102 protein-coding genes, 1 tRNA gene, 1 pseudogene and 2 riboswitches (1 of these 106 running past the window's edge) are annotated in these 115343 nt (G+C 40.7%); of the genes and pseudogenes, 78 read left to right on the top strand and 26 right to left on the bottom strand.

Going from position 1 to position 115343, the window contains the following annotated elements:
* The 7 genes from CE058_RS07190 to CE058_RS07160 all read left to right on the top strand — a co-directional run.
* A protein-coding gene (locus tag CE058_RS07190) for a DUF896 domain-containing protein (RefSeq protein ID WP_009330562.1) crosses the window boundary here: on the top strand, window positions 1-106 show its 3' portion. 128 nt of this gene lie to the left of the window's left edge; 106 of the gene's 234 nt are visible here — the last part of the coding sequence; the start codon falls outside the window, past its left edge; it ends in the stop codon at window positions 104-106.
* A 223-nt stretch (window positions 107-329) separates the two neighbouring features.
* Entirely contained in the window at window positions 330-2336 is a 2007-nt protein-coding gene (gene tkt / locus CE058_RS07185) for a transketolase (protein WP_048008925.1), read from the top strand.
* 298 nt (window positions 2337-2634) lie between these two features.
* Window positions 2635-3072 (top strand): sporulation inhibitor of replication protein SirA, encoded by a 438-nt coding sequence (gene sirA / locus CE058_RS07180; protein WP_048008923.1) that lies wholly within the window; start codon window positions 2635-2637, stop codon window positions 3070-3072.
* Between the two features lie 86 nt (window positions 3073-3158).
* Window positions 3159-3374 carry a YneF family protein gene (locus tag CE058_RS07175; RefSeq protein WP_009330559.1) on the top strand — a complete coding sequence of 72 codons (216 nt, stop codon included), beginning with the start codon at window positions 3159-3161 and terminating at the stop codon, window positions 3372-3374.
* Between the two features lie 134 nt (window positions 3375-3508).
* Window positions 3509-3949, top strand: a complete 441-nt coding sequence (locus CE058_RS07170; protein WP_048008922.1) for a DUF6376 family protein — start codon at window positions 3509-3511, stop codon at window positions 3947-3949.
* A gap of 102 nt (window positions 3950-4051) precedes the next feature.
* Window positions 4052-5800 carry an ABC transporter transmembrane domain-containing protein gene (locus CE058_RS07165; RefSeq protein WP_163141631.1) on the top strand — a complete coding sequence of 583 codons (1749 nt, stop codon included), beginning with the start codon at window positions 4052-4054 and terminating at the stop codon, window positions 5798-5800.
* A gap of 4 nt (window positions 5801-5804) precedes the next feature.
* The gene (locus CE058_RS07160) at window positions 5805-7598 is read left to right on the top strand and encodes an ABC transporter ATP-binding protein (protein ID WP_163141628.1); all 1794 of its coding nucleotides are present in this window, start codon (window positions 5805-5807) and stop codon (window positions 7596-7598) included.
* Between the two features lie 43 nt (window positions 7599-7641).
* Here CE058_RS07160 and CE058_RS07155 read toward each other — a convergent pair whose 3' ends face one another.
* A complete protein-coding gene (locus tag CE058_RS07155) occupies window positions 7642-7812 on the bottom strand; it encodes an aspartyl-phosphate phosphatase Spo0E family protein (protein ID WP_048009069.1) in 171 nt (56 codons plus the stop codon).
* A gap of 316 nt (window positions 7813-8128) precedes the next feature.
* On the opposite strand from CE058_RS07155, the gene CE058_RS07150 reads away from it, so the two are divergent.
* From CE058_RS07150 to CE058_RS07140, 3 genes are all read left to right on the top strand, one after another.
* Window positions 8129-8836: a cytochrome c biogenesis CcdA family protein gene (locus CE058_RS07150; protein WP_061792602.1), complete on the top strand. Its 708-nt coding sequence runs from the start codon at window positions 8129-8131 to the stop codon at window positions 8834-8836.
* Window positions 8837-9118: 282 nt separating this feature from the next.
* Entirely contained in the window at window positions 9119-9478 is a 360-nt protein-coding gene (locus CE058_RS07145) for a response regulator (RefSeq protein ID WP_048008919.1), read from the top strand.
* A 153-nt stretch (window positions 9479-9631) separates the two neighbouring features.
* Window positions 9632-10120, top strand: a complete 489-nt coding sequence (locus CE058_RS07140) for a CcdC family protein (protein ID WP_048008918.1) — start codon at window positions 9632-9634, stop codon at window positions 10118-10120.
* 49 nt (window positions 10121-10169) lie between these two features.
* Here CE058_RS07140 and CE058_RS07135 read toward each other — a convergent pair whose 3' ends face one another.
* Both CE058_RS07135 and CE058_RS07130 read right to left on the bottom strand, forming a co-directional pair.
* Window positions 10170-10664, bottom strand: coding sequence for a DinB family protein (locus CE058_RS07135; RefSeq protein ID WP_048008917.1), 495 nt, complete (start codon window positions 10662-10664; stop codon window positions 10170-10172).
* Between the two features lie 113 nt (window positions 10665-10777).
* Window positions 10778-11203, bottom strand: a complete 426-nt coding sequence (locus CE058_RS07130) for a DUF2621 domain-containing protein (RefSeq protein WP_048008916.1) — start codon at window positions 11201-11203, stop codon at window positions 10778-10780.
* 124 nt (window positions 11204-11327) lie between these two features.
* Between CE058_RS07130 and CE058_RS07125 the strand changes: the two genes are divergently transcribed.
* Window positions 11328-11424 (top strand) — tRNA-Sec (locus tag CE058_RS07125).
* A 178-nt stretch (window positions 11425-11602) separates the two neighbouring features.
* A complete protein-coding gene (locus CE058_RS07120; RefSeq protein ID WP_048008915.1) occupies window positions 11603-12097 on the top strand; it encodes a YehS family protein in 495 nt (164 codons plus the stop codon).
* Between the two features lie 141 nt (window positions 12098-12238).
* On the opposite strand, the gene CE058_RS07115 is transcribed toward CE058_RS07120, so the two are convergent.
* Window positions 12239-13207, bottom strand: coding sequence for a helix-turn-helix transcriptional regulator (locus tag CE058_RS07115; RefSeq protein ID WP_163141625.1), 969 nt, complete (start codon window positions 13205-13207; stop codon window positions 12239-12241).
* A gap of 95 nt (window positions 13208-13302) precedes the next feature.
* Between CE058_RS07115 and CE058_RS07110 the strand changes: the two genes are divergently transcribed.
* Together CE058_RS07110 and CE058_RS07105 are read left to right on the top strand one after the other, a co-directional pair.
* Window positions 13303-14214, top strand: a complete 912-nt coding sequence (locus CE058_RS07110) for an SDR family oxidoreductase (protein WP_163141622.1) — start codon at window positions 13303-13305, stop codon at window positions 14212-14214.
* Window positions 14215-14377: 163 nt separating this feature from the next.
* The gene (locus tag CE058_RS07105) at window positions 14378-16426 is read left to right on the top strand and encodes a DUF4179 domain-containing protein (protein ID WP_163141619.1); all 2049 of its coding nucleotides are present in this window, start codon (window positions 14378-14380) and stop codon (window positions 16424-16426) included.
* A gap of 20 nt (window positions 16427-16446) precedes the next feature.
* Here CE058_RS07105 and CE058_RS07100 read toward each other — a convergent pair whose 3' ends face one another.
* A complete protein-coding gene (locus tag CE058_RS07100) occupies window positions 16447-17142 on the bottom strand; it encodes a FadR/GntR family transcriptional regulator (RefSeq protein WP_163141617.1) in 696 nt (231 codons plus the stop codon).
* Between the two features lie 199 nt (window positions 17143-17341).
* Here CE058_RS07100 and CE058_RS07095 point away from each other — a divergent pair, with 199 nt between their 5' ends.
* The 10 genes from CE058_RS07095 (at window position 17342) to add (ending at window position 29400) form a co-directional block, all read left to right on the top strand.
* Window positions 17342-18733, top strand: coding sequence for an FAD-binding oxidoreductase (locus tag CE058_RS07095; protein ID WP_048008910.1), 1392 nt, complete (start codon window positions 17342-17344; stop codon window positions 18731-18733).
* 4 nt (window positions 18734-18737) lie between these two features.
* Window positions 18738-19712 carry a bile acid:sodium symporter family protein gene (locus tag CE058_RS07090; RefSeq protein WP_163141614.1) on the top strand — a complete coding sequence of 325 codons (975 nt, stop codon included), beginning with the start codon at window positions 18738-18740 and terminating at the stop codon, window positions 19710-19712.
* Window positions 19713-20154: 442 nt separating this feature from the next.
* Window positions 20155-20637: a DUF2642 domain-containing protein gene (locus CE058_RS07085; protein ID WP_231593973.1), complete on the top strand. Its 483-nt coding sequence runs from the start codon at window positions 20155-20157 to the stop codon at window positions 20635-20637.
* 46 nt (window positions 20638-20683) lie between these two features.
* A complete protein-coding gene (locus tag CE058_RS07080) occupies window positions 20684-21514 on the top strand; it encodes a hypothetical protein (protein WP_048008907.1) in 831 nt (276 codons plus the stop codon).
* A 217-nt stretch (window positions 21515-21731) separates the two neighbouring features.
* A complete protein-coding gene (locus CE058_RS07075) occupies window positions 21732-23087 on the top strand; it encodes an arsenic transporter (protein ID WP_048008906.1) in 1356 nt (451 codons plus the stop codon).
* Window positions 23088-23102: 15 nt separating this feature from the next.
* Window positions 23103-23777, top strand: a complete 675-nt coding sequence (locus CE058_RS07070; RefSeq protein ID WP_163141611.1) for a DUF2642 domain-containing protein — start codon at window positions 23103-23105, stop codon at window positions 23775-23777.
* 551 nt (window positions 23778-24328) lie between these two features.
* A complete protein-coding gene (locus CE058_RS07065) occupies window positions 24329-25597 on the top strand; it encodes a saccharopine dehydrogenase NADP-binding domain-containing protein (RefSeq protein WP_048008904.1) in 1269 nt (422 codons plus the stop codon).
* Between the two features lie 123 nt (window positions 25598-25720).
* Complete coding sequence (locus CE058_RS07060; RefSeq protein WP_163141608.1) at window positions 25721-26971, top strand: saccharopine dehydrogenase family protein; 1251 nt, start codon at window positions 25721-25723, stop codon at window positions 26969-26971.
* Complete coding sequence (gene nspC, locus CE058_RS07055; protein WP_163141606.1) at window positions 26961-28088, top strand: carboxynorspermidine decarboxylase; 1128 nt, start codon at window positions 26961-26963, stop codon at window positions 28086-28088. The genes CE058_RS07060 and nspC overlap by 11 nt, the downstream gene beginning before the upstream one ends.
* Window positions 28089-28244: 156 nt before the next feature.
* Window positions 28245-28344, top strand: a riboswitch (purine riboswitch).
* A gap of 54 nt (window positions 28345-28398) precedes the next feature.
* The gene (gene add, locus CE058_RS07050) at window positions 28399-29400 is read left to right on the top strand and encodes an adenosine deaminase (RefSeq protein ID WP_163141603.1); all 1002 of its coding nucleotides are present in this window, start codon (window positions 28399-28401) and stop codon (window positions 29398-29400) included.
* An 86-nt stretch (window positions 29401-29486) separates the two neighbouring features.
* Here add and CE058_RS07045 read toward each other — a convergent pair whose 3' ends face one another.
* Window positions 29487-29990 (bottom strand): GNAT family N-acetyltransferase, encoded by a 504-nt coding sequence (locus tag CE058_RS07045; protein ID WP_163141600.1) that lies wholly within the window; start codon window positions 29988-29990, stop codon window positions 29487-29489.
* 220 nt (window positions 29991-30210) lie between these two features.
* On the opposite strand from CE058_RS07045, the gene CE058_RS07040 reads away from it, so the two are divergent.
* The 8 genes from CE058_RS07040 to CE058_RS07005 all read left to right on the top strand — a co-directional run bounded on the left by CE058_RS07040 (window position 30211) and on the right by CE058_RS07005 (window position 40648).
* Window positions 30211-30741, top strand: coding sequence for a cell wall hydrolase (locus CE058_RS07040; protein WP_163141597.1), 531 nt, complete (start codon window positions 30211-30213; stop codon window positions 30739-30741).
* A 126-nt stretch (window positions 30742-30867) separates the two neighbouring features.
* On the top strand, window positions 30868-31350 hold the full coding sequence (locus CE058_RS07035; RefSeq protein WP_163141594.1) for an AraC family transcriptional regulator: 483 nt from the start codon (window positions 30868-30870) through the stop codon (window positions 31348-31350).
* A 269-nt stretch (window positions 31351-31619) separates the two neighbouring features.
* Window positions 31620-32693: a Wadjet anti-phage system protein JetD domain-containing protein gene (locus tag CE058_RS07030; RefSeq protein WP_286167918.1), complete on the top strand. Its 1074-nt coding sequence runs from the start codon at window positions 31620-31622 to the stop codon at window positions 32691-32693.
* Complete coding sequence (locus tag CE058_RS07025; RefSeq protein WP_286167917.1) at window positions 32684-34195, top strand: hypothetical protein; 1512 nt, start codon at window positions 32684-32686, stop codon at window positions 34193-34195. Before CE058_RS07030 ends, CE058_RS07025 begins: the two co-directional genes overlap by 10 nt.
* The gene (locus CE058_RS07020; RefSeq protein ID WP_163141585.1) at window positions 34195-34941 is read left to right on the top strand and encodes a DUF6063 family protein; all 747 of its coding nucleotides are present in this window, start codon (window positions 34195-34197) and stop codon (window positions 34939-34941) included. The genes CE058_RS07025 and CE058_RS07020 overlap by 1 nt, the downstream gene beginning before the upstream one ends.
* Window positions 34919-39379: a coiled-coil domain-containing protein gene (locus tag CE058_RS07015; protein WP_163141582.1), complete on the top strand. Its 4461-nt coding sequence runs from the start codon at window positions 34919-34921 to the stop codon at window positions 39377-39379. The genes CE058_RS07020 and CE058_RS07015 overlap by 23 nt, the downstream gene beginning before the upstream one ends.
* Before the next feature lie 74 nt (window positions 39380-39453).
* A riboswitch (SAM riboswitch) is annotated at window positions 39454-39560 on the top strand.
* A 106-nt stretch (window positions 39561-39666) separates the two neighbouring features.
* Window positions 39667-40245: an O-methyltransferase gene (locus tag CE058_RS07010; RefSeq protein ID WP_163141579.1), complete on the top strand. Its 579-nt coding sequence runs from the start codon at window positions 39667-39669 to the stop codon at window positions 40243-40245.
* A 25-nt stretch (window positions 40246-40270) separates the two neighbouring features.
* Window positions 40271-40648 (top strand): PH domain-containing protein, encoded by a 378-nt coding sequence (locus CE058_RS07005; protein WP_286167915.1) that lies wholly within the window; start codon window positions 40271-40273, stop codon window positions 40646-40648.
* A 35-nt stretch (window positions 40649-40683) separates the two neighbouring features.
* On the opposite strand, the gene pdxR is transcribed toward CE058_RS07005, so the two are convergent.
* Window positions 40684-42060: a MocR-like pyridoxine biosynthesis transcription factor PdxR gene (gene pdxR / locus CE058_RS07000; protein WP_163141577.1), complete on the bottom strand. Its 1377-nt coding sequence runs from the start codon at window positions 42058-42060 to the stop codon at window positions 40684-40686.
* Between the two features lie 92 nt (window positions 42061-42152).
* Here pdxR and CE058_RS06995 point away from each other — a divergent pair, with 92 nt between their 5' ends.
* Window positions 42153-42725: a GNAT family N-acetyltransferase gene (locus CE058_RS06995; protein WP_163141574.1), complete on the top strand. Its 573-nt coding sequence runs from the start codon at window positions 42153-42155 to the stop codon at window positions 42723-42725.
* 55 nt (window positions 42726-42780) lie between these two features.
* On the top strand, window positions 42781-43971 hold the full coding sequence (locus tag CE058_RS06990) for an aminotransferase-like domain-containing protein (protein WP_163141571.1): 1191 nt from the start codon (window positions 42781-42783) through the stop codon (window positions 43969-43971).
* A 188-nt stretch (window positions 43972-44159) separates the two neighbouring features.
* On the opposite strand, the pseudogene CE058_RS06985 reads toward CE058_RS06990, so the two are convergent.
* Window positions 44160-44432: pseudogene (locus tag CE058_RS06985) on the bottom strand (DUF2089 family protein); the annotation flags it as partial.
* Between the two features lie 243 nt (window positions 44433-44675).
* On the opposite strand from CE058_RS06985, the gene CE058_RS06980 reads away from it, so the two are divergent.
* A complete protein-coding gene (locus CE058_RS06980; protein WP_163141568.1) occupies window positions 44676-45125 on the top strand; it encodes a GNAT family N-acetyltransferase in 450 nt (149 codons plus the stop codon).
* A gap of 142 nt (window positions 45126-45267) precedes the next feature.
* Window positions 45268-45444: a hypothetical protein gene (locus CE058_RS06975; RefSeq protein WP_163141173.1), complete on the top strand. Its 177-nt coding sequence runs from the start codon at window positions 45268-45270 to the stop codon at window positions 45442-45444.
* A 157-nt stretch (window positions 45445-45601) separates the two neighbouring features.
* On the opposite strand, the gene guaC is transcribed toward CE058_RS06975, so the two are convergent.
* Window positions 45602-46591 (bottom strand): GMP reductase, encoded by a 990-nt coding sequence (gene guaC / locus CE058_RS06970; RefSeq protein WP_163141565.1) that lies wholly within the window; start codon window positions 46589-46591, stop codon window positions 45602-45604.
* A 394-nt stretch (window positions 46592-46985) separates the two neighbouring features.
* Entirely contained in the window at window positions 46986-47384 is a 399-nt protein-coding gene (locus tag CE058_RS06965) for a nuclear transport factor 2 family protein (RefSeq protein WP_163141562.1), read from the bottom strand.
* Between the two features lie 176 nt (window positions 47385-47560).
* On the opposite strand from CE058_RS06965, the gene CE058_RS06960 reads away from it, so the two are divergent.
* The gene (locus CE058_RS06960) at window positions 47561-48013 is read left to right on the top strand and encodes an SRPBCC family protein (protein WP_163141559.1); all 453 of its coding nucleotides are present in this window, start codon (window positions 47561-47563) and stop codon (window positions 48011-48013) included.
* Between the two features lie 22 nt (window positions 48014-48035).
* A complete protein-coding gene (locus CE058_RS06955; protein ID WP_163141557.1) occupies window positions 48036-48686 on the top strand; it encodes a YdeI/OmpD-associated family protein in 651 nt (216 codons plus the stop codon).
* A gap of 50 nt (window positions 48687-48736) precedes the next feature.
* Here the strand turns inward: CE058_RS06955 and CE058_RS06950 are convergent, their stop codons facing one another.
* Both CE058_RS06950 and CE058_RS06945 read right to left on the bottom strand, forming a co-directional pair.
* Complete coding sequence (locus tag CE058_RS06950; RefSeq protein ID WP_163141554.1) at window positions 48737-49069, bottom strand: hypothetical protein; 333 nt, start codon at window positions 49067-49069, stop codon at window positions 48737-48739.
* 131 nt (window positions 49070-49200) lie between these two features.
* Complete coding sequence (locus CE058_RS06945) at window positions 49201-51111, bottom strand: CoA-disulfide reductase (protein ID WP_163141551.1); 1911 nt, start codon at window positions 51109-51111, stop codon at window positions 49201-49203.
* A 417-nt stretch (window positions 51112-51528) separates the two neighbouring features.
* Between CE058_RS06945 and CE058_RS06940 the strand changes: the two genes are divergently transcribed.
* The gene (locus tag CE058_RS06940) at window positions 51529-53196 is read left to right on the top strand and encodes a M4 family metallopeptidase (RefSeq protein ID WP_048008885.1); all 1668 of its coding nucleotides are present in this window, start codon (window positions 51529-51531) and stop codon (window positions 53194-53196) included.
* Window positions 53197-53253: 57 nt separating this feature from the next.
* Here the strand turns inward: CE058_RS06940 and CE058_RS06935 are convergent, their stop codons facing one another.
* From CE058_RS06935 to CE058_RS25260, 5 genes are all read right to left on the bottom strand, one after another.
* Window positions 53254-53931: an ABC transporter ATP-binding protein gene (locus CE058_RS06935; protein ID WP_163141548.1), complete on the bottom strand. Its 678-nt coding sequence runs from the start codon at window positions 53929-53931 to the stop codon at window positions 53254-53256.
* Window position 53932: 1 nt separating this feature from the next.
* Window positions 53933-54967 (bottom strand): ABC transporter permease, encoded by a 1035-nt coding sequence (locus tag CE058_RS06930; RefSeq protein ID WP_048008883.1) that lies wholly within the window; start codon window positions 54965-54967, stop codon window positions 53933-53935.
* A gap of 215 nt (window positions 54968-55182) precedes the next feature.
* Window positions 55183-56562 (bottom strand): sensor histidine kinase, encoded by a 1380-nt coding sequence (locus CE058_RS06925; RefSeq protein WP_048008882.1) that lies wholly within the window; start codon window positions 56560-56562, stop codon window positions 55183-55185.
* On the bottom strand, window positions 56562-57239 hold the full coding sequence (locus CE058_RS06920) for a response regulator transcription factor (RefSeq protein ID WP_163141545.1): 678 nt from the start codon (window positions 57237-57239) through the stop codon (window positions 56562-56564). Before CE058_RS06920 ends, CE058_RS06925 begins: the two co-directional genes overlap by 1 nt.
* A 291-nt stretch (window positions 57240-57530) precedes the next feature.
* Window positions 57531-57860, bottom strand: coding sequence for a branched-chain amino acid transport system II carrier protein (locus CE058_RS25260; RefSeq protein WP_227888055.1), 330 nt, complete (start codon window positions 57858-57860; stop codon window positions 57531-57533).
* Window positions 57861-58196: 336 nt separating this feature from the next.
* Between CE058_RS25260 and CE058_RS06910 the strand changes: the two genes are divergently transcribed.
* From CE058_RS06910 to CE058_RS06820, 19 genes are all read left to right on the top strand, one after another.
* On the top strand, window positions 58197-59249 hold the full coding sequence (locus CE058_RS06910; RefSeq protein WP_163141539.1) for a LacI family DNA-binding transcriptional regulator: 1053 nt from the start codon (window positions 58197-58199) through the stop codon (window positions 59247-59249).
* 93 nt (window positions 59250-59342) lie between these two features.
* On the top strand, window positions 59343-60617 hold the full coding sequence (locus CE058_RS06905) for a Gfo/Idh/MocA family protein (protein WP_163141536.1): 1275 nt from the start codon (window positions 59343-59345) through the stop codon (window positions 60615-60617).
* A gap of 218 nt (window positions 60618-60835) precedes the next feature.
* Complete coding sequence (locus tag CE058_RS06900) at window positions 60836-62086, top strand: ABC transporter substrate-binding protein (RefSeq protein WP_163141533.1); 1251 nt, start codon at window positions 60836-60838, stop codon at window positions 62084-62086.
* Window positions 62087-62142: 56 nt separating this feature from the next.
* Window positions 62143-63096 carry a carbohydrate ABC transporter permease gene (locus tag CE058_RS06895; RefSeq protein ID WP_396389129.1) on the top strand — a complete coding sequence of 318 codons (954 nt, stop codon included), beginning with the start codon at window positions 62143-62145 and terminating at the stop codon, window positions 63094-63096.
* A 14-nt stretch (window positions 63097-63110) separates the two neighbouring features.
* Window positions 63111-63944, top strand: coding sequence for a carbohydrate ABC transporter permease (locus tag CE058_RS06890; protein WP_163141527.1), 834 nt, complete (start codon window positions 63111-63113; stop codon window positions 63942-63944).
* 335 nt (window positions 63945-64279) lie between these two features.
* Window positions 64280-65011 carry a GntR family transcriptional regulator gene (locus CE058_RS06885; RefSeq protein WP_163141524.1) on the top strand — a complete coding sequence of 244 codons (732 nt, stop codon included), beginning with the start codon at window positions 64280-64282 and terminating at the stop codon, window positions 65009-65011.
* Between the two features lie 138 nt (window positions 65012-65149).
* Window positions 65150-66061 carry an ROK family protein gene (locus tag CE058_RS06880; protein ID WP_163141521.1) on the top strand — a complete coding sequence of 304 codons (912 nt, stop codon included), beginning with the start codon at window positions 65150-65152 and terminating at the stop codon, window positions 66059-66061.
* Window positions 66062-66093: 32 nt separating this feature from the next.
* Entirely contained in the window at window positions 66094-67263 is a 1170-nt protein-coding gene (locus tag CE058_RS06875; RefSeq protein ID WP_163141518.1) for an SIS domain-containing protein, read from the top strand.
* Window positions 67264-67283: 20 nt separating this feature from the next.
* Window positions 67284-67757 carry a PTS N-acetylgalactosamine transporter subunit IIB gene (gene agaV / locus CE058_RS06870; RefSeq protein ID WP_163141515.1) on the top strand — a complete coding sequence of 158 codons (474 nt, stop codon included), beginning with the start codon at window positions 67284-67286 and terminating at the stop codon, window positions 67755-67757.
* A 20-nt stretch (window positions 67758-67777) separates the two neighbouring features.
* On the top strand, window positions 67778-68554 hold the full coding sequence (gene agaW / locus CE058_RS06865) for a PTS N-acetylgalactosamine transporter subunit IIC (RefSeq protein WP_163141513.1): 777 nt from the start codon (window positions 67778-67780) through the stop codon (window positions 68552-68554).
* Window positions 68544-69419, top strand: a complete 876-nt coding sequence (locus tag CE058_RS06860) for a PTS system mannose/fructose/sorbose family transporter subunit IID (protein WP_071156505.1) — start codon at window positions 68544-68546, stop codon at window positions 69417-69419. Before agaW ends, CE058_RS06860 begins: the two co-directional genes overlap by 11 nt.
* 22 nt (window positions 69420-69441) lie before the next feature.
* Window positions 69442-69864: a PTS galactosamine/N-acetylgalactosamine transporter subunit IIA gene (gene agaF, locus CE058_RS06855; protein ID WP_163141510.1), complete on the top strand. Its 423-nt coding sequence runs from the start codon at window positions 69442-69444 to the stop codon at window positions 69862-69864.
* Window positions 69864-71036, top strand: coding sequence for an N-acetylglucosamine-6-phosphate deacetylase (gene nagA / locus CE058_RS06850; protein ID WP_163141507.1), 1173 nt, complete (start codon window positions 69864-69866; stop codon window positions 71034-71036). Before agaF ends, nagA begins: the two co-directional genes overlap by 1 nt.
* The gene (locus tag CE058_RS06845) at window positions 71015-71878 is read left to right on the top strand and encodes a tagatose bisphosphate family class II aldolase (protein ID WP_163141504.1); all 864 of its coding nucleotides are present in this window, start codon (window positions 71015-71017) and stop codon (window positions 71876-71878) included. The genes nagA and CE058_RS06845 overlap by 22 nt, the downstream gene beginning before the upstream one ends.
* Window positions 71865-72797, top strand: a complete 933-nt coding sequence (gene pfkB / locus CE058_RS06840; protein WP_163141501.1) for a 1-phosphofructokinase — start codon at window positions 71865-71867, stop codon at window positions 72795-72797. Before CE058_RS06845 ends, pfkB begins: the two co-directional genes overlap by 14 nt.
* Before the next feature lie 53 nt (window positions 72798-72850).
* Window positions 72851-77242 carry a TIM-barrel domain-containing protein gene (locus CE058_RS06835; RefSeq protein WP_163141498.1) on the top strand — a complete coding sequence of 1464 codons (4392 nt, stop codon included), beginning with the start codon at window positions 72851-72853 and terminating at the stop codon, window positions 77240-77242.
* 221 nt (window positions 77243-77463) lie between these two features.
* Window positions 77464-78240, top strand: a complete 777-nt coding sequence (locus CE058_RS06830; RefSeq protein ID WP_163141495.1) for an SRPBCC domain-containing protein — start codon at window positions 77464-77466, stop codon at window positions 78238-78240.
* Window positions 78189-78689, top strand: a complete 501-nt coding sequence (locus tag CE058_RS06825; RefSeq protein WP_286167906.1) for an SRPBCC family protein — start codon at window positions 78189-78191, stop codon at window positions 78687-78689. Before CE058_RS06830 ends, CE058_RS06825 begins: the two co-directional genes overlap by 52 nt.
* Window positions 78690-79108: 419 nt before the next feature.
* Window positions 79109-79504 (top strand): VOC family protein, encoded by a 396-nt coding sequence (locus CE058_RS06820; protein ID WP_163141489.1) that lies wholly within the window; start codon window positions 79109-79111, stop codon window positions 79502-79504.
* Window positions 79505-79616: 112 nt separating this feature from the next.
* Here the strand turns inward: CE058_RS06820 and sstT are convergent, their stop codons facing one another.
* Entirely contained in the window at window positions 79617-80849 is a 1233-nt protein-coding gene (gene sstT, locus CE058_RS06815; RefSeq protein WP_163141486.1) for a serine/threonine transporter SstT, read from the bottom strand.
* 294 nt (window positions 80850-81143) lie between these two features.
* Here sstT and CE058_RS06810 point away from each other — a divergent pair, with 294 nt between their 5' ends.
* Both CE058_RS06810 and CE058_RS06805 read left to right on the top strand, forming a co-directional pair.
* Complete coding sequence (locus CE058_RS06810) at window positions 81144-81998, top strand: GRP family sugar transporter (protein ID WP_163141483.1); 855 nt, start codon at window positions 81144-81146, stop codon at window positions 81996-81998.
* A 12-nt stretch (window positions 81999-82010) separates the two neighbouring features.
* Complete coding sequence (locus CE058_RS06805) at window positions 82011-82796, top strand: glucose-1-dehydrogenase (protein WP_163141481.1); 786 nt, start codon at window positions 82011-82013, stop codon at window positions 82794-82796.
* 331 nt (window positions 82797-83127) lie between these two features.
* On the opposite strand, the gene CE058_RS25040 is transcribed toward CE058_RS06805, so the two are convergent.
* Complete coding sequence (locus CE058_RS25040; RefSeq protein WP_258549827.1) at window positions 83128-83253, bottom strand: hypothetical protein; 126 nt, start codon at window positions 83251-83253, stop codon at window positions 83128-83130.
* Window positions 83254-83481: 228 nt separating this feature from the next.
* Here CE058_RS25040 and CE058_RS06800 point away from each other — a divergent pair, with 228 nt between their 5' ends.
* Window positions 83482-85131: a catalase gene (locus tag CE058_RS06800; protein ID WP_048008873.1), complete on the top strand. Its 1650-nt coding sequence runs from the start codon at window positions 83482-83484 to the stop codon at window positions 85129-85131.
* 144 nt (window positions 85132-85275) lie between these two features.
* On the top strand, window positions 85276-85980 hold the full coding sequence (locus CE058_RS06795) for a gamma-glutamyl-gamma-aminobutyrate hydrolase family protein (protein WP_048008872.1): 705 nt from the start codon (window positions 85276-85278) through the stop codon (window positions 85978-85980).
* Window positions 85981-86028: 48 nt separating this feature from the next.
* On the opposite strand, the gene CE058_RS06790 is transcribed toward CE058_RS06795, so the two are convergent.
* Window positions 86029-86922 (bottom strand): LysR family transcriptional regulator, encoded by an 894-nt coding sequence (locus CE058_RS06790; protein ID WP_163141478.1) that lies wholly within the window; start codon window positions 86920-86922, stop codon window positions 86029-86031.
* 138 nt (window positions 86923-87060) lie between these two features.
* Between CE058_RS06790 and CE058_RS06785 the strand changes: the two genes are divergently transcribed.
* From CE058_RS06785 to CE058_RS06755, 7 genes are all read left to right on the top strand, one after another.
* Window positions 87061-88266, top strand: coding sequence for an NAD(P)-dependent malic enzyme (locus tag CE058_RS06785; protein WP_163141475.1), 1206 nt, complete (start codon window positions 87061-87063; stop codon window positions 88264-88266).
* Window positions 88267-88402: 136 nt separating this feature from the next.
* Complete coding sequence (locus tag CE058_RS06780; RefSeq protein WP_048008869.1) at window positions 88403-88699, top strand: hypothetical protein; 297 nt, start codon at window positions 88403-88405, stop codon at window positions 88697-88699.
* A 176-nt stretch (window positions 88700-88875) separates the two neighbouring features.
* Window positions 88876-89829: an ABC transporter ATP-binding protein gene (locus CE058_RS06775; protein ID WP_163141472.1), complete on the top strand. Its 954-nt coding sequence runs from the start codon at window positions 88876-88878 to the stop codon at window positions 89827-89829.
* Window positions 89826-91343: an osmoprotectant update ABC transporter permease/substrate-binding subunit OpuFB gene (gene opuFB / locus CE058_RS06770; RefSeq protein ID WP_163141469.1), complete on the top strand. Its 1518-nt coding sequence runs from the start codon at window positions 89826-89828 to the stop codon at window positions 91341-91343. The genes CE058_RS06775 and opuFB overlap by 4 nt, the downstream gene beginning before the upstream one ends.
* Window positions 91344-91607: 264 nt before the next feature.
* On the top strand, window positions 91608-93041 hold the full coding sequence (locus tag CE058_RS06765) for a Kelch repeat-containing protein (protein ID WP_163141466.1): 1434 nt from the start codon (window positions 91608-91610) through the stop codon (window positions 93039-93041).
* 153 nt (window positions 93042-93194) lie between these two features.
* Window positions 93195-93542 carry a hypothetical protein gene (locus CE058_RS06760; RefSeq protein ID WP_163141463.1) on the top strand — a complete coding sequence of 116 codons (348 nt, stop codon included), beginning with the start codon at window positions 93195-93197 and terminating at the stop codon, window positions 93540-93542.
* Window positions 93543-93681: 139 nt separating this feature from the next.
* The gene (locus tag CE058_RS06755) at window positions 93682-94956 is read left to right on the top strand and encodes an L-cysteine desulfidase family protein (protein ID WP_163141460.1); all 1275 of its coding nucleotides are present in this window, start codon (window positions 93682-93684) and stop codon (window positions 94954-94956) included.
* Window positions 94957-95022: 66 nt separating this feature from the next.
* Here CE058_RS06755 and CE058_RS06750 read toward each other — a convergent pair whose 3' ends face one another.
* Window positions 95023-95718 (bottom strand): response regulator transcription factor, encoded by a 696-nt coding sequence (locus CE058_RS06750; protein WP_163141457.1) that lies wholly within the window; start codon window positions 95716-95718, stop codon window positions 95023-95025.
* A gap of 176 nt (window positions 95719-95894) precedes the next feature.
* On the opposite strand from CE058_RS06750, the gene CE058_RS06745 reads away from it, so the two are divergent.
* From CE058_RS06745 to CE058_RS06730, 4 genes are all read left to right on the top strand, one after another.
* Entirely contained in the window at window positions 95895-97541 is a 1647-nt protein-coding gene (locus CE058_RS06745; RefSeq protein ID WP_163141454.1) for a flavin-containing monooxygenase, read from the top strand.
* A gap of 66 nt (window positions 97542-97607) precedes the next feature.
* A complete protein-coding gene (locus CE058_RS06740) occupies window positions 97608-98552 on the top strand; it encodes an alpha/beta hydrolase (RefSeq protein WP_204260521.1) in 945 nt (314 codons plus the stop codon).
* 485 nt (window positions 98553-99037) lie between these two features.
* Window positions 99038-103222, top strand: a complete 4185-nt coding sequence (locus CE058_RS06735; protein ID WP_163141451.1) for a S8 family serine peptidase — start codon at window positions 99038-99040, stop codon at window positions 103220-103222.
* A gap of 109 nt (window positions 103223-103331) precedes the next feature.
* Window positions 103332-104579 (top strand): helix-turn-helix domain-containing protein, encoded by a 1248-nt coding sequence (locus CE058_RS06730; RefSeq protein ID WP_163141448.1) that lies wholly within the window; start codon window positions 103332-103334, stop codon window positions 104577-104579.
* 51 nt (window positions 104580-104630) lie between these two features.
* Here the strand turns inward: CE058_RS06730 and CE058_RS06725 are convergent, their stop codons facing one another.
* Window positions 104631-105566: an acetamidase/formamidase family protein gene (locus CE058_RS06725; RefSeq protein WP_163141445.1), complete on the bottom strand. Its 936-nt coding sequence runs from the start codon at window positions 105564-105566 to the stop codon at window positions 104631-104633.
* A 48-nt stretch (window positions 105567-105614) separates the two neighbouring features.
* Complete coding sequence (locus CE058_RS06720) at window positions 105615-106520, bottom strand: DMT family transporter (protein WP_163141665.1); 906 nt, start codon at window positions 106518-106520, stop codon at window positions 105615-105617.
* 352 nt (window positions 106521-106872) lie between these two features.
* Between CE058_RS06720 and CE058_RS06715 the strand changes: the two genes are divergently transcribed.
* Window positions 106873-107997, top strand: a complete 1125-nt coding sequence (locus CE058_RS06715; protein ID WP_163141443.1) for a M14 family zinc carboxypeptidase — start codon at window positions 106873-106875, stop codon at window positions 107995-107997.
* A 35-nt stretch (window positions 107998-108032) separates the two neighbouring features.
* Here CE058_RS06715 and CE058_RS06710 read toward each other — a convergent pair whose 3' ends face one another.
* Entirely contained in the window at window positions 108033-108185 is a 153-nt protein-coding gene (locus tag CE058_RS06710) for a hypothetical protein (protein ID WP_163141440.1), read from the bottom strand.
* Window positions 108186-108472: 287 nt separating this feature from the next.
* Between CE058_RS06710 and yyaC the strand changes: the two genes are divergently transcribed.
* Window positions 108473-109093, top strand: a complete 621-nt coding sequence (gene yyaC / locus CE058_RS06705) for a spore protease YyaC (protein ID WP_163141437.1) — start codon at window positions 108473-108475, stop codon at window positions 109091-109093.
* Window positions 109094-109198: 105 nt separating this feature from the next.
* Entirely contained in the window at window positions 109199-109873 is a 675-nt protein-coding gene (locus tag CE058_RS06700) for a GntR family transcriptional regulator (protein ID WP_163141433.1), read from the top strand.
* A 30-nt stretch (window positions 109874-109903) separates the two neighbouring features.
* Here the strand turns inward: CE058_RS06700 and nadX are convergent, their stop codons facing one another.
* Window positions 109904-110710 (bottom strand): aspartate dehydrogenase, encoded by an 807-nt coding sequence (gene nadX / locus CE058_RS06695; RefSeq protein ID WP_163141430.1) that lies wholly within the window; start codon window positions 110708-110710, stop codon window positions 109904-109906.
* A 529-nt stretch (window positions 110711-111239) separates the two neighbouring features.
* Between nadX and CE058_RS06690 the strand changes: the two genes are divergently transcribed.
* Both CE058_RS06690 and CE058_RS06685 read left to right on the top strand, forming a co-directional pair.
* Entirely contained in the window at window positions 111240-112685 is a 1446-nt protein-coding gene (locus CE058_RS06690; protein ID WP_048008853.1) for a hypothetical protein, read from the top strand.
* 91 nt (window positions 112686-112776) lie between these two features.
* Window positions 112777-113457 (top strand): NAD(P)-binding domain-containing protein, encoded by a 681-nt coding sequence (locus tag CE058_RS06685; RefSeq protein WP_163141427.1) that lies wholly within the window; start codon window positions 112777-112779, stop codon window positions 113455-113457.
* A gap of 19 nt (window positions 113458-113476) precedes the next feature.
* Here the strand turns inward: CE058_RS06685 and CE058_RS06680 are convergent, their stop codons facing one another.
* Window positions 113477-114859, bottom strand: coding sequence for a hypothetical protein (locus CE058_RS06680; RefSeq protein ID WP_163141423.1), 1383 nt, complete (start codon window positions 114857-114859; stop codon window positions 113477-113479).
* Window positions 114860-115343: the final 484 nt, after the last annotated feature.

Genomic DNA, 115343 nt, shown 5'->3' with positions numbered 1-115343 from the left:
CGGTATGTTAAACACGCTGAAGGGCGTTACAATCGTTGACCCGAAAGGGAACGATGTAACTCCGAAAAAACTGAAAGAATTCCAAAATAAAAACCGCCTTCACTAATAATATAATTGCAAGGGATACACTGCGCTGTATTCCTTCTTTTAATAGAGGAGATGGCAATACTGACTATCTCCGCTTTTTTTACATATGCCGGATCTTTTTGTGTCAATATAGTAACAAACCGGCTTTTTTTGTCCCTTACCTGACCCTATTGGTTGTGAAAAAAAGGGACACCCGATAATATTAAAAGAGTGAAGAATTACTACTCGAAAGGATGTATTGAATGTTTAATCACACAGATGAACTCTCCATCAGTTCCATTCGTACTTTATCAATTGACGCCATTGAAAAGGCGAACTCCGGCCATCCGGGCATGCCAATGGGAGCTGCTCCAATGGCTTATACACTTTGGACACGCTTCATGAACCACAATCCGAAAAATCCAGAATGGTTCAACCGTGACCGTTTTGTTCTTTCTGCCGGACATGGCTCTATGCTTTTATACAGCCTTCTTCATCTTTCCGGATATGATGTTTCCATGAATGACATTAAAGAGTTCAGACAGTGGGGAAGCAAGACGCCCGGTCACCCTGAATTCGGCCATACACCTGGTGTTGACGCAACAACAGGCCCATTAGGACAAGGTATTGCTATGGCTGTCGGTATGGCTATGGCTGAACGCCACTTGGCTGCAACATACAATAAAGACAACTTCAATGTTGTTGATCATTATACATACAGCATCTGCGGTGACGGAGACCTTATGGAAGGCGTTTCGGCTGAAGCTGCTTCCCTTGCCGGCCACTTGAAGTTGGGCAGATTGGTTGTTCTTTATGATTCAAATGATATCTCACTTGATGGAGACCTTGATAAGTCCTTCTCTGAAAGTGTTGAACAGCGCTTCAAGTCATACGGCTGGCAGTACATCCGTGTAGAAGACGGCAATGATCTTCACGAAATCGCAAAAGCAATTGAAGAAGCGAAACAGGATGAAAGCCGCCCGACAATGATAGAAGTGAAAACGGTCATCGGCTATGGTTCTCCAAACAAATCAGGCAAATCTGATGTGCATGGCGCTCCTCTTGGTGCTGACGAGTTGAAATTAACAAAAGAAGCTTATAAATGGACATTTGAAGAAGACTTCCATGTTCCACAGGAAGTATATGATCACTTTAAGCAGCAAGTTGTTGAAAACGGTGCGAAAAAGCAGCAGGAATGGGAAGACCTTTTTGCTCAATACAAGGAATCTCATCCTGAGTTAGGGAAACAGCTGGAGCAGGCGATCAATGGTGAGCTTGCTGAAGGCTGGGATAAAGACATACCTGTTTATGAAGAAGGAAAGAGCCTTGCCAGCCGCGCTTCTTCCGGAGAAGTGCTAAATGCTATCGCTCAGAATCTGCCTTCATTCTTTGGCGGATCTGCAGACCTTGCAGGCTCTAACAAAACAATGATAAAAGGGACGGGTGACTTTACGGCTGAATCTTTTGATGGCCGCAACATCTGGTTCGGTGTACGTGAATTTGCAATGGGTGCAGCATTGAATGGAATGGCGCTACACGGCGGATTAAATGTTTTCGGCGGAACATTCTTCGTGTTCTCTGATTACCTTCGCCCCGCAATTCGTCTGGCTGCTCTTATGAACCTGCCTGTAACGTATGTATTTACACATGACAGTATCGCTGTCGGTGAAGACGGCCCAACACATGAGCCTGTAGAACAGCTTGCTGCACTTCGTGCCATGCCAAACCTATCTGTTGTCCGTCCTGCTGACGGAAACGAAACAGCAGCTGCCTGGAAAACAGCAATCGAATCAACAAACAAGCCGACTGCATTAGTATTGACTCGTCAAAACCTGCCTACATTGAAAGGAACGGATTCAGCGGCATACGAAGGCGTTCAAAAAGGCGGATATGTTGTATCTCCAGCTTCTAACAGCAATGCAGATGTATTATTGCTTGCTGCAGGATCTGAAGTCAGCCTTGCAGTTGAAGCTCAAAAAGCGCTTGAAGGTGAAGGCATCCATGCATCTGTAGTAAGCATGCCTGCCTGGGACCGCTTTGAAGCTCAATCAAAAGAGTACAAAGAAAGCGTAATTCCTAAGACAGTCAAAAAACGTCTTGCCATTGAAATGGGATCTTCACTTGGCTGGCACCGCTATGCAGGAGACGAAGGCGATGTTCTTGCCATCGATACCTTCGGTGCATCTGCACCAGGTGAAAGAATTATGGAAGAATACGGATTCACCGTAGACAACGTTGTAGCACGTGTTAAAGCCTTGCTGCAGGGATAATGATATTCTGGAAGGGAGAGCCTAGAGGCTCTTCCTTTTTTTACGCCATTAAAGACAGTGAGTATTTCAGCCGTCATCAAAAAAACAAGATTACCATTAATCAAATCGGGGAATATGCAATAGTGAATATTTGTAAAAGAGTCAAACAGCAGATGTTCTTCCACCAAGAATCCTCATAATCAACTGAATTCTTCGCTTTCGACAAAATTAGTGAAAGTTTTTAACATCTTCAGACACATTCCTTGAATTCGTTTACTTATAATTGAAAGAAATGGATTGTCCCGGAAGGAGGGGCCAGATGAGAGCTTATCAATTGTATTTAATAGAAGATGAATTTGCGTCCCATTATTTTGGCAGAGAGCGGATGTTTTTTCAGCTTTTTGAAGAGTATGAGCGTTCGTCAGGTGAAATGAAGGCTATTCTATCGAAGCAAATTGATTTTGTGACTAAGCCAATCCCGGGTTTAAAAGTGCATCAATATATCCACCAGCAGCTCCAGAGAAAAAAAGACTTTATCATAGAAAAAAGTGCATACTATATAGAGATGAGTAAAAGAAGCAGGGCTAAGCTCGAAGTTTTTGAACGGAGTCTGGTTTTAGAAGCGGCTGGCAGCTATGAGGCAGAGACAGTTTTTTTCGAAGTGCTGCGAAAAAGCGAGTCTTCCTTTCTGGCTGTTGACCTCCAGCATAAGCGCTATGGGTGGCTAAAACCGATAAAAGAGAGAAAGTTCGTCTAAAATAAGAGAAAAACTGAAGCAAATATTGTATAATAACCTTTGGTCTAGTACACTGTATGATAGACAACATGAAGGAGGAAGTTAGTATGGGTATGTACATTCTAGTTGGTGTACTGGCGCTTCTTGCCGGTGTAGCACTAGGATTTTTCATTGCTCGAAAATATATGATGAGCTACCTTGAGAAAAATCCGCCAATTAATGAACAAATGCTTAAAATGATGATGATGCAAATGGGCATGAAGCCATCTCAAAAGAAGATCAACCAAATGATGAATGCCATGAACAAGCAGACTGGCAAGTAATCAGGGACAAGCATCCCATCGGAAACCACATTTCTGTTACAATAACAGAAAGGTGGTTTTTTGTTTTCAGAATGAAACCTTCTTTGAAACAGACCGTATATATACTATGACAAATCGTGAAAGGAACGAGCAAAATGAAAAAAGTAATACTAATAGGGCTCCTTACCGTTTCCATGATATTAAGCGGCTGTTCCGTCTTAGGTGAAGTGAATAATTCCATTGACTATGTTAATGAAGCGACTGAGCATATCAATACATTAAGCGACTTTGCCGAAGAGGCGCCGCAAATGATTCAGGATGCGGCAGTAGATCCGGCATTAAAGCAGGAACTAGAAGACAGATTGATGACACTTAAGCAGGAAGTTGAAGAATTTATCGCCATTCAGGATATCCCGACCTTGGCAGAGGATATTCACCAGGAGCTTGTGACCCAGAATGAAGCGTTGCTGGCAGAAATTAATAAAGTTTTGGAGAACGGCAGCCTTGCACTGGATCAGCTGGAGAATTCTGAGCTGTTTACTCCGATTAATGAGGCAACAAGCCTGATAAACCGCATAGAAGCATTAGGGCAATAAAGCATCCATCCGGGTGCTTTTTTTGTTGTGTGAAAAAATCTTCCTTATTTTCTCAATATTTGATAAACTATTTAAGCTATTATGGACTTCGGAGGATGAGGTATGAAAGTTTTTTATGATTTAATGTGGTTTTTTAAACAGGAGAAAAAGGCTTATGTAAACGGAATTATTCTGTTGTTATTTGTGGCACTGCTGCAGCTGGTTCCTCCAAAGGTAGTTGGGATTGTTGTCGATTCAATTAAAAATGGTCAGCTGAATGCGCAAGCATTAATCTTGTGGGTTGGACTTCTGATAGTTGTTGCCCTCATGATGTATGTCCTTCGCTATTATTGGCGCATTATGATTTTCGGTTCTGCCGTTAAGCTGTCCAAACTTCTGCGCAACAGGCTTTATCTGCATTTCACGAATATGTCGCAAACCTTTTACCAGAAAAAGCGGGTAGGTGATTTGATGGCACATGCGACCAATGATCTGCAGGCCATTCAGCAGACGGCTGGGGCTGGGGTCCTAACCTTTGTCGATTCTCTGGCGACAGGCGGCTTCGTTATAATCGCCATGGCGGCAACAATCAGCTGGAAGCTGACGCTTATCTGTTTGATTCCAATGCCCTTCATGGCACTTCTCACAAGCTGGTATGGAACACTCCTTCATAAACGGTTCCACAAAGCACAGGCGGCTTTTTCTTCACTGAATGACAAAACTCAGGAAAGTGTTTCAGGGATTAAGGTGATTAAAACATTCGGCCAGGAAAAAGAAGATATAGAAGATTTTCGCAGGCAGTCTGAAGATGTAGTGCAAAAGAACATCTCTGTTGCAAAGATTGATTCTTTGTTTGATCCGACGATCAGTATTATTGTAGGAATCTCTTTCTTCTTATCTATTGCATTTGGATCAAGATATGTCATTGCAGGAGAGCTGACAATCGGGCAGCTGGTTTCATTTACAACTTACTTGGGTCTCCTTATTTGGCCGATGCTCGCTTTTGGCTGGCTGTTCAACATTGTCGAAAGAGGCCGAGCCTCTTATGATCGAGTTTCTGCTCTTCTTGCAGAAGAAATCGATATAAAGGATGATGAGACTGGCATCAATGAAGTTCCAAGCGGTGATATTGAGTACAGGATTGAGGAATTCGCCTATCCGGGTGAACAGGAAATGCTGCTTAAGGATATTCATTTTAGGCTGGAAAGAGGAGATACTCTCGGCATAGCAGGTAAAACGGGTGCGGGCAAAACTTCACTGCTTAAGCTATTGTTCAGGGAGTTTGAAGGCTATAAAGGGGAAATTCTTTTTGCAGGACAACCTATCAGCCGCTATAAAGTCGGAAAGCTGAGAGAAGCGATTGGCTATGTCCCGCAGGAGCACTTCCTATTCTCGGCAACAGTTGCTAAAAATATAGCTTTCACGAGACCGAATGCAGACCTTGAAGATATTTATGCGGCTGCGAAACTGGCCAATATCCATGAAGATATTCTTCAATTTACAGAAGATTATAAGACTGTTGCAGGTGAGAGAGGGGTCTCCCTTTCCGGAGGGCAGAAGCAGCGTATTTCCATTGCAAGGGCACTTATGATGAATCCGGAAGTATTGATTTTGGATGACTCCCTTTCTGCTGTTGATGCCAAAACAGAGGAAGCGATTCTTACTTCATTGCGGGCCGAGCGGGCTGGCAAGACAACGATTATTACTACTCACCGGCTGAGTGCCATTCAGCATGCGAATCTCATATTGGTGCTGGATGAAGGAAGAATTGTCCAGAGGGGAACACATGATGAACTAATGGCTGAAGACGGCTGGTATAAGAATATGTATCTGCGGCAGCAGCTGGAGGAGCTTGTAGAGCATGGGGGATAAGTCAATGGAAAAGACACCGATTATGAAGGAAAAAGAGCAGCGGAAGGTCCTTTTCCGGCTGCTTTCCTATACAAAACCGCATAAGAAAACAATCACAATTGCCTTCAGTCTGCTTCTTTTAACAACGATTGGAGACATCCTGGGTCCGATTCTTGTCAAAATTTTTATCGATGATTATTTAACACCTGGAAATCTGGTTTTTGAGCCGTTATTTGCCCTCGGTGCAGCCTATCTGGGCATTCAGGTCATGAATGTGCTGGTATCCTATTTTCAGCTGCTCAAATTTCAGGAAATCGCGCTGAAAATCATTCAGCAGCTGCGTGTGGATGTTTTTTCAAAGGTACAGTCACTGGGCTTGAAGTACTTTGATAAAACGCCGGCGGGAAGTATTGTTTCCCGGGTTACCAATGATACAGAGGCGATTAAAGATATGTTTGTCAGTGTCCTGGTTACCTTCATTCAGGGTGCCTTCCTTCTGACAGGGATCTTTGTGGCGATGTTTATCCTGAATGTGAAGCTTGCCCTGTTTTGTCTGGTAATTCTCCCGATTCTTTTTATGATTATCCGGACTTACCGCAAATACAGCTCTGTTTTCTATAAGGACCTAAGGGAAAGGCTTAGTGAGCTGAATGCAAAACTGAGTGAATCACTGCAGGGAATGTCGATCATCCAGGTATTCAGACAGGAAAAAAGGCTGCGCAAGGAATTTGGCGATATTAATGAGCAGCATTATAAGGCAGGGATGCGCAATATCAAAATGGATGGGCTGCTGCTAAGGCCGGCCATTGACCTTGTTTATGTTCTGGCACTTGTTATTGTATTGAGCTTTTTTGGGATATCTTCTTTTAACAGTCCAATTGAAATCGGCGTGCTGTATGCCTTTGTAAGCTATCTGGACCGCTTTTTTGAGCCTGTGAATCAGATCATGATGAGGCTTTCCATGTATCAGCAGGCCATCATTGCGGCTTCAAGAGCGTTTGCGCTGCTGGACGAAAAGGAGCTTGCCCCAGCACAGGAGGACTGCAATTCTGCTAAAATCAGCGAGGGAGAGATTGAGTTCAGGAACATCAGCTTCTCCTATGACGGCAAAAGGGATGTTTTGAAAAACATCTCATTTTCTGCCAAACCGGGTGAAACCGTTGCTCTCGTAGGCCATACCGGCAGCGGCAAAAGCTCTATCATTAATTTAATGATGCGATTCTATGAATATGAACGCGGTGATATACTCATTGACGGAATAAGCATTAAGTCCTACCCAGCAGAAGAATTGCGTACAAAAATGGGGCTTGTCCTTCAGGATCCTTTCCTTTTTTACGGGACGATTAAGGATAACATCATGCTGCATAATAAAAGCATGACAGATGCTGAGATTGAAGCTGCGGCTCAGTTTGTTCAGGCTCATACTTTCATAGAAAAGTTGGAAGACCGTTATGACCATCCTGTGGTGGAGAGGGGATCGACTTTTTCAAGCGGGCAAAGACAGCTCATTGCTTTTGCAAGAACGATCGCTGCCAATCCAAAAATTCTTGTGCTGGATGAAGCAACAGCTAATATTGATACTGAAACAGAAGAAGCTATTCAGACAGCACTGGAAGAAATGAGAAAGGGCCGCACAACAATTGCGATTGCTCATCGCTTGTCTACCATACAGGATGCTGAACTGATTCTCGTTCTTCATCAGGGGGAAATAGTAGAAAGAGGAACGCACCAGGAATTGCTGGCAAAGCGGGGGTTGTATCATAAAATGTATCTGCTGCAGAATGGAACTCCTGAAAAAGTGGAGGATGCAGCAGGTTAATGGAGTAACAAAAAACAGCCTGCAATTACTGCATGGCTGTTTCTTAATGTGTCTGCACTTTTTTTATGAAGCTACGGTTATATTCATTTAATAGGGCATCCAATTCCTGGCTGTATCGGATTGCTGCGGCAGAGCTTAAGCCGCTTTTCATGGCCACTTGAATTAACTCTGTTCTTTTTTGTTCGATTAATGTAAGCAGTTCCTGTTTACACACGGCCAATAATTCCTCTCTGATCATTTCTTATATGTAGGCTATACTCTGCCAATTTGAATCCATGTCAAAAGCTGAAAGATAATAACAGAATTTGTTAAGATCTATACTAGTATATCGAATTATGGTAATAAATTCAAAAGAAACTTGTTTTAAACTTTAGTAACATTTACATTAAAAATACATGTTCCATGTTGAAAATTAATATGAATTTTAGTAACAGCTGGTGACACAAAATGTTCACATACTATCCATTATCTTTTCTAGATGGGATTTGTTAGAATGAAATTGGAATGAATGAGTATCAGGAGTTGTGACTATGACAGATTTGAATGTATTTATTGCATTAGGGGCAGGGTTTTTAAGCTTTGTTTCACCTTGCTGCCTGCCATTATATCCGGCTTTTTTATCGTATATCACCGGAATGTCTGTAGGGGAGATTAAAGAAGAAAATGCGATGATGCAGAGAAGGAGCATGCTTCATACACTATTTTTCCTGATCGGATTTTCGGCCATTTTTATCGCCATTGGGTTTGGAACAACCTTGCTTGGTCAATTCTTTCAGCAATACCAGGATTTAATCAGGCAAATTGGCGCCATCTTTGTATTTATCTTTGGATTATTAATTGTAGGCATTATTAAGCCCGAATTTCTTATGAAAGAAAGGCGGTTTGAATTTAAGAATCGTCCATCAGGCCTTCTGGGATCCGTTCTCATCGGAATGGCATTCGCTGCAGGCTGGACCCCATGTACAGGTCCAATATTAGGGGCGGTCTGGTCATTAGCAGTCACAAATCCTAATTCTGCAATGGTTTATATGATTGCCTATATTCTTGGCTTTGCTATTCCATTCTTTGTTCTTTCCTTCTTCATAGGGAAAATGCAATGGATCAGGCGAAACAGCGCAAAGATTATGAAAATCGGCGGTGTGCTGATGATGATCATGGGTGTAGTTTTATTCTTTGACTGGATGACAAAAATCATTATCTTCCTTTCACCGTTATTTGGCGGATTTACTGGTTTCTAAGAGCATGGGCACATTCAAGTTAGGAATGTGCCTTTTTTTTATGTGATAAGGAAAAAGGGCTATGACAGGTGGTCGAAATTTGTCATATTCTTTCAATTGAAATATATCTGATAGTTCGATATATTGAAATATGTGTTCTTACGGAGTGGAATAATGTATCTCTCTAAAGGAATGATTTTCTTTCTGCCAGATGTTTTAATAAATGTTTTTATGGGTATTTTTTACTATGTATGTAGTATAATAGAGATATAGCTTCCAATGCACTACAAGGGGGAAACAGCGGTGGCGAGAATTTTAATAGTTGATGATGCGAAGTTTATGAGGGTTACGCTGAGCAGCATTCTGAAAAAAGCCGACCATAAAATTGTGGGAGAAGGGGAAAACGGAAAGGAAGCCGTGGACCTATTCGTAAATCTGAAGCCGGATCTGGTGATGATGGATATTACGATGCCAGAAATGAGCGGGCTCGAGGCTGTCCGGGAAATTAAGAGGGACAACCCTAATGCAAAGGTTATCATGTGTTCAGCCATGGGCCAGCAGAAGGTAGTGGTTGAATCCATTGAAGCAGGCGCGAAGGATTTTATTATAAAACCATTTGATGAAGGCCGTGTACTAGAAGCGGTAAATCGGGTATTAAGTTAAGAGCTGACTCGGGGTACCCTGGACATACGGATGTGTCCGGGTATCAGCTGGAGTGGCTTTTTTTTGATGAACTTTTATCCTTCTGAGTACCTTAATTAAGCTTATTAAGATATAATATGGTTAGTAATCAAATGAAATAGAGGATGAAATCGAATGGACTTTGTATTAATTTCATCAATCGGTGCCGTATTTATGGCAATCTTCGCTATGTTCATCCGCATGAAGGCTGCAAAAAAGCCGGCTTCGGCCAAGAAAATTATCTTGCCGCCGATTTTTATGAGTACAGGTGCTCTTATGTTTACCGTTCCTTATTTTCGTGTTACTCCAATGGAGATTCTGGAAGCGGCCACAGTTGGATTGCTGTTTTCCATGCTTTTAATTAAAACATCCTCATTTGAAATCAGGGACAGCGAAATTTATCTGAAGCGCTCCAAAGCATTTGCTTTTATATTAATAGGATTGCTTGTGATCCGCATCATTGGAAAAATAGCTCTTAGCTCAACAATCGACTATGGTCAATTGAGCGGCATGTTCTGGATTCTCGCATTTTCGATGATTGTACCGTGGAGAATTGCCATGTATTTGAATTACCGGAAGCTTCATCACGAGCTGAACGGATCGGGGAATCCCAAAACAACTTAATAGATTGAAAGCCGCCGGGTATTGCGCTCGGCGGCTTTTACATTGTTATTTAATGGACTCCATTTTTGGGGTCCCATAGTCCATACATTTTCCGGATTTCTACGATTTGGCCGATGTGATAGGCGTTGTGGATGGTTAAGTTTGAAATGACAGACGACCAGGATTCGATTGGTTCCTTATAGGCGGAGGAGAGAAGCTTTTCTTCACTGCATTCTTCCAGGGCTTTAATCCACTCAGTCAAGACGTTTTGAAGAGCTTTTATGGCAGAATGCCAATCCTCTTCAGTAACGGATTCATTGGTGCTGAAAGTTTCGTCATTGGCGATATGGGTTTGGGCGAGCGGCATTTCTTTGAATCTGGTTAGATAGCGGTCATTCCAGAAGGTAAGGTGGGTGACGATCTGCCAAATGGAATTACCGGTTCCCGACTTGTAAGATGCTTCTTTTGCTGATATCTCCCCGATGGCAGCTGATAGCGGTACAAACCAATTGGGCTGGTCGAGGCAGGCGGATAGCTGTTTTAATAAGACTTCTTTTGTAGTCATTGGATTACTCCTTTATGGATAGAGTTACTCTCCATTTCTATTCAATAAAGGTGGTGACTATCCTTCTTAACTAGCGGAAAAAATAAAAAACCATTTCGGCGTTCCGAAATGGCTTAGAATAAATGTTCATATGGTGTGATACTTATCTGTTTTTCTGTCAATTTCTTGCGCAGAAATTTGTGGTCCCGTTTCGGAGTGGCTAGAATATAGCCTCGAATCAGAAGGTCCTGATCAATTTGATCTGCCTTTTCATTTACAGCAAGTTCCCCAATTTTACCGGCAATCTTCATTCTTGCTACATCCCTGAACAGTTCCGGAACCGGACTTACGAGATCCTCCAACAGATCCTTCTCTCTCTGCTGCCATAGATGCCGCGTTTCATTGACATAATGCTCTTCCCAATCCAAATCCGATTTGCCATCTTCTTTTGGCATACGCTTTAAAAACTTGCGGAACATAAAAAAGCCGCCAATCGCAAAGAACGAAATCAGAATGACAACCCAGAACAATATAAAATACATAAACCAGCCTTCTAGCATTTTCCTTCACCTACACACATATTTTCCTGTTCTTATTATAAGCCTTGTCCCGCCAAACGACAAGAAAGGAGGCATAAGTCTTGAAAGCAGCACCATTTGCCCTTATAATAAGAAGAGTCTTTACGGGGCTGATTGGGGTGCTGGTGCCCTCCACGGTCTTCAAAACCGCTTGTGACCTGCGTGCCAGGTTAGCTGGGTTCGATTCCCAGGCGGTCCCGCCAACTATACATATGACTTCCGCATAGTGGGATGCTGTGCGGTTTTTTTGTGCCCTTCATATATTCTTTTTAGGTAATCAAAGATAATTGTTTCTGTTTTCTATGTATTGTGAGGCTATAGTGATGATAGACTGAAGATAGTTAAGCAGCAATGAGCATTAAATAAGGAGGAAATTAATTAATGGACAATAATGATATATTAATTCGTTTGAGATATGCGTTAGAAATCAAAAATAGTGAAATGGCAGAGATCTTTAAACTTGGAGGAGAGGAAGTGTCCGTGCCAGAGGTGGTAAGGATCCTCAAAAAGTCTGATGATGAAGAAGAAATTGATAGCCAAATAAAATTGACAAATAGTATGTTAAATTCTTTTTTAAATGGCTTTATTATCTATAAGAGAGGTAGACAGGAGCCAAAACCAGGTCAAACAAATACGCCAGAACCGACCATTGAAAATTATTCAAACATAAACAATATCCTTTTAAAGAAAATCAAAATCGCCTTGTCCTTAACGACAGAAGACATGATAGATGTATTCAAAAAAGCTGGATTAAACGTATCAAAAGGAGAGCTCGGAGCTTTTTTAAGAAAAGAAGGGCATAAAAATTATAAAGTTTGCTTAGACAATTTTTCCAGAAACTTCTTAAAAGGACTAACGATCAAGTATAGGGGATAAGGCAAGATAGGATTTATAGTTCTTAAATGTATCCTAGTCCATTAACAAACCGAGCCCCAGAAATGATTGAGGCTCGGTTATAAAGTAATGGGACCCATTCTGTGGGAAATGTACAGGTCATCTGGTGAAACCTTTTCTCCGCTATTCCTCATTTTCTTTATATAACTTAACAACACCCACAGCCATCTCCCTCACAATTTTCCTAAGGAAAACAGGACGTACAATCTTAAACTGATCCCCAAACCCAAGAATATACTCTCTTGCCTCTTGTTCGGTATCAAAGCTAAGGCTTACAGGAATCCATCCATTTTCCTTAGGAGAATCCGTATGAAGTACTTGAACAAAACGGCCAGTAAAATTAATCCGCTCCATAATGGCTGGTGAAATCTCCGCTTCCACCTCAAATTTAGGCAGGCTGCTAATGAATATCTGCTTCGATTCCTGCCAATAGTCAGCAAGATCAAAGTCATTCGGCCTGCTGAAGTTCTCATTAATCACCACTGCATCAATAATTCTAGAAACTCGGTAGGTTTTTATCTTTGCATCAGAAGCAGCTATAAGATACCAAGTGTTCCCTTTGGCGACCAGTCCTAACGGCTCAACTATTCTTTCGCTTGTCTGTTTATCTGCTTTTTCGTATTGAATCTGAAGTTTTTTCTCCTCCCAAACCGCCTGCTGGACGATTCCAAAAGACTTCAATTCCCGTGGTGTTTGCCTCCACGTGCTGGTATCGATATGAATCCGGTTGGAAATGTCTTTCACATCCTCTTTCATTGGAGCAGGAATGGCCGCCAGAAGTTTCTGGCGTGCTTCTTTCCAATCATTGCTGATTCCAAGGTCTGCAAGGTGCTCAAAGGAGGGGGAGAGAAGCAGTGTTTTGATTTCAGCGGCTTTTAACCCGGTAAGATTTGTTCTGTAATTCTCAAGCAGTTTCCAGCCGCCGAATTTTCCTCGTTCAGCCAGAACAGGGATGCCAGCGGCGCTCAAGGCTTCCATATCCCGGTGTATGGTCCGCTCCGTTACCTCTAATTCTTTTGCCAATTCCCTTGAAGTCATTCTTTCGTTATTTTGAAGCAATAATACTATTGCAATGAGTCTGTCCGCGCGCATTCTGTTCACTCCTGTTAAAAAAGTTTTAATTATGACATTAGATGTCAACATTAATGATTATAGTATAGATATAACACAAAAGGGGGCAGATCGGAATGACATCATTAAAAGGGAAGGTAGCACTTGTGGCCGGCGGAACACGGGGAGCTGGCCGCGGCATTGCCATGGAACTCGGAGCTGCAGGAGCGACAGTGTATGTTACAGGACGTACAACACGAAATAAGATATCGGAATATGGACGAAAGGAAACCATTGAAGAAACAGCTGAATTGGTAAGTGAGCTGGGCGGAATTGGAATAGCTGTTCAAGTGGATCATCTTATACCGAATCAGGTGCAGTCATTGATTGAAAAGATTGAGAGAGAACAGGGCAGGCTGGATATCCTCGTTAATGATATATGGGGAGGCGAAAATTTGATTGAATGGGACATTCCCGTCTGGGAGCATTCCATGGAGAAGGGAATGAGAATGCTTCGTCTGGCGATTGATACTCATATTATCACAAGTCATTATGCCCTTCCGCTTCTAATCAGAAACAAAGGGGGATTAGTAGTCGAAGTAACAGACGGAACAGAAGAGTATAATCAAGATCGCTACCGGGTGTCTCTGTATTATGACTTGGCCAAAAGCTCTGTCATCCGTATGGCCAAAGCATTGGCCCACGAACTTTCACCTTATGATTGCACCGCGGTTGCTGTTTCACCCGGATGGATGCGTTCAGAAATTATGCTCGAGGTATATGGGGTCACAGAGGAGAATTGGAAGGATGCCGCCGAAAAGGAGCCTCATTTTGTTATATCTGAAACACCAAGGTATATAGGACGGGCAATTAGTGCCATTGCAAGGGATCCTGATAAAAAACGATTGAACGGCGGATCCTTTTCAAGCGGGGAGCTGGCGAAGATGTATCATTTTCATGATTTGGATGGTTCTCAGCCGGAGGCTTTCAGATATTTGGTTGAGGTACAGGAGCCGGGGAAGCCTGCCAATGCTGAGGGATATAGATAGCTTTTCATTGGGAAAACTCCTTTGCAGGACTCTGCAAAAGGAGTTTTTTATTTGTTTCAGGGAATATGACTTTCTTATCCAAATTTTGGTGAATAATATCACTTTAAACGTTATAATAAGACCAAGTAAATTACTAATTAGGCGCATAGAGGGGAGAAAGGTCTTGATCATCCCAGCAAAAAATAAACCCGTTTTACCCTTGACGATAAGTGTAAAAGAAATAGAATCCATTGTTGAATGGTTCGATCAGCATCAGCGATCCCTCTATATAATCGGCTGGTCCTATCTGGGGAGCCAACTCAAAATTGAGGAGCTTTTTTATCGTGCTATTTTACAGGTGCATAAGGAGCTGCCAAAGTTTACAAGAAGTACATCTTTTGAATTGCGGGTTTTATCTATTTTTATACGTATCTGCCGGGAGCTTTCTATTGAAAATAGTTTAATAGCTTCAGAGGAAAGCATTTTTCATGCACTGCAGCAGTTAAAAGAGCAGGAAAGAGAAGTGCTGGTCTTAACCTATATAAAAGGGTTCTCCAGGGAGCAAGCAGCACAGCTTTTCCAAGTGTCACCTGAAGAGATTAAGGAGCTTTTATTTTCAGGATTCCAATTACTCAGAAAAGGATTGGGAAATGGGGAATGCTATCAGGGCTGCAAGGAATACCAAAAGCTTTACGTGGATTACCTGGAAAGAAAACTGGAACGGCCGCGGAAAATCGATTTTGAAATGCATATCTATCATTGCCATAACTGCCAGGATGATCTGGCAGCTCTGCAGGAAACCATCTTGAACTTCTCTGAAACCATTGAGACATTCAGCGTACCTGCAGGTTTCATGGAAAACGTAAAAGAACGAGTCTCACAAAGGGAAAATCTCCTTAAACAAAAAAAGACTAAGCGTAAAAGAATTGGACTTATTTTAGCAAGTGTCCTCGTCTTATTCATGTGCACAGGTTTTTTCACCGGGATTTTTTCAAAGATTTATTACTCATTGACTGAAGAAAATCAGGAGCTGCGCGTTTTTCTTCAGGAGGATTTAGGTGAAAGGCTGGGGCTGGAAGCTGAAAGCAATGGGGTTAAAATAAAAATTAAGAGTGTGATTGCTGATGAGATTCAAACTCTTATTTTTTATGAGATAGAAGATACGATTGAGAACAATCAATATATGATTAACATTGATGATGGCATTTTTATTGAGGACGAAATGAAAATAATGGTGGCAAATACCTATCCGAGGTACTTTCCACCTGATATGGAACTAGATCTAAATAAAAAGGAAAAGAACATTTATCATGGGAAAATGAGTCTGAGGCCGCTGAAAGAAAATGATGCGACCATTCAGCTCAATATTAATAAGGTTATGAAATTAAAACGAAACTCCTCAGGTTCATATGTGAATATGGTGCCCGAAGAAGGGGAGTGGAAATTTGACATTCCTGTTACAAAAAATCCCTCTGTCGAGTATGCATTGGATGAAGAAGTTGAAATTGAGGGAGCAGCAGTTCTGATTGATAAGCTAATCCTTGCTCCAACAGGGACAATCCTGCAATATGGACTCAAAAATGAACAGCCCGAGAAGCGGATCGAAATGATCAATTTTAAAAATCTGGAGATTAACAATAAATTAGCTGAAGCTGATTTATACGGGAACTCATACGTACATGCACAGAATGATTTGAGATGGAGCAAGTTTCAGGCGCATTTTAAACCTCTATTTGAAAAAGAAACCGATGAAGTCAAAGTTCGATTCGATAGTGTTTATTTGTCAATTGTAGAAAATAAAACGATTGCCCTTGATGCTTCGAAGGTATATCCGCAAACCTTTGAATATGCGGGCAGTACCATTTCCATTGATAAGGTTGAAGTTGGTCAGCCTAGCATAGTTGTCATAAGTAATCATGAAATTAAGAATCGAGCGTATGAATCACTTAATTTTAATATTGTGACTGAGGAAGAAAATATTTCAATGGAAGGGGATTATAAAGGAGTTATCGTTGATAAAAATGGAAAAGAATACGATATGAATAAATCACCTTTCATTTACGAAGAGCTTGAACAGCCGCGTTATTTCTTTACAGTCCAGAGCTTTAAGATACAAGGGGAAAAAGTGGTTCCGAAAAGTCTGGATATATTCGGATATAATACAACAAAATATTTGGATAATGAAGTAGAGTTAGATACTGAGTTGATCGTAAAAGATGAAGCAGGAACCTGAAGGTGCCTGCTTCTTATTAACTAAATCATCGACTCCACCAGTTCCGCCCTGATTTTCGTAATATGCCCCTCCATCAATTCCTTTGCTTTATCCCCATTTCCAGAAGCAATAGCCAGATAAATTTCCTTATGCTCTTTAATGGTATCCTCGTAACGGGACAGATCCTTGAACCGATGATTCTGGGTAGCTCTAATGGTTTCTTCCATATGTCCTTTGAGGGTATGGATCAATTCAATGAAAATCGAATTATGGGTTGCCTCGGCAATGCCGATGTGAAAGTCCAGATCTGCTTTTAACCCTAACTCGGTATCTTGTTTGGACAGCGCCATATTATGTAAAGCAATACGCAGCTTTTCCAGGTCTGCCGGGGTGGCTCTTCTGGCTGCAAGGAAGGAGGATTCGGCTTCCAGTGCACGCCTCAGTTCAAGCATTTCATATACCAGCGGGTTTTCTGCTTTGACAGCTGTGATGATCTCTTCTTTGCTTGATTGGATATCAGCGACTTTAACGTAGCTTCCGCCTCCCTGGCGGATATCGATGAGCCCGTTAAGTTCCAGGGTTCTAAGGGCCTCTCTGATGGTTGTCCGGCTGACATTGAATTGAACTGCCAATTCTCTTTCTGAAGGCAGACGTTCACCTGGTTTAAGATTTCCTCCCAAATAGCATTCTATCAATTTATCTGCTAGAACCAGATAGGTCTTTTTTTTCTCTGCCATTCCCCGTACCCTCTTTTCAAAATAGGCCTCTCTTACTTTCCTAAATGTAACAGACCTAAAATCTATTAATCAATACTATAAAAATAATAAAATAAATAATTGAATTTTTCTGATAAGTTAGTATAATTAATGTAACTTGTTGGACCAATTATAACATTGGTTTGACCAAATTCCCCGAATAAGAAAGAAGGAGTATAGGATGGAAACAGCGAGTATGAGCCTCCTGCAGGCTTTAAGAGAGTTTCTTACTGAGCAGCAGGTGACAGAAAATCAGACAGTAAGAGAATTGCATGGCAGGGATGAATCATACCATATGGAGAGTCTTCCTGACCTGGTTGTTTTTCCGGAAACGGCCCAGCAGGTCAGTGAAATTGTGAAGCTGGCAAACAAATATAAAGTTCCAATTGTTCCTTTTGGACTGGGATCCAGTCTTGAGGGGCATGTGATACCGTACGAACATGGAATTACGATTGATTTTTCGCTTATGAATAAAGTTCTGGAAGTACGTGAGAATGACTTTCTTGTTAGGGTACAGCCTGGCGTGACCCGCACACAGCTCAACAAGGAATTGAAAAAGTATGGACTGTTCTTCTCTGTGGATCCGGGAGCAGATGCTACGCTTGGCGGAATGGCGGCAACGAATGCCAGCGGAACTACTTCTGTGAAATATGGAGTCATGCGTGATCAGGTGCGTGATCTGGAAGTGGTACTTGCTGATGGGACGATCATACATACAGGCAATTTAGCTGCTAAATCCTCATCCGGATACCATTTGAATGGTTTATTCGTTGGTTCTGAGGGGACGCTTGGCTGCTTTACGGAACTGACATTAAGAGTATTTGGAATTCCGGAGCATGTGACGGCGGCAAGAGCTTCTTTTCCTTCATTAAACGATGCGGTTGAAGCGGTTGTTTCCATTTTACAGGCAGGTGTTCCGATTGCCAGGGTTGAGCTTGTCGATGAACCATCCATGAAGCAGGTGAACCTGTTCAGTGAAACGAACTATAACGAAAGTCCAACACTCTTTTTGGAGTTTCACGGCAATGAAGCCGGTTTGAAGCAGGATGTCGCCTTCACAAGAGAAATAGTCGAAGACCATCACTGTCTCGATATTGAATTTGAAACCGATAATGCAGCAAGAAATCGCTTATGGGAGGCCAGGCATAACCTTGCCTATGCCTATATCCATGGCCATCCCGGAAAGAAAATGATGGTGACGGATGTTTGTTTGCCGATTTCAGAACTTTCTGGCGCTATCAGCCATGCGAGGGAAGCGGTCGATACACTGGGACTTCCTGGAGGAATCGTCGGACATGTGGGGGACGGAAATTACCATACCCTCCTGATGATTGATATGAGTAATCCCGAAGAGGTGGCAAAAGCAGAAAAGTTCAATGAACAAATTGTCCTCTATGCTCTCGAACGGGGCGGTACATGTACGGGTGAGCATGGTGTAGGGGTAGGCAAGCAGAAGTATCAGCAAAAAGAACATGGTCTGGCGCTTCAGGTTATGGAAAAAATCAAAAATGCCCTGGATCCGGAAAACCTTTTTAATCCAAATAAAATCTTAAAGACAAAAGAAGGAGCGTGATGATATGAAGGTATTAGAAGCGGTCAGTACCATTGCAGGAAAATATTTTGCTGTGTGGGTTATCTTAACATCGGTTATTGCCTTTATGTTTCCAGACCCATTTTTAGGGTTGGGAGGCTATATCACCATCCTTCTCGGTGTCGTCATGTTTGGAATGGGGCTTACACTGAAGGCAGTCGATTTTAAAATCATCTTTACGAAACCTCTGCCTGTGTTAATCGGTGTTTGTGCACAGTTCATTATCATGCCGCTTGTCGCTTTCGTCATTGCGAAACTTTTGAATTTGCCGGCAGAATTGGCAGCGGGACTTGTTTTGCTCGGATGTGTACCAGGGGGAACGGCCTCTAACGTTATGGTGTATCTGGCAAAGGGAAATGTACCATTGTCCATCGCCATGACTTCCGTTTCAACTTTACTGGCGCCAATCATGACACCTCTGATTCTCCTGCTGCTTGCGGGACAGTGGATGCCGGTTGATGCTGTTGCCATGTTTATGTCTATTGTCCAGGTCATCATTGTGCCGATTGTTCTCGGATTAGCCATCAAGAAATTCTTCCCCGCAGCCGTGGAAAAAAGTTTGACTGTTTTACCGCTTATTTCGGTAGCGGCTATTATCACGATTGTAGCTGCAGTCGTTTCAGGCAATTCGGCAACCATTGCCGCATCAGGTCTTCTGATTTTTACAGCCGTCATGCTCCACAATGGATTCGGACTCCTCCTTGGTTACTTTGCAGGAAAAGTGCTTGGTCAGGATGAAGTAAACCGGAGAGCGATTGCTATTGAGGTGGGCATGCAGAACTCAGGTCTTGGCGTTGCGCTTGCGACCGCACACTTTGGGCCACTGGCAGCACTGCCAAGCGTTCTGGCTGCTGCCTGGCATAACATTTCAGGGCCGATTCTGGCGACTTATTGGTCGAAGAAACCTGCTGTTCTACGTGAAGAGGATAAGTCAGTTCGTCCGGTTGAAGTGAAGTTGTAGATAGGAATAAATGGGGCTTTTCCCATCAGTGGAACGATCTTGACTGAGGGGACAAAGCGCTTTTTTTTAGTAAAAAAAGAAAACACTAAATCATCCGCTATTTCAGCTGCTCATTCAAAATGGGCAGCTTATTTTTTGCAAATAAATGAAAAACTATTTTGACTTACTGCAAATTCATTCACATTTGTTAATTAAAAAAGAGATGGACCAATTGCAATGTCTCCTCTGGATTTGAGTTAATATATTATCCCTTATTTTTAATATCTAGTTTTTTGATGTAAGACAAAAACCGGTTAACAACAAATAAAAACTTAAATTTATAAAAAAATAGGCTAATTATAATAGGCAAAATGCATGTACAATGTCCTCCCATGATACATATTTATATATTACAAAAGCTTAGAAAAGCTTAAAAATCCTTAGGAGGCGAAGAAACTTGAGTATGGAGATGTTAAGTTCAATGGTTGGAAAGACAGTAAGAATCAATAGAAAAGGTCCAGACTCTGTAACAGGAAAAATCCTGAATGTATTTTCTGATTACTTGGTTTTATGGTCAGAAGGTGATGGATTAGTTTACGTGCGAAGCCAGCACATTAAAAGCTTTACAGAAAGCACTAAACAGGAAACTCTTGAGAATATTGAATCCTCTCAAGCTATGGAGTATGTCACAGGTGAAACATTTGAACTCTTGATGCAAAATTTCCAGTATCAGTGGGTGAGAATTAATAGAGGAGGTCCTGAAAAGCTTGAAGGTGTAGTGGAAAATATGAATGGCGATATCATTACGCTAATAAGTAATGATGAGATTATCCATTTACCAGTGTATCATATCCGGGGCCTAAGCTATGGGGAAGAGAAATCTCAAAAAGAAGAGAAGGAAGCTGGGCAAGAAGGGAAATCAGAAAAAAAAGAAAGTAAGAAATAACTGCCTATGGACCAATGAAAATTATTAAGTAAGGAGAGAAGGAAAAATGGAAAATAGTCAATTCAGATTGGCTTTAAATAACTTAATTGGTTTCAATGTTAAGCTGTATACAACTGAGGGAAGCACAATTCAAGGTTTGCTGACTGGCATTCAAGACGATTATGTAGAAATGGCATCAGAAGGGAATGTTCCGGTCTATTACAAACTCAAAAATATTAAAGGGATTTCCAAAAGTACAAAAGTCTATAAAAAGAACATTGCTGCACCTAGTGATTATGGGGTTGCACCAATGAATACAGAACGTCCCAACCTTTTAACTGATGCATTAAGCCAGTTAAAACATCAATGGGTCTCTATCAATGGACAAAATGAATTTTCAGGCATCTTAAGCAAAATAGTGGATGACTGTGCAGTTTTAATCAAAAAGGATGAACAGATTATTTTCAATACATTACACATCAATACTTTTAACAAACAAGGAGCACTTACATCTTCAGGTGAAAATAAGCAAAAAAATAACAGTAATGGGGATACAAAGAATTCAGAAAGCAATAAAGATACAAATGAAGATGCTAATAAAGATTCAAGTGCTTCAAATAATACTGACACATCAAATGACCGCAATGGAAGCAAAGATCAAGGAAGAGAAACAACAAAAATGCATAGCTATTCGATATTCGGATCCAATACAGATAATTTTCGCTCTCGAGAAAGAGGAGATAAAACACAGAGTCCTGATTATTCGATATTCGGATCCAATACAGATAATCTTCGCTCTCGAGAAAGAGGAGAAAAAACACAGAGTCCTGATTATTCGATATTCGGATCAAATGCATCTCATGAAAGTGAAGAAAAAAGAAAAGCAAGCAAAAAATGAGCCTGGTTTTAGGTGAGTCTAATTGCATGAACAATTAAAATGAAAGGAGGATAATTCATGTTCTATATGTTTCTCTATTTCTCCCTAATTGGTTCATTATTTTATTACTTTTTTCTCAAGCCTCCTTTTAAAATCAAACAAGAAACAGAGAAGGGATTCGTTGATGCAAAAGTACCTCACACAGCCCTTCTCCCTCGAAGCGAGGCGGCAAAAATAAATGGGTAGCTCAGAAGTTTTGCTTATGATAATTATCTTTTCACTGACAATAATATTTATGTTGTGGAGACCTTTTGGCATTAATGAAACGATACCCACTACCATAGGAGCAGCTATCACTTTACTAATAGGGATTGTGCCCCTAACAGACATTCTAGCTATTTTTAATATTGTAAGTGGTGCATCCTTAACCATTATCTCAACCATAATGATGTCAATCGTGTTAGAAAGTATTGGTTTTTTTAAATGGATAGCAATAAATATAGTTTCCCGATCCAGAGGTTCTGGATTGAAGCTGTTCCTTTACATTATGGTATTATGCTTTTTAATGACCATGTTTTTTAACAACGATGGCAGCATCCTTATTACCACACCCATTATTATTCACGTTGTTACTCTACTGAAACTCAAACCGCACCAAAAGTTCCCATATTTAATTTCTGGAGCACTTATAGCAACGGCTGCAAGTGCTCCCATTGCAGTAAGTAATATTTCGAACTTAATTGCCTTAAAAATTGTTGGTTTAAGCCTTAATAGTTATATTGAAATGATGTTCGTACCATCCATGATTGGAATCTTTACCTTGGGACTATTACTTTACCTTTATTTTAGAAGAGATCTTCCCAAAAAAGTACTAAATACTTCTTTGAAATTGGACAAAACCTCTTCTGCATTTTTATATAGCCATCCTCTCGATCAATCAGCCTGGCATAAAAACATTGATTGGTGGATGTTCAAGGTTAGTTTGTTCATAGTAGTCCTTACAAGGATATGCTTTTTTGTTCTTTCGTCATACGGAATTCCGCTTGAATGGATTGGATTAACGGGCGCATTTGTACTAATCTTAATCAGATGGTATAGAAATGGAATTGGCATGAAGGATATCATTATAAAAACCCCTTGGCACATCCTTCTATTTGCATTCAATATGTACGTCCTCGTTTACGGTTTGAAAAATGTAGGGATAAATGATTTTCTTATTCTGCATTTACAAGATTATATTCACAGAGATCCTTTATATGCCAGTTTTATAATGGGTTCACTGCTTACAGTTATGTCCAACCTTTTTAATAATCTTCCTGCGGTTATGATTGGAACAATTGCTATTACAGAAATGGGTTTGGAAACATACCTGCTGCAGATTGCATATCTCGCTAATGTAATTGGAAGTGATATAGGTGCACTTTTAACGCCAGTAGGCACTCTAGCTACTTTAATCTGGTTTCATATCTTAAAAAGCCACTCTATCAAAGTTACATGGGCACAATATCTAAAAGTGACTTTAATGGTTATTCCCTTTTCCCTGTTAGTAAGTATCCTTGCTCTTTATTTATGGATCACGTGGCTTTTTGTATAGAAAGGTGGTGCTTTTTTGAAAAAATTATTAAGCAATTCCATAGGAGAAAAATTAAAGTTAAAAATATCGGGAAAAAAAGCAGTGACAGGTATACTAATCGACATTGGAAGCGATATCCTTGTGTTGTTTGACGGGAAAGATTATTTATATATTCCAACTGCCCATGTCCATGATATGCATGTTCTTGAAACGGATGAAATAACAATTAACCCGCCAAATGAATCGCCAAATTTTGAACATCAAGATTCGCTATCTTTACGAAAGATATTGAATTCATCCAAAGGAATGTTCATTGAAATTTATACATCCGGCAACCAGGCTCTTCACGGATATGTTACCAGCATAATGAATAATTATTTCGTGTTTTATTCCCCTGTTTATAAAACAATGCTTATTTCTCTATATCATTTAAAATGGCTAATACCTTATGTTTCTGACCTGAGACCTTATGGGCTCGGCAATGAACAGCTCCCGTTAATTCCAGCCAATATTTCATTAGCAAGATCCTTAGAGGTCCAAATTGAAAAGATGGCTGGGGAATTAATTATTATTAATTTAGGTGAGTATTACCAAGCAATTGGGAAAGTGGCCAGCCTGGAAAATAATTTCATCGAACTTGTGACTGCTAAACAGGACAATATCTTTATAAATATGCAGCATGTTAAAACGATTCATTTTGCAAATAAATAAGCTACTGAAGATGACTTCCTTCCCTCTTGCAGCTATATATCTCAGTAATAAGATAAGTAAACTTAAGTTTTTATTAAAATAAAACTGGCAAACTTAGAAAGAGGGAAGGGACCATTAAACTGTGTATTATGCTGTTTTGTTAGATAGCCCAGACATATTCAAAAAGGTGTTAGATTGATTGCTTAAGCAGTTTATTTCCTGTACTCATTTGAATACATCTTTTTTGACCAGGGCTTCTTCTTTAATAACCCTGCCTTAATAGAAAAATTGTTCCTGCTCATTAGGTACGCCCCCGATTATAGAATATATTAGTACTTTTCTCACCTTCAATCTAGATATGATTCATTGCTGGAATACCCCTGTTTATATTAAACTACTGCCTTCTAGAGTTGATAAAACACCATTATTTACTTCATATGATTATTTTTAACTTCTCTATCATTCATAGACAGAAGTATATACGGTTCAATCATTAGAATCATATATTAATTAGAAAGTAATAGATAATTTGAACTGCTGAAATAAATGACTCAAAGAAAGGAGTGGTAAAAATGTTTAATGGGACAAGGCCCTTTTCCATTTCCATATTAGGGAGTTGTGGAGGTGTTGCAAAAGCGGTATTAGCCATTCTAAATCAATCCGCCGAAGATAAAAGTGACCCTATATACCCTATAATCAGTAAATCCCAGCTTCATCTAATTGATATCAAACAAAAGGATAAAGAGTATTACGATCAATTATTCCCCAACCTTGCAGATAAAATTAAAATTTACCAGCTTGATCTCATGGTTGTAAGCAACTTTATGGAACATTTAAAAAAGACAAAAACGAAAGTAGTCATTGATGTATCCTGGGCAGATACAAACGAAATGATGAATTGCTGCAGCAAATTAGGTGTATTTTATATCAATTCAGCTTTGGAGAATACGAAGGTCGATGAGGATGATAGTCTATATGGTTTCCCACTCACCGAGCGATATATAAGATTTGAAGATAGCAAAAAGAATTTCACCAATATGACGGCGATTGTTGGCTCTGGTATGAATCCCGGTGTAGTACAGTGGATGGCTTTAAAACTGATGAATGAAGATCCGGACCAAACGCCCTTATCCTGCTATATTGTGGAGCATGATAGTTCATTTTTTAAAGATAAAAAATTAATCCAACCTAACACCATCTATACTTCCTGGTCGGTGGAATGCTTCCTGGATGAAGCGATATTAAGCTATCCCATGTTTGCCCATCATCATTTGCTGCATTATTTTTATGAAGATGTATATGCCATGGAGTTTAAGGTAAGGCTAGGCGAAAAAGAATTTTACGGTTGTCTGATGCCACATGAAGAAGTAATTACTTTAGGTGAATTATTTGATATAGAATTTGGGTTTATTTATCGTGTCAATGAATATACAACGGAATTAATCAGGAATAATTTGGCGAATGTAGACGACCTATGGGATTGGAATCAAAGATTGATTGATCCGGATGCAGGTGAGATTGAAGGTGAAGACCTCGTTGGTGTGCTTTTGGTTTATGAGGGTAAGGAAAAGTTTATGTATAACGTAATGAAAAGCAGTGAAATCTATCCGAAGTTCAAAACAAATGCAACATACTTCCAGGTTGCTTGCGGCATTTATGCTGCCATTGCTACGTTGACCCTGGATGATCTTCCTATGGGCATCTATTATGTAGATGAGCTTTTACTCCATACTGAAAGCAAATACGGAGAATATTTAACCTATTATATGACTGACTTTGTCACGGGAGAAAATAAAGGCTCCGATGGAATGCTGCATCAAAGACTTAAATGGATTGAATAGCAGATATTAATGTGCAATGAAACCACATCAAATAGCAATCTAATTTGCAGAGGAATCGCTGGTTAGTTTGTTGTCGGCTTCTCTCTTTCATTTGAAAAATCTATTAAGATAGGAGATTAGAAAATGGGTAAGGCACTTATTATTGGCTGTGGTGGAGTAGCGTCAGCAGCCATCCATAAATGTTGCCAAAACAGTGATATATTTGAAGAGATTTGTATCGCAAGCCGTACAAAATCAAAATGTGATGAATTAAGGGATAAACTAAAAGGTGGAAAAACGAAAATTAAAACAGCTCAGGTTGATGCAGACAATGTGTACGAGCTAATCGCGCTAATAGAAGAATTTAATCCAGATATTGTAATGAACTTAGCTTTACCTTATCAAGATTTAACCATCATGGATGCTTGTCTGGCAACAAAAACGGACTACCTGGATACAGCAAACTACGAGCCGGAGAATACAGCAAAATTTGAATATAAATGGCAATGGGAATATCACGAACGATTTGAAAAAGCTGGTATAACAGCTCTTTTAGGAAGCGGATTTGACCCGGGTGTAACTGGTGTTTTCTCTGCTTTTGCCCTCAAACATCATTTTGATGAAATTGAATATATTGATATTCTAGACTGTAATGCAGGTGATCATGGTTATCCGTTTGCAACAAATTTCAATCCAGAAATCAATATCCGGGAGGTCTCTGCTAAAGGGAGATATTGGGAGAATGGAAATTGGATTGAAACAGAGCCAATGGAAATAAAATGCATTTATAGCTTCCCTGAAATTGGCGAGAAAGAAATGTATTTGCTGTACCACGAAGAACTTGAGTCACTTGCAAAAAACATTCAGGGACTTAAACGCATCCGCTTCTTCATGACGTTTGGCCAAAGTTATCTTACTCATCTAAAATGCCTTGAAAACGTTGGAATGACAGGTATTGAACCAATCGAATTTGAAGGAAAACAAATCATCCCACTTAAATTCTTAAAAGCTGTATTACCAGATCCAGCTTCACTTGGTCCACGTACAGTCGGTAAAACAAATATTGGATGTATTTTTCAAGGGAAAAAGGAAGGAAAAGATAAAACGTATTATGTTTATAACATTTGTGACCATCAAGAATGCTATAAAGAAGTAGGTTCTCAAGCAATCTCGTACACAACAGGAGTTCCTGCGATGATTGGTGCAATGATGCTTATGACTGGAAAATGGAATAAGCCAGGTGTATTTAATATTGAAGAATTTGATCCGGATCCATTCATGGAAGCATTAAACAAATGGGGACTTCCGTGGAAAGAGGACTTTAACCCAGTCCTTGTGGACTCTGAGCCTCTAAAACGCTTAGAGCCGCAGAAAGACGGAAATTATGAGGTTTGAACAATTACCAACACCATGTTATGTCATCGATGAAGCTCTTCTTGAACAAAATTTAAAAATCTTAAACGGAGTCATACAACGTACAGGATGTAAAATTCTTTTAGCACAAAAAGCTTTTTCAATGACGGCAATGTATCCTCTCATTGGGAAATATTTAAGTGGTACAACAGCAAGCGGTTTATTCGAGGCTATACTAGGCCATGAGGAAATGGGTAAAGAGAATCATATCTATTCCCCTGCTTATCGCGATGATGAAATCGATGAAATTATCTCCGTTTGTGATCACATTATCTTTAATTCTTTCTCACAGCTTGAAAAATATAAAGAAAAAGTCCTCCACTCCGGTAAAAAAGCAGGGTTGCGTATAAATCCTGAGTGTTCTACACAAGGTGAAAGTTCCATCTATGATCCTTGTGCACCAGTTTCCCGATTTGGAGTAACCAAGGAGCATATTTGTCCTGAACTGCTTGAAGGTGTATCAGGTCTGCATTTCCACACCCTTTGTCAGCAAAACTCTGATGATTTGGAAACAACCCTTAATGCAGTAGAGGAAAAGTTTGGAGCTTGGCTGCCAAGCATGGAATGGATCAACTTTGGCGGTGGTCATTATATTACAAAAGAAGATTATGATATTCCGAGACTTGAAGCTTGTATCAAGAGAATACAGGATAAATACGGTTTAGAAGTTTATCTTGAACCAGGAGAAGCAGTGGCTTTAAATGCAGGACATTTAGTTGCGACTGTACTTGATACAATTCAAAATGGAATGGAGGTTGCCATCCTTGACACCTCTGCAACCTGTCATATGCCTGATGTGCTTGAAATGCCTTACCGTCCTTCTCTATTCGGATCAGGAAAAGCAGGGGAGAAGCCATTTTTGTATCGTCTTGGCGGACAAACCTGTCTTTCATGCGATACTATTGGAGATTATTCTTTTGATCAGCCGTTAAAAAATGGAGATCGTTTGATTTTTGGGAATATGGCGGTATACACAATGGTAAAAAACAATACTTTTAACGGTATGCCATTACCAGCTATCGCTGTTAAAAAAAGGGACGGGGAGTATCGCATCGTGCATCAATTTGGTTATCAAGATTTTAAGATGAGACTCGCATAAAGGATAACAAGAAAGCCAATATGTTAATTTTTGTATTATGGAAGCTATTTTGTATTAAGTTTGATTTTGTATTGCAGTAGTTGCTTTAAGATATATTACATGTTCATCTATCTAACTCCTTGACAATAACTTTAAATTTAATTATTCTTTTAAAAAACCTAATGAAATACTCAAATTCGTATAACTCCAATAATATGGTTTGGAGGTCTCTACCAGGAACCAATAATTCCTGATTACGAAGAAGATACAAATTTTTTGTGTTTTCTTCGTAATCAGGAATTTTTTTGTGAAAAAATGTAGGAGGTCCACTATGAATTTTTCTATCATGCCTAAAATTGAACTACACTGCCATTTGGATGGGAGTGTCAGACCTGAGACCATCATTGATATCGCAAAGAGTGAAGGCATCAGTTTACCTTCCTTTGATAAAGAAGAAATTAAAGAAGAACTAATTGCCCCATTAGATTGCAAATCCTTAGATGAATATTTAAAAAGATTCTCCATCCCTAATTTAGTGATGCAGTCAAAGGAAAATATAAAACGAATCTCCTTTGAGCTTTTTGAAGATGCAGCAAAAGAAAATGTGAAATACATGGAGGTACGCTTTGCCCCTTTACTTCATACGCAAAAGGGATTATCCGTAGAAGAAATCATCCAAAGTGTGATTGAAGGGATGAGAGAAGCAGAAGAACAATTTGATATTAAAGGAAATATCATTTTGTCATGCATGCGAACGATGAGTGTGGAAAGTGCTTTTGAGGTCGTAGAAAAGGGTAAAATATTCCTTGGTGAAGGCGTTGTAGCCATCGACTTGTGTGCATCTGAAGAGGAAGGGTTCTGTGGAAAATTCATTGAACCGATCGCATTGGCTAGAGAATATGGCTATAGAGTCACTATCCACGCTGGTGAAACGGGAATCGGTCAAAATGTGCTCGAGGCCGTTGAATGGCTGGGAGCTGAAAGAATTGGACACGGCATATTTATTAAAGACTGTGAAAAGGCTTATAAGCTTGTAAAGGAAAAACAGGTTGTACTTGAACTGTGCCCAACCAGCAATGTCCAAACGAAAGCGGTAAACCGATTTAGCGAACACCCCATTTCTGACTTCCATCGGGATGGAATAAAAGTAACAGTTAATACGGACAACAGAACGGTATCGGATACCACTATGGCGAAGGAATGTGATATTGTTTCCAAGGAATTTGCTATAAGTGCTGAGGATTATAAGCAAATTTATATGAATAGTGTAGAAGCAGCTTTTGCAGATGAGGAGATAAAGGAAAAACTGATGGAATATTTAATGGATATTTAAGTTAGAAAATAAGGTGGCTGCCCCGGCTTAACTTTTAATAAGTGGGGAGACACCTTTTTTAAGGATAGAAAAAATACTCCAAGAATTTATTTTTCGGATGCAAACAATTTAAGCTCTTCCTTATCCAAAAGAATCGTACCTTCATATTTCATACCGATTTTTTCAAGCAGTCTGGAGCATGCATGATTGTCTAAGGATGTGATGGCCAGGATCCGTTCCATATCCAGCTGTTCATGACCATATTTCAATGTAGCAGAAGCTGACTCGAACCCATAACCATGCGTTTGATATCTGGATAAAAAAGCAAAACCAATATCAACATTGTCTAAAGTATCTCGTTTTATCAATCCGCACATGCCAATAGGAGAGCTTCCTTCTTTTCGCTCGACGAGAAAAAGGCCAAAGCCAAATTGAGAATACATTTTCATTGGTCCGGTCAAAATATAATTCTTAGCATCATCAAGAGTACGTACACCTTTATCGTCAATATAACGAATCCATGCAGGTTCATTTAAAAGTTCGAGAATGAATGCTGCATCATCTGGTGTTAACCAGCGAAGAATTAATCTGTCAGTTTCAAGTACTTTCAATTATTTTAACACCTCAATCAATTTCCAGGCTGTTAACCTTATATTTTAAAGCATGCTATAACAAATATATACATCTTAAAATAATAATGGAGGAAATTGAATTTTCATATTTCTTTACTGGTAATTCTCCCATTGATTCACTAATGAGTTCTCCCTGTAAACCTGTTAGCCTTGAAAGTGGCCTGTTTTTGCCTAAAAACTACAAACAGGAGGTTTACAAATGAAAAATTTAGTAACATTTGTTGCTGCCATTTCACTCATTATGGGTTCATATAGCATGTTTCCTGCTGATCATTTTGATGCTGAGACAGTGGATCAGAAAGCTGCAGAAACATTAACATATAAAAAAGTTGAGGTTGACGTGAAAGAGTCATCATCAACAGATAATCGCTTCATCAAAGAGGAAGAAAAAAAGCTGCTTGCACGTCTTGTACAGGCTGAAGCAAAAGGGGAGCCGTTTGAAGGGAAAGTTGCGGTTGCTGACGTGGTTCTGAATCGTGTCGAGCACGAACAATTCCCGGATACAGTCAAAGATGTTATTTATCAGAAGAATGCTTTTGAACCTGTTCAAAATGGTTCAATCAATGAACCGGCAAGTAATGAAGCAGTTCAGGCCGTTGAGACAGCTCTTATTGATAAGGAGCAAAACGAAGAGTTCCTATATTTTTATAACCCTGAAACAGCCACAAGCCAGTGGATCTTTTCACGTGAAGTTGTGAAAAAAATAGGCAATCATGCATTTGCTATATAAAGGCGCGTACAGCATAAAAGCTGCGCGCTTTTTTTTGTTGGGAAAAAATGAAATTGGAGAAGGAATATGAACAAAGATAAAGAAAATGATACAAGGAAAATAATTCCAATAAGGGGGATGTTTAAAATGGAGATCATTGTAAAGAAATTGCCTGAAACAGAAGTAGCGTATATCAGGCGTACCGGAAGTTATTTTGAGCCGCAGGAACATTGGGGAAGATTGATTGGATGGGCAAACACACATGGATTATATCCTCCGCAGGAATCTTTCATTGGCATATCATTGGATAATCCTGATCTGGTGGAGAGCAAGGATTGCCGCCACGATGCCTGTGTTACTATTCCTGAAGGCTTTAATAAAGAGGAGCATCAGGAAATAATGTTTAAAAAAATTGATGCCGGGGATTATGCTCTCTATCCATTCTATGATACCCCTGATAAACTGCATATTGCCTATCAGTACATGTTTGGAGAATGGCTGCCAAATAGCGGATATGACCCGGATTACGATAGACATAACCTTGAATTCAATCTCAATAATCCTGCTGAAGATGCAGGAGGGAGATGCAGAGTTGACTTATATGTACCAGTGAGAACAAATATTAGCTGATGAAGTTACTGAATTGCCCCATGATAACTTAATAACTTAAAAGTTAGGAGAAAGAATACCGATTGAATTTTTTATGTATTCCTGAACTGCAGCGCATGGATGCCCCAGTGCTTAAAAATGCGGGAGTAGCTATTATTGCTTTACTCCCCGCCCCATTTTCTTCTCTCTGTTATTAAATCCATTACATCAATTCATCAACTAGTTTATAATAAAAATGTTGTCTGTATGAGATAATTTCTCTCACTAAAGACCCAAAGATGTTTAAGAAGGTGAACAAAATCAACATCATCGAAACAAGGGTGAGAAGCTTTATTGAAGATATTCAGCACCCTAAGCAAAAGAAGAAGTTAAACATAAATGACTTGGAATTTCAGCTGCGCAAATTGCTGGATGATTATTATGAAATGGACGGTTATTCGCTATTTTATGAAGCCATTCAATCATTGCAGGATGAAGGGCAGCTGACACCTATACATAATCATCAATACAACGGGAAAACACCGTCTCTGCCTTTATATTTCTGGGTGAACGTGAAACCTCACACCGGCGAATGGGATCGTCTCGAGGTGATGAAGTTAAGTGATCGGTTCGATTTTTCATTTTATGAACGGCACCCCGAATGGCAGACGAAAGAGGAATGGAGCCGCGTCAAGAATTTATATGCTTTTCTCCAATCCAGCGGCGAACGGGAAACCGTTTCACTTGAGGAAAGAAGCCTGGAGCTGTTCGGCCATGAAGAATTCCTGCAGGATGTGATCAGTTTTCCTGATGGAAAAGGTTTTTTAGCACGAATTGGCGTATCCGAAGAGCAGCTGAAAGTGGTTAGATACGGGGAGCCTTTTGTGTTTTGGATGAAACAGGGAAAAGAAATTAAAGATATTCAGCGAGTACTTATAATCGAGAATCTATCATTCTTTCATACTTGCATTCAATTATTGGAAAACGATCTGCTCGATTACGAGCCGGACCTGATCATTTATGGGGAAGGCACGAAAATTGAACGGAGCTTTTCGTTCTTCTTTAAAATTTTTCCGGCTAAATCGTATCTATTCTATTATGCAGGAGATCTTGATGCGGCTGGCTACGGGATCATGACCAGGCTGATTGAGAAATATCCGGAATGCTGCATTCAGCCTGCATTGAAGATTTACCGTAAAATGCTTGAATGTCTGGATCAAAGTAATGAACAGAAATCCGGACAGCCTCAAAATCTTAAATACCGTGATGCGTTCTTCCGGTGGTTTACGGAAGAAGAGCAGGAACTCTTATTGCAATTATGGCAGGAAACTAAACGAATTCCTCAGGAAGTCTTAACAATTGAAACTTGGAGGAGATGGATGTGAACGAGTCATGGGAAGGATTCGCCCAGCGGATGCAGCGTTTAAACCCGCTGTTTGAGCTTGGAAGGGGAATGGAAGTCGGAGAGCTGAAGCCTCATATCCAGACGATTCTGATGCAGGTGCTCCTCACCATTTTTTATCGGGAATTGAATGATGATGATCATCGGAGAAAATCGGATATCAAATATATGGTTGAAGATTCGATTAAACAAATGAAGCTATTGGCTGATGAGAAGCAGATTGAACGAATCACAAGCGGGCTTCTGTATCAGGGAAAAGAAGAATACAGCAGGCCGTTTGAAGCCCTATATTACGATGAAATCAGACAATCATGGGAGACGCAGGTATTCCGCTATGTGGCAATGGATGAATTATATACAAACCTGGAGATGGGCGGATCAATCGTCTACAAACTCACAGATGTCTCACAGGAAATGATTTTCATGAGCAGGGAAATGGCGGAGGAGTTCTCAATCACCATTGAACAGCTCTATAGTATGCAGCTGATTAAAAACGGTAATTTCCGCAAAGCTACCCGAAACCTCGATCACCTCATTTCACGGGTCAACCGCTTAATGGCAAGAGAATTCTCCTTTCAAAAAGAAATGATCAATAATCCCAAAATCTTATTGATGGAAGAAGAAATGCAAAGGGCTGATAACCGTGCGGAAATTGAGAAGCAATTTGAAGAAGAAAAAAATCACTTCCGTACCATCAGCAGTATGATTGAGAAGACAAAACGAAGAAACGAGGAAGATGATCACATTCAAAGAGAATTGATCCTCCTGCAGGAAAAGATCGGCCATACAAGGCAATTGCATGACCGTTTTGCCAAGCTTGTGATTCAGAATATCTCCTATGAAATGAAATTAAAAGCGGAAAACCCTTCACTGTTTTGGGAAACAAGTCTGGTTTCGTTTCGGGAGCACATTTATGAAAACTGGTTCATGAAGGAGGGGGTATCTTCCTTCGATCATGTTGAGAAGGTACTGGGTCCTTTATTCTCGCCAAAGAATGAATTTATCTTGCCCTTGGATTGGATCTGGGGCGAACAGGAATTTGATGAAAAGCAGCTTACAGAGACGATGGAGGAAGAAACGGAAGACGAAAGCATTACCCATCAGCGCGTAACGAACTGGGATTCTGTTATCAAGGCCTGGAGCTATGTGTTTCAATATTTGCAGACATACAGAGAGTTTTCCCTGGCTGATTTAACGACATTGCCGCTTGAAGTACAGGATTTATGGTTTGAAGAATCGGAAACGATTGATTTATGGATGATGTTTGATAAAAAGCCTCTGAAGGTTCAGGTGCTGCAACGGAAGGAAGAGAGCTTGAGCGATGAGAGGGAAATTCTTCTTTATAAGCTTATGCAGGAGTATCCGCAATTCCAGGTGTTTGAAGGATTGAAACTTTATACAGAGTTTGATCATCGGGCGGAACCTTTCCTCTGGTATCAAATGCAAATCACTCCGTTTAAAATTTGTGTTCAGGAGGAGAAATGATGAATGCAGAAAGTATTAAGACTGCATCAGCAGTTTATTTCACGCTATTAAAAGACAAGGTCATCGATGAAAACAGCGAGCACTTTCAAGCGTATTTCGATCCTGATGTAAGACAGACGGTGCTTTTAATGGCAGACGAATCCGGGACCTTTATAATTGAATCTCCGAAACGGATTCAGCTCGTTGTGCAGCCGACCGGCTCTGTTTTTGCGACGAATTTTACACATATGAAGGACAGGCATAAACAGGTTGAAACCAAAAAACATTTTCACCTGATGAGCGTTGTCATTATGGCATTCCTGGCGGGCATCGACCGCAATCAGGCGGCTAAGATCCGCACGAAGCGCGAAGGGATCAGCTTTTTTACATTGGAACGGCAAGTGAATGATGTCATTATGAATTGGGATAGCCTGCTTAAAGCAAAGCCGGATTTCGGAGAAGAAGAAAAAATTGATATGGGAGACGTTGTAACGACATGGAAATACATGGAAGTAGACACAGATGATTATGGAGCCAGGAAAGCTAATCGCAGAACGCGGATTGGTTTGATTGCAAGTGCCATGCGTCTTTTGGAAACAGAAGGACTCATCATCATTCTGGATCGGGAGGATATACCGAAGGCGATTCCAAAGCAGGAGTTATTTGAGCGGATTGAATACCTGTATCATGACTATGACCGTTATGAGATATTCAAGGAATTGATGAAAACAGAGGAGGATCAGCATGCCGAAAATACATCGAATTAGAATTGCCGGCCTGAAATATGATGGCATGCAAAAGCAGTATAGGAACACCACATTTAACTTTCATAATGAGGAAACCTCCACAAATGGCCTCATTTCGATGATGAATGGAGGAGGGAAAGGTGTTTTCCTGCAGACCATATTTCAGATCCTTAAGCCGGGTACCGCATGGGGAAAGCAGAATAATCGCTTTTATCAGCAATTCTTTTTTAATAATAAAGAGCAGTTTATTCCTTATACCTTTCATGTTCTCATACAGTGGGAGCTCGACGGGGCTGACCGCAGGCATTTGGTGACGGGCGGAATGTTTTCAGCAGAACAGCGTATATCAATGAATGAAGAGAGCGGAGAAAGCAAACCTCTTGAGCAGGAAGCGAAAATTGTCCCGAATATTACCTTTTATACTAGGGAGTTTGAACGAAGAGAAGAAGCATCTCTTGAACATATTCCGCTCTATGAAGATGGAGAACTGGCTGAAACAGAAGGCTTGAAGGATTATTTAAAATGGAATGGGTACGATGTTTACCGGGATACAAAGAAACACTACCGAATTCTGGATACATATGGGATTAACCGAAAAGATTGGGATATTATGAAGGACATTAATAAGGATGAAGGCGGCGTCGGAAAATTCTTTGAAGGTGCTGAAGATGATCATTCCCTGTTCCAAAAGCGGATCATTCCTACAGTCAGTCAGGTTCTGCACCGGACGGAGCATCAGAAGAATGATCTTGTGGAGATTTTCAAGAGTCAGGCAAGCATCGCAAAGGACCTCCCTGTTTTGCTGAAAAGAGAGCTGGCACATAAAGAGTTCCTGGAAGATATTCTTCCTTTTGAAGAGAGCCTGGCAAAGGGTGTCGGGCATAAGGAAATTGTAGAGGACAGTATTAAAGCCGGAAGACAGCTGCTCGGCGCTTTGGAGCATTTGAAGAAAACGGAAGAAGAAATACTCATTGATCTGGAAAAGGGAATCGAAAAATTAACAGGCAGGCAAGTGGATCTTCGTTTTCAGAAAGATAATCTTGAGTATGCAAAAGCTCACCGGGAAGTGCTGGATTGGGAGAAGAAATTCGCGGAAGAGCAGAAGAAACATATAGTTCTGCAGGAAGCGGTGAAGGAAAAGCAGGAGCGAAAAGATGAGCTTGCTTTTCAGCTGTTATTGAAAGAATGGCATGAAGGTGAACAAAGCATTGGCGCGCTTTCCCAGCAGATTGCTAAGCTCGAGCAGAACAGCGGCCTTGAGCAAGTGAATCAAAGAATGGATGAAATCAAAAAAGAAGCGGCACAGCAATGGGAGAAATCCGCTGCTTCCATTAGGGAAGCCGTTCATCAATATTCCGGATATCAAAAGTTTTTAAAGAAAAAAGCAAAAGACCTTTCTAAGCAGGATAAACAAAAGACCCAGGAGATTGCCCAGCTTCGTACAGAAATTGATTTTCTTTATACGCAAATTAATGAATTTGAATCAAAAGAAGAACAGCTTATCAAGGAATTCGGTGACCGCATTGCCTATGATTTAACGGGTTTTATTGAAAATCTGAATAAACAGATAGATACCAAAGAAGCAGCACTCAAAGATATACTGGCAAAAGAGAATAGATCAAATGAAAAGCAAAATCAGCTTGCTTCTTCCCATGGTACACTCGCACAATCCATTCACTTTTCTGAAGAAAAGTGTGAAGAGCTAAAAAGGAAAAGTGAAGAGCAGCAGAAAAAAGAAACAAAGCTGTACGATCAGCTCCAAGGTGTGCTGCAAGGTGTCAATGCTCCATTCACGAATGCCCTTTTATCAAAATATGCGTTTGAAGTGGAAGAGCTCCTCGTTCAAAATCGCGAGCAAGGGGAAGAATTAAAGAAAGCACTCTGGGAAACGCAGCTGGATTATGCCTTGAATGATGAGCATTTCTGGATTGCCAATAATGATGTGAAGGAACTGAAGGAATGGATTGATGAAAAGACGGGGATTGACGTATTTTACGGATCCCAATTTCTCCAATCCTTAAAGCCGGATGAAATGGCGAGCCACATGCTTTCTCATCCTCTTCTGCCGTACGGCTTAGTAGTCAGCAGGCCGCAATGGGAAAAAATCAATAAGCAGGTCCTAAGCGGAAGGATTTATAAAAGTCCTGTCCCGATTTTTATGCGGGAAGATATGGCGGATGAAAATCAGCAGAATGCCTTTGTGATGATCACCGGGACGGAGAAGGAACTGCTGGCGGATAAAAATAAGTTCACAAACTGGAAGATTCAGATTGCGAAACAAATAGACGATCAGAAAGATACACTTGCAGAGTTGGAAAAAACAGAAACAGCGCTGCGCCGTATTATAAAAGAAATCGACCGATTCCTTTCCCATGATCTTGCCATTGATATCGAAAAAGTACTTCTTCAGGAAAAGGAAGCCCTGCTTTCGAGGGAAACGGAATTGCAGGCTATCATCGTGCAGGAGGAAAAAGAAAAAGAGCTGCAGCTGGGACTTAGAGAACAGCTGGAAAAGACGAAGGAAAAGATCGAAAAGCTATCTAAAGATGCGGAATACTTAACGGAATATGACCGTGAAAAGTCAATGCATCACGAAAATAAACGGGTAAAGCAGGAAAAAGAGAAACAAAAGGAAGTTTTCGAAAAGCTGCAGAATGAACTGGGAAACGAGCTTCAGACCATCGCTGACCTTCAGGAAAAGTGGAGCCAGACCTACCTGGAATGGAAGCTGTCAGCCGAGCAAAATATTAAGAAGATCGGCTTCTTTATAGACGGTGCTGCTTTTCCAGCAGCTGAGAAAGCAGAAGCTTCTGAGGAGGTTCCGCGATTATCACCCTATATTTTAGAAGAAATCAATGGCAGCATTGAGGAGCTTAAACAGCTGCAAAAATCAAAAGAAGAACAAGCCAGTGAACTGCTCGCGATTCAGGCGACAAGAGAATCCGAACAAAAGCAGCAAAGGAAGCTGGAGAAAAAACTTCATGCTCTTAATGAAGAGTGGAAGGACGCTTCTGTACCGGATGAACCAATAAGTATTTTGGAAAATATGGTACAGGCAGCTGCAAAGGAAACAAAGGCAGCAGAAAAGGAAGAGCGTGAGCAGGAAAAGACCGTAACCATTGCTGAAACTTCCTTAAAGCATGGAATGGATCAGCGTAAAAAATCCTCAAAAAAAGTGGCCAAGCATGATCAAAAGCCTGAAGAATGGGAAGAGCTTGATCTGGAAGTGAAGACGATCGAAATTACTGACCAGACCAAACAGACAAATGCAGAAATAAAGAAAACGGAAGAACGCAAAAAAGAGGCAGAACAAAGCATAACTGAGTTTGAAAAAGATCAATTGCATTTATCCGTCATTCTTAAAGAGGAAGCGGCAGCTTTCTCGGATGATGACATCGAAAAAATAAAGAGTCAAGGAAAGCAAAGCATCCTTTCCTGGAGTGAAAAACATCAGGCTATTCAGGATGAAGGGCAAGAGAAGCATGCGAAGATTGAACAATCACTAAGAAATTTAAAGCTTGCTATTGAAGGCAAGGATTGGGAAATCCGCTTTAAGAATGAAGTCTTAACTACGCTTGATCATATGGATACAAGGCATTATGCGCATATTCAAAGTGTCGTCCAAAACATGAAGCGCTTTTCTCAGAGCGGCCTGGAGCAGCTGGAGCGCGACAAAGAACGGGCGGAAAAGGCGCAAAACTTCTGGGCAAGCCGGGCAAGTATGAAGGTAATGAGCATTTCAGAGGCAATCCGCTCGATGATTGCGAAAATGAAGCTTAAGAATGAAAGGGGTTCTTTCCCGCTCGTCCAGCTTAAAGAAGATATCCTGCCTAAAAAAGCGGAAGATGTCGGACCTTTACTGAAACAGCATTTTGTTTCAGCCATTAATAAAATTACGAAGCGATTTGAGATGATTGATGATAATAATCCGATGCTGGATCAGGAAATCAAACAGCTTATCAGTGATGAGCAAATTTTATTTGTTTCCCTCAGAAATCGCTATCCGGAGCTCCTGGTTTATAACATGCGTACAGACAATGCATTCATGTACGGTAAACCGCAGCGTGAGCATTATTCGACCTGGCAGACGATCAACCAGGGTTCGAAGACGAAATCTGATGGCAGCGGCGGTCAAAAGCTATCTGCCCGCATGGTTATGATGATGATGCTTCTTTCGGTCAAGAGTGAAACCGATCAAAGCTGGGTTCCACTAGTCTGTGATAATCCCTTCGGCCAAGCTGCTTCTGCCCATGTGCTTGATCCTATTTTCGCTGTAGCGAATAAGCTGAAGTTCCAATTCATCGTCGTCACTCCGCCTGAATTGGTGAAAACAGAAATCAGCCAGAGATTTGAAGCGTACTATAAATTGGACTTCATCCGTGAAAAGGGGAAAGAAATTGTGTCGGATACGATTGTTCCGGCTTTTAGGATTTATCAGGGAGAGGGAGCAGTTCATTAGATTAAAAGAATGAAAGTATTGCCATTTTACTGAAACTATGCAATACTTGGGTGAAAATCAATAAGTAATCACAATTCTTATCACGAGAGGTGGAGGGACTGGCCCTGCGAAGCCTCAGCAACCCCTGATTATGTCAGGAAGGTGCTAATTCCAACAGAGTTGACGCTCTGGGAGATAAGAGGTCGTTTTGATAAGTAAAGGCCTCTTATAAAGAGGCCTTTTTTTGATGCTCTTTTATAGTTTGAGCTTGGTTTAGATTAGAACGAAGAAAGAGGAGGAATAGCAAAATGGAAAACGGCGTTATACAGGTACCGGAAGCATATTCAAGGATATTACAGGAATCAGATGTGCTCGGCTTCGGGCAGTCATGTGATATAAAAACAGGATTTTTACTTAAGGGGCTGGCAGCCTCTAAATCTGGAGGAAGCTTTTTGGAGCTGGGAACAGGTACGGGAGCGTCTGCTTCATGGATCATTGATGGGATGGATGAAGGCAGTAAGCTTACGACCGTTGACATAGATCCGACAGTGCAATCGATCGCGAGAAAGTACCTCGGGAATGACAGCAGAATCACATTTTGCTGTGAGGACGGAGCAGCTTTTATTCAAAACCTGTCGGAAGGGTTCGATTTTATTTTTGCAGATACATGGCCGGGGAAATTCGAGCTTCTGGACAAAACCCTGGATCATTTAAATATCGGCGGTTTTTATGTGATTCATGATGTGTTTCCGCAACAGAAATTACCTGAAGAATTTCGGATCAAAGCAACTAAACTTCTAAAAACTCTGCAGGACAGACCTGACCTGGACATAACAGAATTGGATTGGTCTACTGGGCTGATACTGGCAGTTAAGACAGCGGTTTGACAGATGAAATGTGAGGGGGAGTTCCATGGACAACATTAAAAATCAGGTTAAAAATGTATTGCATGAAGGTGAAAACATAATTGAATGTTTAAGCTGTTCATTGGTTGCACATTACTGTTTAGCACCGCAGGCAGGCTTATTTGCAGCAACGAACAAAAGACTGCTATTCTATGGAATCCCGGTATCAGAAACAAACAAGGAATTAGTTGAAGAATTTGCGTATAGCCATATAACTTCCATTGAAGAAAAAAGGGGAATCACCAGTAAGCATATTCATATGTACTATAAGCAAGACTTGTACAAATTCCAGCAAATCCAGGGGATGAATTTGTTTGATTTTATGGTTGCTGTTAAGGAAAAGATGAGACTGTTTACCACTTCACAAAAGAGCGTTATCCTGTAAGATAAGCGCTCTTTTAGTTGAATATTTGACTTAGTCTAAATGCAAAGATAACGTTTCCATGCATTAGCGATTAATTGGACTCCTCTCTCAATCTCGTCCATCGAGGGGGCGCCATATCCAATCATCACTTGATTGTTTGGCTTGTGAAGATGATACATAGGTAAAACAGCATCAATTTCAACTCCCGCCGACTTTGCCAGTTCAATTGCTTTAGATTCATTCAATCCTTCTGGTAATGTCACGATGATATGCAAACCTGCTGTATCTCCAATTATGTCAAAGTTTTCTCCTAAATGCTTTGACAGGCTATCTATTAAACAGCTCCTTTTAGCTCTATATAAAGTTCTCATTTTTGCTATATGGGATAAATAAAATCCTTCTTCCATAAACTTTGCAGCAGCTCTCTGATCGATTCTTGAAACAGTAGACTTTTGATAAATATTAAATTTTTCAAAGTTCTGCTTCAGGGCTGCTGGCATAACCAGATAGCTGATCCGAAGTGATGGCAGCAATGTTTTTGAAAAGGTACCGAAGTACAGTACCCGCCCGGTTGAATCCAGATGGGATAATGCTGGGATTGGTGCCCCTTTGTAGCGAAATTCAGAATCATAGTCATCCTCGATAATGTAAGCAGACTGTTTAATTGCCCAATTTAACAGTTCAACCCTTCTGGCAATAGACATAATTGTACCGGTAGGATATTGATGAGCAGGTGTGGTGTATAACAATTTTACAGGCTCATCAGCATCAGGCACACAGCATCCTTCCTCATCCACAGAAATCGGATAACATGGCAGCTGTAATTGCTCAGTAATAGATTTAGCCCGAATAAAACCTGGATCTTCTATTCCGATGGCGCTCCGTTTAAAAAACAAACATACATTTAGCAGCTGCTGTTGAAATCCGCTGAAGATATACACTTGCTCCGGCTGGCAGGCCAGCCCTCTAGCTTGCTGTAAGTATAGTGCGATTTGGGCACGCAAAGAATATTCGCCCTGCCACGGTGTATTGCTGGCATTAGATTCATTAAGCTCTTTTCTGTAAAATCGGCTCCAATGTTTATAGGGGAAGGCGGAGGCATCGACCTGCCCATTTTTAAAATTAATATGAAACTCATTATGAACTCTTTTCTCCAATTCCATTGCATTAATCTGACTATAGTGCCATTCATCATGAATTTCAGAAACAAAATAGCCTCTGCGTTCTGCTGAATAACAGTACCCTTCACTCAGCAACTGTTCATAAGCCATCTGAACAGTTATGATGCTTACGTTCAATTGTTTAGCCAGCCGCCGCTTTGCAGGAAGTCTTGAATGAGCTGACAATTTTCTATCTAAAATCGCAAGCCGAATTTGTTCATAAATTTCTTTATACTTTATTCCATTTTCCGTAAGCAAAATTTGAAATTCCATTGAATCATTCCCTGGTATTATAATAAAATTCATTTTTGGTTATTTTTATCATACCATAATTCGGTTTTAATTGATTCAAGGAGAGTGATAGCATGCAAATTTTAGTAAACAATGTTGTGCAGTTAATTCCCATGGAACTTGAGCATATTGAAGGAATTTATGAAGCAGCTCAGGATAAACGCATATGGGAGCATATGTCTGTTGATTTAACTGATAAAAGCCGGGTCATTCAATATGTAAAAGATGCGATACAAAAACGTGAGCAGGGCACCGATTTTGCTTTTGTCATTGTCCATAAAAAAACAGGGAATATCGTCGGTGCTACTTGGTTTCTCGATATCTCAATCCCGCATAAACGGCTCGAAATCGGCTCAACATGGATAAACCCTCTTTATTGGCGCACGAATATTAATTCAAACTGTAAATATTTATTATTAACATACTGTTTTGAAGAACTGTCCGTGAATCGCGTACAAATTAAAACCGGACATGAAAACTTCCGTTCACAAAAAGCGATCGAAAGGACCGGTGCGGTAAAAGAAGGCGTACTTCGAAATCATATGATACTAAAAGAAGGGACAATTCGCCATACTGTCCTTTATAGTGTTATAAAGGAAGATTGGGGAAAAATAAAAAGACATTTCGTAGAAAACTTGCTTTTCTAGGTTTTGTGGAACATTTATACTGAATAATAAAACTGCTGGAAGGGTGTAGATCGAAGTGAATGATGATTCTTTATTTACTGATAAAATCAAAAAGGCGCTTCAGAATACTCCCCCAGGGGAGTGGATTCCGGAGATTCCGGATGATTGTATACGCCTGCATTGCGGCTACCCGGCACCTGATCTCGTGCCGGTTGAAGAGGTAAAAGCAGCTGTTAACAGTCTATTAGAAGAAGAACAAGATTTGCCGCTCCATTATATAGGAAGTCCCAAGATTTTAAAACTAAAGGAACAGGTTTTAAAGAGATTGAAAGAGCGGGGGATATTAGTAGCGGAAAATGAGCTTTTGATAACTTCGGGTGCCTGTCAGGCAATCGATTTGATTGCCCGCATTCTCCTTGATGAGGAGACAGTTATTGCAATAGAGTCCCCCACCTATATGGAGGCATTAGAGATTTTCCAAAATTACACAAATCATATAATTAGTATTCCTGTAGACAAGGAGGGACTTCAAACAGAGGCATTGAAAGAGATTCTAGAGGAAAGAAAGCAAAAAGGGCTCGCTCAGCCGCGTTTTCTCTATACGATCCCAACGTTTCAAAATCCTACAGGGACGACGATGACAGGAGAGCGCCGGCAGCACGTATTGGAGCTTGCAGACAAATATAATTTTCTATTAGTAGAGGATGATGCTTATGGGGAATTATCATTTAATAAGAGTCTCCCCACTCTTAAAGCAATGGATCAAAACTCCCGAGTTCTGCATGTCGGTTCGCTATCCAAGATAGTGGCCCCGGGTATTCGTATAGGCTGGATAGCGGGAGCAAGTGAAATGATCCATGCATGTGCCTGGTTTAAAAAAGATTTGAACCATCCGTTTGCTCAATCTGCCATGGCTGTTTATTTTGCAAACACGGATTTTAATAATAAACTAGAAACCTTGAGAGATACATACAGGTCCAAGTGTGATGTTCTGACCTCCGCACTGGAACAGTACCTTCCTGAATCAGCTTCCTGGTATGTGCCTGAAGGCGGGTACTTCGTGTGGATGAAAATTCCCGGTGCCGATACATCGGAACTGCTGACAAATGCCCTTGCAGAGGGGGTATCTTTTATTCCTGGCAAGTACTTTTTCAAAGATCAGGCAGCTGGAACGGAATTTCTTCGCCTTTCCTTCAGTTATGCGGATGAGAAGGAAATAACAGAGGGGATTCGCAGGCTGGGAAAAGTGGCAGAGGCCTATCTTTAAATGAAAATATTTCTATGGAACTTTTAAAAATGATGAGGAATAAAGTAAACAAAGCCTAATTATCCTGGTATTGCAGGCCAGAAATTAGGCTTTTTTAAAAATGCCAGTCAATGATCGGAAAATTCTAAATTATAGTCTAACTTTAACCTCAGTACCGTCCTTTGCTTTGACATCTACTAGCACGATCCCCTCTTCTGCACATATCCGAGGCATGAAATGATGTCTGTTAGCTTGCCTCGAACCGTTGGATACGAAATACCCAGTTCCTTTTCAACTTCTTTGATATTCCCTCTGCATGTTAAAAATACTTCCACAAAATGAAGCTGATCCTTTGATAATGAAGCCAGCTTAGATAATTCAAACTCATTTTCAATCGTCGTGTGACAATGAGAGCAATGCAGCTTCGTAATTTTCAATGTTTTACTGCAGACAGGACAATCTGTGATTAATTTATAAGCCATAATGAAATTCCTTCCTTTTATTTGATTTGATTATATAACAATAAATAAAAAATATAATTAATTAAATTTAAATATTTTCAGTAAAAAAATAAATAATTTTAATTTTATATTTAATATTATTAATTATTAGGTGAAATCGCAGAGGTTTCATGTGAATATCCTAATAAAAGGGAAAATAAAATATTAATAGAAAGTAATCAGTGATGCACTAAATATTTTCGCGCTGAAGGAGTGATTTTTTCAATGCATTTTCGAAAAGCAAATGAAGAAGATTTACAAGCAATTGTCCGCTTGCTTGCCGATGATGATTTAGGAGCAAAGCGCGAGAGGTATGAAGAACCTCTGCCGGATTGTTATTATAAAGCATTTAAGGCAATAGAAGCACAGGAGGGAAATCAAATTATTTTGGCGATAGACGGTAAGACGGTGATTGGCTGCCTTCAATTAACGATATTTCCTGGTTTAGCACGACAAGGGATGAAGCGCGCACAAATTGAAGGGGTCCGGGTCGATCATCGCTGCCGCGGAAATGGGGTAGGGGAAGACTTGTTTAAAGAAGCATTTGCAATAGCAAGGTCTGAGGGGTGTGGTCTTGTTCAATTGACGACTGATAAGCAACGTAAAGATGCACATCATTTTTATAACAGGCTGGGATTTTTAGCGAGTCATGAAGGGATGAAATTAATCTTTTAATTTAATTGCTTTATTATGCTGGCGCAATTTTTTTGGACCAGCTAGAATACCAGTTTAACACTAATTAATATTAATGAAGGAAGACTGAATAATTTTTCGTTAAATGGAAATTATATAGTTTAAATTAAAAAGGAGGAATGATGTGGAAACAAGCATGAGTGTTGAAGAAGTATTGACCGGGATCTCTGAATTGTTGGAAAAAGAAGGGCAACAGCCCCGAAAGAAGCAAGTAAAAAAATCAAATCCAGAGCTAATGAAAAATGCATTGTATTATTTTCCGAGTTGGGAAAATGCAGTAGAGCAGTCTATGGGGTCTTAATCTCAAGGTGTACATAAGATATCTGCTTTTTAAAATTGGAGTTCTTCGTAAGTGTTTTTCCAATTCAAAAGGTAATGAAGAAACCACAGAAGATGCCTTCCTGATGGGAAAGTGCTGACATCTTCTGTGGTTTTATTAATTGGATCACATGGACGGGTTAAAAAGCCCGGTCACCATTAAAGATCGAATTTTTTACAATAACATAATCAACATGACGAATGGCATCCAGCTTGTTGCCGCCTGCGTAAGAAATAGAGGACTGGAGATCCTGCTCCATTTCTTTCAGCGTATCTGCTAATGATCCTTTGTGCTCTACTAAAATTCTCTTGCCTTCAACATTTTTCTTTTCGCCTTTTTGAAATTCAGAGGCTGAGCCAAAGTATTCCTTATAGAGCTTTCCGTCTTTCTCATTCTCAATGGTTTTTCCAGGTGATTCCTCATGTCCTGCAAACAAGGAACCAATCATCACCATTGTTGCACCAAATCGAATCGATTTGGCAATGTCACCATGGGTGCGAAGACCTCCATCTGCTATGATCGGTTTGCTTGCTGCCTTTGCACACCAGCGAAGTGCAGCTAATTGCCAGCCGCCCGTTCCGAATCCTGTTTTAATTTTTGTGATGCATACCTTGCCAGGTCCAATGCCAACCTTTGTGGCATCAGCACCAGCATTCTCTAATTCTCTGACTGCTTCCGGAGTTCCGACATTGCCGGCAATCACAAAGCTTTGAGGAAAGTATTTCTTAATATGCTGAATCATTTGGATAACAGCATTGGAATGGCCATGAGCTATATCAATAGTAATGTATTCCGGTGACAGCTTTTCATCAGCTATTTGCTGTATAAACTCATACTCGCCTTCTTTGACGCCAACACTGATCGAAGAGTATAATCCCCGTACCTTCATATCTTTCATAAAAGAAATTCGCTTCTCCGGTTCGAATCGATGCATGATATAAAAATATCCGTTCTCTGCCAGGTATACGGCAATTTTCTCATCTACAATCGTCTGCATGTTGGCAGGCACCACTGGCAGTTTAAACGCACGGTTCCCCAGGAAGACCGTTGTATCACATTCAGATCGGCTATTGACGATACTTTTTGCGGGAATTAATTGAATATCTTCATAATCAAATACATTTTCCATTGTAATCCTCCTATTGAACGAAGCTGAATATGTACGGCCATTGCAAGGATAGGTTTTTCAGTTTCAGTCGATCTTATACAGGCTGGCAGGGAAGCACCATTAAAAAAGAGCTTAGCAAATTCCTAAGCTCAATGGATAATAGGGGGTCGAATTGTGAGGGTTCGACCACTTTAATTTTATACAATTCTGTTTATTATTTCAACTTATTAAAGTAAAAACGCATAAAAGTGATAATGTCTTAAAAACTTCTCCTCGGACTATCATGAATCATAAGACATATCTCGCTTGGGCTATTCCACCCAGTATTTTAACCATAGGGGCCATGACATAGCGGTAGCGAGACAGATGGAGGATCCTTCATACATTGCTGCAGTTGGCATTTTTTGAGTTGAAATTAAAATATCCCATTTTCATTAGGAGATTCCTCTGGTATGGGCTGGCCTACATCCCAAAGTTCAGCAATCTTGCCGCCTTGAAACCGAAAGATATGTACAACTGCTCCACCGAGGTCCTCTGGGTTTTGCTTCACATGGGAATGAACGGCAACGGTTTCATTTTCCTGGATGGCGAGTTTAACATCAAGTTTTTTGTCAGGGTTTTGCTTTGCATTCTCTTCCATCGCGAGCATGAGAGATTCTGCATCGCCATGGAAATAGGGATTATGGTGGGAAAAATCAGGGCTGATGTAACGCTTGTAGGCTTCACGGACTTGGCCGGATGCTACAAGCTGCAGAAATGATACTGCTTTCTCTTTCAGTGATAGGTTCGATGTCGATTGTTGCTCTGTACTCATTTGAATCATCCTCTCATCTCATTAATGAATTCAATTGAAGTATAATTTATAGATATCCCAATGACAATATGTTTGCCATAAGGGAAATCACTTTTAGTTATCTTACTTAATATAGAGTGAGAACTTTATTAATTTGTGATATATATAAGAAAAAAGGGACAAAGGAGGCGGTTAGCTTGAGTATCCATTTTGAATTGAAAAGATCCATTCAGGTATCTGCACAAAATGCTTATAAAGCTTTAATCGATCTTGATTCAGCAAAGGACTGGATGAATGGTCTAGTTGGAATAGAGCGGGAGGACAGCGGGCTATTAAAAGTGGGGAGTCAGTGGAAAGAGACAAGGAAAATGTTTGGAAAAGAAGCTTCTGAACATTTTGAAGTGGTCGAACTCGATGAGCCCAATAAAATTGTGCTGCGCTGTGATGGAACCAAAGGAACAACAGGCAAAGGAGAATTTATATTTACATACATAATCGTTCCAGCAGGTGATGCTTCAGAAGTTACTTTACTTGGTGAGATTAAGGGACTTACAGGCTTTTCGAAATTGTTTGGTAAGATGATGGCTGGAGCCTTTAAGAAAGCCTGTGCAAAAGATTTGGATGCTTTGATAAACTATTTAGAAAAGTGAAAGTATAAAGGAGCAGAATGTTATGTCAATCATTGATAAATTAAAGCTTAACAAATATTATAATTTGGCTGTTCTTAACCAGCCAAGTGACTATGCTGTATTTAATGAATGCAAAACTACTTTATCAGGTGAACATGATGCAATCTTCATCTTTGTAGAAACAATTGATGAAATGGTGATTTATACACGAAAAATAATTAATGAAGAACACCTGCTTGAAAAAGGATATTTATTTTTCGCTTATCCTAAAAAAGGGAATAAACGGTATGATACATACGTTCATAGGGATGATATTTTTCCGGCAATGAAAGTAGGAGAAGATGGGTATGTGGAGAATAGCGAAGTGAAATTCTCGAGAATGGTGAGTATGGATGATGTCTTTACGGTTGTTGGATTGAAGCGCGAAAAGAAAAAAGAGAAAAAGTCATCGTCTCCTAGTCAATGTGTGGCTGATTACCAGGACAATGTAAAAGATGTTGAAAAACTATTAGCGGATTATCCAAATGAATTGAAATTTTATCAGGATTTGACACCGGGTTACCAAAAAGATTGGGCTCGCTACATTTTTTCTGTTAAGCAGCAGAAAACCCGTGAGAAACGAGAATCGCAAATGGTCGATATTTTATCACAAGGTTATAAATCTGTTGATTTGTTTAGACAAAAGAAGAAGTAAAAAAGGTTCCTGCCCCAGGTTACTTTCGTAATTAGAGGCAGGGACCTTTTTTAGAAACTAAGTGTATTTAACTCATCAAGAAATGCATCTAATTCATCTTCAGAAAAAAATTTATATGCATATCCATAGGAAATTGGTCCATTTCCTGTATGTTCCCGTTTAGGGAATTCCCTAAGTACTGTACTATGACGCATACCAGTGGATTTTTCCTCCAGTTTCTTATTGCCTTCAACGGTTTCTGGATTTAAAACAATCGTAATTTCTTTATTCGGAAGCAGATAAATGACTTCGCCGTTTTCAACATGTTTAAATTCAACACCCTTAGATGTTTCCTTCATCGTTTTGAATTTGTATAACCCAAATGTATTATGTATGTTTCCCATTGGATCATTCACCTCCATTTAATAATGCCATCTCATATTATAAGGCAGAATGCCTATTCTAGAAACCTAAGCATAAGAAAAAGGAGTTTGATATTCCTCCTTTTTCTCAAGCATAATATCCTGAAAAACACTTACCCTTTTTGGATAGTAGTTTGATATTGTTTGCTGCTGCGCTCAGTCTGAACCAGCATATGTCCATTTTTTTCACACCATGAAGCAATATCTTTCACAAAATTGCAATCAGTTGTGGTGATCTGAAGATATTCACCTGGCTGAAGGGACTTTATATTTTTATGAACCTCCATAATTGGCCCGGGACAGGTTAACCCGGCTGCATCTATGGTGATAGATGGATGAATGTGCTCCTTGTGATCTGGATTGATGGCTCTCTTTTTCTGGTGATGAACAGCTGCATATGTTTTCCAGCCTCCATCCAGATTCTTCACAACAAAACCATTTTCTTTAAGAATACGGGAAGCCAAATAGCCTCTTAACCCAACCTGACATGAAACATAAACCGTTTTGTCCTTAGGGAGTTCACTCAGGCGTTCACGTATTTCACTCAGCGGAATGTTAATAGAACCTTTAATATAGCCCATCTCCCTTTCGATTGGCTCCCGGACGTCGATCAGGAGACCGCCATTTTCAACGATTTCATCGATTTCATTCCACTGGACGGTAACCGTGTCGCCATTCATGATGTTTTCCGCCACATATCCTGCCATATTGACAGGATCCTTTGCAGATGAAAATGGCGGAGCATAGGAAAGCTCAATTTCGGTCAAATCAAACACAGTCAAATTCCCTTTTATGGCTGTGGAAATTACATCAATTCGTTTGTCTGCTCCATCTTCTCCAACTGCCTGTGCACCATAGATTTTTCCTGTATCGGGACTAAAGAGCAGCTTTAAACTGATTGGAGCGGCTCCTGGATAATACCCTGCATGGGAGCTTGGATGAATATGCACAGCCTGATATTTCATGCCCAGCTGTGACAGCTGTTTTTCATTGATGCCTGTGGATGCGACGGTTAAATCAAATACTTTGGCAATGGATGTACCGAGTGTCCCTTTATACCTTTCCTGCTTCCCGTAAATATTATTGGCTGAAATTCTTCCCTGGCGGTTAGCCGGGCCTGCTAAAGGAATCATGGCTGCATTTCCATTGATAAAATCCTTCACTTCAATGGCATCGCCAATGGCATAAATATCTGGATCATCCGTTTGCAGATACTCGTTTACCAAAATTCCCCCGCGCTGTCCTACATCTAGCCCTGCCATGAGGGCCAGCTTATTTTCAGGTATTACCCCTATGGATACAATCGCCATGTCCGTGCAAAGCTCTGTCCCGCTTGCCAGTTCAATGGTTTTCCCATTCTGCTTAAACGCCTTGACTCCATCCTCTAATATCAAATCGACTCCTTTGTCAATGAGATGAGAATGAACAATAGTGGCCATTTCATAATCGATAGGGGCCATCACCTGCTTGCCTAATTCCACCACTGTAACTTGAATCCTGCGCTTAGCCAAATTCTCTGCCATTTCAAGCCCGATAAATCCTCCACCAATCACAACAGCCCGTTCCGGATGCTGCTCGTCAACAAATGCCTTTATTTTATCTGTATCCGGAATATTCCTGAGTGTGAAAACATTTTGCGCATCTGATAGTCCTTCAATAGGAGGCACGATTGGTTTTGCTCCCGGTGATAAAAGTAAAGTGTCGTATGATTCCTCATATATTTCACCGGTTCGGAGGTTTTTGACTTCCACTGTTTTTTGTTCACGGCTTATTCCGATAACTTCTGAAAGATTGCGGATATCCAGATTGAATTTTTTGCTCATACCTTCTGGCGTTTGCACTAGAAGCTTATTCCGGTCCTTAATGGTTTCACCGATATAATAGGGAAGGCCGCAATTGGCGAACGAGATATGTTCACCCCGTTCAAACAGGACGATCGCTGACTTTTCATCTAATCTTCTTAATCGTGCAGCAGCAGTAGCACCACCGGCAACTCCGCCTACAATGACAATTTTTTTTGACATGATATATTCCTCCTGACTATTTTCAAAATATGCTTAAATTGGTTTATTCCCGTTTTTATCGCTTAAGTGTTCACTCCTTCACAAGTGCATTCAGCCCCTTTAATGCTTCTGTGTTTAAAAGAAATTGTTTATATTTATATACTATACGGGGTATATAACGTTGCGCGATAAAATCCTTGTTTATTGTTATGTGACAATATTGTGGCGTACACAGAATAGACAAAAAAGCACCGTTAACTATAAAATGATTGTTTCGGCCTGTATATTAATTATAATTTAGTATAAGGAAAGAGATTTGGTAATTTTTAACTATTAATTCGACATTTTATTCAATATAAAAATAATTCGTATTATTCATTCAATTAACAGTCTCCTATTCTATAATTTAGAGTATCTAAATAATAGGAGGTCAAAATAATGAAAAAAAAGCTGCTTGCACCTGTATTGCTGTCATCAGCGTTAATGGCAGGTTCCATTCCTGTAAATGTTTTTGCCCAGCCGGCAGATTCTGCGAAGGTTCAGCCTGTCCAAGCTTCCAAGGAGTGGAATGAGAAAGCAAGTGTTCCTTTATTTGTAAAAGAGAGAGTTGCAGAGAAATTCTCTTCCAGCACTCCGGCGAATGCATTAAATTATTTAAAAAAGCATCAGGATCAAACAGGTATTAAAAATCCTGATAAAAACCTGAAAGTGAAAAATGTACAAAAAGATGAGCTTGGCATGACCCATATCAGGTTTAATCAGGCAGTCAATGGTGTGACCGTAGAAGGGTCCGAAGTAATTGTTCATTATAATGAAAATAATGAAGTAGTATCCGCGAACGGAAGAATAAATCAGGCAATTGCCGATGAAGCAGTGGACACGTCGGTGGCTTTAAAACATGATGCTGCAGTAAATACAGCTTTATCCGCTGTCAGTGCTCCAAAGGATCTTACATATGAGCCAACTTCTGAACTTGTAATCTATCCGTTTGAAGGGGAAAATCATACAGCCTATAAAGTAAATGTAAACTTCATGGGAGATGAGCCTGGAAACTGGTTTGTGTTTGTAGATGCAAAATCTGGTGAAGTCATTGATCAATTCAATGGAATCATGCATGCTGATGAAAATAAATCCCAGAAAGGATTCGGAAAAGGGGTAAATGGAGACCATAGGGAGCTTCATATTACCCGAACGAAAGAAGGTGCCTCCGGGACAAAGTTTGCGTTAGCCGATTACTCTCATGAGAATCTGGATGGGATCTTTACATTTGATTCTAAAAATGATTGGGATTCAAATAATGATGCTCTGTATGTCGGGAATTCGGCTGCGTTCATAGGGGATTATGACCGTGCTGCAGTAGATGCGCATTATAATTCTGAGAGGGTATATGAGTATTTCCTGAATGAGCATGACCGCAATTCTCTCGATGGGGAAGGAATGGCAATAAATTCATATGTTCACATGGGCACAGATTATAACAATGCATTCTGGAACGGCCGTTATATGGCTTATGGTGATGGGGATGGCGAGTTCTTCATTTCATTATCGGCAGGACTTGATGTTGCCGCCCACGAAATGACACATGGTGTAATCTCTCATACTGCCAACCTTGCATACCGGAATCAATCCGGAGCCTTGAACGAATCCTTCGCTGATGTCTTTGGAGTGCTGGTTGACGATGAAGACTGGGAAATGGGCGAGGACATTATGGCACCGGCTGCTAAAGCTGATGGTGTTACGAGATTGCGCAGCTTAAGCGACCCAAATAGTGTTGTCGTAAGTAATCCGCAAAGAGCAGCATATGGAAGCGGAGTCTATCCGGCCCATATGGATGAATATTACGACATGCCTTTAAATGTCGACAATGGCGGAGTCCATGTAAATTCTTCTATTACAAACCATGCAGCCTACCTGATCGGGCAGGAAATTGGCAGGGAGAAGCTGGGGAAAATTTATTACCGTGCATTAACTGTTTATTTGACCTCTAATTCTAATTTTAGTGATGCACGCCAGGCAATTGTTCAGTCTGCCATTGATCTATACGGAGAAGGCAGCACCGAACATACCGCAACTGCATCTGGATTTGATGCCGTGGGGATTTACTAGGTTAATATAAGGTGAAAGGCATTATTCATCCGGGTAATGCCTTTTCACCGATTTTAATCAACCTGCAATCTGGCCATCGCTCATTTTTATTATACGATCGGCAAAAGAAAGCATTTCTTCATCATGTGTAACGATTAGAGTGGTTATGTTTAGGGTTTTCGTTAAATCCCTGATTAGCAGCATAATATCTTTAGATCTTTTTGAATCCAAACTTGCAGTGGGTTCATCTGCGAAGAGCACTTTAGGTTTATGGATGATTGCACGGGCAATTGCAACCCGCTGCTTTTCACCGCCAGACAATGAAGACGGGTAAGCTTTTTTCCGATGGTCCATTCCAACTAGTTTTAGAACTTTCTCAATTTCTGCTTTTTGTTCATCCTTCTTTAATTTCAGCTCAGAAACATCCAGCATTAACATGAGCTGTTCTTCTACTGTGAGAAACGGAACAAGATGAGCAAATTGAAACACGAAACCAAATTTACATGCCCGTATTTTTCGGACTTGCTCCGGACTCATGGTAATCATATTTTCCTCTTCAAATAGTACTTTTCCACCTGATGCAGGCTGAAGGCCAGCTGCGATTGTAAGAAGTGTACTTTTACCAGAACCTGATGCACCCACTAACGCCGTTATCTCACCTTCTCTCAGAGAAAGGTTAACTCCTTTTAGTATCTCTTCCTTCACTTCACCATTAGAAAATGTTTTCCTCACTTCATCAATTGTAAATACAGTCATATTAAACCTCTCCTTGCTGAATCGCCTGTAATGGTTCTACTTTTTTAATTTGTATACCTGATAAGGTAGCTCCAATAAACCCTATAATCAAGAAGACCAATGACAATAGCCCTGTTGTAGCAGAGGTTAGACTAAAAGGCATTCCTTTAGGGGCAATCATATTAAAAACTTGACTAAATGTAATAGAGAGTAACAGTGCAATGATTGTAATAAAAAGCATCTGTGTCCACATCATTTTAAACAATGAACTTGTTTTTACTCCAATAGCTTTTAAGATACCGTATAATCCAATTTTTTGAACGTTCATCATGTAGAAAAAGATAGCAAACAGCATTCCGCTAATTACAACTAAAAACCACACAATCATATTTAAAGACATCTGTTCTGCACTATAACTCGGAATGGTATTGAGAAAATCTTTCTTTGAGAATGATTGTAAATCAGGAAAATTTAGTGTCAGATCCCCTCCGGGTATGAAAATTAATTGCATTTCTTCTACTCGGTAAATTTTCTTGAAATCTTTCAAATTTATATAAGCAACAGGGGCATGACTATATTTCTTTTGATCCACAAACCCTTTTACAACAAACTTGCCGCTATATTGATTATTCTTTAAGGTATCTCCAACCTTGATGCCTTCTTCCTCCAATGAACGATCAAGCACGATTTCCCCGCTTTTGACGTTTTCAAATAACGTTGACTCTGTGGATGCAACAAAGGCGACGCTTCTCTGCTTATCGTTTTCATCATTCAAAAAGCCCATTTGTATGGAAAGCGCTGCAGCATCCTTATATTTGCTTAATATTTCATCCTGGATACTTCTGTCTATTCTTGAAAAATTATGGGTTTCTTCAGCTTCTTCATCCATATAGAATACACCGTTTGGCAAGTCTTTAATTAATGCAGCATTATCTTGTGATAATCCATTTGCCAAACCTGAAATAATAAAAGTTAATAAACTGACTAGAAAAATGATTGAACCTAATATTAAAAAACGGATTTTATTTCTTTTGATTTCTTTCCATGCAATGTTCATATAATCTCCTCCAATCTCCTTTGACATCCTTAGTCTATAATTCTTATATGAACGGAAAATGAACAACAAGTTACAAATTTGCGGGGAGCGGGGCGGAGACATTTTCGAATAGGGGTCCCATAGAGATGAGCGGAAGGTGAAGAAAAGTATACAAAAAGTGTCAGACATGATCAGTGGGGGCCCACGGAAAATTCCTGACACAATCAATGACTTTATTAACGAATAGGCAATTTAACAACAAATGCAGTGCCTTCTTTTTCTTTACTATTCACATGTATTTGTCCACCATGCAGTTTAACAATCGTGGCAGCGATTGAAAGTCCAAGCCCTGTCCCCTCAACTGAACGCGTGCGTGCGATATCTGCCCGGTAAAAGCGGTCAAATATTCTATCTATTTCTTTCTTGTTCAAGCCTATCCCTGTATCTGCAAAAGTGACAAAAACCGATCCTCTGCTTTCTTCAATTGATATTTCAATACTGCCAGCGGGATGATTATACTTAATAGCATTCGTTAATAAATTATCCCAAACCGTATTCAGTAAAGAAGGGTCACCCGTAATTTCTGTATCTGGTAAGGTGCAGTCAAGCATCATGTCTTTTTCATTTACAACCCATTGATAATTTCGAACCAGTTCCTTAATTTGCTGGGCAACATTAAATGTTTTTTTGTTCATAATATCTTCATTGCGATCTAATGAGGCAAGAAGCAATAATTGTTTTGTCAATGTCGAAAGCCTGCTAATTTCACCGTTTATGACAGAGATGTATTTTGTTTTTTCTTTATAACCCAGAGATTCCTGTGACAATAGATTGGTGTACCCTTTTATATTGGATAAGGGTGATTGAATGTCATGAGAAATGTTTGAAATAAATTCCTTTCTCATCTCATCCAATTGTTCTAATTTACTCGACATTTGCAAAAAACTTTGTGATAATTCCCCTAATTCATCACTGCGATTAATATCAAGCTCAACATGAAAGTTTCCTTTCGCAAGTGACTTTGTGGCCGCTGTTAATTTAGATATCGGCTTCACTAAATATTTTGTACTGACAACTACCATCAAGATGCTTATCACAATCATTAAAACGAGAAGCCAGCCAAATAAAATATGCATCTCATTAAAAAGAAGCTTAATATCAGGTCTAATAAAAAGAGCATAGTTAATGCCATTATGCTTTAAAGGGACACCTATTGTATTCTTTAGTTCATTTGCAAAAAAGCCTGTCACAAAGGTTTTTTGTGGAAAATGGATAATACCATGATAAACTTCCCCATTTAATACCTGCTCTTTAGTAGAAGAAGGGAGGGTATTATCCCTGAATTTTGCGCCAAAATAGCTTTCTCCTCCAGAATCGTCTGCCAAGTAAATTTGGTATCCAATTGCAGAGAGGTTCTCTAAGTACTCCTTCAAATTGACATTCGGATGTTCTTCAGCAAACGCAGCTATTTCCCGTGCAATTGTTGTATTTTTTTTATCATTATAGGGTTTTAGTTTTTGCTGATAATATGCATTAGAAATTAAAAATGCCAAAAATCCGCTTAAAATCATGATTCCAGTTGTAATCACGACAAATTTCACATAAAGAGACTTCATCAGCGCCTTGCCTCCAATAAATATCCAATCCCGCGCACAGTCTTGATGTTAAAATCATCTGTCAATTTCGAAAATCTTTCTCTTAATCTTTTTACATGAACATCTACAGTTCGTTCATCGCCCTCATAATCCAAACCCCAGATCTGTTCGATCAGCTGTTCCCGGGAAAACACCTGCATAGGATTTGAAATGAAAAAATACAATAGTTCGAACTCCTTTAAGGGTAAAAATATCGTTCGTTCCCCAATTTGAACTTCATAGCTTTTTCTATTTATCGTTGTATTTCCTGTACGAATGATTGATTCATCATGTTTTTTATTATACCGCCGCATCAAAGCCTGGATTCTAAAAAGTAATTCTTTTGGTTCAAAAGGCTTGACTATATAATCATCTGTCCCGGATTGAAACCCTTTTTCCTTATCTTCAATATGATTTTTAGCAGTTAAAAGGACTACAGGAATATCATACTCCTGACGGATGTTTCTTGTTAAGGAGAAACCATCCATATATGGCATCATCACATCCACAACTGCTAAATTAATCTTATTTTTGCTTAAGATGCTCAAAGCCTTGATTCCATCCTGAGCTTTGTATACTTTATAACCTGCTTCAGATAAATGAACATCAACAAGGTTTATAATATTGATATCATCATCGACAATTAGAATATTAATCATTTTAAAAACCCCTTATGCAATTAATAGCATTCACAGATAGAAAATATCATCCCACTTACAAATGTGCTAATTTTTAGACCTATAACCACATTCTCACGGTTAAAATCCAAGACATAACCGATAACAGCCGGAGATAGTCCAGCCAAGACATCCCGTGTGACATGGATTGGACGATTACTGCCGCATAACCGCCGTTTGAAAATATGATGATAAACGATGAGTATGCCACTTACTGCAATAAGGCCAGCATAAATGGTTCCATAAATTATATCCTTTTTCTTTGTTACTCAATTATTTAATCCATTGCTGAAGACAATCCCAAGCGCGAAAGCAGCGATTGCATCCAATGTGAATATTCTTCCTGCCACCTTTAGAAAAGGATTGGCAGGAACTTTTCTGAAACTGGTGTAAAAAAAGGCGAATAAGCAGGATGGCGAGAACGCCAAGTAATGCAGGTGTAAGGGACTGGCCAATATAGTCAATGATCCTTATAGGATTGATGCTAAGTATATAGGATAAGCAAAAGAAAACAACTGAGAACAAGAATAAAGACAGCCGGCCTTCTGCACTGTACATCTGCATAAAGCCTAACTCATATTGCTGCGATTGGTGGTTTAATATTTATTTAGAAGGTTTTAATATCGAGAGTTTTAATATACCAAAAACAAACATCATAAATCACACTTTAGAAGCCGAAATTGCTTCTTTGCCAAAGGAAAAAGAAATATTTGCTGCCTTTACAACGGGAACTTCGGAGTCCAGATGTGCAGCATCCTTTTTGATAAAGAATTTAATGCTACTATTTTATAGGGTGTAAATACAGGCTGGAAGGAGAATTTAAAAACGAAATAAATATTAAAAGCTATTGACTTAAAACAAATTCAGGTGATATAGTCTACTTAAATTCAAAAAATTCCGGCGATTACTGCAGGAAGTTACAGCCTAGAGGTGTGTTTTGTGGTTAGATTAAAGGATATTGCGGAGTATGTTGGCGTTTCTATTTCTACTGTTTCCAGAGTCATTCAGAATGACCAGACACGGAATGTTAACCAGGAAACGAGGAATAAAATCTGGCAGGCTGTCAAAGAGCTGGGGTATACACCCAATCAGCATGCAAGAAATCTGGTCAGCAACAGACAAAATAAAAGTGATGCCAGGACAATGAAAATTGGCTGGGTAGCCAATCCTACACAGGCTGAATTAAATCCATACTTTTCTAATATCTATACTGGTATTCGTGATACTTTAACGGAAAATGATTATACATTAATAAGTATTACAAAGGATGAAATTGAAAATGAAGCACTTCTTCTTAAAACCATTCACGATCTCGGGATTGAAGGACTGCTGCTGATCGACAGCATTGATGAGAGCTTAATTGACTACATACAGCAAACAATTCCTGTTGTGGGACTTGACTTCTACTATTCCGATAAAGATATTGCCATTATAGATTATAACCGTGTGGCGGCTTTGGAAAAAGTTGTCCAGCATTTAGTGAGTCTGGGTCATCGTGATATTGGTTTTATCGGAGGGGGAATTAATGAATCTTTCCATAACTTGAAGGAAGAATTAAGATTTAAGGGTTATCAATCTGCTATGAAAGAAGCAGACCTTTCAATTCGAGATGAATGGGTTATTAATACCAGATGGAAAATGGAAAACAGCTATGAGGGAATGAATCAGCTCCTTAAAAGCAGTCCGGGAGACTTGCCGACAGCTATGGTTTGTGCAAGTGATTTAATGGCATTAGCTGCAATGAGAGCAGTTATAGAAAATAAATTAAGAATTCCCGAAGATATTGCTTTCTTTGGAGTAGATAATATAGAAATGGGGAAATATTCGTCACCGCCGCTATCTACAGTAGAAATCCCTAAATATGAAATGGGAAAAATGGCAGCTAAAACGATTATGGAAATGGTAGAGGAGAAAGTAGTTCTGCCAATCAAAATTATTTTACCATTTGAGTTAGTTATTCGTGAATCAACATCTTCAAAAAAACGGACCTAACCGGTTCTTTTTTTAAAAGCGTTTGGAAAACGTTTGGATACAATTCGGAAAATTTTCCGGGTTTATTTGGCTTAATAGAGAGGAGAAATTTTCATGAAGGCAATGACAGCGCTCCTAATAGGAGCTGGGGACAGAGGGGCGAGAGCATATGCACCTTATGCACTCGATTATCCGCATGAATTAAAGATTGTTGCTGTTGCAGAACCCAATAAGGAAAGGAGAGGGAGAATTCAGCAAGAACATCAAATTCCAAATGAAAATTGCTATGAATCATGGGAAGAGATCTCACAGCTGGACAAACAAATTGCCGATATTGCTATTATCTGCACCCTTGATAGAAATCACTTCAAAGTGACCATGAGAGCATTAGAGCAAGGGTATCATGTCCTCCTGGAAAAACCAATGTCACCAGATCCGATAGAATGTATATTAATGGAACAACAAGCTAAAACATATGACCGGCAGCTGACGATCTGTCATGTGCTAAGGTATACCGACTTTTGGAAAGCTATTAAAAAGGTAATTTCCAGAGGGGAGATTGGTGAAGTTGTATCTCTTCAATTAAATGAAAATGTAGAAGTTATGCATATGTCACACAGTTTTGTAAGAGGCAATTGGAATAACAAAGAAAAATCAAGTCCGATGATTCTCCAGAAGTCATGTCACGACATGGATATCATTTCATATGTACTGGGAAAACCATGTAAACTATTAAGTTCGTATGGATCCCTGATGCATTTTAAAGCGGAAAATGCCCCGGAAGGAGCCCCGCTGCGATGCTTGGATGGATGTCCTGCCGAGCTTGATTGTCCATTCCATGCAGGCCGGTATTACCTCGGTGAAGGAAGAGGCTGGTCAAAAAAATTTACAGAAGATTATACAAATGAAGGCATAATTGAAGCCTTGAATAGAACGCCTTATGGAAAGTGTGTATATCGTTCAGATAATAATGTCGTCGACCATCAGGTTGTCAATATGGAATTTGAGGGAGGAGCAACCGCTGCCTTCAGCATGTGCGGTTTTACAAGAGAACAAACTCGAATCGTTCAAATAATGGGAACCAAAGGTGAAATCCGAGGAAACATGGAAGAAAATAAAATCTCAATTTTTGATTTCCTAACCAGGCAGGAAACAGTGATTCATTTTGATCAGCCAGTAGGCGGCCATGGCGGAGGAGACCGTGGAATTATGAGACTATTCCTGGAAGAAGTCCGGAATGGCAATAAGGAGGACAGTGTTTCTTCTGTTTCCGCATCTGTAAGAAGTCATCTAATGGCATTTGCAGCGGAAGAGTCACGGTTAAACCAGGGTCAATCTATCAATATAGATGAATATTATCATGGTTTAGTAGGGAATATTCAAGTTTAAAAGTTTGTAAACACAGCTCTTTAAGCACTGTTGCAATATATTTTGACCAGTTAAGATTATATCCTAATGCAGAAACCTGAGTGCTTGGAAAACGTTATCCAAGGGGGTGGTAAACGTTTTAAATAACTTTCGTCCATAACAATTTTTATTCATCTAGAGATAAACCCTTATGTTTTGAGTTAGGTAAACAAAAAACTTTAGGAAAGAAGGGAAATGGGATGAAGAAATGGATCATCATGCTATTAACCGTTGTATTAGGTGTGATTGGCCTATCAGGCTGCAGTGATAATAATGCAGCATCCGGCGGAGGAAAAGATGGCAAGGTTGAGATTACGTATGGATTCTGGGATAAAAAGCAGGTTCCTGCGATTGAAGAAATTATAAAGTTATTTAATGAAAAATATCCGGACATTCAAGTGAAGACAGAAATCACACCTTATGGCCAATACTTTCAAAAGCTTGAAACAGCGGCAACGGGCGGTGCTTTGCCAGATGTTTTATGGATGAATGGAGCACACGTTGTTCAGTATGCAGAAGGGAAGGTCATTCTTCCATTAAGTGAAATGGCGGAGAAGGACAACTATAGCCTAGAAAATTATCCGGAATCATTGATTGATCTGTACACGGTAGATGGAGATATTTATGGGATTCCAAAAGATTACGATACAACTGGGCTATGGTATAACAAGAAAATCTTTGATGAAGCCGGAGTATCCTACCCGGATGAAACATGGGATTGGGAAAAATTGAAGGAAGCTGCGAAACAGCTGACTGACAAAGAAAAAGGAATTTGGGGCTATGCGGCATTAATGGGCAATCAAGGCGGATATTATGATTTCATCTGGCAAAATGGCGGTTATATCATTTCTGAGGATGGCAAATCCGCAGGGTTCGACAAACCTGAAGCAATCGAGGCATTAAAATACAATGTCAGCTTTATTAAAGAAGGACTCTCTCCAACTCAAGCGCAGATGACCGAAACGGCTGCTTCTGAATTATTCTCATCTGGAAAGATAGCGATGATGTTTGATGGTCCTTGGATGGTTCCTGAATATAAGAAAAATCCCGATTTAGATGTAGCGGTAGTTCCACAAGGGAAAAAGCGTGCCGTTTCTATTCACGGGCTTTCCAATGTAATATCTTCGAATACAAAACATAAAGAAGAAGCTTGGAAGTTTGTTCAATTCCTTGGTTCAAAAGAAGCAGCAGAAGTCTTTGCCAAAACGGGAACCGTCATTCCGGCATTTAATGGTACTCAGGATGCATGGAAAGAATCAGTCCCTAATTTAAACCTTCAGGCATTTATTGATGGAGCCAAATATTCAGTTCCTTTGCCAAGTGTGGAAAACACAGGGGAAATCTGGCAGTACGAAACAGATGTACTTAAAAAGGCCTGGAGTGAGGAAATAAGTATTGAAGAAGCAGCAGAAGAGCTGACAAAGAAAGCAAAGGAGGCATTGTCCAAGTAATTACTAATTGAAGAGAAGGATTTTGCTATTCTTCTCTTCCATTTATATAAGGTGGGATGACTTTGAAGGAAGTACCTCTTCAGACAGAAGTAAAATCAGCCAAAAGGATAAAAGTTTCGAGCCTCGCCAAAACAAGGAAGCGTTCAGACTATTTTTGGGCTTATCTTATGATTGCACCTACAATGCTGGGACTGTTTATTTTTTATCTCTGGCCCATTGTTCAGAATTTTTACTTTAGCTTCACCGAATGGGGTGCATTTGGACAGTATGAGTGGACAGGCTTAGACAATTATAATAGATTGCTTGAGGATGCAACTCTTCTGCAAGCATTTAAAAACACAAGCATCTATATCATTTTTACCGTGCCGATTGGAATTTTCCTGTCCATTATTGTGGCTGTTCTTTTAAATCAGAATATTAAAGGTAAATCTATTTACCGGACTTTGTATTTTTTACCAGTCATTACTATGCCAGCTGCCATTGCGATGGTCTGGAAATGGCTGTATAACGCAGACTACGGGATGTTTAATTATTTATTATCCTTGGTCGGAATTGAAGGGCCGCAGTGGGTAAGTGATCCTAAAATTGCTTTATATTCGATTATTGCGGTAGCGATTTGGAGCGGTATTGGCTACAATATGGTCATTTTCCTTTCAGGGCTGCAAGGCATTCCAAAGATGTATTACGAGGCAGCAGAAATAGATGGGGCAGGTCCTGTCACTGTGTTTTTTAAAATTACACTGCCGCTGCTTTCACCAGTTATTTTCTTTGTGTCCATTATGTCACTGATTGGTGCCTTTCAAGTATTCGACTTGATTTTCATGATGATTGGAAAAAGCAGCACGGCGCTTGAAAGTACACAGTCCATTGTTTATTTGTTCTATCAGCATGCATTTGTACTAAACGATAAAGGATATGCTGCGGCTATTGCAGTTCTTTTATTAGCGGTCATTTTAATAATTACAGCCATCCAGATGGTTCTTCAGAAAAAGTGGGTTCATTATGATTAAAGGGAGTGATGCCGATGGACAGAGCACATAAGCTTATTACAAGTAGAACATTCCTTTTCCATTTCATCCTGATTATTGGGGCTGCAGCAATGGTTCTGCCTTTCTTATGGATGATCCTTACCTCGTTAAAGACGTATGCTGAATCGATTCAAGTACCCCCGGTTTTGATTCCTGAAGATTTTCAGTGGGGAAATTATAAAGAGGTATTTGGACTCCTGCCCTTTTTCAAATTTATGTACAATACCGTAATTATTACAGTTCTGCGGACAATTGGCCAATTGTTCCTATGTTCATTAGCTGCTTACGCTTTTGCCAGAATTGATTTTCCAGGGAGAAACATTCTGTTCTTGTTAGCGCTTACTGTTTTAATGGTGCCTGGGCAAGTTTTCCTATTGCCTCAATATATGATTATGGTGAAATTAGGCTGGCTCAATTCTCTGCAGGCAGTTATTGTACCCGGTTTATTCAGCGCGTTTGGCACGTTTCTATTGCGGCAGTTTTTCATGGGACTTCCTAAAGAATTGGAGGAGGCAGCCAGACTTGATGGCTGCAATCATTTCCAAATTTATTGGAAGGTGATGCTCCCCCTTGCAAAGCCGGGTCTAATTGCTCTTGGGATCTTTACTACACTCTGGAGCTGGAATGAATTAATGTGGCCGATGATTGTCAATAGTTCTCCTGAGTCTATGACTCTATCAGTGGGATTATCCTCACTTCAGGGGCAGTTTTTGACCAATTACCCAATTCTAATGGCTGGATCTTTCTTAGCCATCCTGCCAATGCTGATATTGTTTATCTTCCTGCAGAAGCAGTTTATTGAAGGGATTGCTGTTACGGGAGGGAAATAAGGGAGCACATTAGCTATTAGATCTATTAAACCTATTAAACCTATTAAACCTATTAAACCTATTAAACCTATTAAACCTAACCCTACAACCATCCTAATTTATTTAGAATGGGTTTTGGAAATATTTAAATAAAATGTGCTTATGGTTAATAGGACAGTTTGCATAATCTGTGAAATTAATCACTGTAAAAATATAACATACAAAAAAAATTTGTCGGAAAAGAGTAAAGAAAAAATAGGGTTGTTGGGTTGACACGTTAACAGGTAATGATATAATTTAATTAAATTTTCTAACATTAGGTTTCCTAAAGCATAAACACGGAGGAATTTAGTTAAATGAAACATTTGCAGCATGATAGTATTATCCCGCTTTATCATCAACTTAAAGAGATTTTAAGGGAATCGGTTGACAATGGCAACTGGAATACAGGAGATAAAGTTCCTTCTGAGAATCAATTAATGGATGAGTATGGAGTAAGCAGGAATACAGTCAAAAAAGCGATCGAAGAACTTGTTCAGGATGGGGTTTTGTACAGAATTCAAGGTAAAGGCACGTTTGTATCAAAGCCAAAGTTTCAGCAGCCTCTAATGGGTTTTTATAGTTTTAGCAAAGTGCTTAAAGAACATGGAATGAATCCAAAAGATATTATTCTAGATATTCGTGAAGTCAAGCCCACTGCAAAAATTAAAGAAGGGCTGCAAATGATAGGTGATGAATGTGTCATTGAATTAAAGCGGTTGAGATGTGCGAATAATGAACCCATAATACTTGAATCATCCTTTTTTACGAAAAAAACTGTCCCAGATATGGCCAAATTAAATGAAATTGGTCCAGTTTCGTTATATGATTTGCTCGAACAGCAATTCAATGTTGTCATCACACGTGCCAAAGAAGCCTTTGAGCCTGTTTTAATCCGTGCAGATGAAAGCGAGCATCTTCAGACCAAGGAAGGTCTCCCGGCTTTATTACTGGAAAGGACAGCATTTGATAAAGAGGGAAACCCTGTTGAGTTTTGCCGATCTATTGTACGTGGGGATCGCTGCCGTTTTTATACAGAACTAACATAACTGATTTTAATGACTCATAGTTCCAAGGCTATGAGTTAAATATTCTTTCAACTTGTACCAACAACCCGACTACCCATTGACTGTTAATAATGAATAATAAAAATAACCGAGAAGATTATATAGAAAGGAGAAGGAATAATGACAGCATTAGTAGCCGACATAGGCGGTACAAAAATTGCTTCTGCCTTGGTTTCTAATAAAGAAAAATCTTTAAAACATCGAATGCAGGCTGATAGTGTATCACTTGATGAAAATGCATTATTTGATTGTATACTTGCCTTGTTTTTTCAAATAATGGAAGCCGAAAAACTAAAACCTGAAGAAATCAGGTTAATTGGATTGGGGATTCCAGGCAAGGTGGACTCGGTAAATGGTCTTGCTGTTTATCAAAATAATCTTCCGTGGAGGAATTTTCCACTTAAAAACAAAATCAAAAAATACTTTCCTAATGCAAAAATAGCGATGGATAACGATGTTTACATGGCAGCTTATGGCGAATGGATTGAATGGAAGATGGAAAAGGAAACCTTTGCATATGTAACGGTTAGCACTGGTATTTCCGCATGTCTTTTATCAGAAGGCAAGTTTCTGCGCGGAGCTGGAATTGCTGGCGAAATCGGTTTGACTCTTTTAGAGAATGGTGATGATCTCATAAGTTTAGAGAATCTTGCCTCCGGAACTGCTATTAGGGAAAGTGCGAAGAAATTATTAAATCCGCAATTAACCTCAGCTGGTGTTATGGATCTTTATTATCGGAAAGACCCTATGGCAGAGAAAATAATTCAAAGAGCTGCAAAGTGCATAGCAAGAGGATTACATCAAATTTTTACTTTAATTGATCCTCATTTAGTGGTGATGGGTGGAGGCGTTATTATTAACCAGCCTGAATTCTTAACTCTTATTAAGCAGGAACTAAAACACATGGTGCAAAATCCGCTTCAAAAAGGGATTGAGGAAAGGATTCAGTTAAGCAAGTTGAAAGGTGATGCTGGATTATTCGGATGTCTTTATACAGCTGAGAGTCAAAGGCTGGAAAAGAATCCATCATAACAAAGTAGATAACTAGAACGGAGTGAAAAACCATGAGTTTTGTGAAAAGTTTAAATGATGAAGAAATAAAAGGGGCTAAACACACTGTAAAAGAGATTTATCAACAACCAGATCTTTGGCTTCAGACAGTTGGAATTATTGAAAAACAAAAAGTGGAAATTGAGGATTTTATCAGCGAAAAGATTCATTCCAACAAGGCACGGATTATTTTTACTGGAGCAGGGACATCTGCATATGTAGGGGATACTTTATCGCCTGTATTGCGAAAAGAACTCCCTAATCAAATTGACTCAATCTCGACTACCGATATTGTTACCAATCCCTTAAATTATTTTAAGAATGAAGTTCCTACCTTGCTTGTCTCCTTTGCTAGAAGCGGAAATAGTCCTGAATCAGTTGCCACATACTTTTTAGCTAAGAAACTGATTAACAATATAAGCCAAATTATCATCACATGCAATCCTGAAGGACAGCTTGCAAAAGAAGCTGGAAAAGATGAGAATACCTTGGTCCTTCTAATGCCAGAAGAATCAAATGACCAGGGCTTTGCAATGACCAGCTCTTTTAGCTGTATGTACATATCCGCTCTTCTGACTTTCCAATTGGATCGATTGGAAGAGTTTAAGAGAAAAATAGAAGTAGTTTCTGAGAATGCAAAAAGAATATTAACCCAGCAATATAAAACGGTTAAGAATCTTGTCAGCCTCAATAAGAAAAGGGTTGTGTATCTTGGTTCGTCAACATTAAAAGGGTTGTCACAGGAGGCAAGTTTAAAGCATCTTGAACTTACATCCGGAAAAATACCAACTTTTCATGAATCGGTTCTTGGATTTAGACATGGTCCCAAGTCACTGGTTGATGACGAAACGCTGATATTTGTTTTCCTATCCAATGATCCTTATACAAGGAAATACGAGATTGATTTATTAAAAGAGTTAAAGAATGACGGAGGCGGTAAAACAGTTGTGGCTGCTGCAAATACAAATGATAAAGAAATCGAAGAAATATGCGACTGTGCTTTTATTATTCCTCAGCAGGAAAATATTCGCCTAGATGATCATCTGGTTGCTTTGAATTACTTAGTTATCGGTCAGTTATTTGCTTTGTTTAACTCCATCCACCTGGGTGTGACACCTGATAACCCTAGCCCAACCGGAATGGTTAATAGGGTAGTTAAAGGAGTTAACATATATAACTTTTAAAAAAACAGGGGGAATACAAAGTGCCAAACATTTTATTGACTCGAATTGATAACCGTCTTGTCCATGGTCAGGTAGGTGTTACCTGGGTTAATCACCTTGGGGCTAACCTAATTGTTGTAGCCAATGATGAGGTTGCTGAAGATGAAGTACAGCAAGACTTAATGGAAATGGTAGTCCCTGAAGCAATCGGTGTCCGTTTTTTCTCGATCCAGACAACTGCAGACATTATTCATGAAGCATCTGAAGATCAAAATATCTTCTTAGTTTCTAAAACTCCTCAGGATGTTCTGAGGCTGGTTGAAGGAGGTGTTCCGATCGACAAAGTGAATATTGGAAATATGCACTATTCTGAAGGGAAGACACAAATTTACTCGACCGTTTCTATTGATGATGCTGACAAAGAAGCATTCCGCAAACTAAAAGAACATGGTGTGAAACTCGAAGTGCGCCGTGTTCCTGATGAAAGGCCAGATGACATTTATAAATTCCTTTAAGGGAAAGGATGGTGTGAAGGATGGATCAGGAAATATTGCTTCAGGCATTGTTGATTGCCATTTGGGCAGGTATTGCCGGCATCGATTTGTTTAACGGTTTGTTTCACATTCACCGCCCCATTGTAACTGGAGTCATTGTTGGGTTAATTCTAGGCGATTTGCCTACTGGTGTGATGACCGGGGCTGCAATTGAATTAGTATGGGCAGGAATGGTACCGCTTGCAGGAGCTCAGCCTCCAAACGTTGTAATCGGCGGAATAATTGGTACAGCATTTGCGATTTTAACTGGGCAGGAGCCTCAGGTTGCAATAGGAGTTGCCGTTCCATTTGCCGTTGCAGTCCAGGCTTGTATCACATTAATGTTTACGGCCTTTTCACCTGTCATGCATAAAGCTGACAAATATGCCGAAGAAGCAAATACAAAAGGAATCGACAGGATTAATTACCTTGGAATAGCAACACTATTCGTTTTCTATTTTGTGGTTGCATTCCTTCCAATCTACTTTGGAGCTGATGCAGCCAAGAGTGTAGTCGAATCACTTCCTGCCTGGATCATTGCAGGTCTCGGTACAGCTGGCGGTATGATGGCAGCCATTGGGTTTGCCATGCTGCTGAAAATTATGCTGAAGAAACAGTATATTGCCTATTTTATAGTTGGATTCATCCTTGTTACTTATTTACAAATGCCGATTATTGCTGTCGCGCTAATCGGTCTGGCAATTGCTATGTATGATTTTTATAAAACATCTGGCGGCCAGGGAGCTGCTATGAGGGGGGCGAGAGGCCGTGGCATCTGAAAATGCAGCGATTGAACCGGAAATTTCTGTTCAGGCAAACAATCCTGAGTTTTATGAAGATTCTTCAGCCGAACAGTTAATTACAAAAAAAGACCTCAACAAAATGGTCTGGCGCTCACTATTGCTTCAGGCATCTTTCAACTATGAAAGAATGCAGGCAGCAGGCTGGCTATACTCTATTCTTCCAGGGCTAAAGAAGGTTCACAAAAATAAGCATGACCTTAGTGAATCAATGAAAAGCCATATGGAATTCTTTAATACCCATCCTTTTCTAGTAAACATCATTATGGGAATTGTCCTCGCAATGGAGGAAAGAAAACAAAACCGGAATACCATACGTGCTATCCGGGTTGCCATGATGGGTCCCCTGGGTGGTATCGGGGATGCCTTGTTTTGGTTAACACTTCTGCCTATTTGTGTTGGTATAGGTGCTTCGCTCGGAGCAGATGGCAATCCAATAGGTGCACTTGTGTTCCTTATTATATTCAATGTCGTCCATTTTGGACTGCGCTTCGGTCTTATGCGATATGGCTATAACGCTGGAACCAATGCCATCAGCTCATTAAAAGAAAACACCAAGAAAGTGTCTCATGCTGCCTCTATCGTTGGCTTGACAGTGGTAGGCGGGCTTATTGCCTCATTTGTGCAGTTAAAGGCAAATCTGGTCATTCATGCAGGCAAAGCTGAAATTGCCCTGCAGGAAGATTTGCTGGATAAGATCATGCCAAACATGCTGCCGTTAGGCTATACCTTATTAATGTATTACTTGCTAAAAAGAGGCTTGTCCCCTGTTATTTTAATTCTGATTACAGTTGTTATTGGCATTATTGGCAAGATACCATTCCCATTCGGCACCATTCTTTAAACGGGAGTGAGGAGGAAAAATAATGAACGGTTTAATTGTTTCAGGGCATGGTTCCTTTGCTGCAGGTCTTCACTCTTCAGTGAAGTTGATTGCAGGGGAACAGCCACGTATAGAGTATGTTGATTTCTTAGAATCAGAATCTACATCAGATCTTGAAGTAAAGATGAAAGCAGCATTGGCAAACTTAAAGTGCTGCAATGGGGTACTCGTTCTGTGCGACCTTGTGGGAGGTTCGCCCTTTAAAACGGCTGTTTCTCTAACAAACGACAAACAGGATACTGCTGTTATTGGCGGAGCAAATCTGGCAATGGTTATGGAAACCGCCATTATTAAAGACAATGTCTCCATAGACGAACTAAAAGAAATAGCCATCACTTCAGGAAAAGAAGCGATAAAATGTTTCCAGAAATCAGGGCGTCAAAAGAAAGACGGGGCAGGTATTTAATGGAGGCTATTTTTGCAGACACAATTTATACCCCTAACCGCCGAATACATTCGGGATATGTTGTTTATGAGAATGGACTAATCAAGGATCTGACGGATGAGAAACCAGACTGTCAGATACATGATTTCTCGGGATTTGCTGTTATCCCTGGGCTCATTGATATTCATATACATGGAATTTCAGGGAAAGACACAATGGATGCAACACCGGAAGCTTTGCAGGAAATTTCCTTATCTCTTGCAAGGCATGGTGTGACTTCTTTTTTGCCCACAACCCTAACGGACGATTTTGAGAAAGTAAAAGCTGCCGTTAGAGAGATTGGCAGACAAATTGGAAATACTGCTGGAGCAGAAATCATTGGTTCCTATGTTGAAGGACCATATATAACCCCTGAGCATAGAGGGGCGCATCCTGTGAAATACATGCGGGAAATAACAATTGAAGAACTCGATGAATTGATAAAAGCTTCGCAAAATACGATAAAAATTCTAACGCTGGCACCGGAGAAGAATATGGCTATAGAGGTTATTTCATATCTGAAGGATAAAGGAATCCTTGTTTCGATGGGACATACAAATGCAGACTATGAAACTGCCAATCTGGCTATTGAATACGGAGCAAATATTTCAGTTCATACGTTCAATGGTATGCGGGGATTCAGCCACCGTGATCCGGGAAGCCTTGGAGCATTCCTGACAAATGACAAAAATTTTTGTGAGTTAATAGCTGATTTGGAACATGTACATCCTGCAGGAATTACTCTGCTTTACAAAACCAAAGGAGCAGACAAAATTCTTTTGATTAGTGACTCCATGGTTGCTGCGGATTTACCGGATGGGGAGTATAAACTTGGAAGCCAATCTGTCAGAGTAAGAGAAGGTATTGCCAGAACATTGGAGACTGGATCCCTGGCAGGCAGTACGACAAATTTAATGATCTGCATAAAAAACACCAAGGAAGTCCTTGGACTGCCGCTTGAGTGTATTTTGCCAATGGCTACAATAAATCAGGCTAAATTGCTCGGTATTGGGGAAGAAACCGGCACAATTGAAATTGGCAAGAAATTGAATGTTGCTGTAATAGATAAAGCATTCAATGTAAAAGCCACCTTTGTTAATGGAAAAGTTGTGTTTATGGAGGAGAAAAGAAAATGGGCAATAATAGAATTGTAAATACAGTAGAAATGTTCCTAAAAGCCTCGGAAGAAAAATACGCGATACCAGCGTTCAATATTCACAATCTTGAAACATTCCAGGTTGTTGTTGATACTGCTGCAGAGTTGAACTCTCCTGTAATCCTTGCAAGCACACCAGGAACAATTTCTTACTCCGGCGGTGACTATTTGGTTTCAATGGGAAGTGCTGCAGCAGAAAGATATGAAATCCCGATCGCACTCCATCTGGACCATTTTGAAAGTTTTGAAGAAATCAAGAAATATATAGATTTCGGTTTTAAGTCTGTGATGATAGATGCTTCCCATCATCCTTTCGATGAAAATGTCAAGATCGTAAAACAAGTGGTCGAGTATGCCCATGAACATGGCGTTTCTGTCGAGGCTGAATTAGGACGTCTTGGCGGAGTTGAGGACGACCTCGTCGTTGATGAAAAGGATGCAAAATTTACTAATCCGGAACAAGCTAGAGAATTTATAGAATTAACTGGGATTGACTCTTTAGCGGTTGCTATTGGTACTGCTCATGGTTTATACAAGGGAGAGCCAAAAATCGACTTCGAGAGACTGGAAGATATCCACTCTGTGGTTAATATTCCTCTCGTACTTCACGGGGCTTCCGATATCCCAGATGCGATGGTAAAGCGAACTATAAAACTTGGTATTTGCAAGGTAAACATTGCAACAGATCTTAAAATTCCATTCTCCAATGCCGTAAAACAATACTTTAATGAAAATCCTGACGCAAATGACCCTCGAAAATACATGACACCAGGCAAGGATGCCATGAAGGAAGTAGTGGTTGAAAAAATCCTGATGTGTGGCAGCAATGGAAAAGCCTAGCATTTTAACCGTTACTCTTAACCCCGCTATAGATACTGTCTATCGCCTGGAATACCTTAAGACTGGAAGCAGCACACGTACGAAAAACCCCCTCAAATCCGCAGGAGGGAAAGGACTGAATGTTACAAGGGTTTTGAGCATTCTTGGAGAACGTGTGACCGCAACCGGTTTTTTAGGCGGAAGTAACGGAACCTTTATTCGGAATGAACTGGCAAAGCTGGGTGTGCCTGATGAGTTTGTTCAGATTGCTGGTGAAACAAGGCAATGTCTGGCCTTTATTGACAGCAGAAATAACCAAACAGAAGTTCTTGAGGAAGGGCCTTTTATTTCCAACGTGGAGCAGGAAGAGTTAAGGCAGCGCTTGCGTATCTTAATACCGGAAGCTCAAATCCTAATAGTAAGTGGTTCCCTGCCCTTTGGAGTATCGTCCAGTCTCTATCAATGGATGATAAGGGAAGCTAAAAATCATGGAGTCAAAGTTCTTCTGGATACAAGCGGGGAGGCATTAGCCGAATCCTTGCTTCTTGGCCCCTATTTAATCAAACCTAATCGCGAGGAACTTGAAGGGATTCTTGGCCGCTCTTGCCAGCGAGAAGAAGAAATCTGGAACGCGATGGAGAAGATCGCTGAGAATGGCATAGAGGTTGTGATTGTTTCAGATGGTGAAAGGGGATCCCTAGTTTACTATAAAGGTGAAAAGCTGAAAGTAATAACTGCAGAAATTCGAGCAGTCAGCGCTGTGGGGTCTGGAGATTCTTTCGTTGCAGGTTTTGCCGCTGGACTTTCAAAAGGATATTCTATTAGGGATACTTTGGTCCTGGCTTCTGCTTGCGGTGCAGCAAATGCACTGGAAGAAAGGACTGGATATATAAATCTACAGAACTTGAATACGCTGATTGAACAAATCTCAATAAACTAAGCTTGGTCAGGCAGTTTATAAAATTTTTCAAAAGATCGCGGAGGTGCCGGATATTGTTAAGAAAGCGAAATAAACTGAAAAGATTTGCCTCTATATTTCTTTCATTCCTATTGGTCATATCGTTTATTCCAGTCAATGCAGCTGATGCTGAAGAAACTTCAAATACTTCTTCCATCGGCAAAGTTAGCGGGATACAAAAAGAAGGCAGTGATATTTATCTTGATTTCTCTTCTGGACAAGGAATTAAAATAAGCTTTCTGAAAGACAATGTTTTTAGGCTTCACCTGGATCCGAGCAGTGAATTTCCTGAATACCCAACACCAAACAAGCCTGACCATGTGACTAAAATCGTGGATAAAGATAAAAACGACTACCAAAAAGAATATGGAACCGTAAACGTAAAGATAAAAGAAGATTCCGATTTTTTTAGGATATATACAAAGGTATTGGAACTGAAAATTTCCAAAACGGACTCAAGAATGAGCCTGATCAATAAACATAATAACAAGGTCATCTGGAGTGAAAAGGAGCCGCTTTCTCTTGAAGCGAATAGAGCCGTACAGACGCTAAATTCCAATGATGATGAATATTTCTTTGGTGGAGGCCAGCAAAACGGCTATTACTCCCACAAAAACAACAAAATTAATATCGCCATCGGAGGCGGCTGGGATGCCGGTGCAGCATCAAGTCCTGTTCCATTTTACTTGAGCACTGAAGGATATGGAGTGATGCGAAATACGTTTAAACCAGGTGTATATGACTTTTCCAAGACGGCAACATTCTCCCATCAGGAAAATCGCTTTGACGCTTATTATTTTGTAGAAGATTCCATTCCGGAAATTATCAATGAATATACCGAGCTGACAGGAAAGGCAGCATTAATGCCAGAATATGCCTTTTATTTAGGGCATGCTGATTGTTTTAATGGCACTCATAACGGCCATAAAGATCAGAGGACCCTTCTTGGTAAAGGCTTGGATACGTTAAATCAATATGTCACAAAGGATATGCCGCTCGGATGGTTTTTGCCGAATGATGGCTATGGATGCGGATATGGAGGGCTGGATAATTTAGGAGAATTTGCAAATGAAGCAAATGCCAAGGATGTGGAAGTAGGCCTATGGACACAAAGTAATTTATATCCAGACCCGAACCTGCCTGAGGACAGCCCATTACGCAGGGATCTTGATGGTGAGGTCAAGGCAGGAGTAAGAGCTATTAAAACGGATGTTGCATGGGTTGGACAGGGCTATTCCATGGCTCTTAACGCAACACGTCAGGCTGCAGAAGGAATCGAAAAGCAAGAGAATTCAGGCGGAGCACGCCCGTTTGTGATTAGTCTTGATGGATGGGCTGGCACCCAGCGTTACGCTACCCTTTGGTCTGGTGACCAGTATGGAGGGGAGTGGGAATACATTCGCATGCATATCCCAACTTACATTGGAGCAGGCTTATCCGGCAATCCGAATGTTGGATCGGATATGGATGGCATTTTCGGAGGCGATCCGGACATCCAGACAAGAGATTTCCAATGGAAGGCTTTCTCGCCAATTCAAATTGATATGGATGGATGGGCTTCATCCGGAAGCGATTACAGCAAATCAAAAAATCCATGGAATTATGGCGAACCATATACTTCCATAAACCGCATGTATCTGAAACTAAAAGCACAGATGATGCCTTATATTTATACAATTGCAGAAGAATCAACCTCCACCTCTATGCCTTCTGTCCGGGGAATGATGCTGGAGTATCCAAAAGATTCATTTACGTATGGCACGGATACACAGTATCAGTATATGTGGGGGCCCAATTTGCTGATAGCTCCTGTCTATAATGAAAAGGATCACGCTGCAGGCGTAAGAAACGGAATTTACTTGCCGGATCCTAAACAGGTTTGGATTGATTATTTTACAGGCGAGCAATATCAAGGCGGAGCTGTTCTCAATAATTTTGATGCCCCATTGTGGAAGACGCCAGTATTCGTGAAGAATGGTGCAATCATACCAATGGCTCCTGAAAACAACTCGATTAATGAGCTGGATGGATCTGAAGCTCGAATTTTTGATGTATATCCAGCTGGAAAATCTGAATTTACTCTTTATGAGGATGACGGTAAAACAACTGAATACAAAACTGGAAAGAATACAAAAACCAAGATTTCATCTGTAGTCGCAAAGGATAAAGTAAAGATTACCGTTCACAAAGCAAAAGGAAAGGGCTACAAAGGAATGGTCAAGGAAAGAGGAACCGAATTCCTTGTAAATACACGCAAGCAGCCTGAATCTGTAAATGTAAAGGTTGGCGGCAAAAATATCAAATTGCGAAAAGCTTTAACAGAGGAAGAATACAGCCGCTCGGAAAATGTTTATTTCTACAATGAAAGCCCGGATCTTAATAAATATTCAACGGAAGACTCTGAGTTCGCCAAAACAAAGGTGACCACAGCTCCGAAGTTATTTGTAAAGATTGGGAAAACGGATATTACCAAGAATCAAGTGATGCTTACGGTAAATGGATTTAACAACACGCAAGAGAAAGAAGTAAAGGATACAGAAGTACCTGATGTGCCTTCTGGACTCGGAGCCGCAGATGAAAATATTACAGATAAAAGCATAAAACTTAACTGGAATAAAGTTGAAGGTGAAAATCTTTCCTATGACCTTAAAATTAATGGAATAGTATACAAAAATGTTTATTTGGAAAAAGAAAAAACTGAGAAGCCGTTTTTCGAGCACGAGGGTCTAAACTTTGACACAGAATACAGATATAGTATCAGGGCAGTTAATACAAAGGGTGCATCAGACTGGAGTGATGAAACAGCTGTAAAAACAAAGCTTGACCGATTCAGAAATGTTCCGAAGGATATGACAGCTAGTGCCTCAAGCAATCAGCCTGGGAGCGAAGCATCCAGAGCTGTAGACGGAGATGAGAAAACACAATGGCATACAGCTTGGGGTACAGGAAACGTTCTTCCTCATACATTTGAGATTGATATGAAGCTTGCCTATCAATTAGATAAGCTGGAGTATGTGCCTAGACCTGATGCAGGGAATGGAACAATTCTTAAATATGACCTGGATGTCAGCCTTGATGGCAAGACATATAAAAATGTTATTACCGATGGGACCTTTATTAGGAGCAATGAGACAAAGACCATTCCATTCAATGAACAGGTAACTGCACGGTATATCAAATTAACGATTAAGGATGCAGTAGGGAAATTCGGATCTGCTCAGGAATTCAGACCTTACAAAAAGGATAAAACTGAAGGAATTGTAGTAGGTGAAAACATACCTAATGGTGCCATCGACGAAGAGGACCTGCTTTTCTTTGCCAGTTATATGGGTGTGGACACCACAGATACTTCTTGGAATCAGGTGTCCAAAGTTGATATTAACTATAATGGCGTGATTGATTCTTATGATTTAATGTATGTAGCAGGACAGCTTGGAGAGACACAGCTGCAGCCAACTAATCGTCCTGTAGCTGGATTGCTGAGCATTCGGCCCGATAAGCAGCAATTAAAAGCAGGTGAAGAATTTACAGTCGAAGTTATCGGTGCGGGGCTGAAGGATATTAATGCTTTTAACCTTGAACTTGAAATTGATCCAAATAAGTATGACATCGTTAAAGAGTGTGAGGAAGAAACTGGATGCGGCGAAAGAATTGTTAATTCTACTGACACTACCAATGACATGTTGAATTTTTCTATACTAGCCGGGATTGGCAATGATAAGCAACGAATTATGGCTGCTTTTTCAAATAAAGGATCTCGAGAGACACTAGAGGGCACATCTACATTGGCCGCCATTAAGCTGAAAGCAAAGAAAGATTTGGAGTTTGATATTCCGATTACCAGATCATTGCTTGTAAATACAAGTTTTGCTACCATCGATAAAATCGGCCATGTTTTAAAGCCTGGAGAAGAGCCTGGGGAAGTCGAGCAGCCTGAAGAGCCGAAGGAACTGCTTTTGACAGCAAGGGATATCGTCGTATCTGGTGAAGCGGATAAAATGCAGGATGGAGCTGAGGCATTTCCTCGATTGATTGACGGTGAAATAAGTGAATCTTCCCTTGCTGAACTAAAGTGGAGCATCACGGAAGCCGATGGTATTTCTCTGCCATTGGAAGTTGATTTTAGCTTTAATAGTCCTACAGTACTTACGAGATTTGAGGTATTCAACAGACCGTTGTATACCAATGGAAAAATCAAAGTTCTCCGTGTAAAAGCTTATGATGAAGATGGGAATGAGTACGATTTGGGAGAAAAGGAGGTCATCTCAACAGATAAATCTGTCACCTACCATTTGTCTGAATATACTCAAATTCCAGATGGGAAAAAGCTTGCCAAAGTGAAAATTATTTTTGAAGAATCTCATAGCGGACCGCTTATGCTTTCGGTTTCAGAAGTACAATTCTGGGAGAGAAACGTCGCCAATTGAGAGCAAATATAAAAGAATTGAAGAAAGCCATGGATAGTTCCATGCCTTTTTTCGTTAGGATAATAAGAAATCAATTAATAAGTAACAACGGATTTAGATAGAGTGAGTTTTAATAGTTATCTTGACTGCCAATGACCATCATGTTACTATTAGGTCACATGACATATGTTACTTTTTGGTCACCTGTTAAACTTTGGATTTATAATGAAAGGGCCGATGTAATGAGCGACGAGCTATCCACCGTTTTTAAGGCATTGGGGCATCCGATCCGCAGGGGAATTCTCGATATTCTTAAAAAATCGCCAAGAACGACCGGAGAACTAAACGAGTATTTTCCTGAAGTCACGCGGTATGCCATTATGAAGCATCTAAATATTTTAGAGGAAGGCCACTTAATTTTGGTACGTCGAGAAGGAAAATATAAAAAGCACTTTCTTAATGCAGTGCCCCTTCAGGAAATGCATGAGCGCTGGGTAGGTAAATATATGCAATCCACAGCCAGCTCGCTAATGAATTTACGGAGGGCCGTTCAAGATAAAGGAGGAGACAAAACAATGGATTCAACAAAGGACTTTCACATTGAACAAGAGATATTTCTTAATGCACCACGAAATGAGGTATTTAGGGCATTAACTGAAAAGGTGGAAGAGTGGTGGGAGTTTCGCATAGCTCCGAAGGGAGTAACATCCCACTTTACGTTTGAGCCTGTTCCAGGCGGGCAATTTATGGAAAGATGGGGTGAAAAAGAAGGCGCGGTCTGGGGGAATGTATACTATGTAAATGCTCCTGAAGAAATACGGCTGCACGGCCATCTTGGCATGCATGGAGCGGTAAACAGTGCCTATACGTATCGTCTTCTTGAGAAAGATGGAGGGACGCTGCTGCAGCTTTCCCATACAGCCTCTGGTGTTATTCTAGAGAAATGGGAAGAGGAGCATACCAAGGGATGGGAATATCTGCTTGGCATCCTGCTAAAAAAATACGTAGAATCGAACTAATTCTGGAGGACAAGATGGTAGATGTAATCACAGAAATAACAATTAATTGCCCCGTTTCTCAGGTTTCAGAGTATGCTTCAAACCCTGATCATGCTCCTGAATGGTATGTCAATATACATGCTGTTGAGTGGAAGACACCAAAACCGCTTCAAGTAGGAACACAGATTGCTTTTAGAGCGAAGTTTCTTGGCCGGGAACTTGCTTATGTTTACGAAATTACAGATTATATTCCAAATGAAATAATGGTAATGAAAACTGCAAATGGCCCTTTTCCAATGGAAACCATATATACATGGAAAGCTATAGATGAGTACCAAACTCTCATGACATTAAGAAATAATGGGGACCCAAAAGGCTTTAATAAGGTCATCTCTCCATTCATGGAGCCCATGATGAGAAGAGCAAATATGAAGGATTTAAAAAAAATCAAAGCCATACTTGAACAATAATTTTTATTATCCATCGGGCTGGAAGTTTTTCCTGTCAATTTACCATATGGTGTATGCCCTTTGCAGCTTTAAAAAGGCTATTTAAAGGGCAAGGCACCTTAGTAATAAGCTGAAGTATTCACCTTAAAGCACAAAATAAGGAACACTAAAGCCTCAATAATCAATTAGCAATTCCTAAACCGTCCAATCTCTACCAATCAAAATTAGCCTGCCTATTAATTACTGGACGGCTTATTTTCATTTCTGTTCCTTTTTTTATAAAACTAAATTATCAATTTGGTTAACGAATCTTTTTGTTTAACTTCAGAAATAAGGAATTCAGCAAAGCAATTGGAGGATAAGAAGGCGCTTTGTACTTTTTACGATAAACATTATAATAGATTTGTAAGCGATTACGTAAATAAAAGGAGGAAGAGACTATGGGCAGATTAGTTCATTTTGAAGTTCATGTGGATGACATGGAGAGGGCCAAGAAGTTTTATGGCGAGGTATTCGGGTGGTCATTTCAGGATTGGAGTGAGTATGCCGGAATGCCTTATTATGGAGCAGTGACGGGAAATGATGAAGAGCCGGGCATTAACGGTGCTTTGATGCAGCGCCAGGGACCGCCTCCAGGAGATAATCAAGCGATAAACGGATATTCCTGCACAATTGGCGTGGAAGATTACGATGCAGCGGAAGGCAGAATTCTTGAGAACGGCGGCACTGTCGCATTACCGAAGTATGCTCTTCCGGGAATGGCCTGGCAGGGGTACTATAAGGATACAGAAGGGAATATCCTCGGAATCCACCAGCCAGATGCCAATGCGAAGTAATTGTTTTATCTTATAGCATCATATGGAAAAATACATAAATGAAAAAAGCCTTCTCTATCGAGAGGGCTTTTTTTGAGGATCCATTCAAAGGAATGAATCCTCTATTTTGTTATCAGGCACTGATTTTCACAATCTTGCCTTCCTTGCGTTTTTTTGCATATTCTGCAGTTGCTGTAAATAAAACATCTGATGAAGAGTTAAGAGCCGTTTCACATGAATCCTGAAGAACTCCAATGATGAATCCTACTCCTACCACCTGCATCGCGATGTCATCCGGAATTCCGAATAAGCTGGCTGCTAAAGGAATGAGAAGAAGGGATCCGCCTGCAACACCTGAAGCACCTGCGGCAGAGACTGCTGCTAACACGCTAAGGATTAGAGCTGTTCCAAAATCCACTTGAATACCTAATGTGTGAACCGCTGAAAGAGTCAAAACAGAAATTGTAACAGCTGCACCAGCCATATTAACCGTTGCGCCTAATGGGATGGAAACGGAATACGTATCTTCATCCAGTCCGAGCTTTTCGCATAAGCTCATATTTACAGGAATGTTTGCCGCTGAACTGCGTGTGAAGAACGCTGTAATTCCGCTTTCTCGTAAGCATCTAAGTACAAGCGGATATGGATTTCTGCGAATATTTAAAAATACGATAAGCGGATTCACAACCAGAGCGATAAAGAACATGCAGCCCAGAAGGATAAACAGTAACTTGCCGTAATCCATCAATGCTGAAAGACCATTGCTGACAATCGCATCAAACACAAGGCCCATAATTCCGATTGGGGCGAAGCTAATCACCCATTTTACTAGTGTCGAGATGGCATCCGAGAAGTTTGCGAGCATGTTTTTTGTTGTATCAGCTGCTCTTCTTAAGGCAATGCCAAGCAGGATTGCCCAAGTCAAAATGCCGATATAATTGCCGTTGATCAGTGCATTGACCGGGTTGTCCACGACGTTAGTCAGCAGGGTTGTAAGAACTTCTGCTATCCCTCCAGGAGGTGTTACATCCTCTGCTCCCGGTGCAAGTGAAAGGGTAACAGGAAAAATAAAGCTTGCTACTACTGCGACAAGTCCTGCTAAAAAGGTGCTTACACCATAAAGAGCTATAATGGACTTCATATTTGTCTGCTGTCCGCTTCTATGTTTGGAAATGGCATGCATGACCAGGAAAAAAACCAGTACCGGTGCTACTGCTTTTAATGCACCTACAAATAAAGTACCGAAGATAGAGACCCATCCCGCTGCTTTCGGAATAGTCAAAGCGAGGACAATACCTGCGATGATGCCCAGCAGAATTCTTTTTACCAGACTTATTTGGTTCCACTTGCTGATTGCGTTTTTCATTCGATTCCCTCCGAAATGATTATTATATAAAAGAGAATAATGGCTTATCACTGTTATTCGACAGTGATATTTGTTAGTTTAACACAAATATTATAAATTGTGTGATAAATTATTATATTGAAATATCTGTTAAACGGCTTTTTTTGAGGTAGCCTGCTGATGCTATTGGTTTCATAAGATTATCTTTGTGGAATGATAATAAAAATTTCAATACTTTTTTTGCTTGTGGAATAAGTGCCTATCTATAGCCGCAATCTAAAAATGTACATAAAATCGAAGGATGAGGTACACATCATGACAGGAATTCTATTAGCCCTCATTGCAGCGGTTTCATGGGGCAGTATTGTATTTGTCAGCAATAAGCTTGGCGGGGACGAATACAGCCAGACGCATGGCACGACAATAGGAGCCCTATTATTTGCCATTGCGGTCTATCTTTTCAAGAGACCGGATCTGTCCAATATCGTTTGGGCAGTCGGCTTTATTTCTGGTTTGTTCTGGTCGATTGGGCAGAAAAATCAGTTTGGGGCAGTCCGCTATTTGGGGGTTGCCAAGACAGCTCCGATGTCCACAGGTCTGCAGCTTATTGGAACAACTTTTTTTGGAGTATTTATTTTTAAAGAATGGGAAACACGGATGAGCATTATCATCGGAGTCACCTCACTGGTCTGCATTATTGCCGGTGCTGTTCTGACTTCCTTGAAACAGGGGGATGACAAGGAACAGGGAAAAAGTCTCAAAAAAGGCCTGCTTGTACTCCTATTATCGACAGCAGGCTTTGTCGGGTATGTCGTACTAATCCGCTGGTTTGAAATTGACGGCTGGTCTGCCATCCTGCCGCAGGCAATTGGAATGGTAACAGGAGCATTCCTCATAACCCTCCACCGCAGGCCATACAACAAATATGCAGTCCGTAATATCATTACGGGGCTGATTTGGAGCACCGGGAATCTGGGATTGCTGCTTTCCCTTCCGAAGATCGGCGTGGCAACCAGCTTTTCGCTTTCTCAGACTGGAATTGTAATATCGACCATTGGCGGGCTTTTCTTTTTAAATGAGCGGAAAAGCAAAAAACAGGTGTTTATGGTTCTCCTTGGCTGTTTGTTTATTATTGCAGGGGGAGTATTGCTCGGCTTTACGAAAAAATAAGGGAGTGATCTTATGTATCCAAGTCTTGAAGAAAAAGTTGTCGTCATTACCGGCGGAGCGACCGGGCTCGGGAAGGCAATGGCTGAACGTTTCGGTACTGAAAAAGCGAAGGTAGTCATCAACTATTTTAATGAAGAACAGGAAGTGCAGGGGATTATAGAAACGATTGAGAAAGCTGGCGGCAGTGCCTCTGCCATCCAGGGGGATGTTACAAAGGAAGAGGATATTAAAAGAATGATTGCACATGCCATTAAAACGTTTGGTTCTCTCGACGTCATGATCAATAACGCGGGAATCGAAAATGAAGTCCCATCTGAAGAACTTACCCTGGAGGATTGGAATAAAGTGATTTCAACGAATTTAACGGGACAATTTCTAGGCTGCCGTGAAGCAATTGACTACATGCTGGAAAACAAAATAAAAGGCTCGATCATTAATATGTCATCTGTTCATCAGGAAATTCCATGGCCTCATTTTGTTCATTATGCAGCAAGTAAAGGCGGAGTTAAATTGATGACTGAGACACTTGCGCTTGAATTTGCCCCGCATGGTATCCGGGTGAACTGCATTGCCCCTGGTGCTATTGATACACCCATTAATGCGGAAAAATTCGCAGATCCTGAATTGAAGAAAGGTGTGGTTGAGCTCATTCCCATGGGCTACATCGGCAAGCCGGAAGAAATAGCAGCTTGTGCAGTATGGCTGGCATCCACTGAAGCAAGCTATGTCACCGGAATGACCTTGTATGCTGATGGCGGTATGACGCAATATCCGGGATTTCAGGCTGGCAAAGGATGAATGGAAAGCTCTTCTCATTTGAGAGGGGCTTTTTTTAGGCAGGTAACGGAACTTTTAGTGCCCAGCGGTAAAAAGATAGACATAAAAAATCCGGCCGCTTAAAAAGGGCCGGACCTGAAGGGGTAAAGAAAAAGGGCTTTATGATGTTTCGGTACATTTACATTGTAATGAGTAAATGTTAACAAACTGTGACCGGGATGCGGACAAATTATTAAATATACCTTTTGGGTTAAAGATTGTTAAGGACACGGAAATGATACATACAGCGAGAACCTATAATTAGCAGTGGCAGCTAAAAAGGCAGGAACGCTATTCCCTGCCTTAGAGTCATTTATTTCCTTTTTTGAGCCTTCATTTTGTTCGCTTCCAGTTCAGCAGCATACTCTTCGTATGTTTTACCCTGCTTTTGGCTCTCAGATTGAATTTTTTTGAACTTGTTATCATTAAGATTCGGCATGTCTCCACCTCCCCTGGACAAGAATATTTTTTACAAAGACATGAACATTATTCCGACGAAATTAATTAAGTACATTACTCAATAAGGTTTCATTTCCATTTACATGGGTATGATAACCAGGCAATCTATTTTGGAAGTAAATACAATAATTAACATTTAAAGTAAATTCAGGTATAAATTTTTAAATCATAGGAAAAATATGGTCATTCATTTTTAGGAGGTTAGATTGTGGCAGATAACAAAGATATGAATACAGAAAATGAGCAGAATGTTAGCCGTGAGACACTGACAACTCGGCAGGGGCATCCTGTTACGGATAACCAAAACATTCGTACGATAGGCAATCGGGGACCTGCTACTTTGGAAAATTATCATTTCATTGAGAAGATCTCCCATTTTGACAGGGAAGAGGTTCCAGAGCGTGTGGTGCACGCAAGAGGAGCAGGCGCATTCGGTTACTTTGAAACATACGGAAAAGTGGGCGATGAGCCGGTTGAGAAGTATACACGTGCCAAGGTCTTCTCTGGTGCAGGGAAGAGGACGCCATTAATGGTCCGCTTTTCAACTGTGGCAGGTGCGAAGGATTCACCCGAAACAGCACGTGATCCTAGAGGTTTTGCCGTAAAAATGTATACTGAGGACGGAAACTGGGATTTGGTCGGCAATAACCTTAAAATATTCTTTATCCGTGATGCGATGAAATTCCCTGACATGATTCACGCATTCAAGCCTGATCCTGTTTCAAACGTGTCAAATCCCGAGCGGATGTTTGACTTTGTTTCCAGGACACCAGAGGCCACACATATGATTACATTCCTGTTTTCACCTTGGGGAATACCCGCTACATACCGTCACATGCAGGGATCCGGTGTCAATACCTATAAATGGGTGAATGAAAAAGGGGAAGCTGTACTGGTGAAATATCATTGGGAACCAAAACAGGGTATTCGCAACCTGACACAGGAAGAGGCAAGCGAGATTCAGGCTAAAAATGTCGGACATGCTACACAGGATTTATTTGAGGCGATTAAACGGGGAGATTATCCGGAATGGGAGCTTTTTGTACAGATCATGGAGGATGATTACCATCCAGAATTGGATTTTGATCCCCTTGATGATACCAAGCTTTGGCCGGAGGATCAGTTTCCTTGGCTTCCTGTTGGCCGCATGGTGCTTGATCGCAATCCAGTGGATTACCATGCAGAAATTGAACAGGCGGCTTTTGGAACGGGAGTACTTGTTGATGGAATGGATTTTTCCGATGATAAGATGCTTCAAGGCCGGACTTTCTCATATTCCGATACACAGCGTTATCGAGTAGGAGCGAACTATCTGAAATTGCCGGTTAACGCTCCGAAAGCGCCTGTACGTACGAATCAGCAGCGCGGCCAAATGGATATTCGGGACCCGAAAGAGGCAGGAGATAATCCGCATATTAACTACGAGCCTTCAATGAAGGGTGGCTTTAAGGAAGCACCTGAAGAAGCGCGCATCCCGCATCGGCCAACTTATAATGCGGCTGCCATGAGCGCACCGATCGACCGGCCAAATAATTACGGCCAGGCCGGCCATACTTACAGGAGCTTTGATGATTGGGAGCGAGATGAACTGATCAAAAACCTGTCTGAAGCTTTAGCGGTATGCGACAAACGGATTCAGGATGCTATGTTTGAGCATTTCACACAAGCTGATGAAGACTATGGCCGCCGTGTCAAGGAAGAAACCGGGAAAGTCATGAAAGAGATCCAGGCGATGAGCGGGGAAGAACAAATTCCAGGCCGTGACGCTGGAAGATCTAAATATGGCCAGGGTTCAATCGCTGAAAACCAGGCATCAAAAGAAGCGGTTGAGAAAAGCCATGAAACGGATCCCTATTAATAGCAAACATGGACTGTCCAAAAGTCAGCAATACTGACTGCAGGGCAGTTCTTTTTTTTTATTTTGCTTCTTTTTTTATGGCAGATAGGACTTCTTCCCGGTTTTATAGAATAATCTTCTAAACTATATAACCAGAGGTGCCGAATGAAACCAATTATTGGAGTTACATCAAATTTAGATGATCATACCCTTTCCGTTTCAATGGATAATATCCATTCATTATTAAACGCAGGGGCCGTTCCAGTTGTTGTGCCTAATTTGCTGGATGATGAGAAAGTCGAAAAATTGGCTGAAACGCTTGACGGGCTGCTGCTTACTGGCGGGGGGGACATCGACCCAACACTATTTGGTGAAGAACCCCATCAAAAGCTGGGCAGTATTTGTCCGGAAAGAGATGTATTCGAAATCAGCATGATTCAAAAAGTGCTTGCTCGAAATAAACCAATCTTAGCCATATGCAGGGGCTGCCAAGTCCTCAGTATTGCTCTTGGGGGTGATATGTATCAGGACATCTTTTCCCAAATTGGCGTACCTTTGCTGCAGCATGGCCAAAAAGCCCCCCGCTGGCATGCGACTCACTTTGTGAATGTAAAAAGAGATTCTCTCCTCCACAAAGTTACTGGAATGCAAAGCTTTAAAGTAAACAGCTATCATCATCAGGCTGTCCGCAAAATGCCTGAAAACTTTGAGGTATGTGCAGAGGCGAGTGATGGGGTTATTGAGGCTTTTGAGAGTACAAAGCATCGCTTTGCATTAGGAGTACAGTGGCACCCTGAATGCATGACACAAAAGAATGATGACCCTTCAAATGCTATATTTGATGCATTTGTTAAGGCTTGCTCACAATAGCTCCAGAAGTAAAAAGCCGTCGCAATTCTCAAATTTGCGACGGCCGTTTCACTGCCCTTCCTCCAGATAAATCTCCGCACCGGCGATAAACTCCCGGACCGCAAAGGATAAGTACTTATCCTTTTTCCAAATCATCCCTAGCTCTAAATTTACAGCAGTCTCAGAGATGGGCAGAACCACTAGGTCATTGCAGTTTATATTTTGACAGATTTTGCTTGGCAGCATGGTAATTCCCAGTTTTCCTTCAACCATTCCCAGCAGGAAGTCCTTTTGCGAGCTTTCACAGACAATATTAGGCTGAAAGCCGCTGTTTAAACATTCCTCAATAATCAGATCATAGAGGGTGAAATCTTTCCGATAGAGGATGAAAGGCTCTTTGGCTAATTCTGAAAAATGCACTTCTTTTTTTGAAGCAAGCCTATGTTCCCGGTGGATAATGAGCATTAAGGGATCCCTTAGGACATTGATTATTTCAAAACCGCTTCCATGGGATGGGACCGTGCAAATCAGGCCAATATCCAATGTGCCATCTTCCACCCCTTTTTTTATTTTCTTCGTGCCGACTTCTGTTAATTTAATTTCGATCAATGGGAACTTTTCTTTATATTGGCTTATAAGCTTCGAAAAGAAGGCTGCGCCGACTATGGGAGGTATGCCAATTTTGATTTCACCGCCCTTCAGCTCCATTAAATCTGTTAACTCCAATGTCAGGTTCTGAAATGCGTCCAGCACTTTTTTCGCATTGATTAACACGGCTTTTCCTGCATCCGTTAATTCAAGCTGCTTCGATGACCTGTAAAATAGCGGCACTCCCAGTTCGCCTTCGAGATTTTTAATGGCTTTGCTGATGGAAGGCTGGGTAACATGCAGGGTCTGGGATGCTTTTGTAAAGCTTAAGTGCTGGGCTACCTCAGCAAAATATTCTAAATGCCTGATATCCAATTACTGCACTCCTCTCGTATAACCAAAAGGCATAAGGATTATAGATTATATGTATTTCATTTATGGATGCCGTTCATTATATAATAATCTACAACAAATACTGAAAATTAACAATATTCAATAAGGGAGATGGATAGAATGGATTTGCAGAAGGAATCTTTACTGCTTCATGAGAAGTTTCAAGGGAAGTTAACTGTCGATGTAAAAATGCCGCTGAACAGCATGAAGGATTTAAGCTTAGCCTATTCCCCAGGAGTGGCAGAGCCTTGCCGAAGAATCCATGACCAGCCTGAGAAGGTCTATGATTATACAATAAAAGGAAACTTAATCGCTGTGATTTCTGACGGCACATCTGTTCTGGGACTTGGGGATATAGGCCCTGAAGCCTCCATGCCTGTTATGGAAGGTAAGGCTGCATTATTTAAAGCTTTTGCAGGGATTGATGCCGTTCCAATTTGCCTTGATACGAAGGATCCCGAAGAAATCATTAAAACAGTCAGGCTGCTGCAGCCTTCCTTTGGAGGCATTAACCTGGAGGACATCGCGGCACCCAATTGCTTTTATATTGAAGAACGGCTGAAGCAGGAAATGAATATCCCCGTTTTTCATGATGACCAGCATGGAACAGCGATCGTAACAGCAGCAGGGTTAATCAATGCGCTGAAGCTTGCCGGCAAAAAAATGGATGAAATAAAAATCGTAATCAATGGAGCGGGTGCTGCAGGAATTGCGATTATCAAGCTGCTCCTTAATATGGGAGCAAAAGAAATCATCATGTGTGATACAAAGGGAGCGATTTATGAAGGAAGGCAGGAGCGAATGAATCCTGTCAAAGAGTCTGTCGCGAAAATCACCAATCCAGGAAAACGTAAAGGAGCGCTTGAGGATGTTATCATTGGCGCCGATGTGTTCATCGGGGTTTCCTCTGCCGGTGCCTTAACAAAGGAAATGGTCGAGACGATGAGTCCGAATTCCATTATTTTTGCCATGGCTAATCCAATTCCTGAGATCATGCCGGATGAGGCGAAAGCGGCAGGCGCTAAAGTCGTTGGAACAGGAAGATCCGATTTGCCGAATCAGGTGAATAATGTCCTCGCATTCCCTGGAATTTTCCGAGGGGCCCTGGACGTCAGAGCTACTGAAATTAATGAAGAAATGAAAATGGCAGCTGTCGAAGCGATTGCCGGATTAATCGATGCTACAGACCTGACACCTGATTATGTTATTCCAGGGCCGCTTGACAGCCGGATTGTTCCTGCAGTAAGGGATGCAGTAATAAAAGCAGCACAGGAAACAGGTGCAGCCCGAATCGAAATTATACAGAACCAAATAATAAGCCAATAGAATGAAATTAATATGCGTAGGCATGTTCAAGTGAAATCCATCATAGTATCCAAAATATAAAGCTGCAGATTTTGCCAATGGGATTGAATTTATCAACTTCGTCACTTGAATTTATTTAAAGGGGAGACTGATACCGATGAAAGTATACGAAGTAATTGAGACGCAGGAAATGTTCCGTGGTGAAATCATCGAAAACTATTACGTTATTTATGAGCAAACGGAAAACAAAGTCTTTGAAAATCGAAACAATTATATGTTTCAACAGGAAAGATTTTTAGAAGAGACCGTTAATATTTTTATAGGAAACCCGCATTCCACCTTAAAGAAAGTAAAAACCTATCCCATTCGCCATCTTGCATTCGGGGATATCCGCGAAGCAATCAGAAAAGACTTTCCGGACCTCTTTAAGAACCTGAAAAGTTATCCCGCTTAAACACTGGCAGCCTCCAATGCAGGAGGCTGTCTTTTCTTTGGATTCTTAGGATTGGAAATGTTTCCTGTCTATCTGTATGATAGTATAACAGCTAAAAAGAAAACGCGGGCAGGACCGTTTTTCAGAAATTTGTTATGGGAATAATTCAGACGTAAACATATTAGAGGGGTGGAGCAATGATTCAGTTTGACCATGTGTCGAAACAGTATCGGGATGGTACCAAAGCTGTTGATTCAATCAATTTACATATAAAAGAAGGCGAGTTCTTCGTGATTATTGGTCCGAGCGGTTCCGGGAAAACCACTGTTCTGAAGATGATTAATCGGCTGATTCCTTTGACTTCAGGAACGATTTCCATAAATGGCAAACGGATCAGTGACTATGACATTCATGAGCTCCGCTGGAATATAGGCTATGTCCTTCAGCAAATTGCCCTTTTTCCACATATGACAATTGGGGAAAATATCGCGATCGTACCGGAGTTAAAGAACTGGGAGCAGGTGAAAATTAAAGAACGGATTGATGAGTTATTGGAAATGGTCGGATTGGAGCCTGACATATACCGGAGCCGAAAGCCGCATGAACTTTCAGGAGGGCAGCAGCAAAGAGTGGGTGTAACAAGAGCACTGGCAGCCAATCCACCCATCATCCTGATGGATGAGCCTTTTAGTGCACTGGATCCCATTAGCAGGGAAAAGCTTCAGGATGACCTAATCAGCCTTCAGAAAAAAATAAAGAAAACCATTGTGTTTGTTACACACGATATGAAGGAAGCCTTAAAGCTCGGCGACCGCATTTGTGTCATGAAGGACGGGGAAGTCGTCCAAATTGGCACACCTGAAGAACTGCTTGCGCATCCGGAAAACGAATTTGTCAGGCAGTTCGTAGGGGAAGAACAGGGGCCTTATATAGAGGGGTTTAGTCTTCATGACATCCTTCTGCCGATTTCAGAAACAGAAGAGAGCATGGCAGTCCTTCCAGTCTCGGCTTCACTCAAAGAAACGCTTAGCTTATTGGCCGCTAATAATGAACTTGCTGTGGAAGAGGACGGGGAAATCATTGGACTGGTCAACAGGCAGGCTGTTATTCGTAAATTGGCAGGCAGCATGCAAAGAGAGGTGAAGTCATGAACACCCTAAGCTCAGTTTTTAGTGAAAGAAAAGGCCAATTAGCAAGTGTGCTGATTGAACATATCCAGATTTCGCTCATTGCTTTATTTTTTGCAGTCCTGATTGCCATCCCGCTTGGAATATATCTTACAAAAAAGCAAAAAATCGCAGAAGGAATCATTGGTGTAACAGCCGTATTGCAGACCATACCTTCATTAGCGCTGCTTGGCCTATTGATCCCCTTATTCGGGATTGGAAAAGTGCCTGCCATTATCGCATTAGTCGTATATGCCCTCCTGCCCATCTTGAGAAATACATATACAGGCATAAAGGAAGTGGACGATTCTATTATCGAAGCTGCAAGGGCAATGGGGATGAACAGGCGCAAAAGGCTTATGAAGGTAGAGCTTCCTCTTGCCATGCCGGTCATTATGGCCGGGATCCGTACCGCGATGGTTTTAATAGTCGGAACAGCCACTCTTGCAGCCTTAATTGGAGCAGGGGGTTTAGGAGAATTGATTCTCCTGGGAATTGACCGGAACAACACGGCCCTGATTATACTTGGGGCCATCCCTGCAGCCATATTGGCAATCCTTTTTGATATGCTGCTGCGCCGGTTTGAGCAAATGTCATTTAAAAAATCGCTCACAGCACTTGGAGTATTCATTGGTGCGATGATATTAGTTATGGCGATTCCTCTTTTGGCAAATCAACCGGAGGAGAAGATTGTCATCGGCGGGAAACTTGGTTCAGAACCGGAAATCCTGATCAATATGTACAAATTGCTGATTGAAAATGAAACCGATCTTAATGTCGAGTTAAAACCAGGGTTAGGAAAAACATCGTTCGTCTTCAATGCTCTGAAGTCTGGCAGTATTGACGTGTATCCTGAGTTTACCGGTACAGCTATTGCGGAATTTTTAAAAGAGACAGCGGTAAGCACAGACTCCGGTCAGGTATATGAGCAGGCGAGAAAAGGAATGAAGGAACAATTCAGCATGGAGCTGCTGGAACCGATGGCTTACAATAATACGTATGCTTTGGCAGTGCCTGAGAAACTGGCTGAAGAGTATGAACTGCAATCAATTTCAGATCTAAAATCAGTCGAGCAAAACATAAAGGCCGGCTTCACCCTTGAATTCTCGGATCGGGAAGATGGCTATCGTGGCATCCAGAAGCTATATGGCGTAGAATTTCCAACTGTTTTAACCATGGAGCCTAAACTGCGCTATGGAGCAATCGAAAAAGGTGAAATCAACCTGGTGGATGCATATTCTACAGATAGCGAAATTGCCAGATACAAACTCACTGTCCTGGAGGATGACAAACACTTGTTTCCGCCATATCAGGGCGCCCCGCTGTTGAGAGAAGAAACCGCTGAAAACCATCCGGAGCTGGTTAAAGCTTTAAACAAGCTGGATGGAAAAATCAGCGATGATGAAATGCGTGAAATGAACTACAAAGTGAATGTAGATGGTGTGAGTCCTGAAGAATCAGCAAGGGAGTATCTTGAGAAGGAAGGATTGCTGAAATAAACTGCATCAAACAGGGAAAGTTATCGAGTATAAAACAGCACTTTCATTCGGCAACCCCAATTTTGTAAATGGGGTTGCTTTTTTGGTTCTGCACTTCTATTGGTGTCGATTTATCCTTTTCCTGTGATAGAAGCCATTGATCGGGTAACACTGTAAGCCCATTTCTCCTTTTCCCGGTAAATTCACACTTGTCCAAGACATGTGCCCCCGCGTTTTTCATACTTTCACATAGTCTATTAAAAAGCGAAAAGAGGTGTAAAAACGATGGGGTTTAATGTAAGTGGTTTTAAAAAGATAACCCCGGTTAATGGGTTTGACAAAACCAATCCCGACAATGCCATGCAGAACAATTACGCATGGTCTGTTGCCGAGTTTGGAGAGTGTCTTTATGTTGGGACAGGCCGTAATATAGCCTACTCGGTCCTTTCGAGCGGAGCTATTTTTGGCGATATCGAAGTGCCTGAGGAATTGACTCCAAAGAATCCTGACTTTAGCGGTGAAATCTGGCGTTATAGGAAGGATGGCTGCGGGGAATGGGAACGCGTCTTTAAAGAACCTTCTCTTGGAATAGTTGGCTTCCGATTTATGATCTCCTATAAATCACCTTCTGGAGAAAAGGCTTTATATGCGGGCTGTGCAACTTTTAGTCCAAACCTGCTGGTTTTGAAATATACAGATGAAGAAGGGTGGCGTCCCCTGCCAAGCTTATTGCAGGGCGGATCAACAAGAACAATGGTGGTTCATAACAATAAACTTTACATGGCCGCGCTTCCAGGAAACGAGCTTCAGGTCTCCAATACGTTGCTTTATGTGAGCGAAGATCCCGAACAAAATGGCTGGGAGCAAATTGATCTGTCAGGGGATCCGGAAAAAAATCCTCAGGGTAATGGAATTATTATGTCGAGCTTTAATAATAGATTGTATATTGGGACAGCCCTTCCGGAAGGCTTCCAGTTATGGCGATCCGAAGATGAGAATCCTGGGGCAGACAGATGGGTAAAGGTTGTTGACAAAGGAGCAGGCGATGCAAGGAATGAGGTGCCATTAAGCCTCGAAAACTTTAAAGGATATCTATACCTTGGTACAGCCGTTTATTTTGGCATTTTTAGCCTTGATCCGAATGATCGGCTAGTAACACCAAAGGGCTTTGACTTAATTCGAATCAATAAAAATGATCAATGGGAATTGGTCATTGGAAGCAAGCCTGTTGAACAATCGAACCCTGAAACAGGGACAAGAGGTACGGCCATAAGCGGAATTCCATCGGGATTTGGCGCCAATGGCTATTGCTGGCAGCTGAAAGAATATAATGGCTGGCTGTATCTTGGAACCTGGGACTGGACAGACCTTATTCCGCCGCTTTTGCCCGAGGTGCTGAAAAGCTTATGGAGCGAGAATCCACTATTGCGTTCACTGCCGATCGAATGTATATCTGATCTTTTCTTTGCCTTGATTTCTCCGGCAACCCGCTTGACATTTGGGTTTAGCCTGTGGAAGTCGCCTGATGGCATTCACTGGTTTCCCGTAACGATTAACGGACTCGGAAATCCGAAAAATTATGGATGCCGGAATCTGTTTGTCTCTGAAAATGGCAATCTCTATTTGGGCACTGCCAATCCGTTCGAGGGTTGCGAGGTTTGGGTGAAAGAGAAAAAGAACTGTCTGGATCCGCTTAAGGACATGCTTGGGAAAGGATAAACCTGACCTGAAATGCTGAACATCACACTGTTTTAAAATAAAATAATTGCAAAAGGCCGGAGCATCTGATTCCTGGCCTTTTGCTGTATTAAGATCATACTCTCTTTCATAAGTTCTTCTTAAACAGAACAAAAAATAAAGGAGAGTATGATTGTGAAACATGAAATGCAAAAAGCAACGTTGCTCGCTGAAAATATTAATGACTTTCTGACATTCCTGAATAAAAATCTCGAAAAAAATATCTTCTATATGGATACCGGCAAATTAAGACAAATCAAACTGATTGCTGAAGACTTTAAGTTTCATATCCTCGCAGATGAGCTGATCAGAATCAACCGTTTCGTCTGGGATCCAAAGTACACAAATTATTTGGTGAATCAATTTTTAACAGGTCTCATAATAATTGATGAATATGTACAAAGAAACTATAACAGCCTGTTTATGGTGACGGGGAGATTATATACATTGAAGAATTTAAGTTCATTATTCAGCAAAGATTAAACAGACAGAGCTGTTCCTGGTTTAATGAATCCGAAGAGTTTCATGTTGGAAGGAAATATTGCCTCTCTTAATTTATCACTATTTGGATTATAATAGTTAAAGTTTATTCTTTTACTTTAAACAATTAGGGGTATGAAAAATGGAGAAGCACAAGATCTTAAGAATTCTGGAAAAAGAATTAGTGGTTGCCCTTGGATGTACGGAACCTGTCGCGATCGCACTCGCTGCAGCAACTGCAAAGAGCCATGCTAAAGGGGAAATAAAAGAGCTATGCTTAAAAGCGAGCGGAAACATCATCAAAAATGCTAAATCAGTCGGAATTCCGGGCATGAGTTCCTATGGTCTTGATTTCGCAGCGGCAATTGGCGCTGTGGCAGGGGACCCTGCAAGAAAGCTGGAAGTATTAGAGGGAGTAGGCTCTGAAGATGAGCTGTTGGCTCTTAAACTTATTGAAGAAGGAAAAGTAACTTCCCTGCAGGCGGAGACACCGAAAAGGCTTTATATCGAAACTGTATTAAAAACTGATATCCACACTTCCAGAGTCGTAATCTCTGATAACCACAGCAATATTACTTTAATTGAGGTTGATGGAGAAGTTATCTACCAGGGCGGATGTGAAAATATAGGAATCCAATCTGAAGAAGATGAATTAATTGCACTCACCATTGATGAAATATATGAATGGGTGCTTAGTGCGGAAATCAGTTCCTTATCACTTGTAAAAAAGAGTATTGAGCTCAATCGGATCATTGGAATGGAAGGCCTATCAGGTGAATACGGCCTAAAGGTAGGGAAAACGATAAAAAGGAATGTGGAAATGGGGATTTTGTCGGATGATATTGCCACTGCTGCAATGTCTTTAGCTGCAGCTGGGTCAGATGCGAGAATGGCAGGCTCCACATTGCCTGTTATGGCAAACACCGGAAGCGGCAACCAGGGAATCGCAGTCACTCTTCCAGTTGTTGCTGCTGCAGAAAGACTTAAGGTTACAAATGAAAAAATGATTCGGGCAGTGGCACTCAGTCATCTGATAACCATTCATATTAAATCCAAATTTGGCCGGCTTTCTGCATTATGCGGTGTAACTGCTGCAGGAATGGGGGCAAGTGCAGCCATCGTATATTTGCTCGATGGACAGCTTCACCAAATCAAAGCAGCCATTCAAAACACAATCGGGAATGTTTCTGGAATGATCTGTGACGGAGCTAAAGCAGGCTGTGCCATGAAAGTGTCTACCTGTTCTAATGTAGCTGTGCAGTCTGCCCTTCTTGCACTCAACGATCAGGAAATCAAATCAACCGATGGATTTATTCACGATGATGTTGAAAAAAGTATCGAGAGTTTCTGTAAATTAGGAAATGAAGGAACCCGTCATACGGATGAGCTGATATTGAAATTAATGATGGAGAAATAAACAGCCCAAAGAGGCCCCTTTCTTTAAGAAAAGGGCCTTTTGGTGCGGTAACTGAACATGTGCGAATTACGAAATCATCCCTCGTCGAAACAACTCCGCAATTGCCTGTGTCCGGTTTTGTGCTCCCAGTTTCCTGATAGCTGTTTTAATATACTGGTTGATGGTGACTTCACTGATAAACATGGAATCAGCCATTTCCTTTATGCTTTCTCCCCAGGAAATCCTCTTCATGACCTCCATTTCTCTTTTGCTTAATAGCCGGGCATCTTCTTTTCCTTCTGTTTTTTCAAGAGTTTTTCCAATGTGCTGACCAAACTGTGTATAAGAGGAAAGCTGCTGATCAGAAATTTTTCCCTGTTCGTCAAATTCGTTTGTGCAAATATAGCCGATAGGGACTGCACCAAAGCAAATGGGGATAGCAAGGAAGGAGTTGACATTGGAAGTTGTTATGTATTTGATGTTTATTTGCTTGAGGTATTCGATCCCCGAACAATATTTAGCTTTTCTTTCATAGAGGGCGGAGTAAATGAGCGGCAATGAACGAACATCATCCCTGATATCTCTAATATGTATTAATCCGTGGCATGTAATAGCGATGATACCTTCACCAATAAAACCTAAAGGTGAATAACGAAATAAATAGGCGTTTTTAACAGGAAAAATGTTCATATAAACCTCTAAAATTTTATACAGTTTCTCCTCATGACTCTCGATATCTTCTAAATTCTGGATATTATCCAAAATGGTAGATTCTATTGCCATATTAACACCTTCCTTATAGGGATATTATATATAGAAAATTATGAATATTCAATACAAATGAATAATAGTAAGCTTTAGTTATAGTTAAAAATTATAAGTACTGGAGAGGAGGAACTTAGTAAAAAGGAAAATGTAATCGCTTTCATTAAAATTAATATCATGAGGAGGAAGAAAGTATGTCATCATTTCAAAAATCGAACTCTCTCACGGATTTTGATGCTGTTGTCGTTGGGGCTGGTTTTTCTGGATTGTATATGATGCATCGTTTGCGGGAGGCAGGTTTTTCCACCCGGGTATTTGAAGCAGGCGATAATGTCGGCGGTACATGGTATTGGAATCGTTATCCCGGCGCAAGATGCGATGTTGAAAGCATCTACTATAATTACACTTTTTCTGAGGAACTACTGAAAGAGTGGAGCTGGTCGGCAAAATACGCCGAACAGCCTGAAATATTAAGCTACATAAACTATGTAGCAGATAAGTTTGATCTGCGGCGTGATGTGCAATTCAATACAAGGGTGCAGTCCGCACAATATGATGAAAAGAAAAATAGGTGGGACGTACAATTAAATAATGGTGAGAAGGTTTCTGCACAGTATTTTATTACAGCTGTAGGTTGCTTGTCAGCGTCCAATGTACCTAAATTTAAAGGGCTGGAAAACTTTAAAGGCGAATGGCATCATACCGGGCACTGGCCGCATGAAGGAGTAGATTTCACAGGGAAGCGAGTTGGCATCATTGGAACAGGGTCCAGCGGTATCCAGGCAATTCCTGTTATTGCAAAAGAAGCCGGGCATTTGACCGTATTCCAGCGGACCCCGCAATACAGCAGCCCGGCCAGGAATACGCCGAATGATCCTGAACATCTGAAAAATATACGGAAAAATTACGGGGATATCAGAGCAAAAATGCGCCATTCCATAACCGGTATACCGGAGGAGCCAAGAAATGTTTCCGTTTTTGACGAAACTCCTGAAGAAAGGCAAAAAGTTTTCGAGGAAGCCTGGAAAGAAGGAGGACTTCTTAAGCTATCTTACGCATATAATGACTTGTCCATCTCATCGGAAGCGAATGAGATTGTGGCTGAATTCATTCGCTCTAAAATCCGCGAAACAGTTAAAAATCCTGAAGTTGCGGAAAAACTCCTTCCGAGGTTCTATTATGGCACTAAACGCACCATCATAGATACAGATTATTTTGAGACCTATAACCGGGATAACGTATCGCTGGTGGATGTAAAAAAGGCACCGATTCAGGAGATTACCGAAACAGGTGTTAAGACTGCAGATAATGAATATGAGTTTGACATGATTGTGTTTGCCACAGGATTTGATGCGATGACGGGACCGCTATTTAAGATGGATATTCGCGGGAAAAACGGCGTCTCCCTGAAAGAAAAATGGGAAGGCGGCTCACAAACCCGAACCTATCTTGGCCTCGGCACAGCAGGTTTCCCGAATATGTTCATGCTGACTGGACCTGAGAGTCCGTCCGTATTAAGCAATATGATGGTTTCAATTGAGCAGCATGTGGAGTGGGTATTTGATTGCATCAGCTATATGCGGGAACAAAATCAGGCTGTCATTGAAGTCAAAGAAGAGTCGGAAAATACATGGAGCAAGCACTGCCGTGAAATCGCCGATCAGACTTTGTTTACCAAAACAGAATCCTGGTACATGGGTGCCAATATCGAAGGAAAAGCCCGCGGCTTTCAAATCTATCTTGGCGGTGTAGGAACCTACCGGAAGATTTGTGATGAAGTCGCCGAAAAAGGCTATGAAGGTTTTATCCTGACAGCACCTGAAAAAAGTACTGTTAAGTAGTGGGTATAGATTGGGCAGGCATACTCCTGCCCTGTCAATAAATATTTTAATAGGGGGAAAATAATTATGGCATTAGATCCGCAGGCAAAATTTTTATTGGAACAGATGGAGGCAGCAGGAGCTCCTCCGATGAGCCAGCTATCACCGGAGGAAGCCCGCCTTACCACAGATTTCAGTGCTCTCGCTGGAGAGCCGGAGGAAGTAGGGAAGATTGAAAATAAGAAAATTGCGGGACCTGGAGGAGAAATCCCTGTCCGAATATATACTCCTAAAGGAGAAGGTCCATTTCCTGCGCTGGTATACTATCATGGCGGCGGCTGGGTAATTGGTGACCTTGAGACAGTTGATGTTCCTTGCCGACTGTTAACGAATTTGGCGAATTGCGTGGTCGTTTCGGTAGATTACAGACTTGCACCAGAGCATAAATTTCCTGCTGCTGCGGATGATTCGTACGCTGCAGCCAAGTGGGCAGCTGAAAATGCGGCATCCATTGGAGTGGATCCAAGCCGCATTGCCGTTGGCGGCGATAGTGCCGGCGGAAACCTTGCAGCCGTTGTGGCTCTTATGGCAAGAGACAAGCGTGAAATCTCAATTGCCTATCAGATGCTGATCTATCCAGTAACTAACCATTCTTATGCAACAGAATCCTATACTGAAAATGCAGACGGCTACCTGTTAACGAAAGACAGCATGGAATGGTTCTGGAATCATTATTTGCGGAATGAAGAGGATGGAAAAAATTCATATGCATCTCCTCTGCAGGCAAAAGACCTAAGCGGACTGCCGCCTGCATTGGTGTTAACTGGAGAATTTGACCCGCTGCGCGATGAAGGTGAAGCCTATGCGGAACGCCTGAAAGAAGCCGGCGTCCCGGTTGAAGCCAAACGATATGACGGCATGATCCATGGATTCTTCTGGATGCCGGGTGTACTGGAGCAGGGAAGAAAGTCAATTGAGCAGGCGGCAGATGCGTTAAACCGTGTGTTCCAGGGCAGTGTCGCTTCAAAATAATAGATATTTAGATTGGACACTTCTGATTTGGGGAGTGTCCTTTTTTGTGTTATTTTGTAAATTAATTAATTGCCAGATTACTTTAAGAGTTCATTGGTGAAAGGAAGTGGTCGCTATGAGCGTTCATGATGACGAAAACGGAAGGGAGGAAAGGAAAAAAGTCGCCATAGAGCGCTCATGACGAAAAAATAACAAGGAAAAGAAAACACTCGTCATAAAGCGCGTGAAATTAAAGTTATCTCCAAACTGGCCACCATTGCCCAATTTGGGGTAATCAATGCCCGGTTCTTCCTTATTTTAATTTTTCTCCCGGTGATCAACATGCATTTCATCCTATTTTTAAGATAAATCCCAGCTGAGAATTTGAAATTTAGTAGTAATGTACCTCTTTTATTACCCCAATTTACTGCTCACATCTTTCCCATTTAAGATAAACATAGTAAGTATTCTTACTTTTCTATCAATTAAACCGCAGGAGGAAAAATATGAAGTCACGCAATAATCTATTAAAAGGGGCTCTTGCTGCAAGTTTATTATTCACTGCTTCCATTCCATTTAATGTGCTTGCTCAGAAGCCGGAGATCTCGGTGGACGAAGCGGAAAAAATTTTAAGCGGCCTCTCTAAAGAACAAAGGGATGCTTTAGAACAGCTAGAGATAGGCCCTGGTTTTGTTATTTCTCCTGAAGTAAATACATCCACTCCCGAGCTGGTCGAAGTCATTGTGGAATTTAACCAGGCTCCTGCAAAGGTGGAGGTAAAGAAAGAAGCTATAAAGGGCAAAAAACTTTCTATACTTTCAGCTAAAGAAAAAGTAGAAAAATCCCACAGTGAATTCAAAGCCCATGTCAGCATGCTGAAGGCTAAGAAAAGCAGTTCATTGTATGACACCTCTAAAATTGAAGTGAAACGCGAATACAAGAATGCATTCAATGGGGTTTCCATGACACTGCCGGGTACAGCGGTGGAAGAACTCCTGCGATCAGGCGCAGTAAAACGGATTTGGAGCAATGCCGATGTCCAGCTGGATCTTCCTTCAGCAAAGGAAACTAAAATGAAGCCGAAGATGGCAGACAGCATTCCGCAAATCGGAGTGGATAAGCTTCACGATGAAGGGGTTACCGGAAAAGGAATCAAGGTTGGAGTATTGGACACAGGAATTGATTATACACACCCAGACTTATCAGATTCTTATAAAGGGTACCGTGCAGAAACCGGACAAGATCCGAAGGCGGTCGATCCTGCCTCTGTGAAAGGCTGGGACTTTATCAATAATGATGCAGACCCAATGGAAGCGACCTATGATGAATGGAAAGCGGCGAATAGGCCTGAGTATCTAAATGGTTCTGCTTATTATACTTCCCATGGTACGCATGTCTCCGGCACAATTGCTGCGCAAAAAGATAATGCAGTTGATTATGCTGTTAAAGGAGTGGCGCCTGATGTAGATTTATTTGCTTACAGAGTTCTCGGTCCGTATGGTTCAGGTACGACAGATGGAGTGCTGGCAGGCATTGATAAAGCTGTTGAGGATGGCATGGACGTAATTAATTTATCCCTTGGTGCTAGTGTAAATGACCCTTTATACCCTACCTCAGTGGCGATTAATAACGCGATGCTTTCAGGTGTTGTTTCCGTTGTGGCAGCCGGAAATGCGGGCCCGAGTGAAAAGACGCTTGGATCTCCAGGTACAAGTGCGTTTGGGATTACAGTAGGTGCGAGTGACGCAGCCATTTCCATTCCGGCTTTTAAAGCCAGTGCAGGTGACAAGGTTTTTGAATCTATGAAATTACTTGCCAAGAATTTTTCTGATGACTTAAAAATTCTGGAAGGCAAATCGTATCCTGTTGTGTTTACTGGATTAGGTAAACCAGGTGATTTTACAGGGAAAGAGTTAGCTGGCAGAATTGCATTAATTGAACGCGGAGAGCTGACATTTGAGGAAAAAGTGAAAAATGCCAAAAATGCAGGCGCAGCAGCTGTCATCATTTTTAATAACACTGAAGGGGAAATCCCTGCCTACATAGGCGAAAATACCAAATATATCCCGACATTCCAGCTTGCGAAAGCAGATGGAGACTATTTAAAAGGGAATCCTGAAGCATCTCTCACATTTGATCAGCTTGCTGAGGTTAAAACAGAAGGAGATTCTCTTGCAGACTTCAGCTCAAGAGGGCCTGTCAACAGCAACTATGATATAAAACCGGATCTTGTGGCACCAGGGGTCTCCATATTCTCCACTTATCCGGAATTCATGAACCACCCGGAAGAGGGACATGATTATAGCTCTGCCTACGCAAGACTGAATGGAACCTCTATGGCGACTCCTCATATCGCAGGTGTGGCGGCACTTATGCTTCAGCAAAATCCAGACATGGACCCTTTTGCTGTTAAAACAGCTCTCATGAACACATCTAATGATTTAAAGAGCGATTACTCAGTATATGAAGTGGGGGCTGGCCGGGTAGATGCCTATCAGGCTGTTCATTCGGACATATCTTTCAAAGTAATGGATCAAACCGATCATATAGAAAACGGAGAATACATCCAAGTAGATGAGATTACAGGTTCCATCAGCTACGGCAGCCATTATCTGGACAATGCGGATATCGAGGACAGCCGAAGCATACAAGTGGCGAATAATAGCAAACAGGATCAATCATTCAGAATAGAAGTGGAATATCATGCAGCCCGGGAAGGCGTACAGGACGGAATTAAAAATGAAATTAAAGTCAATATCCCTGAATCGCTGACAATCGGAGCAGGGAAAACAGAACAAATTAAGGCTGGAATTATCATTCCAAAATCGGCTGAAATCGGCCGTTATGAAGGCTATATTCATGTAGTTAATCAGGCAAATCCAAATGACCGGTATCAAATTCCTTTTGCCATAAGAGTGACAGACAAAGGGATTTCCTATGCTGAGCCGCTCTCACCTTCTGTTACAACAGATACGCCATTCCATCAATACTATGCACCAGGTTCTCACTTTGTCTTTAAGTTTAAAAGTCCAATGGAAACATTTGACCTGATTGTCAAAGAGGCCAAAACAGGCAAGGCTGTAGGGCTCGTAGGAAGCTATGACGGCAGACAGGCAGTCCCTGATAAGGAATACCTGATCTTTTTTGGACACAGGGGACTTGTTTATCCATTCACCGGGAATAAGAAGCAGCCAATAGCTGATTACGTTCAAAAACTGCCAGAGGGCGATTATGTACTAGATCTGATCAGCCGGGATGCCGAAGGGAAAAGTTATCACTACGAGAGTGTCGGTATCGTAGATAATACCCCGCCGGAAGTGGATCTGGATATTGAACCGGGAGTCATCGAAATAAATGATGGGATGCTGACAGATGAAGACGGCCATCACGCACTCTGGGTACATGGAAATGTAACAGATAAAACAGTAGATCTATTGCAATCAAAAGGTAAGAATTTCACCCAAAAAACCAATACTGCTGCATATTATGAAAATGGCAGTCCGTTTATTAGCGGATTTTTAAAGCTGGATGACAATGGCGCAACTAAATTCGGTGTACTTCCGGAAGAATACGAATCAGCTCCGTACCAGTTAAAGCTATTTCCATGGGATATGGCAACAGCCGCAAACATGTTTTCAGGTCCTCAGTATGTATTCATGAAGGAAGGCACCGAACATGCGACCAGCCGATTTGATAAGAACAGTGTAAAACTGAATGATGAGGTTACCATGACACTTGATTTAAATAATGTGAAGAAATTTGTTTCAGGTTCATTTGAGGTGCAGCCTTTCCTCAATTTCTTTGAATTCCAGGAAGTTAAGGTGAATCCAAATCTTCAAAAATTTGCTGATGAAGAAGGGATTTCTATTGAATTGGATGAACCTCTTGTTACCCAATCAGGAGTAAAGGTCGGAGCATCGCTTTCAAAAGCTGATTTCGAGGGCATCAGCGGGGATATGCCATTCCTTGATGTCACCTTTAAGGTCGCAGATGATACAAATTATGCGAGATACTCTTCCATTGGTTTAAAGGAGTTATCTTATAAAAAACAGGGAGAAAGTGGAGAAAAGAAAATTCCGGCATATAGCTTGAACCATTTTGAATTCAATTCCTCACATTCTAGAATAACCGGTAATATAGCACCGGAAGCTTTCTTAACCTCTGGAGGCTGGATTGATAACAAATACGATTTTACTAAGCTTAAGGCAAAGGTCTTCGCCAAAGCTGCAAATGGAAAGATATATGAGGGAACAATTGACAGCAAAGGCCTCTTTGAAGTGATTGTACCAGCAGATAAAAAAGCTTATACCGTCTATGTCGAGGTGCCTGGCCATATGGCTGAATATAAGAATGTAATGGCAAGCATCGAAAAAGAGGGAGAGCAGCAAGGCCTTTATGTGAGAATTAACCCTGAAGATAACCTTGCAGGGGATGTTACCCAGGATCAGATTGTTGATATCCGGGATCTGAAAGAAGCTGTTGATCATTATGGCAAGAAAGCCCGTGAAAACCAGCATATCGATATTAACCAGGATGGGGTGGTCGATGAAACAGATGTCAGGTGGATTGAAAAGAATTTCTTAACGAAAGGCTCATTAGCAGGAAAAGGAAATCAGCCGAAAGAAACAATCGGGAAAAAAGGTCTTGCAGATTTCCTGAAAATGATTGGATTGGAGCCAAAAGAAAAATAAGAATTTCACAGAAGGCGGGAGACACGTTCTCCTGCCTGTTTCTATTAACCTATAGAAAATCACTGGTGATTTCACTATAATAATAGAAACTTGAATACCGAGGTGCAGCATGATCATTGGGAAAATAATTAAGTTTTACAGGGAAAGAGAAGGTCTAACTCAGGGTCAGCTGGGGGAAGGGATTTGTTCTGTAACCCATTTGAGTAAAATTGAACGCGGAATTACCGAATACTCCGGAGAAATAACACAGCTTCTGGCCAGGAGGCTCGGCATTAATCACGAAGAGGAAATTCTTCGATATCATCGGCTTGCAAAGAGGCTGAATGAATGGCATGAGAGCATGATCATGCAGCGAATACAGGAATCTGAAAAGATAAAAGAGGAAGTGCAGGTTGAAAAACTGATTCATATGCCTGACTTTCAAACTCTATATCGCCTGCTGTCAGCCAGATACTATTTATCTGTGAACGATTTGATTTCAGCATCAGAATTAATCTCTGATCTTACCAAAGCTTCCGCTTCCTTTTCACCCCATGATGCTAATCTGCTGAAGCATATCCAGGGCATTTATTACTTTCTTACAGGGCAATACCGTGACTGTATCAGCTGTTTAGCTTCCATTGACAGAGAACAGTATAGCTACGAAGAATACTATTACCATTTAGCGATTGCTTACCACTCAATCCATTCCAATATCACAGCCTATTATTATGGCAAAAAGGCTCTTCAATATTTTCAAAGAACCTTAAACATTCTCCGCATTATTGATACAGAAATGCTGCTTATTGTTCAGTTAAATGCGAAGGAACTTCATGATTTTCATGAAACGAAGGAGAAATATGAACAGCTAATAAAACTTTGTGATGCATGTAATTCAGGTGATCGTAAATCCAAGCTTTATCATAATCTGGCATTTGAATATTTTCGCCGGAAGAAATATCGGGAATCAGCCGGTCTCTATGAAGAAGCACTAAAGCTTACCGCTGAAAACTCCCCTCACTATCTGACTGCTTTAGACGGATATATCCATACCTGTTATAAAGGGAAACTCAAGTCCCGAAATAAGTTAATAAAATTAGCTGAAGAAGGCTTGGAGAGGGCAAAAGCTGCTGATTCATATACCTGGATTTATTTTCAGCTACATCTTCATCTATTGAAAAATGAAGAACAGCATTACTATCAATTTATTGAAGAAACAGCACTGCCATACTTTAAAAATATTGGCTACGGCATTTTAATCGACCACTATGAGAAAAAGCTTTTTCACTTTTACTCAAAAAAAGGCGATGCTCAAAAGGCAATTGAACTCGCCCGTTCGTTTATACATAAACAAAAAAGCTATTATGATCATGATTAAATAACAAAAGGCTTGTTTACCGCAATTCGGTAACAAGCCTTCTGAATATTTTCATCTGATCGCCCCATGCGGCAGTACAGCATGGACTCCCTTTACCCCGTTGACTATCTGGGTAACTCTTAGATTGACTACGGCGCTTGATAAAGCTAATGCTTCCGCTTTTCCTAGTTTATACATCTCCTGGATCCATTCTACTATTCCATTCAAAGCTTCCGCCGCTGCTAAATTTAAATCTTCATTAAAGCCAAATGCAATCCACCCAGCCGGTGTTTTGGCTCTCGGCATGGAAAGCTTTATATCATCTCTAACCGTTAAGGTAATATCAACCAGATCCATAGGGCATTCAATTGCTGTTCCAGATACTTCTCCATCTCCCTGGGCTGCATGGCCGTCACCAATTGAAAAAAGCGCACCTTCCACAGAAATCGGCAAAAACAAAGTGCTTCCTCTGCCAAGTTCCTTGCAATCTATGTTTCCGCCGCAATAACGGGGAGGGGAGGTGGAATGCACACCTGATTCTGCAGGTGCAACTCCCATTAATCCTATGAATGGATTAAGCGCCACATGAAATGGACGCCCTCCAATCTGGCAGGTGCCCGTCATTTTTGCGGGAGACAGTTTCCAATCAAGCTGAATGCGTTCTGTTCCTGTTAATCCCAGCTGATCATTCTGCCAGCTTTTATTGCCTCCTGCCCAGTTTCTGCCATACCAGCCGGGTACAAGATCATTGATTTTTACTTCCAAAACCATCCCTGGCTCTGCTCCATGAATCTTAATGGGGCCCACCATTGGATGACCTGGCTTCTCCTCATTCTCTTTGGAATTAAAAGTGGTTCTTTCATTATCCTTCGAGCTTGAGTACCCCCATTGGATATCAGGTGTTTGCAGGCGAATGGAATCACCGGAATGAATTGTTAGAGCAGGTTTATATTCATTGCTGAAAGAACCATGGAGATTTTCGTCCTTTATTGTAAGTGTATGAATCATAAATTGTTTCTCCTTGCAGGATTAAGAAATTTAAAATCTTATAAATTACTAGGCAGTTTTATTTTTCATGGTTTGTTTATTCATCTTTCTTTGGAACATTTTCGCGTTTGTTCCTATATATACTCCCGTAAGAACAAAGGCTGCGCCTATTCCATGCGCAATGGTGAACGTTTCACCCAAAAATACTGTAGCCATTATAACAGCAGACACAGGCATCACATTTATAAAAATGGAAGCCTTGGCCGCTCCGACCTCTTTAATTCCGTTATAATACATGACAAACGAAACCACCGTAACAAAGATACTCATATGAGCGATAGCAGCCCAAGTCGTAAAGCTGGCTTGCTGAAGATCCATCCAAGTTGTTTCTGCAGATGCAAAGGGCAAAAGAAATAAGGTCCCATAGGCAACTGCATATGTGGTCGATTCCACTGAGCTGAATTTTTTCAATACCACTTTTCCTACGACACTATAAATAGCCCAGCTTACGACAGCGCCAAGCAATACAAAATCAATTGGTTCAAAGCCATATTGGAAAAGAGTGAGCAAATGGCCGTCTGTAATAATAAACACTACACCTGTCAAAGCAACGGCCATTCCAATGATGTGATTTTTGGTAATTTTTTCTTTAAGAAATAGTCCAGATAAAAGGACGATAAGAACCGGGTTTGATGCAATGAATAATGAGCTTTTAATCACAGGTGCGTGTTTTGTGGCCAGAAAGAAACAAATATTATACAGCGCAATTCCTGTCAGGCCCAAGATAGCAAACAGTCCATGATCTTTTAAATTTGGTCGTTTCCGGTCTTTCTCCATAATCCACATGAGCGGAAAAAGCAGGATGGCAGCTCCCAAAAAACGCAAAAATGCAACGGTTGCAGGTTCAAAGCTTTGAACAGCAAACTTGCCGGCAATAAATGCGCTGCCCCATGTTGCAGTAGCCAAAGTCAGCATTCCATAAATAAGCCATAATCTCTTTTTCAAACGAACTCGCCTTCATTTCTGTAAAATTTTATAAATAGTATTATAACACCTTTTTCGAAAGTCGAAATAGTTATTTTTTTATTAGATGAACTTCAAATCCAATTATAGGAAAAAGGGATGGGTGGAATATGTTGTTTTTTATCTCACTTTATCGATTTAAAGAATAAAACAGTTCTTTTTTCTCAATCACTCTGCTAAACATTGAAAAACTGTATTTAAAATTGATGGAAAATTCATTCTTTTTTCTCTATCCAATGACAAGCCCATCCCTTATTCTTTCTTTAGAGTCCCGAAGAAAGGGGCGAAGAAGGGGTGAATACATATGAAAAAAGGAGCAGGGAGAATAGGCTTGCTGACAGCATTTTTTATTTTGCTGTTTTCATCGCTTTCCTTTGCGGCAACAGTACCAGGAGGGCCATCAACTAATGGAAACACGAACATCAACAGCATGCTTTCCTATGAAGATGTGGTGAAAGAGCTTAACAGTATTGAACAGACAAGCAAAGGGAAGGTTGATGTCTTTACACTTGATCGCTTTGGAAAATCGGAGCAGGGCAGAAGCATTTATGCTGCCAAGGTTGGAACAGGAGAAAAGAAAATCTGGATTCAGGCTCAAATCCATGGAAATGAAAAACTTGTTACAGAGGCAGCGCTTCAGCTGTTAAAAAATTATTCGAGCAACAATTCCAAAGAAGTACAGACCGTTCTGGAAGAGTCCACACTATACTTCATTCCGATGTACAATCCTGATGGCGCAGAGATGAATACCCGTGGCACAAAGATTATGGAAACAGGCCAGTCTCTGGACCTAAATCGCGATTGGGTAGAGGGAGGCTTTAAAGCCAAGGAATCAAAAGTTGTCTATTCTTATTGGGCAGAATTGAAGCCGGATTTTGCGATTGATTTGCATCATCAAGGTTTAAAGAAAATATATGGAACAAATGAAGCGACATCATTCTCCTTAGGAATATCCTTAGCACCAGACGGGCCAACATTGCCAAATGAAACAAAGTACAATGATATTACTAAACAGATGATGGCATATGTGTATGATGAAATGAAAGGATACGGCTACACGCATATTGACCGTTACCAAATTGTTGATAGTGGGAAACAGGTTGGCTATGACATCGACATTAAGGGCGGAGTTGTATCGGCCATGATGATGGGATTGAACTATAACGACTTGAATCCTGACAATCACAGCCATCCGGCCATATTTTTTGAAACAAAAGGCAATTCAAGCGATGGCAGCCTAGGGCAGAAATCAAACGGATATCTAACAAAACAAAACTATTTAGCTTTAAAATCCTTAGTTTATGGCTATGTCACAGGAGAGGTAAATAAAGTGGATCCTGCGAAATGGAATGAGATCCCAGCTTATCCTTTAGCAGGCTATTGGACAGATTATAATGGGATAGTACCTGTGGAATCTTCAGGGTTTTAACAAAATGGAGAAGCTGGTCATGGTGCCAGCTTCTTTTATCGTTTATACCTTCTGCTATTGCTCTCACCAACCATCCCCCTTACATCTTCAGCCATTTTGTCAAAAACTTGATTAACCCGATGTATCATTATATCCTGGGAAGAACCATTTTGATTATCAATTCCTTCATTAATTTTATCCTTTTTCATTTTAATCTCACCTCCATAAAAAGTATGTTTTGTTTAGGTATCTAAAATATTCTTCAAACGGATTTATAAAGGTGCTGAACTTCAGCTTGGGCTTCGGTTATGATTAAAAATAGATATAAAAAAAGTCCGAGGATATGTGACCGAAAGTCAGGGTATTACATAATATACCGGCTAAAAAATTTACAACTGCTTCTGTCATTATATAAACTAAGAACGATTGTCATTTTAGTTTTTATTTAATGCTGATTCGGAATATATAACCTTTTACCGGGAAAGGGGGGACCAAAATGTGGCCTTTTTCATCCAGCAAATCGAAGAAAAATGTCATCAATGCAGCAAGTTACATTTCCATCAAAGAAACAACGGAAGAAGCGGAAATTGAAAAGATGGTATCGAAGCTGAAACAGATCTTTTACAGCACATCCAGGGAAATTGTTATATTGTGCATCGGGTCGGACCGGTCAACAGGAGACTCTCTTGGACCCTTGACAGGTAAGCTCCTTATAGAAAAGAACATTCCGTATCCGGTATATGGGACTCTAAAGGATCCTGTTCACGCATTAAATATCAAAACGGTTCTTAAAGAAATCAAGGAAACGCATCATGAACCGTTTATATTTGGCATAGACGCCTGCCTCGGGGACGAACGGCAAATCGGCTATATTTTAATAAGAGAAGGGTCGTTTATTCCGGGGAATGCAGTAAATCGGGTTCTGCCGAGTGTGGGTGACTATCATCTGAAGGCCATTGTAAATACTCTGGATCCATTAACACCTGTACACTCCTTAAATAGTACGAGATTATATATGGTTTTAAAACTGGCTGAGATCATTGCGGAAATTATTTCACGGGTAGCGGCTAATGATCGGACTTCCAGAGGGGAGATAGAACAAATAAATGTGCCGTAAACATTGTATAAGAACTCCTGGTAAATCAGCCAAAAAATTGCTGTTACCCTGACAGGTAAGTTATAATGGGCAGTAAGGTTACTAAAGGGAGAAAGAGGGAAAGGGATGGTTAACAATTGGACAGAAGATAATCTGATCTCAATACGTGAGAGGGTTTATCTGCATATTAAGGATCTTATTTTAGACGGGGAATTCAAAGCGGGAGACCGGCTTGTGGAACGGGAACTTGCTGAACGGTTAAATATCAGCAGGACGCCAATTCGCGAAGCGCTGTTCCGCCTGGAATCACAAGGGTTTGTAAAGACAGTTCCAAGAAAAGGCGTAATCGTTGCCGATATTTCTGAAAAGGAAATTATTGAAGTGTTTACCATTTTATCATCCCTTGAAGTATTGGCTGCAAAATTGGCCGTCCAAAAGCTGGATGATGAAATGAAAAACAAGTTCACAGGCAGCATAAAGAAGGTACAGGAGTTTCTGAACAATCCTGAAGAGGATGCTGCTGAATTACATAGGGAGCTCAATCATCTCCTATATAGCTCCGCCAAAAATGTGAAGCTTTATGAGATGCTGAGCGGATTGTCCGATTACATTCGAGCATTTGCCAAAATCGGGCATAAAAATCCCGGCAGGGCAAAGCAGTCCATGGAGGAGCATTTAAAAATCATGGAAGCCATCGTTAATAAAGAGATGGAAATGGCTGAGTATCTGACCAAAATACATATTGAGAATTCAAAAAAAGCATATATTGAAGCGGTTCAGCAGAATGAAGACAAAAATTAAGAAAGAGCCTCAGCTCTTTCTTAATTTTTATTAAATGCCAATCACGAATGGCGAAGTTAAATTATTTAAAACCTTAGCCACACTCATGGCGACAATTGGACTGGATTTTGGATTTTCCTCATAAGGAACATTCGAAACGGATATCTCTACTTCGCCAAAATAACCCTTAGCCTTGATGGTATGTGTGTTTGATTGGATAGTCGGATCGGCATACACCTTCACCTTTGTATTTTCAAAGCCAATCCCTGCAAGGCTAAGGGCTGCTGAAACATTCACGCTCTGCGGAAACAGCCTGGATGACTCCCGTGCATTCCCTTCATAAATACAAAATGGCTCAGTCAGCATATTCAGATCCACTTTTTCTTCCGCAAACGTGCCTTTCCAGCTGCGCGGATGCTTTCTTGTAATTAAGGTAATATCTTCAATCTCACCCAATGCTCCCGCTGCAATCCGGTCCAGGCCGGCTATTGCTGCAGAGGGAACAAAGATCTGCCGGTCATGCTGCTTGGCCGCAGCCTGCAGTTTTTCATAAAAACCGGTGTCTCCTAATGCTCCAACAGAAAGCACCACAAGATGGCTTCCATTTGCCAGCACTTTCTCCCCGAACATATGCAATGCCTGATGACCTGCTGATTCTATGATAATATCTAAATCTCCATTAAAAAATTCGTCTTCATCTGATGTAAGGGTAAATGCTTGTTTATCAGCATGCTCTGAACTTTTAGTGCTTCTAACAAGCACAGACTTTAACTCCACGTTGCCGGCATGGCCGGCTTCTATTAATTCCGCTATGGTTTTCCCCAGCGTTCCATAGCCGATAATTCCAGCTTTAAACATATTTATCACTCCTTCTCGGGATCACCCTTAAAAAACCGCATAAATTTGGTATACGATATACTTTGTGCAATTTTATTCTAGATTTTAACTTAAAAACATTAATAGAGCAATAGATTTTATAGAAAATATTAAAACATCTAAATTTTCAAAATTATTTGCACAATAGCTATTTTTAGTGTTATTATAGTATACAAGTTTAAAATAGTGTAAAGAGGAGGTGGTGGTGGTCTCAAGTTCTTGACGATGTTTGCACATCTAAAGAGCATAAGAGATTGGTATAGCATGAAGAGAGCGGTGCACCAGCAGATAACCAAGTCATCCATGAAAAGCGCTTTTTTGTTTTTTGATGAATTTGGTATACAATCCACCAAATGCTGTATTCTTTTTGGTAAAAGTTACAAGTCCTTCTAGTGAAGCAAAATGCCGGGGTATTACATAGTCAGCCATAGAAAAACAGAAAACCTTGCAATCTGTCTTTTGCAATATTTTATAGGGGTTATTATTTATAACGAAAAACGGAGGGGAATATATGGAGTTAACATTTGCTCATTGGGTCTATGCAATTGTTACTGTGTCTGTCATCGCCACGATGCTTTTTAGAAGAGGCGTTGTCTTGCCGGTTATCATCGGAACTTTCTTTGTGGCAGTCATTTATAAAGGCAGCCTGATCGCTGGCTTTCAGGCTGTGTTTAACGCTAATCTCCTCGCAGCAAAAGAGTTATTCAGTATATTCTTAATCATTTCTCTCATGATCGCGCTACTCAATTCACTGAAGGATTTGGGAGCTGACAAAAGGCTTATTGGTCCGATTGAGAAGGTTATGGTGAATGGGCATATTTCTTATTTAGTCTTAATGGTAACAACGTATGTGATTTCTCTCTTTTTCTGGCCAACACCTGCTGTCCCGCTTATCTGTGCCCTGCTTGTACCCGCAGCAGTCAGAGCCGGGCTGCCTGTAATGACGGCAGCCATGGTTATTGTCATTGCCGGTCAGGGTATGGCGCTTTCCTCTGACTATATCATGCAGGTAGCACCGATGCTCAGTGCCAAAGCAGCTGGAATTGATAAGGCCATGGTTGCGGATAAGACACTGGTTCTTTCCGTCATTACAGGTGTACTTGCACTGACCTATGTTTATGTGGCGCATAGAAAATCAATCGTGAAAAATGGGAACCATGACTCCACTTTAAACCCTGAAGACGCTGCTTTTTTTGGTGTAGCGAATGAGCTTGCTGCTACGGCTGAAGAAAGTGCTGAAATTATTCAGAGAAAAAATACATGGGGCAAGGTTTTTGCTGTATTAGTGCCTTTATCGATGCTGGGTGTTATGATTTATATGTTCTCAACCAAATTAACAGGCGGGTCAGGCTTTGAAGGAACAGATGGAGCTGCTTTTATTGGCGGTGTTGCGACTCTTTTATTGGTGCTTGCCACAGTGGCATTTAATCGCATCCATGCTTTAGATAAGATAAGCGAGCATTTAACGGAAGGCTTCGTGTTTGCCTTCAGGGCGATGGCTCCGGTTATTCCAATAGCAGGATTCTTCTTTATGGGAAGCTCAGACTTTACCGGCACCATTTTATCATTAGATGAAAGCGCTGCCAAACCTGCTTTTTTATTTGATATGATACAGGCAGGCCAGGCTTATATTCCTGAAAATGCGTTTATTGCTGGATTTGGCCTCTTAATTGTCGGTCTGATCACCGGCTTAGATGGCTCCGGTTTTTCCGGGCTGCCGTTAACAGGTGCCTTATCAGGTGCATTAGCAAGTGGAAGCCATATTGACCCTTCCACATTAGCAGCCATCGGACAAATGGGTGCCATCTGGGGTGGAGGAACGATTGTTGCCTGGTCTTCGCTTGTTGCAGTAGCAGGATTCCTGCAGATTTCACCGCTGGAGCTGGCCAGGAAAAATTTTATTCCAGTCGTCTCCAGTTTATTTATCGCAACCTTAATTGCCATATTAATCTGGTAAAACAGTAAGCTTGAAATAAAGAAGGCTATCCTGCAAAGTTAGTATAAACTAACTTAGGGGGTAGTCTTTTTTATAAGAGAGGAGTGAGGATTTGAAAATTGGATTAGCAGGTATAGGGAAATTAGGTTCAGCGATGATGACTCACTGGAATAAATCAAATCTTCCAATAGGTATTTTTCATCCTGTCAGGTCAAAGGCAGAACAATTTGCTGAAAGGTATCCTAACGCACATTCTTTAACTGATAACGAAATGAGACATATGGATATGATCCTGCTCGCATTGCCGGCTGGAAAAGTGATTTCTTTTATGGATAGCATTATTCCAGAGAATTCTTCGATTGTTTTCATTAATATGGCGACCGCTCTTCCAACGAAAAAGATTAAAGAAAGGTTCCCTTCCTGTAAGGTGTTTGGGTTGAAATACATGGGGCATTCAAGAGACTTAATGGAGAATGGAAAGGGATTATTTATTACTGAGGACCAACTCCCTGCTCCCATACAGGACCTGTTTAGACCAGTGGGGGAAATCATAATAGACAGCGAAGAGAGAGTAGCAGAAATAAATAAACTGGCAACCTATTATGCTGTGAAAACGGCTGTTGAAATTGAGAATGAATTGACAGGCAAAGGGTACGACCCAGCTTATATTAAAAGAGGTCTTACTTCCCTTGCACCGGAAGTCATACGCTCTTACAGCGAAGGCACTTTGGGGCATTTTGCAAAAGAAATTGTGATGGAAATACAGGAATCTAATAAAAAAGCTGCTGATTAGTTTTCAGCAGCTTTTACTATTAGAGCAATCTTTCCAGCATAAACAAATAGAACATTACGCAGGCAACATAAACTGCCGCAAAAGGAAGGTTCCAGCTCGAAACTTTATAGGAATCAACTTTGATAATGTTAGACATGAGACCAAGAGTGGCATTATATGGGCCTACTAAGAAGGCGGAAACCGCGCCGGACAGCATTGCGACTGTCAGGATATGAGGAGAAATACCGATGGCTTCCGGGTTTACTCCTTCAATCATCAAAGCCAGGGAAACGGCTGGATGGAGGCCCAGAAAGGCCAGCCCTAAAGGAATCAAAGGCAGTATGATCAGGAAAATCTCGACTCCTGCCATACTTATAAAAGCTGCAATCCAGTCAAAAAGGATTTCATTTGCCTTCGAAATATTAATCGCTGAGATAAAAAATCCTGTTGATAAAAAGATAAAAAATTGATCCTTCATGCTCATCGCGAAGGAATTGAAATGGTCGGACAGCTGATGGCCAAATTCTTTTCCATTACGTAATAAAAGGGACCAGCTGAAAGAAAATGGAATGACGATCAGCGATACAAGAATTAAGAATGGCAACGAAACTTGTGTCTCTGCAAAGGATACGAGGACATTAAATATTGCGATTGCCACCAGGATCTGAAAAACTCTGCCCGGACGACTGTCATTGGTCACTTCCAGGGCTGAAGCTGTTTCATGCACAGATTCATCTGCAGAGTGCGGGAGTTTCATTGGCTGGGACTGTCGGGAGCCAATAAACCAATCCATTGCTAATCCTAATATGCTCAGCGGAATGACATAAGGGAGGATGGATCCCCAGCTGACCCCCGTCATCGTTATCACAATCCCCACAATAGGCGTTACAGGCGCCCAAATTAAAGGCATTGCAAACCCTCTGGAAATAGCCCTGCTCATAAACCGCTCTTTATTCCTTACCGGAAAGCTCCCCAGTGCCGGCCTGATAGAATAATAAGTCATGGGCAGGGTGGCAAGATTCATGAAAATGCTGAAGAAGTAAGAGATTCCAGAAGTCATCATATACAAATGACCAGATGTTTTTACACGTTTTTGAATGATGGCCTGTATGCCTTCCCCGTATCGTCCCAGTTTAACAGGAATCCCCAAAATGGGTATTAAAGTAAACATGGTAAGCAAATCAAGCATTGGTCCAAAAGCAAAAATATACTGCTGCCACTCTGAGCTGCTTGTCCAGAGCAGGACTGCACCAAAAGTCAGGAAAACACCCCCGAGAATCTGTACAAATTTCTTCGTAAGCCGGAATGTCAAAACGACGATGAAAAAACACAAGATAGAAAGGAGGGAATCAATATTCCACTGCGGAAGCAAGGTGGACAGCAAATATAAAGCAATCACTGTCAAAAATAAAACTCTTAGCATATCAGCCACCCTCATTTAATTGAATTTCAACATAAATTGTATACCAAAATTTCATTTCTTATATAATTGTTCAAAAATCAGTCACAAATACTCTTTTGTTTTGGTATTTGGTATACAATTGTATTGTAAATCTAAAAAATTCATCATATAATAATGATAACAGGTAAGAGAAAAAAAGGAGGCTGCCCGGATGTTCCATTTTCTTTTTGGATCCAAATATGCAATAGAGAAAACTGAAAGAAAATTAGCCCGTTTAAGAAGAACATTAAAATTCTAATTATGCCGCCATGCTTTGGCGGTTTTTTCTTTTATAAAAATTATTATTTGTGAACAGCAAACCCGGAAGAAGAGCGGCTTCTCCCGGGTTTTAAGAAGTTTTTATCGCAGTCTAACGGGCAGTTTACCCCCACATCAATACTCAGATGAATTAAGGGAGGATAAGTGGGGGTCAAATGCCCGTAATGGCCCGAAAAGAAGAACAAAG

It is taken from the genome of Bacillus sp. 22-7 (genome assembly GCF_010628845.1).
Lineage (GTDB): Bacteria > Bacillota > Bacilli > Bacillales > Cytobacillaceae > Cytobacillus > Cytobacillus firmus_B.
The sequence above is the reverse complement of the archived record's forward strand: the minus strand, read 5'-3'. Positions and strand labels throughout refer to the sequence as shown.

Bases quoted from the DNA above. Each gene is read 5' to 3' on its own strand.
- tkt (WP_048008925.1), top strand. From the start codon at position 330: ATGTTTAATCACACAGATGAACTCTCCATCAGTTCCATTCGTACTTTA.
- sirA (WP_048008923.1), top strand. From the start codon at position 2,635: ATGAGAGCTTATCAATTGTATTTAATAGAAGATGAATTTGCGTCCCAT.
- CE058_RS07175 (WP_009330559.1), top strand. From the start codon at position 3,159: ATGGGTATGTACATTCTAGTTGGTGTACTGGCGCTTCTTGCCGGTGTA.
- CE058_RS07170 (WP_048008922.1), top strand. From the start codon at position 3,509: ATGAAAAAAGTAATACTAATAGGGCTCCTTACCGTTTCCATGATATTA.
- CE058_RS07165 (WP_163141631.1), top strand. From the start codon at position 4,052: ATGAAAGTTTTTTATGATTTAATGTGGTTTTTTAAACAGGAGAAAAAG.
- CE058_RS07160 (WP_163141628.1), top strand. From the start codon at position 5,805: ATGGAAAAGACACCGATTATGAAGGAAAAAGAGCAGCGGAAGGTCCTT.
- CE058_RS07150 (WP_061792602.1), top strand. From the start codon at position 8,129: ATGACAGATTTGAATGTATTTATTGCATTAGGGGCAGGGTTTTTAAGC.
- CE058_RS07140 (WP_048008918.1), top strand. From the start codon at position 9,632: ATGGACTTTGTATTAATTTCATCAATCGGTGCCGTATTTATGGCAATC.
- CE058_RS07135 (WP_048008917.1), bottom strand. From the start codon at position 10,664: ATGACTACAAAAGAAGTCTTATTAAAACAGCTATCCGCCTGCCTCGAC.
- CE058_RS07130 (WP_048008916.1), bottom strand. From the start codon at position 11,203: ATGCTAGAAGGCTGGTTTATGTATTTTATATTGTTCTGGGTTGTCATT.
- CE058_RS07120 (WP_048008915.1), top strand. From the start codon at position 11,603: ATGGACAATAATGATATATTAATTCGTTTGAGATATGCGTTAGAAATC.
- CE058_RS07115 (WP_163141625.1), bottom strand. From the start codon at position 13,207: ATGCGCGCGGACAGACTCATTGCAATAGTATTATTGCTTCAAAATAAC.
- CE058_RS07110 (WP_163141622.1), top strand. From the start codon at position 13,303: ATGACATCATTAAAAGGGAAGGTAGCACTTGTGGCCGGCGGAACACGG.
- CE058_RS07100 (WP_163141617.1), bottom strand. From the start codon at position 17,142: ATGGCAGAGAAAAAAAAGACCTATCTGGTTCTAGCAGATAAATTGATA.
- CE058_RS07095 (WP_048008910.1), top strand. From the start codon at position 17,342: ATGGAAACAGCGAGTATGAGCCTCCTGCAGGCTTTAAGAGAGTTTCTT.
- CE058_RS07090 (WP_163141614.1), top strand. From the start codon at position 18,738: ATGAAGGTATTAGAAGCGGTCAGTACCATTGCAGGAAAATATTTTGCT.
- CE058_RS07085 (WP_231593973.1), top strand. From the start codon at position 20,155: ATGGAGATGTTAAGTTCAATGGTTGGAAAGACAGTAAGAATCAATAGA.
- CE058_RS07080 (WP_048008907.1), top strand. From the start codon at position 20,684: ATGGAAAATAGTCAATTCAGATTGGCTTTAAATAACTTAATTGGTTTC.
- CE058_RS07075 (WP_048008906.1), top strand. From the start codon at position 21,732: ATGGGTAGCTCAGAAGTTTTGCTTATGATAATTATCTTTTCACTGACA.
- CE058_RS07065 (WP_048008904.1), top strand. From the start codon at position 24,329: ATGTTTAATGGGACAAGGCCCTTTTCCATTTCCATATTAGGGAGTTGT.
- CE058_RS07060 (WP_163141608.1), top strand. From the start codon at position 25,721: ATGGGTAAGGCACTTATTATTGGCTGTGGTGGAGTAGCGTCAGCAGCC.
- nspC (WP_163141606.1), top strand. From the start codon at position 26,961: ATGAGGTTTGAACAATTACCAACACCATGTTATGTCATCGATGAAGCT.
- add (WP_163141603.1), top strand. From the start codon at position 28,399: ATGAATTTTTCTATCATGCCTAAAATTGAACTACACTGCCATTTGGAT.
- CE058_RS07040 (WP_163141597.1), top strand. From the start codon at position 30,211: ATGAAAAATTTAGTAACATTTGTTGCTGCCATTTCACTCATTATGGGT.
- CE058_RS07035 (WP_163141594.1), top strand. From the start codon at position 30,868: ATGGAGATCATTGTAAAGAAATTGCCTGAAACAGAAGTAGCGTATATC.
- CE058_RS07025 (WP_286167917.1), top strand. From the start codon at position 32,684: ATGGATGTGAACGAGTCATGGGAAGGATTCGCCCAGCGGATGCAGCGT.
- CE058_RS07020 (WP_163141585.1), top strand. From the start codon at position 34,195: ATGAATGCAGAAAGTATTAAGACTGCATCAGCAGTTTATTTCACGCTA.
- CE058_RS07015 (WP_163141582.1), top strand. From the start codon at position 34,919: ATGCCGAAAATACATCGAATTAGAATTGCCGGCCTGAAATATGATGGC.
- CE058_RS07010 (WP_163141579.1), top strand. From the start codon at position 39,667: ATGGAAAACGGCGTTATACAGGTACCGGAAGCATATTCAAGGATATTA.
- CE058_RS07005 (WP_286167915.1), top strand. From the start codon at position 40,271: ATGGACAACATTAAAAATCAGGTTAAAAATGTATTGCATGAAGGTGAA.
- pdxR (WP_163141577.1), bottom strand. From the start codon at position 42,060: ATGGAATTTCAAATTTTGCTTACGGAAAATGGAATAAAGTATAAAGAA.
- CE058_RS06995 (WP_163141574.1), top strand. From the start codon at position 42,153: ATGCAAATTTTAGTAAACAATGTTGTGCAGTTAATTCCCATGGAACTT.
- CE058_RS06980 (WP_163141568.1), top strand. From the start codon at position 44,676: ATGCATTTTCGAAAAGCAAATGAAGAAGATTTACAAGCAATTGTCCGC.
- guaC (WP_163141565.1), bottom strand. From the start codon at position 46,591: ATGGAAAATGTATTTGATTATGAAGATATTCAATTAATTCCCGCAAAA.
- CE058_RS06965 (WP_163141562.1), bottom strand. From the start codon at position 47,384: ATGAGTACAGAGCAACAATCGACATCGAACCTATCACTGAAAGAGAAA.
- CE058_RS06955 (WP_163141557.1), top strand. From the start codon at position 48,036: ATGTCAATCATTGATAAATTAAAGCTTAACAAATATTATAATTTGGCT.
- CE058_RS06950 (WP_163141554.1), bottom strand. From the start codon at position 49,069: ATGGGAAACATACATAATACATTTGGGTTATACAAATTCAAAACGATG.
- CE058_RS06945 (WP_163141551.1), bottom strand. From the start codon at position 51,111: ATGTCAAAAAAAATTGTCATTGTAGGCGGAGTTGCCGGTGGTGCTACT.
- CE058_RS06940 (WP_048008885.1), top strand. From the start codon at position 51,529: ATGAAAAAAAAGCTGCTTGCACCTGTATTGCTGTCATCAGCGTTAATG.
- CE058_RS06935 (WP_163141548.1), bottom strand. From the start codon at position 53,931: ATGACTGTATTTACAATTGATGAAGTGAGGAAAACATTTTCTAATGGT.
- CE058_RS06930 (WP_048008883.1), bottom strand. From the start codon at position 54,967: ATGAACATTGCATGGAAAGAAATCAAAAGAAATAAAATCCGTTTTTTA.
- CE058_RS06925 (WP_048008882.1), bottom strand. From the start codon at position 56,562: ATGAAGTCTCTTTATGTGAAATTTGTCGTGATTACAACTGGAATCATG.
- CE058_RS06920 (WP_163141545.1), bottom strand. From the start codon at position 57,239: ATGATTAATATTCTAATTGTCGATGATGATATCAATATTATAAACCTT.
- CE058_RS06905 (WP_163141536.1), top strand. From the start codon at position 59,343: ATGAAGGCAATGACAGCGCTCCTAATAGGAGCTGGGGACAGAGGGGCG.
- CE058_RS06900 (WP_163141533.1), top strand. From the start codon at position 60,836: ATGAAGAAATGGATCATCATGCTATTAACCGTTGTATTAGGTGTGATT.
- CE058_RS06895 (WP_396389129.1), top strand. From the start codon at position 62,143: ATGACTTTGAAGGAAGTACCTCTTCAGACAGAAGTAAAATCAGCCAAA.
- CE058_RS06890 (WP_163141527.1), top strand. From the start codon at position 63,111: ATGGACAGAGCACATAAGCTTATTACAAGTAGAACATTCCTTTTCCAT.
- CE058_RS06885 (WP_163141524.1), top strand. From the start codon at position 64,280: ATGAAACATTTGCAGCATGATAGTATTATCCCGCTTTATCATCAACTT.
- CE058_RS06880 (WP_163141521.1), top strand. From the start codon at position 65,150: ATGACAGCATTAGTAGCCGACATAGGCGGTACAAAAATTGCTTCTGCC.
- CE058_RS06875 (WP_163141518.1), top strand. From the start codon at position 66,094: ATGAGTTTTGTGAAAAGTTTAAATGATGAAGAAATAAAAGGGGCTAAA.
- agaW (WP_163141513.1), top strand. From the start codon at position 67,778: ATGGATCAGGAAATATTGCTTCAGGCATTGTTGATTGCCATTTGGGCA.
- agaF (WP_163141510.1), top strand. From the start codon at position 69,442: ATGAACGGTTTAATTGTTTCAGGGCATGGTTCCTTTGCTGCAGGTCTT.
- nagA (WP_163141507.1), top strand. From the start codon at position 69,864: ATGGAGGCTATTTTTGCAGACACAATTTATACCCCTAACCGCCGAATA.
- CE058_RS06845 (WP_163141504.1), top strand. From the start codon at position 71,015: ATGGGCAATAATAGAATTGTAAATACAGTAGAAATGTTCCTAAAAGCC.
- pfkB (WP_163141501.1), top strand. From the start codon at position 71,865: ATGGAAAAGCCTAGCATTTTAACCGTTACTCTTAACCCCGCTATAGAT.
- CE058_RS06830 (WP_163141495.1), top strand. From the start codon at position 77,464: ATGAGCGACGAGCTATCCACCGTTTTTAAGGCATTGGGGCATCCGATC.
- CE058_RS06825 (WP_286167906.1), top strand. From the start codon at position 78,189: ATGGGAATATCTGCTTGGCATCCTGCTAAAAAAATACGTAGAATCGAA.
- CE058_RS06820 (WP_163141489.1), top strand. From the start codon at position 79,109: ATGGGCAGATTAGTTCATTTTGAAGTTCATGTGGATGACATGGAGAGG.
- sstT (WP_163141486.1), bottom strand. From the start codon at position 80,849: ATGAAAAACGCAATCAGCAAGTGGAACCAAATAAGTCTGGTAAAAAGA.
- CE058_RS06810 (WP_163141483.1), top strand. From the start codon at position 81,144: ATGACAGGAATTCTATTAGCCCTCATTGCAGCGGTTTCATGGGGCAGT.
- CE058_RS06805 (WP_163141481.1), top strand. From the start codon at position 82,011: ATGTATCCAAGTCTTGAAGAAAAAGTTGTCGTCATTACCGGCGGAGCG.
- CE058_RS25040 (WP_258549827.1), bottom strand. From the start codon at position 83,253: ATGCCGAATCTTAATGATAACAAGTTCAAAAAAATTCAATCTGAGAGC.
- CE058_RS06795 (WP_048008872.1), top strand. From the start codon at position 85,276: ATGAAACCAATTATTGGAGTTACATCAAATTTAGATGATCATACCCTT.
- CE058_RS06785 (WP_163141475.1), top strand. From the start codon at position 87,061: ATGGATTTGCAGAAGGAATCTTTACTGCTTCATGAGAAGTTTCAAGGG.
- CE058_RS06780 (WP_048008869.1), top strand. From the start codon at position 88,403: ATGAAAGTATACGAAGTAATTGAGACGCAGGAAATGTTCCGTGGTGAA.
- CE058_RS06775 (WP_163141472.1), top strand. From the start codon at position 88,876: ATGATTCAGTTTGACCATGTGTCGAAACAGTATCGGGATGGTACCAAA.
- opuFB (WP_163141469.1), top strand. From the start codon at position 89,826: ATGAACACCCTAAGCTCAGTTTTTAGTGAAAGAAAAGGCCAATTAGCA.
- CE058_RS06765 (WP_163141466.1), top strand. From the start codon at position 91,608: ATGGGGTTTAATGTAAGTGGTTTTAAAAAGATAACCCCGGTTAATGGG.
- CE058_RS06755 (WP_163141460.1), top strand. From the start codon at position 93,682: ATGGAGAAGCACAAGATCTTAAGAATTCTGGAAAAAGAATTAGTGGTT.
- CE058_RS06750 (WP_163141457.1), bottom strand. From the start codon at position 95,718: ATGGCAATAGAATCTACCATTTTGGATAATATCCAGAATTTAGAAGAT.
- CE058_RS06745 (WP_163141454.1), top strand. From the start codon at position 95,895: ATGTCATCATTTCAAAAATCGAACTCTCTCACGGATTTTGATGCTGTT.
- CE058_RS06740 (WP_204260521.1), top strand. From the start codon at position 97,608: ATGGCATTAGATCCGCAGGCAAAATTTTTATTGGAACAGATGGAGGCA.
- CE058_RS06735 (WP_163141451.1), top strand. From the start codon at position 99,038: ATGAAGTCACGCAATAATCTATTAAAAGGGGCTCTTGCTGCAAGTTTA.
- CE058_RS06730 (WP_163141448.1), top strand. From the start codon at position 103,332: ATGATCATTGGGAAAATAATTAAGTTTTACAGGGAAAGAGAAGGTCTA.
- CE058_RS06725 (WP_163141445.1), bottom strand. From the start codon at position 105,566: ATGATTCATACACTTACAATAAAGGACGAAAATCTCCATGGTTCTTTC.
- CE058_RS06720 (WP_163141665.1), bottom strand. From the start codon at position 106,520: ATGCTGACTTTGGCTACTGCAACATGGGGCAGCGCATTTATTGCCGGC.
- CE058_RS06715 (WP_163141443.1), top strand. From the start codon at position 106,873: ATGAAAAAAGGAGCAGGGAGAATAGGCTTGCTGACAGCATTTTTTATT.
- CE058_RS06710 (WP_163141440.1), bottom strand. From the start codon at position 108,185: ATGAAAAAGGATAAAATTAATGAAGGAATTGATAATCAAAATGGTTCT.
- yyaC (WP_163141437.1), top strand. From the start codon at position 108,473: ATGTGGCCTTTTTCATCCAGCAAATCGAAGAAAAATGTCATCAATGCA.
- CE058_RS06700 (WP_163141433.1), top strand. From the start codon at position 109,199: ATGGTTAACAATTGGACAGAAGATAATCTGATCTCAATACGTGAGAGG.
- nadX (WP_163141430.1), bottom strand. From the start codon at position 110,710: ATGTTTAAAGCTGGAATTATCGGCTATGGAACGCTGGGGAAAACCATA.
- CE058_RS06690 (WP_048008853.1), top strand. From the start codon at position 111,240: ATGGAGTTAACATTTGCTCATTGGGTCTATGCAATTGTTACTGTGTCT.
- CE058_RS06680 (WP_163141423.1), bottom strand. From the start codon at position 114,859: ATGCTAAGAGTTTTATTTTTGACAGTGATTGCTTTATATTTGCTGTCC.